The organism is Nostoc sp. PCC 9305 (assembly GCF_963920915.1).
Classification (GTDB): Bacteria; Cyanobacteriota; Cyanobacteriia; order Cyanobacteriales; family Nostocaceae; genus Nostoc.
In genome coordinates this window covers 1-115343 of record NZ_CAWUDN010000009.1, presented here as the reverse complement: position 1 = coordinate 115343, position 115343 = coordinate 1, and the positions used below count along the sequence as shown (strand labels likewise).

Here is a 115343-nt window from a genome sequence, read left to right as displayed (position 1 = left end):
TCATGTTCCCCGACTCAGGCATTATTTAACCAGCTTGAATGTCAGGTATGGATTGTTGACTAATGGCAAAGAGATTAGAATTTATCAAAAATTACAGACTGATATTCAGTTAATATTTCAATGTTCTGGCAAAGAAGTTGAAACGAACTTAGAAAATATTAAAGGTTTAATTGGTAGAGAGAATCTAAAAGAAGAACAGCTAATAAATAAGCCAGAAGTCCAAATAACTGAAAATAATTTAAATTTTGAAATAAAGAGGCAACATTCCATGAAAACTATTGCAATCTACCACAATAAAGGCGGTGTAGGTAAGACTACTGTTGCAGTCAATCTTGCAGCGGCATTACGTAAAAAAGGTAAAAATGTACTTTTAGTTGATATAGATTCCCAGGCAAATACTACTTTTGCTACGGGATTAATCAAATTTCAATTTGAAGAAGATGATAATTTAAGAGAGTTAAACGTATATCATTTATTAGAGTCAGGAGATTTTAACTTTATTCCAGAAGTAGTACGTACATCTGATTATTTCAACAATCCAGAAATTGATGTTATTCCTTCACATATTACATTAATTGAATATCAAGATAAACTGAATAAAATATTAGCTAGTAGGAGTAGGCTAGTAACAAAACTAAAAAAGGTAGAAAATAACTATGATATTGTAATTATTGATACCCCTCCTTCTAGAGATTTGTATGCTGAAGTTGCACTGATTGCTACTGATTACCTGATAATTCCATCTGATTTGAAACCATTTGCTAACCAAGGTTTACCAACGGTCAAAAATTTTGTTAATCAAATTAATGAATCGAGAGAAATGATGGGTAAACCGCCTATTAGTATAATGGGCGTTCTTGCTTCTAAAATTTCAACAAATGCTAAATTTTTACAATACAATTTTCCTAAGCAAAGAGAAGTAATTTCAGAGCGTTATCAACTGCCACTTATGGAAGCTGTAATTTATGACAGAACAGCGTTATCAGAATGTATGAATCAGACTATCCCAGTTGGAGATTTAGAATATCCTGACCCTAAATCTATTATAAAATTTGCCGAGTTAAAAACTTCGGCTCAAATTTCTGCTGAAGAATTTAATGTATTAGCAGATGAAGTTATCCAAAAAATGGGGGTTTATTAATGATTAATTTTTCTTTAGTGGATGTCAAAAATATTGCTTCTAATGAACCTCGTTCAAATTTTGCAGAATCTGATTTAGAAAACCTGGCAGACATAATTATAGAAACTGGAGGAATTATCAGACCATTGGTTGTGAAAGTGACAGGAGTAGAGAGCTATACAGTTGTTGATGGACATTTTGAATATTATGCTGCTGTCAGAGCAAGAGAAAAAAATCCTCGACAAGGTGAAATGGTTAATGCTTTTGTCATTGCTCCAAAATTAGAGGATTTAGTAGTAAAGCAAGTTGCATCTCTCAAAGGAAGTGATTCTTCTACTAAACAAGTAACATCAAAGCCTGAAACAACAAAATTAGAACCACGTCTGGCAAATTTAGAGTTACGTCTTGAGAAGCAATTTAATGAGTTTAAGTCAGAATTTTTACAAGAAAGACAGAGAATAGATAGTCAGTTTAAGCAACTTGAAAACCTTATTCCTCAAAAGGGCGAACAGAGTAATCCGCTTACTTTATTGAACACTTTAGATAAAGACGAGTTATCTATAAAGTTACAACGCTCTAGGATTTCTGGGGCGGAAAAACTTGCGAAAGCTATAGAAGATGCTCGACATAAGAAGCCAAAGCAAGAGTTTGAAGATTATCGTGATGTAGTAAAATCTGTCAAAAACTTGGGTGATAAAACAATTTTGACTATCATTGATGAGTGGTCAAGAAGTTAGTAGTTAGCTAGTAGGTTGGGTTGAACGAACTGAAACCCAACAATTAACGCTTAATGTTGGGTTTCGTTCCTCAACCCAACCTACACAGCTTTTCCAAATAACGTCAAAAGTAAGTTGCACAATATGTTAATGTCAATGTCTAACTCTGCATCTGTCGCAGTGCATTAAACGCTTTACCTCGCAACCCAACTGGTAACAACGATAAACCTAAAGCAGTCCAAGCTTTAGCAGTCGAAAAAGACTGTCCCGCTAAAACTAGCTCTCTGCCTTTTTGCGTTTCGCCCTTTTCAATTAAACGCAAACCTAATAATAATTGTGTTTCAGTTAAACGATTTTTCCTGACTTTCTCTAATTTCTCAGACTCAAACTTATAATTTTCTAAATACTGAATTTTATCAAATAAATAAGGAATAGCTCGATTAATACCTTGCTGCTCTGCGTGGTAGCGATATTCCATCAATAATTCTGGTAAGTAATAGCCTTTTTTTCCAGCCAAAGCCAGACGTACAAATAAATCATTATCCTCACAATTTTGCAGATTTGGCTGCATATATCCTAATTCTTGCAAGGTTTTACGGCGAAATAATGTCGCTCCAACTTGAAAGCTTTGCTGAATAAATACAACTTCCAACAAATTATTTACAACACCTGCGGGTAACTTCTTCCTACCCCAGCGATGAGAATTTTCTTGAGTTTTTACCTCATCCCGGACATTGTTAATATCAATTATCCAATGGTCTGTACCAACAAAATCAATGCTAGAGTCTTGAGCAAGAATAGCTGCTGTACTTGCGAGAAAATCGGGTGTTAGTCGGTCGTCATCATCAAATTTGATAAAATATTCACCAGTGGCAGCATCAAAGCCAGAGCGCATATTATTACTTTTACCAATATTTTGCTGATGACGGATATATTTAATCCGATTATCTGTATATTGTGACATCAATTCGGGTGTGCGATCGCTAGAACCGTCATCACAAATAATTAGCTCAAAGTCTTGCTCAGACTGGTTGAGTACACTGTCAATTGCGAAAGGCAGTAAATTAACTCGATTAAACGTGGGAATGGAAACACTAACTTTAGGCATTTTTGCAAGATGAGAGTGGACATTGCTCACTAACTAAACGCATAATGAGCAAGGCTGGGCAAAAGCTAAGTGTAAGAGATAGTTTGATTAATTTTATTCAAAAGTTTTTTGATAAATCGATTGCTTCTAGCCGCTATGGTAGGTGGCTTTAATCTCTTCGGTTTTTGCTCTGGTTGCTTCAGAAAGCGATAGTGTAAAAATTCATTTTTGTAACGGATATCAACATCTTCACCTTTACACAAGCGGGTAAATCCAATAGCAGAGTAGCCCATATAGTGAAGGCGATGAATTGGTTTTAATCCCTGTTGGTTGTAAAGAACATTATCAATGTTCACAAATGGATTTGCATTAGCACAGTTACCAGTTCTGTCTTCACCATTGGGACTGAGTGTAAAGTTAAATAGTGGTCGAGCAATTCTAAAAGTCATGTAACTAAATAAATCTGCGTCACACCACCAAGCGATTTCGTTAATCAATTCGACTTCTTTATCTTCTATCAATCGCTTTTTGAGTATTTTTAATTCTTCAACGCCTAAAATACCCTTTTTTGAACCAAAAAAACTAGAACAGTGGATTTCTCGTCTGATTTCAGATTCAGGCAAAGACATTTTTTGTTCTAACTTCGGCAAGTCGAAAGCTGCAACTGAAGTTTGTTTGGTGTGTTCCCAGTCATCAAATACAAAGTCGTATTGGTCTAGTTTTTCTAAAACCTTGTCCAGCTTATTCATCGCCAAACTATCAGCATCATAAAATACAAATCTTTCAAACTCGCCATCAAAAGCACACATTTTTCGGATTAAATTATTTTTTTTATTCCATTCGATAGAAGGTTTATTTTTTCGGCTATTTCTTGGATAAGCGTTCCAAACTTGAACGGCAAAATCTTCCCATTTTTTGATCGAGCTTTTATCGTCAAACAGGGTAACATTAGGTCGAGAATGTATCTCCTGCTTAACTCGTTTTAAGCGGTCATCATAGGGAATAATACAAATCGGAATATCTGGACTAACATTTACCTCAATGCTATTTAGCAAAGCTACTAGTTGGTCAAATACCACGTCATTAGCAAGTGTGTAAATCCCAAAGTTATCCATTGTAATAAATTCTTTTGATATTTGATTTACTGAGTAATGCCAATTCTTTGTGAAGCTGCACATCATTTAGATCCCTCCCAACCTTACCGAACTAGGTAGTGGGGCTATTTCTACACATCTTTATACAGAATTGGTCTAACGCGAATAATGCGATCGCTATTTTTTGACCGATTATTCTCAACTAATAATATACACATTTTCAACTTTCTGCTGAAGGTAAGGAACAAGCTATTTTGGTTAGTTTGGATGATACTAACATTACCCTCCTACTTAGAAGTGCCTAAAACTCTAGCTGTTGAACAATTGCCTCCTAGAGAATAATTTCAGCAACCCGGCGGTTCCCACACCCCACGCACCATTAACCAATAAACCTGTCACTATTCCCACAAATTTCCAGCCGCCAGCGATGGGTTGACCCTTGAGCGGTGCAACCACAAACCAAGCCACTAACGTCGGAGCAATTGCACCAAAGACTAAAGCTCCTAACCAATAGTTTTGATCGTGTCGAAAACGAGGTGCAATTACCACTAGAATCAGTCCCCAAATGCCTCCCCAGAAAGCATTTGACCAAATTTGCGGGATTCCTAATGGTGGTGTTGGTGCAGTTGAATAAGGAGCGCGAGGTGTAAAATTTACTGCATGTAGCAGCGCCAACATACCTTGATGAAATAGCAAAACAGACACACAGCCTGCAATAAATCCTAAAGCAAATCGAGATAAGGCAGCTTTTTGAGTCATTGCTTATACAAAAAGGTACTTGTTTACAGTTGCAGATGTGACTTTAAGAATTGACATTTCCGGCGTTGCATATTTGCGGGATGATTTTGCTAGTTTTGTGGGATGGGCATCTTGCCCGTCCCTTGTATTTCGGGGCTCTCGTGTCGCCCACCCTACAAGAATCATCCCTTGATTCAGCAACGCCTAATAATTGACATTTCCCATTTCCTATTCTCCATTTTCTCTAGAGCTTGCTTCTGAGAGTTGTCTATGATAGTTTGCTAACTAGTCTCAATTACAGTAAATCTATCAAATTACCGTACTTTGTTGATTTTTATCGTTAGTATAGCCGAAGGAGTGCAGAGTTAAGAGTACTTAAGTACTTTACCAAATATATGACAAGTGGAAAAGCCAATCTTGCCGATTGAGAAGTAGATACCTGTATTGGGGAAAGGTTAAAGGGAAGAGGTTAAAGGGAAGAGGTTAAAGGGAAAAGGTTAAAGGGTAAGGGAAAATTTCAGACCTTTACCCTTTAACCCTTAACCTTTTCCCCACTTCTGCAAGAACTCACGTTAAACTTGGTTTCCTGAACTTGGTAGCGAGAATAGCACCCTACAATGAATATACGTATGCAAACTATTAACAACCGTAAAGTCAAAGGGGGAGGCTAAACGTTGGCACAATTCCAAGCAGAACCTCTGGCTTTATCAGGCTCTCAAAAAAATTGGGTCTTATTCGGTGTCGGACTTGGGGTATTCATGTCTACCCTGGATGTGGGCATCATTAATGTTGCTTTGCCCACACTAGTGCAAGCCTTTGGCACTAGTTTTCCTACCACCCAATGGGCTGTATTGAGTTACCAGTTGGTCAGTTCTGGTTTAGTTTTGGGAGCAACCCGCTTGGGGGATATGTGGGGTAAGAAGTCCTTATACCAGGGGGGACTTGTTCTGTTCACTTTCAGTTCGCTATTGTGTGGTTTTGCACCAAGTATCGAGTGGTTGATTGGCTTTCGGGCACTTCAAGGATTAGGTGCTGTGTTCATATCTGGGCTTGGTTTAGCAATTATCACAGAAGTTTTTCCTTCTTCCGAGCGAGGTCGGGCTGTTGGCATCATCGGTAGTGTAGTTTCACTGGGAATTGCTTTTGGCCCCTCTGCTGGCGGATTGCTTTTAAGCTGGTCAGGCTGGCATAGTATATTCTTCATCAATGTACCCTTGGGGATTATTGCTAGTTTCTTAATAGCTCGTGTAGTACCACCTTCTGCACGCATTGAGGGCAAACAGAAATTTGACTTTTTGGGAGCCATATTGGCTTTATTGACTCTGGGTAGTTTTGGTTTAGGTATGACGCTAGGGCAGAGCCAGGGCTTTGGCAGTACTAATGCATTGATATTACTAGCGATCGCCGCCGTAAGTTTCACGACTTTTTTGGTAGTTGAAGCGATTCTAAAGCAGCCACTACTAGAGCTAAAGCTGTTTCGCAATCTCCAGTTGAGTATGGGTTTGCTAAGTGGCTGGTTAGCATTCATTGTTATTGGCGGTTCGCTACTCATTGTCCCTTTCTTTCTAGAGAGGGTCAAGCATTATCCGACAGTAAAAGTCGGGCTGTTACTAGCCGTACCATCTGTACTTAGTGGGTTAATTGCCCCCCTAGCTGGAATTCTTTCAGACCGCTTTGGCGCTCGACTAATCAGTTCAATTGGGCTGGGGTTGATGATTGGTGGCTGTCTGGGGATTAGCACTTTTGATGCTCAAATTACTGAGCTAGGCTATGTATCGCGCTATTTTATTTACGGCATTGGTCTGGGTTTATTCCAATCGCCCAATAACAGCACTGTTATGGGATCGGTACCGAGGGAGCGGCTAGGGATTGCTTCTGGGCTGTTGTCTTTGTCACGTACATCAGGTAATACCGTAGGAGTTTCTGTAATCGGGGCAGTATTTGGGGCCTTAATCGCTAGTATGTCTGCGGGTGCAGATGTCTCTGTTGCCCCTCCTGATGCGATCGTTGCAGGGTTCCAAGGAACTTTTCGTTTTGCAGCCCTAATACTGTGTGGGGCGGCTGTTGCATCTGTTTTGAGGATCGGTAAGAGGCAGGGAGGGGAGGCAGAGGAGCAGGGGAGCAGAGGTGCAGGGGAGGAATAATTAATGCCCAATGCCCAATTATCAATTACTAAGGAGTTAGATAAATGACAGGTAAATTAGAAGGAAAAGTGGCAATTATCACTGGGGCTTCAGCGGGAATTGGAGAAGCAACTGCGATCGCCTTGGCTTCAGTTGGTGCAACAGTAGTACTTGCTGCTAGGCGTAGCGATCGCATTCAAGCATTAGCAGAACGCATCGAAGCTAGTGGTGGTAAGGCATTGCCTATTGTCACTGATGTAACTGATGAAACCCAGGTAAATAACTTGGTAGCAAAGGCCAATGCAGAATTGGGAAGGGTCGATATCCTTGTCAACAATGCAGGGATTGCCTTACTCGGAACTATTGAAGCAGGAAATAGCTCAGACTGGCGGCGATCGTTTGACCTCAACGTACTAGGACTGTTATATGCTACTCATGCTGTTTTGCCTTTGTTGAAGGCGCAAAAATCGGGGCATATAGTCAATATCTCCTCAGTGGCTGGCCGGACAGCGCGGGCGGGCATTGGTGTTTACAATGCTACCAAATGGGGTGTCAATGCCCTCTCGGAAGCATTGCGCCAAGAAGTCCACAAAGACAACATCCGTGTCACCATTATTGAACCTGGTTTGGTGGATACGGAAATTGACAACCAAATTACCGATCCCGTTGCCAAACAACGGATTCAAGAACGACGCAAGTCAATAGAACCTCTGCAAAGCGAAGACGTTGCAGCTGCGATCGTTTACGCTCTTACGCAACCATCGCGCGTTAATGTCAACGAAATCCTCATCCGACCAACGGGACAAGAACATTAAAATAATTCGTAATACTTCGGCTACGCTCAGTACAAGTTCGTAATTCGTAATTCGTAATTAAAGACTGTTACGTAAGGGGATTTAGAACCAGATGTTTCTTGGGTCTGTCTTACCTATACGAGGAAGAAAGCTACCCATAGCGTCTCGCAGGGAACTACTGAAAAAAACGCCACGTATAGACGGACTTAGCTTCTCTCTTTGGGAGAAGAGGAATTAAACCCAAAAATTATGAATTACGAATTAGGAACTCAACACTGAGCATAAATTATCTCACTTAGTAGTTACTAAATTTTAGAAAGAATCATTTGGGCAGCAGCTTCATCGGTAATCAATCCTGTAATTAACTTGCCATGCAGAGCAGCCAAAATCGCCTCAGCCTTTCTCACACCACCTGCCACACCAATAATTAGTCGATGAGCCGGTTGTTCGAGGGCTACACTGGCAACCCGACTGTTTGTCCCCTCTTGCAACAATACTCCGCGATCGCTGTAAGCCCAACCTGCAATTTCTCCGACTGCTCCCAGTTCAATCAATTCAGCTACCTCATCGTCATTGATGAAGCCGTCTTGATGTAATGGAGCATTCCAGGCAATGTGACTAATTCCGACAAAGGTTGCTTTGGCTTGCTCTGCAAGAGTTTTGACGGCGAGAAACGATCGCTGAGTCTGCAAAAGTTCTCGTTCTTCAATACTAGTCGCGACAACGGGAGTCGGCACTGGGTAAGCTTGGGAACCGACGCGATCGGATAAATGCATAACCACTTCGTGACGACCTGCACGCCCAGAGTGGGACATATTGCCAATAATTGACACAATTTTATGCTGGGGTTGGTTCATTGAGGGGATCTGCTCTACCATTGTTCGCAATGTCCGACCTGATGACAACGCTAGTATGGTCGGGGTTTTAGCCATCAGGTAAGCCTCTAGGTGGGTGGCAGCACATACACCAATTCCGTGTAATGTATCACCACTACCTGCGTCAGTTGGTACTACTTCACAAAGTGACAGAGCAAAGCGATCGCGTAACGACTCAGCCAGAGCAATGCATTCACTCAGGGGATGATCGAGTCGAAATTTAATCAGTTTTTCACTGACTGCCAGTGCCACTAAGCGTTGTGCAGCTTGCCGGGACACATTGAGCTTGGCGGCAATTTCTTCTTGCGTATTGCCAGCGATGTAATAGAGCCAAGCAGCATGAGCCGCTAGGTCTAATTTGCGCGCCCTAAGGGGCAAGCCAGCCTTGCTGGCATCGCGCCGCTCCAAAAAAGGTTGTCCCATATACTACCTGCAAAAGCTATGTATCTATCAAAGGTATGATTGCATTGTTTAGACTATATGCCCAAAGAGATAATCTTTGCTCAATGTATTTTTAAATTTCTATTATCCCCCAGTAACCTCCAAGTTAAACCCAGTAATGTAGCTTGCCTCTTCGCTCATCAAAAACGCTACCCCATTTGCCACCTCCTCCAAACTTCCCAAACGCCGCATTGGTACTGAATCGATCATCTGTTGCTCAACTACTTTGGGATCGGCATCAAAGTATTGCGATCCTACTGCTGCTTGTAATTCGGTTTGCCTCGTCCACATAAAACCAGGGCCAATCAACGCAGGGGAGAGTGCATTCACCCGAATGCCGTAGGGAGCTAAGTCTTTCGCTGCCGTTTGAGTAATTCCAATCACTGCAAACTTTGAAGCAGCATAAGCCAACATATTTGGCGGCCCGACTACGCCTGCATAACTCGCCATATTAACGATCGCGCCTCCACCCACATCGCGTAATTGTTGTGCAGCCGCTTTGAGAATGTGGAAAACGCCGACAACGTTGATGTTAATGACCTTTTGAAAGTTGTCTTCAGGATATTCGTCAGTTTTGGCAAACACTCCTTGATAACCCGCATTATTAAATACATAGTCGATCCGCCCAAACTGCTTTACAGCGCTAGTAAAAGCTTTGACAACATCATCACTAGCTGTAACATCACAGCGAAACGTGCCAACTGGAACGTTGTAGGTTTTTAGTTCCTCAGCCACATCTGCCATCTTCGGTTCATTCAAATCTAGCAGGGCTATTCCTGCACCATTGGCAGCAAAACGGTGTGCAGTTGCCTTGCCAATATCTCCTGCACCGCCAGTAATTAGGATAGTCTTACCTGCAAACTGATAAGTTGCTTTTGCCGTCATAGATTCAACCTCTTATTGAAGAATTGTTGCAAATGGCCGTGATGGAAATCAGATTGGTATGATTTCTATTATTGAGCTTTTGCCCAAAATTAGAGCATAAAATCAAAAATTTATTTCGTTCGGTTTTTTACTTTAAAGGAGTTATGCGATGCGTATTCGCCGCTTCGCTAAAGTGCTGGCTGCATTTCTCGCTGGAGTAATGCTGGTGCATCTGCTATATGCTTGCTCACCGCGCTCCCAAGCCGCAGAGAAAACTAAACTAACGATCGCCACTGTTAATAATGGCGACATGGTGGTGATGCAAGGGCTTTCTCGCAAATTTGAGTCAGCTAATCCTGATATTCAACTCCGGTGGGTTGTGCTGGAAGAAAATGTGTTACGCCAACGCACAACTACAGATGTTGCAAGCCAGGGTGGCCAGTTTGATGTTATGACCATTGGTTCCTATGAAACACCAATCTGGGCTAGACGGGATTGGTTAAGACCCTTGGATCTAGGCGCAAACTATGACGTAAATGACCTACTCAAACCTATACGAGAAGGGCTTTCCAATAACGGTAAACTATATGCCGTGCCATTCTATGGGGAAAGTTCCATGTTGTACTACCGCAAAGACTTGTTTGAAAAAGCCGGGATTGCGGTTCCTCAACAGCCAACTTATCCCCAAATGAGAGAATGGGCAAGCAAAATCCACGACCCAGCGCATGGGGTTTATGGAGTTTGCCTGCGCGGAAAACCTGGTTGGGGTGAAAACATGGCATTTGTTTCCACATTGGTTAATACCTATGGTGGACAGTGGTTTGATATGAAGTGGCAACCAACGATTAATACTCCAGCTTGGAAAGAGGCGATCGCTTTTTATGTCGATCTGCTCAACAAATACGGGCCGCCGGGAGCCAGTTCCAATGGATTTAACGAGAATCTGGCGTTATTCTCAACGGGTAAATGCGGTATGTGGGTAGATGCAACCGTTGCCGCAGGGCTGTTATCCAATCCCAAAGAATCCCAAGTTTATAACAAAGTTGGCTTCGCCCGTGCGCCAATTGAAAAATATCCCAACGGTTCAAACTGGCTTTGGGCTTGGGCGCTAGCGGTTCCTAAAACCTCAAAATCACCCGAAGCCGCGCAAAAGTTCGTTGCTTGGGCAACATCAAAGGAATACATTCAACTGGTTGCTAAGGAAAATGGCTGGGTTGCTGTACCACCAGGAACTCGGACTTCCACATATCAAAATCCCAACTATCGAAAAGCTGCACCCTTTGCAGAAATAGTGTTGGCAGCAATCCAATCTGCTGATGTTACCCGTCCATCTGCACAACCCACTCCTTATAAGGGAGTTCAATACGTTGATATTCCAGAATTTCAGGCGATCGGTTCTTCAGTCGGGCAAACCTTGGCGGCGGCGTTAACCAATCGAACTTCTGTAGATCAAGCGTTGCAGCAATCGCAGAAATCCACCGAACGCTTCATGAAACACACGGGTTATATCGAGTAATTCTCAGATGTTCCACAGCAATACTAAACCCAGAAACTCAGATTTAATCTGATTTTCTTAATTACGAATTACGAATTACGAATTGCTTATGTCTTCTTCATTAGCGGTAAAACCTCAATCCGAAACGCCACCACCCACTAAGCAACGGACTACGCGGCAAGTGTCAACCTTACCTCTGGTTGCGCCTTCGGTCGTTGTCCTACTGCTGTGGATGATTGTGCCTCTGGTGATGACTATATGGTTTTCCTTTCAGCGTTATAACTTGCTGAATCCAGACGCACGCAAATTCATCGGGATTGAAAATTTCACTTTCATCCTCAGTGACTCAGCTTTATGGACATCGATCGCTATCACAATAGTTTTAGTTGTTTCCGTTTTAGCAATCACAATTGGTCTGGGCACATTACTAGCAGTACTATTTGACCAAGACTTTTATGGTCGTGGAGTGGCGCGGGTACTAGCAATCTCTCCATTTTTTGTTATGCCCACAGTTAGCGCCCTAATCTGGAAAAATATGCTGATGCATCCAGTGAATGGTTTGTTTGCTCAAATTACTAGAGGTTTGGGTTTAGGGGCGATCGATTGGTTTGCTAGCGTTCCTTTACTTGCCATCATTATCATTGTTTCCTGGGAATGGCTGCCCTTTGCCCTGCTGATTTTGTTGACTGCAATTCAGTCACTCGATCGCGATCAGTTAGAAGCTGCGCGGATGGATGGCGCAAATGCGATCGCTCTATTTCGTTTCGTTATGCTACCGCATCTGAGCCGCGCCATTTCTGTGGTTGCCATGATTGAGACAATTTTCTTCCTGACCATCTTCGCCGAAATCTTTGTTACCACAGGCGGCGGGCCGGGACTTGCAACCACTAATCTAGCTTATTACATCTTCTTAAAAGCCTTGCTGGAATTCGATGTCGGCGGTGCATCAGCCGGTGGATTAATTGCCGTAATCCTTGCCAACATCGTGGCAATCTTTTTGATGCGTAGTGTTGCTCGTAATTTGGATACCTAATAAACATCTCCAAAATAAGGCTACCAACGCAAACCAAAAAACCCAGGTAAAACTGAGTTACATAATTACGAATTACGAATTACGAATTACGAATTAGCATTATGGCACGTAAAACCTCGAAGATTTGGCTATGGACATTACTCGGCTGGCTTGCCGCTTGCATCTTGTTTTTTCCAATTTTCTGGATGTTTCTCACCAGTTTTAAAACCGAAGTGGCGGCAGTATCAACTCCTCCGCAGTTGTTTTTCCGCCCGACATTGGAGAATTATATTGCCATCCAAGACCGGGCAAATTATTTCAATTATGCGTTTAACAGCGTAGCGATTTCCCTTGGCTCGACTATAGTCGCACTGCTGCTTGCCGTACCTGCCGCCTACGCAATGGCATTTTTCCCAACCAAACGCACCAAGGGCACTTTACTCTGGATGCTGTCCACCAAAATGCTGCCACCCGTTGGTGTGTTAGTACCAATCTACATTTTGTGTCGCAACGCCGGCTTACTCGATACCCACATCGGTTTGATTATTATTTATACCCTGATTAATTTGCCAATCGTCGTTTGGATGATTTACAGTTTCTTCAAAGAAGTTCCCAAAGAAATTCTCGAAGCCGATCGCATGGATGGAGCAACCACACAGCAAGAACTTGTGCATGTGTTATTGCCATTAGCAGTACCCGGAATTGCATCCACAGCCTTGCTTTCGATTATTTTGTCATGGAACGAAGCATTTTGGAGCTTGAACTTGACAACGGCAGATGCCGCCCCACTTACAGCCTTTATTGCTTCATTCTCCAGCCCTCAAGGATTATTTTGGGCAAAACTTTCAGCAGCATCAACATTGGCGATCGCACCCATCCTCATCTTCGGCTGGCTGAGTCAACGGCAATTAGTCCGGGGTCTGACTTTTGGTGCGGTGAAATAGAAGGCAGATAATCTTAATATTCTTCTCAAGAACATCACAATTTTTCAAAAATTCACTGTAATTAACCCAAAAACCCTTTACAACTCTCTTACTTTGCGCTCTTTGCGTACTTCGCGGTTCGTTCTCTTATTCCAAATCTTTGCGCCAACCGCGAAAGCCGCTCTACGCGAGAAAAAACTTAAACCCATTAATGGAAACAACTTATGTCAACAGTTGCTTTAAGAAATATCCATAAAACCTACGCCGACACAGAGATCATCAAAGGCATCGATCTCGACGTGGGCGATCGCGAATTCGTCGTCTTCGTCGGCCCCTCCGGCTGTGGAAAATCAACCTTACTCCGCATGATTGCTGGACTAGAAGAAATTTCCTCCGGCGATCTACTCATTGATGGACAAAAAGTCAATGATGTGCCACCAGATAAACGTGGTTTAGCAATGGTGTTTCAAACTTATGCCTTATATCCCCACATGACAGTGGCAGAAAATATGGCCTTTAGCCTCCGACTTGCGGGTATGCAGAAAGCCCAGCGTTATGAAAGAGCGCGTGAAGTCGCTCGTATTTTGCAACTAGAGCCACTCTTGAACCGCAAGCCCAAAGAACTATCAGGAGGACAACGGCAACGCGTGGCGATCGGTCGTGCTTTGGTGCGTAATCCCAAAGTATTTTTGTTTGATGAGCCATTATCTAACCTAGATGCTTCATTGCGGGTACAAATGCGGATCGAGCTTGCCAGTTTACACGACACCCTGCAAGCCACGATGATTTATGTTACCCACGATCAAGTTGAGGCAATGACCCTTGCCGACAAAATTGTGGTGTTGCAGGGTGGAATTATAGAACAAATGGGTTCTCCCCTGGAACTGTACCATCATCCCCGCAATCTATTCGTTGCCGGATTTATTGGTTCGCCGAAAATGAACTTTATCTCGGTGACAGTTTCAGCCGTCAATGACTCTGGCGCAACAGTCAGACTCCCTGGTGACGCAACCGTAACGATTCCGGTGAAACCCAAAACCCTCTCAGTTGGGGATAGAGCAACATTAGGGATTCGTCCCGAACATCTGCTGCTGGATCAAAATAACCCAAGCGTGAATGGTGAAGTATTAGTTGTAGAACGATTAGGCGGAGAAACCTTTCTCTACATCAAGATTGCGGGTGGCGAAACCATAGTTGTGCAAACAGACGGAGATAATCCAGCCATTATGCACGATTACGTTCCAATTTACATTAATGGTGAGCTTTGCCATTTATTCGATCGCGACGGTGAAGCCATCCCTAAAGTTCATCGTCACCATCTAACCCAGAATGAATCCCATGAACAGCAATATCAGCACAGACTCAGCAATCAAGCTGAATGAAGCATCTCTGTCTCATTTAGGAAATAACGTTCGCGTACCCAATTACGATCGCCATCAAATCACTAACGGTATTGTCCATATCGGTGTGGGTGGGTTCCATCGCGCACATCAGGCTTTATACCTGGATAATTACTTTCATCAAAATCCCGGTAGTGAATGGGGAATCTGCGGAGTTGGACTACTGGAATTCGACAAACGAATGCGGGATGCACTGAAATCACAAGATTGTTTGTATACCTTAGTTGAAAGATCCCCAGAAGGCGATCGCGCGCGTGTGATTGGAGCAATTACAAAATATTTGTTTGCCCCAGATAATCGCCAAGCTGTAATTGACACCTTAGCAGATTCCAAATGCCGCATCGTTACCCTCACGATTACCGAAGGAGGCTACTACTATATTGAAGGTAGCGGTGAATTCGATGCCAATCACCCGACAATTCAATACGATTTGCAGCATCCTAATGAACCAATTGGAGTATATGGCTTTTTGACAGCAGCCCTCGATCGCCGCCGTCAACAAGGAATCGCACCGTTTACCGTATTGTCCTGCGACAATCTGCAAGGTAACGGCAACATTGCCCGCAAAATGTTAACCGCATTTGCCCAAATGCAAAACCCAGAATTGGGGCATTGGGTTGCCGAACAGGTTGCCTTTCCCAACTGCATGGTCGATCGCATCACCCCCGCCACCACCCCAGCCGATATCAAAATGGTGGCGGAACAGTTTAACATCGATGATGCCTTTCCAGTTGTTGCCGAACCATTTCTTCAGTGGGTAGTCGAAGACAATTTCAGCGCAGGTAGACCTGATTGGGAATCAGTTGGCGTTCAGATGACGAGTGATGTTCATCCTTACGAGATGATGAAAATCCGGCTACTCAACGCCAGTCACTTGTTGATTGGCTATCTCGGCTCCTTGGCAGGTTATACATACGTCCACGAAGTCATGGCTGATCCCTTGATTCGACAAGCCGTCGATCGTTTAATGGCAGAAGTTACGCCCACACTCCAACCTGTACCAGGAATTGATTTAGATAATTATAAAAAGACCTTAATTGAACGCTTTGCCAATCCTAAGATTCGGGATCAACTCCCGCGTCTTTGCTTGAATAGCTCCGCCAAAATGCCAAAATTTGTTTTAGGGTCAGTTCGTGATGCGCTGCAACAAGGAGGGGCAATTGAATATATGAGCCTAACGGTTGCTGCTTGGTTCCGTTACCTCAATGGAAACGATGATCAAGGTAACACCATTCCCATTGATGACCCAATAGCAGGTACTCTGACTCAACTAGCTCATTCCAGTGGCAGCGATGCCAAACCATTACTCAACCTCACTGAGATTTTTGGCGATTTATCGCAATCACCGCTTTTTGTTGATGCAGTTACGAACCATTTACGCCGATTGTATGAGTTTGGAGCAAAAGAAACACTAGCCCAATTCTGACAAAAAATTCCTTTTTAATCTCTTACCTCTGTGTTCTCTGTGCCTCTGTGGTTTAATTTATCGAACCGCAGAGGCACAGAGGGCGCAGAGAGAGAATATAGGGCTTATAAAATAGGAGAGAAAATTGAGCGACATCGTAGTTGGCTTAGACTTGGGTACAGGAGGAGTACGGGCGATCGCAGTTAACCTACAAGGGCAAATTATCGCTCAGTCAACCAGAAGCTATCCTCTATTAACTCCACAACCCGGTTGGACGGAACAGAACTCATCGGATTGGGTGGAAGCGAGTTTGGATGCTCTCTTCGATGTTACTCAAGAGCTAAACGGACATCGTGCGATCGCCCTCGGTTTGTCTGGACAAATGCATGGTATGGTTCCTCTTGATGCGGATGGCAAAGCGATTAGACCGGCAATTTTATGGAACGATCAGCGCACAGGTAAAGCTGTTGCTGAGATTGAAGCGGCTATTCCCCGACAGGAGTTGATCCAGCGCACTGGAAATCCGGCAATCACAGGGTTTCAACTGCCGAAGCTCTTATGGTTGCGGACTGAAGAACCACAAGCATATACTCGGTTATGGCAAATTCTTTTGCCCAAAGATTATCTGGGATATGTGCTAACGGGCGAAGCAGTAACGGAACCATCTGATGCCTCTGGTGTCGGCTGTCTGAACTTAGCAAATCGGCAATGGGATACAGATATTCTCCATACTCTTGATATTAATCCAGCGTTGTTCCCTCCGGTAATCGAATCTACCGCGATCGCTGGACGGTTAAAATCAGAAATAGCCGCCCGCGTAGGATTACCTGTAGGATTACCTGTAATCGCAGGTGGAGGTGATAATGCCGCAGCAGCAATCGGTTTGGGCATCTCATCAAGCAACCTGAGCCGGGGTAGTTTGAGTATTGGCACATCAGGAGTTATCTTTGCACCGTGCGATCGCCCAATTCCCGATCCCGAAGGTCGGGTGCATTTGTTCTGTCATGTCGATGGTGGCTATCATCTGCTGGGAGTGACGCTAGCAGCAGGTGGTTCTCTGCGTTGGTATCGAGATACATTTGCACCGCATATATCCTACACCGAATTGATGGATATGGCAGAGCGATCGCAGCCTGGTGCGCGTGGTGTTCTATTTCTACCCCACCTCGCCGGAGAACGCAGTCCCCACCTCGATCCAGATACTCGCGGTGCTTTGGTGAATTTATCATTAGCTCATACGCAAGCAGATATAACTCGTGCAGTGCTGGAGGGGGTTGCATTTAGCTTGCGAGAAGCATTGGAGGTAATTAGTGCGATCGCTCCTGTTCATCAACTCTTGGCAACTGGTGGAGGCACACGCTCTCACATCTGGTTACGAATTTTGGCAGATGTTTTGCAAACAGAACTCATTGCGCCCAAAGCTGAAGAAGGAGCTGCTTACGGAGCAGCTATTTTGGCAATGGTGGGAATTGGTGTTTATCCCAATTTAGAAGCTGCACTCAATATTTTACCGCAGGCTAGTAATGTAGTACAGCCACAGCCAAATCCTTTATATGAAGAAGGTTTTAAGCGCTATAAGTTACTTTACGATACCTTGAAAGCTGTGCGTTGATAATTAAATTATCTTAAAGTGAGAGTGAATTACCGAAGATTTACGCAAACAAGTGTTGGCAAAACAACAAGCGCTTTTAGTTAGTGGCGATCGCTCTACTTTTATCTTTGGCGTTGCTGAATCAAGGGATAATTCTTGTAGGGTGGGCGACACGAGATCCCTAAAATACAAGGGACGGGCAAGATGCCCATCCCACAAAACTAGCAAAATCATCCCGCAAATATGCAACGCCTTATCTTTATGTATATAAATAAATAAGCTGGTATTTATATTGGTTGAACTTAAAGAAGAATTCAGAAACGATAATTTGTCTCTAACTCTTTCTCCCTGCTCCCTTGCTGCCTATTTGTATCAACATTAAAGGGGAGTAGTACTGATACCACGCACAAAAATATCTACACAGGTTTCGATATAGTCCTCACAGCTATAGCTGCTGGAATTGAATTTTGCACTGCGGCATAGCATTCCAGCTAACAGCATTCCTGTAAACATATCGACAGCCGGAAATGGATCGAGGTCTGCTCTGACACTGCCTCGTTTCTGACTCGATTGCAGGTAAGCTACCAGTTTTTCCCCTAAGGGCTTGGCAGCTTCTTGAATCACTTGTTTAGCTGCCTCTGGATGACGTTTGGCTTCTCCAATGAAGGTACGAATTAAGTCCTCCTGTGTCTCTAGCATAGTATTGTAAAGATGGGCATACTGTTTTAAATCAATTTTGAGATCCTGTGTCCACGCTTCGGGGTGTGCAAGGGCTTCTGTCTGGAGTGCCAAGGCATTTTTCATTACTTCTCCCAGAAGTTGTTCTTTGCTAGCAAAGTGGCGAAATAAAGTCACCTCATTCACACCAGCAACACGAGCTATTTCACGGGTAGTTGCTCCTTGAACACCTAAACTGGCAAATACCTGCAAGGCGGCTTCTATCAAACGTGTACGAGTGAGAGTTGATGAACGGATAGTTTTATGCATTTATGCTGGCAAGTACTTACTTTCATCATAGATTATGTAGAAAAAGTGGTCGTAATTTAGGGAAAATAGTGTTGATGCTAACATTTTTAAAATTATTGAAAATATTTACCTTCTCAAATTGATTTCGGTGCAGTAGCTAATGTTTTACTCATTTTAGTAACTGGAACAAATATCCCACTTCTTAAATAATGAGGTGCTTTTTGAATGGCAGTAAATCCTAGTCGTAAATAAAACCCTTCAGCATAAAGGCTAGCGGTTGTCATTACCTTATCTATACCTTGCTCAGTTGCTTCGTCGCAAAAATGTTGAACTAAAGCACGGCCAATCCCTTTTCCTTGATATTTAGGATGGACATACAACCCGATTAGTTCATCAACAATGAAACTAGCAAAACCTATAACAAAATCTCCCTCGATCGCAACCCAAAAAGATTCTCTTTTCATACTCTTCAAGATATTTGAACCATCAGGTTTGTCGCGGTAATTGCGCCAAGCTAAAAGTTCTTTTTGGGTGTAGAAAGTTGCAGGTAGAGCTTTGATAGCAGCAATATGAATTGCACTCAGCACCCACGCATCTGTTTCTTGGGCAGGTCGAAGAGATATTTTGTTAGCACTCATAGGTTCAGGGCTGGCATTCAGATTACAAGAGGAGGCAGGGGGCACGAGTAAAGAAGTATAAATGAAAACTTTAGTTCTGGGTCATCTACCCAGTTTAAAAAGAAGAATTGTTCTATTTATACCCTTGTTCACGAAAATCTCGATCCAATTGCTCTCCCAACTTGCCCAATAGTATAACTCTTGAAATATAATCTACGGTAATTCTATCGGTCAAAAGTATAATAAGCTCTAATCACCACTAATACTATCGATAAACCGTATATTATGGATAAAGCAATAAAATAACCAACTTCAAAAGACAAATTTTGAAGTAATCAAGCAATATCTTGTGATATTTCGCTACTTTTGTTGTGTTTATTTTGAATATCTTCTCAAAGCTTGTTCCCTTAGAGTATTTAGCAAGCTGGAAGACATCTAGAAAGTTAGAAGGAGTGAATGTGATCAACGCCATACAAATTAATGAAAACTTGACAACAACAGGACAAGTCATACCAAAACAGCTTGAGCAAGCTATTCAAGAGGGTTTTAAGTCCGTTCTCAATCTGCGATCGCCTGATGAACTAGGATTTTCTAAGGATGAGCAAAAAGTAGCGGAAGCATTGGGGCTGTATTATCAAAATGTTCCACTCAAGGTGGATCTCAAAAATTTGAATGAAGAGGTGATTACCAAAATCCTCACGACACTCGAACAAATCCCGAAACCAGCAGTTGTGCATTGTGCCGCCGGAATGCGATCGACTGGAATTGCGCTGTTGAGTATCGCTATCCAGGAAGGATTAACGCCAGAGGAAACCCTCGCAAAAGCAAGACATCTCGGCTTTGGATTCTTTGAACACGCTGGTGTTAGTCCTCGATTGAAGCAATTATTTGTGGACTACGTTAACAAACACGCGAAGGTAGCTTTACCTGCTAGCTGCTCTTAGATGGATGTTAGTTATTTCTAATTGTTATGTCCTAATAGACTAGAAGGCTGCTATACAAATCATTGAAGAAGAATTCAGAATTCAGAATTCAGAATTCAGAATTCGAGATCCTCTCTATCTTTGCGCTGCGCGTAGCTTGTTTCTTTGCAGGGGTAGCGGGGCGTTTAGCCCATTCTGAATCCTGACTTCTGACTCCTGAATTCTCTCTTCTTAAAAATTAAAAACTGCTCTTGCTGAAAGTAGACAAGAGCAGTTTTTAATAGCAAAGCCCAACATAAAAATTTAGGCATCTTCAAGTTCAAATTGAGCCACCGTAACAGCATTAAAAGCGAAAGCTAAAACTAATGGCATCGGCGACTGAAACCAAAAGGTAAAAAGAACAGCTAGGATTGTGCCTGTTACTGCGGATATTGACCACAATCGTTCTTCAAAAGTCAGTCCTTTTTCGGCTTTAATCAATCTGAGAACATGAACTGGAATTGGCTCTGGCATTACCCCACCCGGAGGGAAAGCCCAGAAGTTGTTACGTCGCTCAACAAATAAATCTGTCCAGCCATTTTCTTGGCACCATGCCTCAATCCATTGAAGTGAGTAATGATTCATCATCGGGTTTCGGAGTTCGGTTTGTGGAAGTTGTGTGCTTGGTGAATGTAAACTCTTGGAGATTCCTGAAGAACTAACTAATCGTTATAAAATTAACGCTAATTATCGAGTTTTAAGCTTTGTTAAGCAATTGAGACGCATATAATTACGCTCAAACCTTGCTTTCATTAATTAAAAGACTAACAGTTCATGGGGGCTGTTGAATTTAAAATACAACAAACTTTACTTGAAAAATGGGAAGTCAAGAATTGTAAATAACTCCGTGAGTATTACTGCTCAAAAAAACTTTTTATATCTTGAAAATTTAAATCTCAAAATGAAGAATTGTAAATAAGTCAACAAGCATAGTCCCTTACTTTTCACGGTATCTGAAAAACCTCTCTCTAAATCTCTCTCCTAAAAGGAGAGAGATTTTGAATTTTCCCCCTTCCCGACACGGGAAGGGGGTTAGGTTTTTGTGGACTTTTCCACATAACGTGAAAAGTCAGGCATAGGCCATAGTAAACATTGCTTGATTCAGCTAAATTATTCCTTTCGAGTTAGGAATTTCAAGTTTTATCTTTATCAAGAGCGATAGATTATATTCCCCGTCTCTGTTTTGCTAAAGCTTGCTTGATGTGAGAAATAATTTATACTCAGTCATTGCGATCGCAATTGTATTTAATAAATATTGTTCTGAATATCTAATTTTAGTGCGATCGCCGATTGCCACTCTCTACCTCAAGTAGCAGGGATAATTTTGCTAAAATAAGAACTTTATGCTCTTTTTGCGTTACAAAATATTAAGCAACGGAAATACACGTTTTCCAAGTCAAGTAGTAAGGCTGCGAGTCTTAATTTAGTACGATGCAGTCTTGCTAATATTCAAATGCGGTAATTAAATGCGGCAATTTTACACTAAATTGGCTCTCAATATCTTTTGGCGGCAAACACTAGCATTCCTTCTCGGAATTATTATCTGGTGTGTGGCCGATCCAGCAGTGGCAGTAGACTGGACTCATCCACTGTCATTTAGCAATGCAGAGTTATCAAGACGTGATTTTTCTGGTGAAAGCTTGCAAGCTGCGGAGTTTTCTAACGCCAATATGGAACTGGCTAACTTTTCAAACGCTGACTTACGGGGAGCAGTCATGAGCGCTTCGGTGATGACAAAAGCAAATCTCCACGGAGCGGATTTAACGAATGCAATGGTCGATCAGGTAAACTTGACTAAGGCAGATTTGAGCGATGCAGTTTTCAAAGAAGCTCTTTTGCTCCGCGCCATATTTAATGATGTAAATATAGACGGTGCAGATTTTACAGATGCAATTTTGGATAGAGCGCAAATCAAAGAACTGTGCGAAAAAGCCAGTGGTGTGAATTCCAAAACAGGCGTGCAAACTCGTGATTCTCTAGGATGTCAATGAAGCGTGTTGGTGTAATTGGTGGCGGACAACTAGCCTGGATGATGGCGGATGCAGCAAAGAAGCTAGGAGTAGAATTAATAGTACAAACTCCAAGCGTTCACGACCCGGCCGTGTCAATCGCTCAGGAAACTGTTTTCGCGCCCGTTGATGATGCAAATGCTACAGAAATATTAGCTCAAAAATGCGATGTCATCACCTTTGAAAACGAATTTGTTAACCTGCAAGCTTTATCTGGTTTAGCACAGCAAGGCGTTTATTTCCGTCCCAAATTAGAAGCTTTAGCTCCTCTTTTAGATAAATATCATCAGCGTTGCTATTTACGCGACTTGGGATTACCAGTTCCTCAATTTTTCGCCCTTGACGAGGTGGAAAATCTCAAATCCAAAATCGAATATCTAGGTTTTCCAGCAGTTTTGAAATCCCGCCGTCATGGTTATGACGGTCAAGGTACTTTCATAATTCAGGATTTTGCTACTTTAGAGCAAAAGCTAAGTGATGAAACCACAACACAAACTTTAAATCAATCACTATTCTTGTTAGAAGAATTTGTCCCCTTTGAAAGAGAACTAGCAATAATTGCAGCTCGTTCTGTGGAGGGAGAAATTGTCACTTACCCAGTAGTGGAAACTCAACAAGAACAACAAGTGTGTCGGCGGGTGATTGCGCCAGCCGAGATTACGCCTAATCAAGTAGCAGAAATCCAAGCGATCGCACATACTCTATTAAATAGCCTAGAAGTAGTGGGAATTTTTGGAATTGAGCTATTTCTCAGGGCTGATGGCAAAGTTTTGGTAAATGAAATTGCACCGCGTACCCACAATTCTGGGCATTTTTCTCTTGACGCTTGCGAAACTTCTCAGTTTGAGCAGCATCTTCGAGCCGTTTGTGGTTTACCTTTGGGAAATCCGGCTTTGCAGTGCGCCAGCGCTGTGATGGTCAACCTACTGGGGTATGAAAATTCTCACAGCGACTACCAAAACCAGCGTCAAAAAATAGCAGAAATTCCCCAAGCGCATATTCACTGGTATGGGAAGACAGAATCACGTCCTGGGCGAAAGTTGGGACATGTCACTGTTTTGCTGGATAATCAAAATCAAGAATCGGCGACTGCATACGCCAACGGCATCGCCCACACCATAGAATCTATCTGGTATCCCAGGTAAATAGCTCAGAAAGTTTCGATATTGAACACACAACATCTTTTGAAAAGCTATAATGGGTGAGTTGCACTACGACGTTGGTGACTGCCATCAAGTTTTTTGATCTATGCCTTTAATGACAAGGGAGTCAACTGTTCTCGTGGCAGTATACCGGGCATGTACCCGGAAACTTTAAACGAGGAATTTAGGTTCCCACCTGGATAAACCCAGGTCATAAACTTAGGTAAAACGGCGTCGCGGTGAACTTAAAAATTATTAGCTCCCAAAGTCAGTTAGAACTTGGGAGCTTTAATTATTTAAATCAGTTTAAAGTAAGTGAACTGACAGTAAAGATTGCGATGTTTTTGGGAACCCTATATACTGAGGTCTCAAAAATTAAGCCCTATGGTCAGCATTTCCGGATATCAGGTTAGCAAAGAACTCTACAACGGTTCTCGAACCTTGGTTTATCGTGCTAATCGAGAAACTGACCAAAAATCTGTGGTGATTAAGCTGATGAAAACTGCTTATCCCAGTTTCAGCGAATTGGTACAGTTTCGCAACCAGTTCACCATCGCCAAAAATTTGAATCTACCTGGAATCATCCAAACCTACAGCCTGGAATCCTATCAGAATGGCTATATGTTAGTGATGGAAGACTTTGGGGGAATTTCTCTAAACCAATGGCAAGGGAGAGGAGAGAATAGGAAAATAGGTGAAACACCACAAGCTCTGATTGAGTTTTTACAAATTGCGATCGCACTGTGCAATACATTAGAGCTTCTAATTCGTCATCGGATCATTCACAAAGATATTAAACCCGCTAATATTTTAATTCATCCAGAAACTAAAGAAGTTAAATTAATTGACTTTAGTATTGCATCTCTGTTACCACGAGAAACTCAAAGCCTCATGAGTCCTAATGTACTAGAAGGAACACTTGGCTATTTGTCTCCAGAGCAAACTGGACGAATGAATCGGGGGATTGATTACCGTACTGATTTTTATTCACTGGGTGTAACTTTTTACGAATTACTAACAGGGGAATTACCCTTTCAATCGCACGAGCCGATGGAATTGGTACATTGTCATATTGCCAAACTTCCGCCTTTAGTGCATGAGATTAATCCACAAATTGCGCCTGTACTCTCATTTATTGTTAGCAAACTGATGGCGAAAAATGCCGAAGACCGCTATCAGAGTGCATTTGGGCTGAAATATGATTTAGAAAATTGTTTACACCAGCTAAAAGAAACGGGGGAAATTGCAAGTTTCTCAATTGCTCAACGGGATGTGTGCGATCGCTTTATTATCCCAGAAAAACTCTATGGGCGCGAGCATGAAGTTGAAACTCTGCTGAAAGCATTTGAACGCGTTACCAACAATCAGACGGAACTAATGCTGGTAGCTGGTTTTTCTGGTATTGGTAAAACAGCAATTGTTAACGAGGTTCACAAACCTATTGTCCGGCAAAGGGGCTACTTCATTAAAGGCAAATTTGACCAATTTAATCGGAATATTCCCTTTTCCGCTTTTGTGCAGGCATTTCGAGACTTAATGGGACAATTACTGAGTGAAAGTGATGTCCAATTGTCAACCTGGAAAAATAAAATTTTACAAGTGCTGGGGGATGAGGGGCAAGTCATTCTTGAGGTAATTCCCGAACTAGAACAAATTATTGGTCAACAACCACCTGCAACGGAACTTTCACAGAGCGCAGCCCAGAATCGCTTCAATTTACTCTTTCAAAAGTTCATTCAGATATTCACCACAAAAGAACATCCATTAGTAATTTTCCTCGATGATTTGCAGTGGGCTGATTCTGCATCACTCAAATTGATGCAGTTGTTGATGAGCGAATCAGGAAGTGGCTCTTTACTTTTAATTGGGGCTTATCGAGACAATGAAGTATCTACCGCGCATCAGTTGATGTTGACTTTAGCGGAGATTCGTAAAGCCAATGCGACAATTAACAGTATTACTTTAGCTCCGTTAAGTAAAGCTAGTTTAAATCAATTGGTGGTTGATACCTTGAGTTGTTCGAGTAAAACTGCCCAACCACTAACAGAACTCGTCTATCAAAAAACTCAAGGAAATCCATTTTTTGCAACGCAATTTCTCAAAGCATTATATGAAGATGGACTGATTACTTTTAATTTTGCTCAAGGTTACTGGCAATGCGATATTGCTGCTGTGAAGGCACTTGCCCTTACGGATGATGTGGTAGAATTCGTAGCGCTACAGTTGCAGAAGTTGCCAGATATAACGCAAAATGTGTTGAAATTAGCCGCGTGTATTGGCAACCAGTTTGATTTGCTAACCTTAGCAATTGTTTCTGAACAATCGGAAACCGAAACGGCAGCATCTTTATGGAAAGCTTTGCAAGAAGGGTTAGTTTTACCTACTAGTGAAGTTTATAAATTTTTTCAAGATAATGAGTATAATGCTGACTCAAACCCCTTCAATTATAATTTTCAAATCCCTATCTATAAATTTTTACATGACCGGGTGCAGCAAGCGGCTTACTCTCTAATTCCAGATGAAGAGAAACAATTTACTCATCTTAAAATTGGTCAATTACTCTTGCAAAATACCTCTGAGTCTCAGCAAGAGGAACGAATTTTTGAGATTGTCAGTCAGTTAAATCGAGGAATACAGCTAATTACCCAACCGACTGAACGTCAACAATTAGCTCAGTTAAATCTGAATGCTGGTCGAAAAGCGAAAGAATCTACCGCTTATGGTGCAGCAATTCATTACTTCTATTCTGGAATGCAGCTGCTACCGATTAATAGTTGGGAAATCGCCTACGAACTGACTCGAAATTTATATGAAGAAGCCGCCGAAGCGGCCTTTCTCAACAATGAATTTGAGCAGATGGAATCTCTTATCCAGGTTGTCATCGAACAAACAACCACCTTACTGGATAGAGTGAAAGTTTATGAAGTGCAACTCCAAGCTTATCAGGTGCGGAATCAATCATTCAAAGCGATCGCAACTGGGCGCGAACTTCTGGCTCAACTTGGGGTAACATTACCTGAATCAGTAACACCTCCAGACATTCAGCAATATGTAGTCAACACGCTCTCGACTTTGGCAGCCAGAAGTATTGAGGGCTTAGTTGATTTGCCATTGATGGACGATACCAAAGCTTTGGTTGCTTTGCGGATTATGGCTAGCATTGCTCCCGCCATCCACCAGGCTGCGCCTTATCTGTTCCCCATTATTGCCTGCGAAGAGGTGAATGTATCTCTTAAATACGGCAATGCACCACTTTCTGCACCAGGATATGCAGATTTTGGAATTGTACTTAATATTTGTAACCAAATCGAGTCAGGCTACGAATTTGGCCAGCTAGCTTTAATACTTGTGGATAGATTTAAAGCAAAATCTGTTCAAAGCATGACTCTATTTAAAGTGGCTGCATTGAATCAATATAATAAACAACATCTTCGCACCTCAATTAGTTTATTACAGGAATCCCATAGTCTTGGATTAGAAACAGGCGATTTTTTTCATGTGCTGGCATCGATGATTTTCAAGTTATTCTATGTCTATTTAAGTGGCACAGAAGTTTTGGAAATTCTCTTAGCAGATATCAAAGCCTACAAGTCTAACTTTGCCCAAAATCAGCGCTTATTAAATTGGTCGAATATAATCTGTCAAAGCATTAACAAGTTAACCGAATATAGCGATAATTCAGAGCGCTTCATTTGTGAAGATTATCAAGATGAACAACTATTATCTGCGCTGATCGAAGAGAAGGATGAATTAACACTCCATGTATTTTTACTAAGTAAATTAACACTCAGTTATTTGTTTGGGAATTTTCCGGCAGCAGTTGAAAATGGAAATCAGGGAGAGCAATACCTTAACGGTGGCGCAGGAATGCTATCTGTGCCTGTTTTCTACTATTACGATTCTCTGTCTCGTCTGGCTATCTATGCAACGGCTGAACCATCTCAACAAGAACAATTACTCTTAAAGGTTGGCGAAAACCAGGAAAAATTGCAGTTTCGAGCCAAATTTGCACCGATGAATTTCCAGCACAAATTTGATTTGGTGGAAGCAGAACGGCATCGGGTTCTGGGCGAAAAAATAGCAGCAATAGAATTATACGATCGCGCCATAACTCTAGCGAAAGAAAACCAATATATCCAAGAAGAAGCTTTGAGCAATGAGTTAGCTGCCAAGTTCTATCTCGACTGGGGCAAAGAAAAAATCGCCCAAGTTTATATGCAAGAAGCTTATTACTGCTATGCTCGTTGGGGTGCTAAAGCTAAAACTGAGGACTTAGAAAAACGCTATCCTCAACTCCTGGCTCCCATCTTACAAGGGCAGCATCATCGCTTTCAACTTAGTTCAACCGTCGATGCATCATCATTTCCACATCAAACGATCCACACAAATCTTTCTAGCAGCAGTATTTCGGAAGCCCTCGATTTTGCCACCATCTTTAAAGCCGCACAAGTTCTCTCCAGTGAAATTCAATTAGAGCAATTACTCACTACCCTCTTGCAAGTGGTAATGGAAAATGCTGGAGCGAAAAAAGCTGCCCTACTTGTACTCGAACAGGGCAACTTAGTGGTTAAAGCTGTAGCCACCATCAATGAGGGGGTGACTCTAGTATCTGTACCATTGTCAAGCAGCCAAAACATTCCGATCGCATTGGTAAACTATGTCAAACACAGCTTAAAAACTGTGGTGCTGGATGATGCAACAGTAAAAAACGATTTTATTACTGACCAATATTTGATGCAACAACAGCCCAAAAGTGTGTTGTGTACGCCGATTTTGCGTCATGGCCAATTAATCGGGTTACTATATCTGGAAAATAAGTTGACGATTGGCGCATTTACAAGCGATCGCCTAGAAGTTATCCAACTGCTATGCGCTCAAGCCGCCATCTCTCTAGAAAATGCTCGTCTTTATCAAGAATCTCAAAATTATGCCCATAAACTAGAGCGATCGCTACAAGAACTTGAGCAAGCCCAACTACAAATGGTGCAAAATGAAAAAATGGCGACCTTGGGTAATTTAGTTGCTGGGGTGGCACATGAAATTAATAATCCCATTGGATTTTTGAAAGGCAGCCTTAACAATGCCGAAGAGTATATTCAAGACTTACTCGCCCATATCCAATGCTATCAACAACATCATCCCAATTCTGCGATCGCAGTCATTGAGCATAGTGAAGAAATTGACCTAGAATTCTTGACTGAAGACTTACCAAAGCTAGTAAGTTCGATGAAGGTGGCTTCAGAAAGGATCAAAGATATTAGCATCAGTCTCCGCACCTTCTCTAGAGCTGATACAACCGAAAAAGTTGCTTGTCACCTCCATGAAGGGATTGAGAGTACCCTGTTGATTTTGAAGTATCGCCTCAAAGCTAACGAAAAACGTCCAGCAATTGAAGTCATCACTGAATACGGTAAATTACCACCAGTTAAGTGCTTTTTAGGACAGTTAAATCAAGTATTTATGAACATCCTCGCTAACGCCATTGATGCCTTAGATACTTCCTGCGAGGGGCTTTCTTTTGCCCAAGCGCAAGACAATCATCACCAAATATTGATTCAAACCGAAGTATTCAGTGAGCAAAACATGGTGGCAATTCGCATCAAAGATAACGGTCAAGGGATACCAGAGGAGGTTAGAGCAAGGATCTTCGACCGCCTATTTACAACAAAAGAGGTTGGGAAAGGAACGGGATTGGGACTCGCGATCGCTCGTCAAATTGTCGAAGAAACCCATGATGGGCGGTTGAGTTGCAATTCTGTGCTTGGTGAAGGAACAGAATTTGTCATTGAGATTCCAGTGTTTTAACTAATTTGTGATTTTCCTCTCAATGCATAACGCGTCTAATTTTTCCGTAATGTGGAGAACAGCAATAGCATAATTCTTCAAATCTGTATAATTTGATTCTAAATTAGGTATCGTTCAGAGTTAAGATGACACAATTGCGTCAAATTGTGGTTAAAGCTACAAAAATTGTTAAAACAACTAACTAATACCGTATTTCCAGCCTCAGTCTTCCGACTAGAGAGTGGGTTAACTTTTATTCATCAAGAAATTCCCACCACTCCCGTAGTTGTGGCGGATGTTTGGGTGCGTGCTGGAGCCAGCCTAGAGCCAAAACCGTGGTTTGGCATGGCGCACTTTTTAGAACACATGATTTTTAAAGGTACGGCGACGCTACCCCCTGGAATGTTCGATTCCAAAGTGGAAAACCGGGGTGGCGTGAGTAATGCAGCAACAAGCTATGATTATGCTCATTATTCACTCACCACAGCTGCCCCTTATTTAAAAGATACTCTTCCCTACTTGGGAGAACTACTACTCAATGCGGCAATTCCAGAAGATGAATTTAGCCGAGAACGAGACGTGGTGCTAGAGGAAATTCGCTCATGTCAAGACGATTCTGATTGGATAGGATTTCAAGCTCTAATTCAAAGCATCTATCCGCATCACCCTTACGGACGTTCGGTGTTGGGTACTGAGCAAGAACTGATGCAGCAGTCACCAGAAGCAATGCGCTGTTTTCACCACGCCCACTATCAACCGGAAAACATGACGGTGGTAATTGCTGGAGGTATAGCCCAGGAATCGGCTTTGGAAATGGTAAATCATTCATTTGCTGATTTTGTCGAACGCTCAAATTGTCCGCAGTTGGAGAAAGTAACAAAGCCAGCGATCGCCGGAATTCATCGTCAAGAATTGTGTTTACCACGCATAGAACAAGCGCGATTGTTGATGGCGTGGCTGGTACCCGGAGTAGAAGATATCCGTACTGGCTATGGTTTAGATTTTTTGTCAGTGTTATTGGCAGAAGGGCGGACTTCGCGTTTAGTGCGCGATCTGCGAGAAGATTTGCAATTGGTACAGGGAATTTGCAGTAGTTTTTCTCTACAACGAGAATCAAGTTTATTTACAATTACTGCTTGGTTAGAACCAGAAAATCTGGAGGAAGTTGAGTCTTTAATTTGCGCTCATTTGGATGATTTGCAGACTAAAGGAATTAGCGAACAAGAACTCGCCCGCACACGCAGACTTCTATGTAACGAGTATGCCTTTTCTACCGAAACGCCAAATCAACTGACAGGGCTTTATGGATATTACAATACCATTGCCCAAGCTGAATTAGCTGTGACATATCCCCAGCAGATTCAGTCTTTTAACGCCCAAGAATTGCAAAAACTAGCTAAACAGTATCTATCGCCGGAGAATTATGCGGTTACTGTACTTAAACCATGTTAGTCATTGGTTATTAGTCATTAGTCATTAGCAAAAGACGAATGACAAAGAACAAATGACAAATGACAAAGGACAAATGACAAAGGACAAACTATAAATGACAACCTTGCTGCAAAAATCGCCCATCCATCGCACCGTATTGAACAATGGCCTTGTCGTGCTGGTGGCAGAAAATCCGGCTGCGGACATTATTGCGGCGCGAATCTTTGTGCGTGCCGGTAGTTGTAATGAAAACCGGGAGCAAGCAGGGTTGGCGCATTTGTTATCGGCAGTGATGACAAAAGGATGCGATGGACTTTCTAGCTTGGAAATTGCAGAAAAAGTCGAGTCTGTAGGGGCGAGTTTGAGTGCGGATGCTGGCACTGATTATTTTTTGCTATCTTTCAAGACGGTAACATCTGATTTTGGGGAAATTTTAACATTGGCAGGGCGGATTTTGCGATCGCCGACTTTTCCTGAAACTCAAGTGGAACTAGAACGGCGTTTAGCACTGCAAGATATTCGTTCCCAAAAAGAGCAACCGTTCAATGTCGCCTTTGAACAAATGCGGCAGGTAATGTACCAAAATCATCCTTACTCCATGTCAGTGCTGGGAGATGAAACTACCATGAGCTGCTTAACTCGTGCAGATTTAGTGGAGTATCACCAGACTTATTTCCGTCCAGACAATGTAGTAATTAGTATTGCTGGCAGAGTCACACCTACAGATGCAGTGGCATTGGTGGAAGAAGTTTTTGGTGATTGGCAATCCCCATCTCAGGCACTACCAATACTGAATTTACCTGAGATTAAGGTAGAACCGCAGGTAAGACTAAAGCCAATACAGACACAACAATCAATCGTGATGCTGGGGTATTTGGGAACATCGGTGACTTCTGTTGACTACGCCGCCTTGAAGTTGCTATGTACCTACTTAGGAAATGGGCTTTCTAGTCGCTTGTTTGTCGAATTGCGGGAAAAACGTGGTTTAGCTTACGAAGTATCCGCCTTTTACTCCACAAGGTTATTTCCAGCCTCCTTTGTAGTTTACATGGGTACAGCACCAGAAAATACCAGCATTGCTCTAGAAGGATTGCGTACAGAAGTAGATTTGTTGTGTACCACCGAAGTATCCGAAAGCGCACTCCAAGCTGCGAAAAACAAGATCCTGGGGCAATACGCCTTGGGTAAACAAACCAACGGGCAAATTGCTCAGATATACGGTTGGTATGAAATTTTGGGCTTAGGAATTGATTTTGACACCAAATTCCAAGAATTGATTGCGGCGGTGAGTGCCAAAGATGCGATCGCTTCAGCTTGTAAATATTTAAAAGAGCCTTACTTGTCTTTAGTTGGTCAAGAAGAAGCAATTAATCGAGCGATCGCGTAACTGAGAATGTGCCGCAGCTACGCCCATCAGAGATATTGTAAAATATAGCAGCTGTTTTTTAGACCAAGCGGCTGTACCATTAGCATGAGAATATTCTGGGAGTGAATTCCATGCAAAGCAGCCTGACAGCAAGTATTTTGAGTTACTTAAAATTACTAGACCCAACTGTAAATCGCTGTAGGATGGAAAAACGGCAAAAAGATTGGTGGCCAAAAAGGTCTAAATCTTTATCAGCCATTAAAATACTCTTGTTCTCCGCTACGCCTCTGCTCATTACCTCAACGACTCTAGTGTCAATAGCAGCCCCACAAAAAATTGCCCAAGTAAATCCTGGAAATAGCATCAACCGCCCTAGCCTCAAAGTTGGTAGCCAAGGCGAACGTGTGGCTGAACTTCAGGCAGCTCTGAAACTTTTGGGTTTTTATTCTGGTGCAGTAGATGGTATTTATAGTGAAAATACAGCTACTGCTGTTTCCCGATTTAAACAAGCAGCTGGCTTGAATCCAGATGGCATTGTTGATGCCAGCACTTGGCAACGACTTTTTCCTAATCAACCAGTAGCAGCATCAACTGCCCCTTCATCCCAGCCAAGATTTAACTCAGCGACAAATTTTCCTGTTCCAACCCAGGCTAGTAACCTCACCAACGTTGGAAATCCCAACCCCAACCCTCCCAGACAAGCTGTAACACAAGTTCCGACTAGACCAGAACCAAAACCTACTACCCCAAAAAAAGCTGTAACCCAAGTTACGAGCAACCCTGAACCAAGACCTGCTACTCCCAGAAAAACTACAACTTCTAGCACAAAGAAACCACCGAAGCGTACTACATCAACTACTAGAACTCAGTCAAACACAACTACAAAACGAACTCCTGGTATTCAATACACCTCAGAAGGATTGCCAATTTTGCGTATAGGATTACGTGGTTCTGAAGTTGTTAAGTTGCAACAACAACTGAAAAAGCTTGGTTTCTTGAAAGGTGATGCCGATGGCGACTTTGGCGAGACAACCGAAGCAGCAGTAAAAGCTGCACAAAAGCGCTATGGTTTGGAACCTGACGGCGTAGTTGGTGGCTCTACCTGGGAGGTTCTTTTGCGGCGTTAGGCATGGTATGAGCATAGCCAGCATATCCTTTGCGTGTAAGCAAAAACGCTGACAAAATGCTCCGAAGTTCTGAGAACCTATTTCTTTTTTGGAAATTCCCAAGTTACAGAGGTTTTTCAACTTCAATAAACCTCTGTAGGGGTTTTGCGCTTCAAAGTATTTTTGATGAATTTAACTAAATAACCGTAAGTTACCCACTTAAACTGTACTCAGGTCAGTGTGGGTAGTTCACTGCGGTACATCCTGCAATACGATAAAGATATACCGATTAGAAGTATCTCTCTTGCCAGCACTGAAAAATTACATTGATTTTAGGCTGATAAAAGATGATGGCAACTTTAGGAGTCAAACACAACAACACTCAATCGTGTTACAAATCACAACTGGCAATAGTGAAATTAATTAAACTTACTGCTAAATCCTCTAAAAAAACTTATGCAACACTTTTTATTAACTTGGCTCGGTACTGCGGTGGCGTTATTCATTACAGCTAATATTGTGCCGGGATTCTTTATCAAGAATTTTGTGACTGCCTTAATCGCTGCCTTTGTAATTGGTTTGGTTAATGCATTTATTAGACCAATTTTACAGATTTTGACGTTTCCGATTACCTTGCTCACCTTTGGTTTATTTACATTGGTGATTAACGCCTTAGCCCTTTGGCTGGCAAGTATCCTAACTCCTGGTTCTGGTTTTGAGATTCAGGGCTTTTTACCTGCTTTGTTAGGTTCAATTGTACTAGCAATTGTTTCTAGCATCATTAACTATTTGTTGAGAGTTGTTGACTAGAAAATTAAGAAACTTTTGTAATACTAATAATATTTAAAGCTTGGGCAACAGCAAGAGTTACCGCTCCTGGTTGCCCTTGTATTTGGAAAATTTGTTTAGGAACTAAAAACTTCGCTGGCAATTCTTTTATGTTTGTAAAGGGGAAAACAGTCAAAGATGTAAGTTGAGAAGCTGCAAGAATAGCAGCTGCCTCTGCTACGCTAGGTGTACCTACTTTATCGTCGGTAATTGTGGCAGGATTGGGGACACAGACAGAGCGAAGTGTTTCCGCAGAAAAGGTTTTTAGGGGCAAATTGCGGAGGCGACAAAGTTTGACTAAGCCAACTTCCGAGGCTTTAGTGTCAATGGTAGCAATACCTGCGATCGCACTTGGAAAAAGTTGATTTTCTCGAAATACTTGCTCAATTGCCAGATCGATCAACTCCCATGATGTTCCCCGTTTACAACCGATTCCTACCCATAAAACCTGTTGCACTTGGTGTATTTCCTTACTCAATTCGTCAAAATTTGGTTTACTCCAACAGCCAACCAAATAAATCTCCTACTGTCAGCCTCAACTCACTTGCAAAATCTGGCATAGGGAGTAAAGCTTCTAATTCATCCAACATAACAGGCTGTTGATTGCGGATGTACACGAACACTGTTTGTTCTTCTGGATCGATCAACCAACCCATTTGTGTTTCATAATTCAGGCGATGTAAAATATTTTTTGTAACTTTCGTTTGTCTTTAAACCGCAAAGTACACAAAGAAAAAATCAGTTTAACTCTTACTCTGCGTACCTTAGCGCTACCTCAGCGCCACTTTGCGTTAAAAAAATATTACATCCTCTCCAATACCTGAATTCCCAACAAAGATAATCCCAATTTCAAAGTTCTAGCAGTCAAATCACATAAAACTAAACGGGATGTACGCTGCGGTTCCTGTGCCTCTAACACCTGAACTCCCTGATTGCGATCGTAAAACTGATTAAACTTTTTACTCAGTTCGTACAAATACTCACATAAACGATTGGGCAGCAAGTCTTGCTCTACACTACTAATAACTTCATCCAGTTGAAGTAAATATTTTGCCAGAGCTAATTCTGTTTCATGCTCCAACAAAACAGCATTATTTCCCAACTCTTTAAAGTTAATATCACCCTTGCGGCTAATCCCCTGAATTCGCGCATAAGCGTACAGCATATAGGGCGCAGTATTACCTTTAAAATCCAGCATTTTGTCGTAGCTGAAGATGTAGTTACTGGTGCGATTTTGGCTTAAGTCTGCATACTTAACTGCGCTGATTCCAACTACCCTAGCAACTTCATTAATAAATTCTTCACTTTCTTGGCGTTCTTCTTCTTGTAATCTAGTTCTTAGGTCAGAATGGGCGCGAGAAACAGCTTCATCTAATAAATCCCGCAAACGCACACTGTCCCCAAAACGAGTTTGGATTCTTTTACCATTTTCTCCTAACACTAACCCAAAGGGAACATGCACTAATTCCACATCATCGGGTATCCATCCGGCTTTGTGTGCTACCTGAAAAAATTGGGCAAAGTGGTTTCCTTGTCCAGCATCGGTTACATAAATTATCCGCTTTGCTCGATCCTGCTGAATCCGGTAACGGAGAGATGCTAAATCTGTTGTGGCATAGTTATAACCACCATCTGATTTCTGCACAATTAAAGGTAAGGGTTCACCTTCTCTATTTGTAAACCCTTCTAAGAAAACACATTTTGCCCCTTGGTTTTCTACCAGTAATCCAGATTTTTCTAAATCTTCCACAACTCCTGGTAGTAAGGGATTGTAGAAAGATTCGCCTCGTTCAGTTAACTTGATATCCAGCAACTCATAAATTATTTGAAACTCCTGCCGCGACTGTTCGCACAGTAATCTCCAAGCATGGAGTGTATCTTCTGCACCTGCTTGTAATCTGACGACTTCTTGGCGTGCTGTTTCTTGAAAAGCTTCATCGGTATCAAAGCGCAATTTGGCTTTGCGATAAAAAGAAACTAAATCACCAATATCTAAAGCATTAGCGGTGGTAAGCGCGTCTGGGTAAACTTCCCGCAGATAGGCGATTAACATCCCAAACTGCGTACCCCAATCACCGACATGATTTAACCGCAGTACATCATGTCCTTGAAATTCTAAAATCCGGGCGATGGAATCACCAATAATCGTCGAACGCAAGTGTCCGACGTGCATTTCTTTAGCAATATTGGGACTGGAAAAATCCACAATTTCCCGCTTCGGCGTTTTTGCGGCTGGAACTCCCAGTCTGGGATCGGCTTGAATCGGGTTTAGTTGTGCTTCTAAGTATGCTGTTTTCAGTTTCAGATTGATAAATCCTGGCCCAGCGATTTCCGGTGGTTCGCAGATTTCGGATACATCTAGTCTCTCAACGATCGCACCTGCGATCGCTCTTGGTTGCAATCCTAACTTTTTACTCAGGGATAAAGCCACATTCGCCTGATAATCGCCAAATTTAGGATTGCTAGCAGGAACCAAAATTGGATCTACTCCAGCGAAGTCAGCGCCAAAAGCAGCGATTAAAGCCTGCTCAACCTGAGCTTTTAGTTTTTCTTGTGTAGCGTTCATATATAGATTTTATCTGTGAAAGGGGGAATGTAGCTCTGGAAAAGCTTGATTATTTTAACCTTAAAAGATATTCATCAAGTCTAAGCAAAGACTGTCATTCTAAGGCACAACCCCCTTAAATTGTCTCCCATCCTCGGCATAACTTCTAGATTTTGACAAACTACTACTAGTTAATCAAGCCAACGAAAGCATAGTACGTAGTAAGCACTTGAGTGCTTAAAATAAAGCTAAACTTATTTACCCAGGTTTCATTGCTTTGATAGATTACTACGTTTCTCAACGTAAGTACGGAGATAAACTCTATTTGTATAGTAGCGTATTAACTAAGCCTTGGCTTAGTTGATACGGATGACGGCGCACTATTACTTATCTACCTCATTTAAATGAAAATTCCTATAGATTAAGCTTTTAGCTTTTCACTATAGTAATTGCACATCTGATTTTCATAAAAAGTATATATTATTCATTAAGTTTTAATCATGTATCAGTTTAATTACTAAGTGTTGACAACAGGATAATGCCAGATTAAAAGTGTCTTTTTTTCAGTAAAAATACTTTAAATAAAGAGCTATTTAAATATACTAGCAAAAGTAAATAAACAGATTGACGTTGCAGAAGTCTAGCTGTTAGAAGTAAGAGACAACTGAAGAGAGATAGCTGCTCAAAAAGCATTATCTAAATTGTCTTTCCTACTTAATGGCTCATAATATGAAACTTAATTTATTCACTGCCTTGATTGCCGCTACAGCTACCTTGACCGGATTAGTTTCCAAAGTAGAAACTGCATCTGCTGCTGATTTTAATTGGAATAGTTCATGGACTCAACCAACTGTATATAATAAGTCTCAAACTGGTTTCAACGACAATCCTTTTCAACAATTTGTTCAAGCAGAAAGTGTTGCCCTTCCAAACAGCGGACAATTTAAATTAGACCCCAGTAAATTAAACCTAAAATACGACTACGATGTTTCTGCTTACTTTATCAATGAGGGTGCAGGTTATAGAAATCAGTTAGCCTTTGAAGCTACAGGAACTACTAATAAGTCTGGGCTGCTTTTTAATGATATTTCCTGTCAAGGAAATGGATGTGTTAGTGGTGACTGGGGTGGTAACGCATTAAAACTAGGTGATGGGGTCAAAGTTGGTAATGTTACCGCAGGTACTCAACTAGATTTATGGTTGAGAGCTGATGGTTTGAACCGTGGTACCTCTGCCAATATATTTGGTACTAAAACTGCCTCTAACGCTGACGGACTACAGCACGCCGTTGCTTATGCTTACAACAACTACATCCTCCTGGCATTCGAGGATTTATACGGAGATTTATACGCTTCAGGGATAGATTCTGCAACTGGTAAGTGGAACGAAGGTTCCGATCGCGATTTTAATGATGTTGTCGTCGTTCTTGATATCGGCGAGGCAAATGTTAAAGCGTTAATTGGCGCTACCGTTCCTGAACCATCTGTTACTCTATCAATGTTTGCCGTGGGGGCAGTTAGTATGTTTGGATTGCGCCGTCGCCGTCAAAGTCGCGCTGCTAACTAAACTTTGAGACGGTGCTTAATATAGGCTGCATTTAATTCCATTGGAAAATAACAAGCGATCGCTCGCATTTTCACCCGTATAAATAATGTACGGGTGATTTTACGTTTGTAGTGGCATTTATATTTTATCTATTGCGATCGCGTTCTAAATCATCAATCACTTTTTGCAAATACCACTCGTCTGACATCCCAGGATGATAATCTTTGTTTTGCTGAATCAATCGTTCGGCAATTTCCCAGTATCCCCCAACCATTCGTAAAAGTCGCTGACGTAGCAGGTGATATTTTTGCTTTTTTGACTCTGGACTAAATTTCTGGATTTTTTCTAGGCTACTTAAGACTTGTTGATAATTTTCCCAGTCTTCTTGTTCGCAAAAGATACTCCCCGCCCGTTGATAATCTTCGACGGCGTTTTGTATTTCTTCTAAACAAGTATAAGCAATACCGCGATTGTAGTAAGCTTGAGCCTCATCAGAATTGATTTGCAGCGCTTGGGTGTAATCTTGAATTGCACCAAGATAATTACCCGTTGCCCGATAGACATTACCTCTGGCAATATAAACTAAGACATCTTCGGGTTGCATCTGGACTGCTTGGTTAAGATCCGCGATCGCACCTTGATGATCTCCTAAGACAGAACGGGCTTTACCTCGGTTGCGATAGACAATAGCATTTTGAAAATTTAGTCGTAATGCTTGATTAAAATCTGCGATCGCTTCTCGATAATTCCCCATTTTACAACGCACAACCCCACGACAGCAGTAAGCTTGGGCATCTTGCGGATCGGCTTTTAATACCCAGTTTAAATCGGCGAGTGCTTCTTGGGTATCTCCCTTTTCAGCCTTTTCTAATAATTGCGTAAAATAATCATTGGTGGATAAAATTGGCGCATTGCTGGAACGCAATTCTTGAAGGGCAGGTTTCTCTGGTGGTTGTAGCTGTTTAATTCGTTCCAAAGACAAACGACAATTCTCTTTGTCTTGTTGCTCTAAATATAATTGTGCAGCCTTTTTAAAGTTAGCGATCGCATCTTGAATATAACCCTGTTTGCGCCGCACCATTCCCCGCAGGTTATAAGCAGCAGCATAATTGAGATTGAGACGAATTGCGCGTTCAACATCATCTAGCGCCCCCGATAAATTTTTCAGCGCTACCCTAGCCAATCCCCGACAATAATATGCCTCTACACTCTCAGGATTCAGCTTCAGGGCTTCGGTATAATCTGAAACAGCTTTCAGAATTGCTCCTGAGTCATAATGTGCTAAACCCCGTTGTAAATAAGCTTCGCTAAAGTAAGGTGTCAGTTGTAAAGCATGGTTAAATTCCTCAATTGCTCCCGCGTAATCTTTTCGCCTAGCCTTTTCCAATCCCCTATTGTAAAATTCGTCATTCATGGCATTTGTTTGGTTGATTCAGTTCATTGAATTCCAGCAGGCTTGTTTGTAGCCTAACCTATGCACTCGCCTTCATATTTTAAGTATATTTCATATTTTTTGTGAAATAAAAACAACACACTACCCTAAGTTTTGATCAATGGAATATTGTACACATCCAGATTTCGGAGTTCAGTTTAGTGAAAATCTCACTAATAAAATTTATGTAATGATTCAGCAGTTTCTGGCTATGTATTAAACTTGAGCCATCAAGTTTAATAAATCATTATCAGCTAGATTATATCCAATTCCTAATAAAAAATTGGGGAAATGACTACATTCAATTCCCCATATCTCGTAGATTGTAAAATATTTACGGTTAACTAGAATTCAGAGAATTCTCGCACTAAAATTAATCTGAAAGCAAGCTAGGAGAAGTCAGAACAAAAACATCCCAATTCCCTTGAGCCTCAGTTTGTGGTTTTATCGGATTGGCATAGTGGAAAAACTCATGGTCATTAACTAATAGGAGTTCTCCCGGATTTAGAATTTTGCTAAATACAGGCTTTTCTTTTTTGGCAGTATACAGATGTGTTTCTCCACCCTGAATATTCTCTCTATCTACTGAGAATATGCCAATAAAATCAGTGCCATCTTGATGGATACCTTCTGGTGCTGGATTACCAAAATTATCTGGAGAACAACTAATTCTAATTTGATGAACTCCGATTTCAGCTTCAGGATGAAGTTTACAAGAATCACTAAATGCCAAAACAAGATTTTTGAAAATATCAAGTTCTATGAGTGCATCATCTAATTCTGCAAACTCTCTTTTGATGTCACCCGCTAATCGATTATACTCTTTGCTTTGAAAGAAGACGCCGTGAGGTAATTTGATTAACTGATTTCCAGAGACTGTGAACCGAGATAATCTTCTAGAACGATAATTATTTTTGATATAAGGATCAAGAGGCATATTATTAAAAAATGCCTTAAAACCTTCTAGACTGATGGAATTTACCTTTCTAAGAGTAAATAGAAAAGCATATTCTAATTCCGTTGCTGTCCACACTTTTTGCATAGGATTTACCTCCTTGCACGTTGAAATTTTCCCAGATTCTTATGGGAGGCTTGTAATACTTAGTATATGCTACTTTTTATTACTATGTTGTCAATTTGACTACAAAAATTGACAATCCATGATATGTAAGGTTGCTTGAATTCTGTCACAGAGCAGAGTAGCTGCTGAAAAGATTTGCAGATATGGGTTCGGTGGGCAAAGAATCAACGTATATTTACAAACAGCAACAAGGTTCCATAATGATAGATTGGCTTTACAAGTACCCACCTTTATATCCCGGTATTTTACTCAAGCGTTACAAGCGGTTTTTTGCTGACGTTCAACTTACTTCTGGCGAAATAGTCACAGCACACTGTCCTAATACAGGGCCAATGATTGGAGTATCGACACCTCTAAGTGCAGTACAGCTTTCCAAAAGCGATAATCTTAACCGTAAATTGGCTTATACTTTAGAACTAATTCAGGTACATGACAATGAGCCGACTTGGGTAGGCATAAATACTTTTTTGCCCAATCGCGTGGTAAAGCTAGCTTTGATGAAATACCTTTTCCCGGAATTGGGCAACTACAGCCAAATTAAGGGCGAGGTAGTTTATGGGCTAGATAAAAAAAGTCGAGTGGATTTTTTCTTGACAGGGAGTGATGAGGAACGCCCGATTTATTTAGAAGTGAAAAATACAACTTTGTCTGAAGGGAGATTAGCTTTATTTCCTGACACGGAGACTACAAGAGGACAAAAACACTTGCGAGAACTGATGGCGCTGTTACCTTTGACTCGTGCAGTGATGCTTTACTTTATCAATCGCGGTGATTGTATCGAATTTTCCCCTGGCGATCGCACAGATCCTATATATGGTAAATTATTGCGGGATGCGATCGCTCTCGGTTTAGAAGTCTTACCTTGCCGTTTTGACATTTCCCCCGAAGGTATCCGTTATTTGGGTTTGGCAAAACTAAAAATTTGATTACATCTAATTCAGAGAAACTAGCAATTGCAACGTCTCTACACGCATAAAACAATAAATCCATCTAGATCGTGTCTAGATGGATTTATTGGTAGTTGATGTTTACTAAAAAACATTCAACCAGACTGTAATGAAGAAACGACTATAGGTAGTCGTCACGTCATAAATAGCATTTGCTATTCAGACGTTGGGTTATGCAGGAATCAAAACTGTGTCAATGACGTGGATGACACCGTTATCAGCAGCAACATCTGCTGTTGCAACTGTTGCATCATTGATCTTAACGCCATTAGAAGCGTCAATTTTTACATCTGAACCTTCAACTGTTTTAGCTGTCTTCAGCTTAACTACATCAGCAGCAAGTACCTTGCCTGAAACAACATGATAGGTCAAGATTTTCTTGAGCTTTGCAGGATCTTTCAATAATGCGTCTACAGTACCTGCTGGAAGCTTGTTAAACGCTTCGTCAGTGGGTGCGAAGACCGTGAATGGGCCTGCGCCTTTAAGTGTATCTACCAGACCAGCCGCTTGGATTGCTGCAACTAGTGTCTTGAAAGAACCATTGTTGGTAGCAGTGTCAATTATGTTGGCCATGTGTTTTACCTAGTTCTGTGTAACTTGTTACAAATCTAAACTATTAATTTAATAAAATCTATCTATCATTAGGTGTATATTAAATCATTTTTTTTATTGATATCATAAAAGTTTGTATACATTTTTATACAAATAAAGAATTATATGTACATCGTCCAGGCGGATGAGTTATGGGCAATGCTGGATGCGCTCACTCTTTTTTAGATAGTGGTAGAGGCGATGGGGCGATCGCATCCAAAGATTGTCAGAGCAGCACTAACAATACCAATAAAATTAGTCAAACTGACATTTGAAAGTATTTAGTTGGTATAATTAAAGCTTTCGATATTTAGGAGCGCTCTGAAAATTTTATAGCAAAATCCATGCTATGTAGACTAATCAGGGTTTTTAGAGAATTTAAATATACTTGAATTAGCTTTTTGTCATGATTTATTGACCAAAAAAGTTGGTAATAAGCATATTTAACTGATATTATTTCATCACTAAATACATTTCACTTGCTGTTTATGTAATTCCACTTGGAAATAAACGGCCAATCACACCAATGCTTTTAGCAATTGTGATTAGCCGTTTATTTCCAGAATTTATGATGCGTAATATTTACGCCAAAACCTTCTTTAACCCCATTTATCTATATCCTCTACCTTCTGCGTGGTTGGTATTTGTGTTGACTATGCGTAAGTCAGGTATGTCAACAATGAGACTTTTAGGTAATATTTTCCCCAAACTATAACTTTCATGAACAGAAGAAGACTTATTGCTTGGATTGCTACAGCAGTTAGCAGCATGATGCTGGTAATCGGCTTGCAGTTCGTGAATTTATCACCAGCAGGCTCTGTAACCACACTTAACGTGTATGCGGCTGTCAGCTTAACAAACGCGCTGAATGCCATTAAGACTCAGTACCAAAATGCTAACCCAGGCATCAACGTTGTTTATACGTTTGGTGCTTCTGGTACTTTACTGAGTCAAATACAAGCAGGAGCAGCAGCAGATATTTTCATTTCTGCTGCTAACAGCCAAATAGATGTATTGCAGAATTCAACCCCAAGTAAATTGGTTGCAGGTAGCCGTAAAAACGTTGTCAAAAATCGTCTAGTTTTGATTGCGCCTACGACATCTCCCGTTAGTGCTGGTAGTGCTGCTCTCACTAGCTTTAATGGTTTAACCAATGCCAACATTACTGGTATTGCCATAGGTGACTACACAGGTACTCCTCCAGTTGTGCCAGCAGGAAATTATGCCAAACAAGTTCTCACTAGCCGAGGTATTTTCACTACTCTCAGTTCTAAATTATACCGTGCTAGTAATGTGCGTAACGTTTTAACTGCTGTTGAAAATAAAACTCTTCTAATTGGAGGTGTAAATAAAACTATCAACGCAGGTGTTGTTTACAAAACTGATGCAGCCATTTCTAACAAGGTAAGAGTAGTACAAACTGCCCTCACAACAGAGAGTGATTCGATTGTTTATCCACTGGGTATACTCACCAGAACTAAAGTTTTAACGACGGCACAAAGTTTTTCTAACTACTTAAGTGGTAGTACAGCTCAGAATATCTTCAAAAATACTTACGGTTTTATCCTCCCTTAATCACCAGAAAGTAAATCAATCAAGTACTCGTTGTCGTGAATTTTGAACTATTTGGAGTCATGTCTTGTGAAGTTCACTAAAAAACTCTCAATTATTGTTTGTAGTTTGACTACTGCCTTCCTTCATACTGCTGTGATTACTAATACTTATAAGTCAGCAGCACAAGCTGAAAGACAAGAACTGATTATCAATGGGGGATTTGAATACGATTCTCTTGTAGATCCAACTAATCCCGAAACTACAAATCCTAATGTTACAGGATGGGTTAAATCTGGTAATCCGATAGATACATCAGGTACTAAAATTGACAATTTTCCTAATACTGGTAAGCAGGGATTATCGCTTGGGGGATTTTCAGCTATTAGCTACATATCGCAGACTATCCCTACATTTCCTGGTCAACGCTACAAACTTACTTACTATCTTGCATCGACAGAAGAAGCACCCGATCTGAATAACAAATTTAAGGTTTTTATAGGTGGGAAAAAGGCTTATGTTCAAAAAAACACTCCTTACCAATCCTACACACAGTACACCTTAAATTTTATAGCAAAAGGAAGATCCACCGAAATAAAGTTTGGCTCTCAAGCGAAGTATGCGTTTTTATATTTGGATGATGTGAGTGTCAAAGCTACACCTGAACATTAAGGTAAAAACTATGGGGATGAATAAACCAAAGGTAGAAGCCTAAGCAATGTCTGGCTCAATAGTGCCAATAATGCCACTAAAATTCATCTGATTTAAAAACTCCATAATGCGTTTATTGAGGAAAATTGCCTTGGGTGTATGAATCATTATCCACATCTATAGCTAAATTTTATAAACCAGAAGAAAGTGTTTATTTTTATTGACACTACTGAAAGCCAGCATGGATGTAACTATCAACTTATTTTCATTGTCAAAATTTAGAATTATTTGGAGTCAAGTTTCATGAATTTAACTAAAAAGCTCTCAATTATTGTTTTTAGTTTTACTACTACATTAATTAGTACTGCTGCGATCGCTAATATTTATAATACAGCAGCACAAGCGGCAGAACTTGTTAAAAACGGAAGCTTTGAACTCGATCCCCTCGTCGATCCTAACAATCCCAACGCTACAAATCCGAATATTACAGACTGGATTAAGTCTGGCGATCCGATGGATATATCAGGGATAAGAATAAGCAACTTTCCTCAGCATGCTAGTGGTAATCAGGGCTTATCACTTAGTGGATTTATAGACCTCAGCTACATATCACAGACACTTTCTACACAACCTGGTCAGCAATACGAACTTAGTTACTATTTAGCATCTATAGATGAGGTCCCTGACCTTGATAATCAATTTCAGACATTTGTAGGTGGAAATAAACTTTTCGATCGAAAAGACATTTCTTTTCAACCATACACGCAATATAAGTTCAATTTCACGGCAGATACATCATCTACAGAGTTAAAGTTTGGGGATTGGGATAAATATGGATTCTTATATTTGGATAACGTGAGTGTAAAACCTGTGCCTGAACCATCAACTATTGGAGGAATAGTTGTTACTGCTGGTTTATTAGGAATATGGCTGAAGAAAAAGAAAGCAATTAGCTAGAAAGAACAGCCCTTTTTTTACCTTTTGAAAAAGGACAAATCGTAAATCCCTCAAACTACTGTGCAATAGCTATGAGGGATTTAGTCATCTTCTGCTAAAAGTTATTCGCTGAATTCCATTAACTATTCGTTTTTTTTCTTGCTTCAAGTCAAGTAGCGAAAAATGTAGTTATTCCTCAAGTTTGTCAATAAAAGCGGAACACTGCTCATATTGAGTATTAGGGCATGAGTGTACAATTTCCCTTATTGAATGAAAAGCATCCGAAAACTCTATTTTAAAATCGGGATTAACCCCCATAAGGTAGAGATGAAAATTTTTTGGTTTTTTCTGGGCTATTTCTTGAGCAATGTTCTGAATTTGTTTGATTGTTAACTTGTCATTGGTTCCTTCACTGACAATAAATGCATGTAACTCTTGCTTTTCATCAATCAATCCCTTGACTCGATTGATTGCTTGAATCAAGGCTTGATCGTCAGAGCGTATTACTTGCAAATCTTTTTCAATATCTCGAAGAGATCCTTGTGAGGATACACCATAAATATTAGATATCTGACGATCTTTTAAAATATCTACATTCATGGGAGATTCTAGATTTGTACGAGAAAATTTGTCGTTTAAGTCAGTTACGAAGTTTACTGATTTTTCAGTCTTTAGTTCATAAGCAATGTAGACCTGTCTCTTTGGTTTAGGTTGCGATGGAGTAAAGCTTAATTTACTTATTCCAAATAAAGCAATTGCACTACTTAAAATACCTAATTTAATTATCATGTCTTTACTAGTCAAATTCTTAAAGCTGCTTTCTTTCTTTCGTGATTTTCTGTTCATAATCAACCTCTTAGTAGTTCTAGTCATGTACCAGGTACTGAAAGTTATTAGGAAATTTTACGAAATTATTGTTAGAATAAGAAGTATCTTCAAGATGCCTTCTGTAATAGAGTTGTCACATAATAAGATGCATTCCTAAACCCTTAACTTATGAATCTTTAAAGTTAAGAAAATGTTATTAAGCGACAAGTCTAATGCTCAAAGCGCAGCTAATTTCTCTGCTCTTGCGCTTTTTTATGTCCATTGCTGGATAAGTGACTATCTTGAATGTGCTGAAAAGAGCTAGAATCTACAGGTTTAACGGATGTTTTCATTAAATATGCCCAGCGTTCATACTCCAACCGAGCATTTTCTTTTGCCTCGGAAAGCAACTCTTGCTGTTTTATCAGTTCCTCTTGAAGTTCCTCTACTCTCCTGTCAGTAGCTTCAATTTTTCTCTTATGCAGTTCGTTGTTCACAGCTATCTTAAAATCTTCTTGAGGATTGAGGATATCTTTTAGATGCCCATTAAGTTCCTGCACCTTTAATTCTTGTTCATGTAGATACGAAGCCTCTTCTAAGCCTGTACTCCACGCCAAAGCAATATTTGCTGTTGCAGAAAGAGCAGATGCCCCAAATGTTGCTATTTGATAAATAGCTTGCTTGGCTAAACTTGTTTGAAGAATACTTATTAATCCTGGAAAAGCAAAGCAAGTTTCCAGGATAATGAAACCTAGTCCAATCCATAATGTTCTATCACCTTCTATAAGTTGTAGCCACCAAGCAACTGTTTCAAAGCTGGTTGCATCCTCAGAAATAGGTTCAACGGCGAATTGTTTACTGCGTTTTCCTAAAGATGACATTGTTGCTTTAATGGATAATGTAATACCCACAGCAGCAGATAGATTCAATGCTGCAATTGGATATTGAAAAGATTTTATACGTTTTAGCTCTACATCAGAATGCTTGTTTAACCCCAAAAAAAGCGAGTAAGAAAGCCCAAATACTAACAGCCAATGCCACCAAGGTCTTTTGTAGGGTACGAGCTTAGAAAGGCGTTCATATTCCTCTCTCCGTAAAGGTTGTATAGCACTTTCTGCTGCATATTTCTCTTTTCCTAAAAGTGTGATTTCTTGTTCCATAGATTCAATCTTCTCAGATAGTTTTTTAGCATTTTCAGATGCTGGGACTACACTTGCACCCCATTGCATTAATAGCATAGGATTTTGAGCTTGCAAGGTTTCTATTGTCGGTTTGTAGAAATTATCTTCAAAGATATTTTCTCTGGAGACATTATCTTCATGGAAACCAATTTTCGGTGTATCAAACCAATTAATCTGTTTAGTTTCTTTAGAAGCACTACTTCCAGAACGCTGACTGAAAGAATTAATAAAATTACTAAGTAATTGCAGCATATTTTTGGATACGGTAAATAACGCAACAATTACTACAACAAAACGTAATAGAACAATTACGGGAAAAATATGTAAAAAATTAAATAAATATAAATACACAAAACATTACATTCCTTAACTTGTAGCGAGAACAAGCGGATTTTAAGGAATGCTAAAGAGGCTAAAAAGTAGACTAGATAAGCGTAATAGGACGTAGACTCTACTGAAAATAGGGTGGTTTTTGGGTTGTGTTGCAAAACCTCTATTAAGAACAGAGAGCCGGATGATTTGTATCTCTAAAGTACTTTCGGGCTATATTGCACTTTTTATGCGTTTCGGCTCAACCTTTACTTCATCAGACTTAGTTGTTTGCCTAAATACATTGGATATGGTGTAACGTATTGAAAGTCTAAGATATCCCGTTCTGCAAGGAGATATTCGTTTTTTAGTTGAAAACGGTATAACCTAGTTTCCTAGAAATAAGAAGCAGGAGTAAGCCAGGTACTATGGGTACTATGAGGCAAAGCTGTCGGTGCATCGGCAAATTATGACAAACCAACATCTGTTAACAAATTATTCCAATCATCAGCAACCACACGCGAACCTGAATTAGTACGCCGCATTTGGAATAAATTAGTTAGAGCGTCTTGCCAAATATGATTGACACCATGAGCTATTTGCAGAGTTAATGGTTGGGTAAATGAGCTAATATCATGTCTGCGTAATCAGTTATGATTCTTACAGTCATTGTACCCCAACTCTTAATCGCTTCACCGCTTGCGATGAGGTAATTAAAAGTTTAATAAATGAGATGAAATTCAATCTTAATTATTAATGCATTAACTACTGATTTTTATTAGCACCTTCCTCCATTTGTTTTCTCAAGCTTAAAGGTCTCATATCAGTCCATACTTCTTTAATGTATTCCAGACATTCTGATTTGAGTCCACTTTTTCCTGCATCTGTCCAACCAAGAGCATTTTCTCGTTCAGCAGGCCAAATAGAATATTGTTCCTCATGATTGACTACAACTTTATAAATTGTTGTATCCTCTGAAGTCATTTGACTCATTTTTACCTCCAATCAATTTTTATTACTCAACTAAAATTTTAAACAGAAGTACGAGGAGGCAAAAAACCTCCAGACCTTAGTTGTTCTACACTATCTTTAACAGCTTGAATAATGTAGCTGATATCTTCATCTGTATGGGCTGTAGATAAATAGCCGCTAATACCCAAAAGGTGAACTCCCTTATGCAGTAGATGATATTTTAATAAGCTCATAGTGACTGAAGCAGTAGAATTTCCCTCCGAAAGTTCTACTGATGCAGAACCAAATAGTGAGCCAAAGTTCGCCATTTTTAACGGTAGTTTTTCATTTGTAAAATAATTATTCAAATCAGTCACAAATTGTGTTGTACGTTCATTCAATTTATGATGCAATGATAATCCTTCACTTTGCAGATATTTGAGTACTGCTTTTGCAGCAGCCATCGCTAATGGATGTTTACAAAAAGTACCTGCAAAAAATGTTTTTTTGGTTTGAGGGTAGGAATCATCGCCATAGTTCCATATACCACCATCAATTGCATTCATATATTTACTTTTTCCAGCAATTACTCCAATGGGTATTCCTCCACCAACAATTTTTCCGTAGGTAGCGATGTCTGCTTTTACGCCAAAATATGCTTGTGCGCCACCAGGATGAATGCGAAAACCTGTAACCATTTCATCAAAAATTAAAGCAATTTCAGTTGCTTGTGTTAATTCCCGCAATTGATACAGAAATTCCTTTGGCTGTAAAGCTGGTCTACTAGTTTGTACAGGAACTACCAAAACTGCTGCTAATTCTTGTTGATGAGTTTTGATAATTTCTAATGATTCAGGATTAGCATAATCTAACACTAAAACATCATTAACAAAATTTGGTATTACTCCCGGTGCTAATGGTATTCCAGAGCGATTATTTTCTGCATTATGGCCTTTAACTAAAGTACCATCAAAATGACCGTGATAAGAACCAGAAAATATAACGATTTTATTACGTCCTGTAACGGCTCTAGCAATGCGGATAGCAGTCATTACGGCTTCTGTACCTGTATTGCTAAAACAAACCCGTTCCATTCCAGTAAGTTGAGAAATTAACTCAGCTACTTCACCAACAAGCTCTGATTGGGGGCCAATTTGAATTCCTTTATCTATTTGATTAATTAAAGCCTCTTTAATAAAAGATGGGTTATGACCAAAAAGATTAATTCCTAGCCCCATCATCACATCTACATATTCATTACCATCTACATCCCATATTTTGGAACCCAAAGAGCGATTAGCAACAATGGGATAATACATTTCTTTCAAGAGTAAATTAAACTCTCCTAAATTTTTATCATCAGATAAAAATAGGCGAGAATTTTGAGAAATTTGCTTTGATGTTTTGGTGCGATCGCTGTAACTATTGATAAAATATTGTAAGTACTCTTGCTGCTGCTTAGTAAGTCCGGCTTTAGCTAGCAGCTTAGTTAGATTGTCTGAAGTTTGAGGTAATGTAACTGGTTGTGCATTCATAAAGTTTCTTGTTTTGATTTATAATCGCAATGTATTAGTTGGCTGCAATTTTACATTTTTTAAATAGGTACACGCTTGTAGCAAATAAAATAATTACTACCAAGTGTTTGAGATATTCCTAAATCGTGATGTGCATCGTAACGGCTAATTTCACTAAATCCAGCAGTTTTTATAGCAGAAAAAATCTCTTTTTTGGCATAACATTTTTCAGATATCACTTTATCTAAACGTTGCCAACTTTTTTCTAATAATGTAAATACAGTTAAATAAATTTGACCTATTTTATTTTCTGGATTATAGATATTTTTTGTAGACCAAGCGTAATCATCTTTGATATTACCAGAAATTTTACCGTTCCAATTTGATTGGAATTCTTCTTCTGTGAAGAAGTGACACAAGAATATTCCATTTTCATTTAGTGCATTATAAACATTGTTAAATACGCACTCTAATTCTTCAATTTTCATAACATAGTTTAGAGAACCAGTTGTTGAAACCACTGCATCAAACTTAGCTGGTAAATCGAAAAATCGAGCATCGCCAAGAATAAGTTTTGCTTCTGGTGCATTCTCACGAGCATAAAGCAACATTTGCTCAGAGCCATCAATCCCTGTGACTTGATAATCCTGTTTGAGTAATTGTTGTGCTAAATGTCCAGTACCACAACAAAGATCAAGAATATGCGCTCCCTGAGTTAAATGTGGTAGTAACAATTTTTCTAAAACTGGTATTGTTTCTTGAAAAAGTCCTAATACCCAATCTTCGTTATATATGCGAGCTAAAACATCATAATCATCATAACGAATTGTTGAGTTCATGAAATATTACTCCTGAAAGTATTGGAAAAAGTTTAGTGAGTCTTTGTTTTCAAACTTTACGATCTAAATAACTCTGTTTAATCAAATAAGAAAAATAAACGCTGAGTAATTTATTGTCTAGCGAAGGACAAGTAATGGAAGTATCAACTAATCCATTGATAACGTTTTGGTTATCAAGCTGTATAAATCCTGAGTTGGAACTTTCTTCGTGAGCTTGTCTTGCTGGAAAAAATGGCACTAATGAATATAAAGGATGGTCTAATGAATCTTGAGTAACATTGAGCAATTTCTCTCGCCACTGGTCATAATAAATCTGCTCAATTGCATAACTCAATGAGCGAATATGCTCGATTAGTGTATTTGAATGGAGAGTTTGGGGATGAATTAAGTGGAAGGTTTTACCGAGAGATTCTTCCTGTTTTGATAAATGAACTATTGCCTTGCTGACATAATCTACAGGAACTATATTCTCTTTAATGTCTATATCTGGCGCACTTCCTAATTGTACACAACCTATTATCAATTTGTACAAAAAGTCATTAATATTAAAAACTCCTGTTTGGCTATGTCCAGATATGCGTGATGGTCTGTAAATAGAGATAGGAATTCCTCTTTCAGCCGCAGTTTGCACTAACTTTTCAGCTACCCATTTAGTTTGGCAATATCCATTGCTGGGAAATTCATTCTCATCCAGTCTATCTTGTTCACGTACTATTTTAACTCCCGATTCAACTTGTGAGGAAACAACACCAGAACTAGAAATAAAATGTACTGGTTTGGTTTTAGTTTGACTAGCTAATCGGAGGATTTCTTGTGTACCTAGTACGTTTGCAGGTTTCAGAATAGAGTACGGATAAATATGATGCACCCAAGCACCATTGTGGTATATGACATCAATTGTAGATGCTAATTGTTGAAATTTTTCAGTTTCTAAACCCAAAAACGGCTTTGATAAATCGCCGATAATGTGAATAATTCTAGAGTCCCAAAGTTCGTTCCAAATTCCATAAGATTCCAAGGTATTTTGCAGTTTTTTATTGCTATCCTCAAAATTTGGATGACGTACTAAGCAATAAATATCTGCTGTGGTTTGTTGCAGAAGTTCAGCTAGTAAAAATGATCCTAAAAATCCTGTAGCTCCAGTCAGTAAAATAGCGTTTGGTTCAGGGATAAACTTACCAACACTTTGAGGATAAATTGTCGCATCTAAAACAGTTTCAGTTTTGATATCTAAAGTTGGGTAATCAACTTCTGTTTGACAAACTCGATCGATATTTTCTGCTAAACCCCCTACTGTAGGTTTTTCTAATAAACTGCGTAAAGATATATCTAAGTTAAAAGTTTGTTTGACTTTGGCAAGTAGTTGAGTAGTTAATAAAGAATGTCCACCCAATTCAAAGAAGTTGTCGTAAACACCAACTTTCTCAACTTTTAAAACCTCTGCCCAGATTTGAGCTAGCATTTCCTCTACAGGAGTGCGAGGAGAAACAAATTCTCCAATTAAATCTGACCTGACTTGCTCTGGTGAGGGTAAGGCTTTTCTATCGACTTTACCATTGGGGCTTCGAGGTAATTCTTTTAGTAGTACAACAACTGATGGAACCATGAATTCTGGTAGTTTATCTTTGGCAAAATTGCGGAGTTCATTAACTGTAGTGGCTGATTTTGACTGGGGAACTACATAAGCAACTAAGCGTTTGTTTCCTGGTACATCTTCACGCGCAATAACTACTGTTTCTTGTACTCCCTGATGTTGATTTAGTAATGTTTCAATCTCGCCTAATTCTATACGGAAGCCACGTATCTTTACTTGGTTATCAATGCGTCCTAAAAAGTCAATATTGCCATTACTAAGATATCGTGCTAAATCTCCTGTTTTATACAGGCGCATTCCTGGTTGTTGGCTGAAGGGATGGGGAATGAATTTCTCAGATGTAATTGCAGCCTGATTTAAATAACCTCTAGCTAAACCTTCACCGCTAATATAAATTTCGCCAGGAACACCAACAGGAACCGGATTTAAGTGAGAATCTAGTATGTATATTTTTGTATTGGCTATGGGACAACCAATGGATATTTGCGTTCCGGTTTCTAGAGAATGATAATGGTATACACTACTCCAAACAGTTGCTTCTGTAGGCCCGTACTCATTAAATAGAGATGCTTCCGACTGTAATTGAGAGTGATGTTCTACCAATTCTAGCGGACAATATTCACCTGCAACTATGACAGCACGCAGGGAATTTAACTGTTCTGGTTTTGCTTGTTGCAATATTAGAGCATATAGAGAAGGAAGACTTAATAAATGGGAAACTCCATTTTGAGAAATTAACTCTACGATTTTAGGTACTTCTCTTTGTACACCTTCTGCTGGTAAGTGTAGAGTTCCGCCACAACAAAGTGTCCAGAAAATACCTGCAACAGAACTATCAAAAGCAAAGGATGAGAGTAATAAGAAACTGCTGATAGGTTCTTGATAGTAGGTAATGCGTGCAATTGTGGAGTGAACTAAGTTACGATGTGCGATCGCAACTCCTTTAGGCTTACCTGTAGAACCAGAGGTGTAGATTGCATAAGCTAAGTTTTCAGGAGTTGCTGTTGGAACGGGTGCTTCCTGACTCTCCTGTGCAATAGCTTCCCAATCTGTATCTAAGCAAATTTTCTGTGCATTGTGGTTGGGTAAGCCTTCCAGGAGATGCTGCTGAGTCAATAATATAGATACTTGAGTATCCTCTAGCATGAAAGCTAAACGCTCTTGCGGGTAGTGCGGATCGAGGGGAACATAAGCGCCTCCAGCTTTGAGAATACCCAAGATACCTACAAGCATTTCTAGGGAACGCTCAACACAAATCCCCACTAATACTTCTGCACCTACCCCTAACTTTTGCAAGGAATGAGCTAGTTGATTTGCACGCACATTTAGTTCAGTATAAGTGAATTGCTGGTTGTTAAATACAACAGCAATATTATCTGGTGTGCGTTCTACTTGCTCTGCAAATAGTTGGTGAATGCATTTATTTTGTGGGTAATCTACTTGAGTTTGATTGAACTCAAATAGAAGCTGATGCAGGGTGCGATCGCTTAAAATTTCTAATTCACTGATTGAAGCTTCTGGATTATACGTTGCACTTTCTACTAACTTGTGAAATTGCTCTACTAAACCTGCAATATTCTGTTCGGAAAGGAGATTAGAGTCATAATGAAATTCTGCATTCAAAAAATCCTTCTGGCGTCTACAAGAAAGTTTAATTTTGAAACGCTCAGTACAGGTATCAAGCTTGAAAATAGAAAATGAGATATTACCTGCACAATGCTTTGTATCTTCTTCTGTAAAATCAAAACCCACAGCCAAAAAAGGCAAAATATCTGATTTATTATCTCCTTCTGATATTTCTTCCCAAGTAAAACACTCTTGCCATTTGTCGATAGATTCTACAGATTCATGCACTTGCTGTAAAAGTTGACTAAATTTAAACTTACCTTCTAAATTACAATGAAGTGGTAAATATTTAGCAAATAGCCCCAATGCTCCTTTGAGTTCTTCATATTTTCTGCCATTAAATTCCTTGGCGACACTCATCTCAGATTGTCCAGTCAATCGCCAAAGCAGAACCAGCCAGCAAGTTAGATAAAAGTTAGATGCAGAAGTATTATACTTATGAGCCAATTTTTCGATATTAGCTACCAGTTCTGGAGTAATAACTGAATCTACTAATTTTGGTTGAAATTTTTGTTGGTTCGAGAGACGATTTTCAAAAGGAAGCTGAAAACTATCAATAGTAGAGAAGTCTTGCTGTTGCCAATATTCTCTACCTATTTTCGTTTCTTCTGCTTCTAGTATTTGATTTTGCCATTCTGAAAAGTCTGCATACTGGAGTGGTTCTTCAGATAATTCTTTATCTAATTTTCCTAAGTAAGAAAGAGCCAGTTCCTGTACTAAACAATTAAGGCTTACACTATCTGCACAGAGAGCAGGCAAACTAATAAATAATATATACTTATCTGGTGAAATAGTTACCAAATACGTATGTAAGATTAAACCTTTTTCAAACTCAAAATTTTGTTGTTTAATTTCCTGAAAAATTAACTCAACCTTTGCCTCTTGTTCTTGAGGTTTCAAATTACTAATATCGGATTTTTTCTCTAAAATAACCTTGCTATCTGTAATTACTTGTACTGGAATAGTCATTCCAGGTAGACAAACAAAACTGGTGCGGAGAATTTCATAGCGATTGACAACATCTTGCAAAGCCAATTCTAAATTATTGACATCAATATTTCCTTCAATCAAAATTGCACAATCGCTACGATAAGCCCAACTGCGATCGATTTGTTGTAGCAACCATAAATGCTCTTGCTGAGGTGAAAGTCTAAACCCCTCGATACTTTCTACTTGCATATTTATACCTCAGTGTTAGTTAAATACTTTGTGGTGTATAAGGTTCAGCCATTCCGACTAAAATTTTTCTGGGAGGAACAAATGGCTGACGAGCATGTATTGATAACATATTATCCAACATCAATACATCTCCTTTTTGCCAAGAAAAAGTGACCATTTCTTCTTGATAAGCAGCTCGCAGTTCAGCTAAGACTGATGGTTCAATTGCAGAACCATCACCGTAATATGTGTTAGTTGGTAAATCTTCTTCTGGCAAACTTTTCAATAACGATTCGCGTATTGTTGCTTCCAATGTGGAAACGTGAAAAAAAGTTGCGTGATTAAACCAGACCATTTCACCTGTTTGAGGATGTTTAAGAATAGCTGGCCCAACTTGTCTAGTTCTTAAGCGATCGCCTGCTTTCCATTCAACCTCAATTCCATTGCTTTGGCAATACTCTTCGACCTTGCTTTTGTCTGTAGTTTGAAATACAGTTTGCCAAGGAAGACCAAATCCATCGCCAAAGTTACGCATATACATAACTTGCTTTTCAATGAAGCGATCGCGTATTTTGGGATCAATGCGCTCAAAAACTTTTCGACAACTACCAATTGGAGTTTCTCCCCCCTTCGCTGCTGGACTCATACAAAAAAAGAAGATTTTCAACGGAAATGTAGGCGAGTAAGCGTGTTCATTGTGAGGAAAAATACTTTGGTCAGCAGGATAGTCAGTTGAAGTATAAATTCTCCCACCTACTTGAGTTCGTGGAGAAGCCCGATAACGATACTCCATTGCTTCTCCACAAATAGCTGCAATAATTTGCTCAAATTCTTCTACTGAATTAACTTTGAAATCTCGAAAAAGGATCGCTCCATATTTTAATAATTCAGTTTTCAAATATTCTCGATTATTCTTAGCCCAATCTTGCAGATTTACACCTTTTACACTAGGCTTAATCACCAAGGTAAAATTACTACCTGGCTTGATAAATTCAGTTTTGATTAACTCTTCTGTAGATATATTAACAGCTTTCCGTCTCACGGAACCTAAAGATTCAATTTTTGTCATGATTTTTATTCTCTGTTACTGATTATTTACTCGTTCTACGTTTAACGTTGATTAGTTTTTGTTGAATAGTATTTTGATAAATTTTTTCTCTAGATAAATCCTCTTTTTTATCTAATTCATCAAAAATTATTTTTAATTCACTTAATTTAGTTTCTGGATGTGTTGCAATCTTATTTAGAAGTGTTGCAAAATTATTTGATAATCTAACAATGCTGTCCCGATCGAACAGGTCAGTGTTATATTCCCATACACCAAATAATCCCTGCTCCGTTTCGTTTAACTCCAACAACAAGTCAAACTGCACTGTTTTGTTTTCGACTTTCAAAGATGTGATAGTTAGACCTGGAAGTTGTAAAGAAGGAGTTTGAGTATTTTCCAAAACAATTTTGACCTGAAATAGCGGTGTGCGGTTCAACTCCCGTTTTGGATTCAGCACATCAACCAGTTTATCGAAGGGTAAATCCTGATGAGCATAAGCTTCTAAAGTCATTTCGCGGACTCGTTCTAATAACTCTACAAAAGTAGGATCTCCTGATAAATCTGTACGCAACACTAACTGGTTAACAAAAAACCCGATCAATTCTTTAGTCTCAGCTTGATTGCGGTTGGCAATATCAGTACCCACAACGATATCTTCTCGATCGGTGTACCAGCACAGCAAAGTCTGAAAAGCCGCTAGCAGAATCATAAACAGTGTGATACCTTGGCGCTGATTCAGAGCCTTCAGCTTTTCAGATAAGGTTTTGGGTAGAACCAGAGCTTCCTTAGCTCCTGAGAAAGTCTGGATAGGCGTTACCGTTCGCGGAGCGTCTCGTAGAGAATCTCGCCGTAGGCATCGCGAGCGATTACTAGGGAGTTCTAGAACAGGAAGTTTACCGCCTAATTGCTTTTGCCAGTAAGTAAGTTGAGTTTCTAATCGCTCTCCCTGTAACCATTGTCGTTGCCAAACAGCAAAGTCTGCATATTGAATTGAGAGTTCCGAAAGCGGTGTTCGCGTAGCATCTCGCAGAGAAAGTTTGCCATGAGAAAAAGCTTCGTACAAAGTTGCAATTTCGTGAATCAGTACACCTATAGCCCAGCCATCAGCGACAATGTGATGCATGGTTAACAATAATGCATATTCTGCTGCCGCAAGTTGTACTAAAGTAACTCGCAACAAAGGCCCTTTAGTTAAGTCGAAAGGCTGTTGAGCTTCTTCACTCGCCAGTCTCAAAACTTCAGCCTCTCTTTCCTCTTGAGAAAGCTCTTGTAAATCTATCACTGCTAGTTTGAAGCTCAAGCTAGGAGCAATAACTTGGAAAGGTTGTTCATCAACTACTGTGAATGTTGTTCTTAAAACTTCGTGTCGTCTCACAACTTCGTTAAAGCTTTGCTCCAGCGCCGCTACATTTAACCATCCCACAAGACGCATGGATTGAGAGATGTTAAAAGCACTGTTCCCAGGCTGTAACTGGTCGATGTACCACAACCTCTGTTGGGCAAAAGATAGAGGAAATAAGTTAGATTCTCGACTTTGACGAACTATTTGCGGTTGTGAAAAGACGTTCTCTTTTTTCTTGTGAAGGCGTTGTGCAAGAAGCTGAAGTTTCTCTGGAGAAAGAGCAGCTAATCGTTGCGAAAGGTCACTCATTTTAATTCACTGCCTCTACCTTAGTTGAGATACAAAATGCTCTTCTGGCGAAATTATCATCCGATCGGGAAATTTTTCAATAAAAACATATTGTAAAAAGTCTTTTTCAATATCTGTCAGTTCAGGTTTGTAAAAAATTAACAGCAACACAACTCTTGGAGTATCGCTATTATTCCATGCTGTATGTTCATAGGAAGAGTCGAAGAATAGACACTTTCCTTCTTCCCAAGTGCGTGACTCGCCAGCAACGCTAATACCGCATTTGTTCGGAATTACAATACCAAGGTGACAGGTAATATGAAAATTATCTGGGTCGCGATGAGGTTTAATGACTTCCCCAGGTTTTAAGACTGATAATGCTGCATCTGTTAATCTTGTATGATTTGAAATTTTTTCTAATAAGCTTACTGTTTTTGGTAAATGTAAACTATTTTTTTCTATTTTTTTACCTGCCTCTATTAGCTCGACTGAATCCCATCCACCACGATTTACACCTAAGTAATGATATGGTTCTAGTATTGATTTATTTTTTATAGCTTCTAGAGCTTCTTGCCTAATTATTTCATAGCTATTTTCTAACAATTTCGCACCAGGCAAATCGCTCATGTCATACCAAGGTTTAGACATCAGCCCCATAACTTGAAATCCTTGTTGATCTGGAGTAGGACTAGCAACTGATTTACCAGAAGCCATGTTGATTGAAAGCTCTATTCTTTTCGTAGAAATGGTTCCAAATTTTTCCTTAAGTTCATCCAATATCTTTTGACTGCGAATATATAATGTTTCGTCATCTTTTATGCTACGTAAAAGCTTGACCACAAAAAATGATGTGGTAAATACTCCTAAAATCCCAGCTAATAATAAGGGAAGAAAAGCAATTACAAAATGGTTATTGCCTTGATGAAGTAACAACAGAGTATGGGTAGCATAAGCACCAATCAGGCAGAAGGCATTTAATGGTATAAGAAACCATCGTTGAAAAATCGTTCTGGTTGCAGAGCTATGGCTAAATATTATTTGTGATAAAGCCTTCCAAAATAATCCTATCCATAAAGCTAAGATTCCATATAAAATCAATAAAGGGATACTGATAATTGCATTGGAAATCTCAACTCTACCATCCAAATCAAGCACAAATAATAAGACAAAGAATAACCCTATTAAAAAAACACTTAATTGGCATATCAATAATACCGAAAAGTATTTTTTACCATTGAGATTGTACAAACTAATCATGAGCATATTTCCCTTGAATACTGGAGCGTTATAGATATTTTAAAAGCTGATAATTGATGTAACGAACAAAAAACGATTTCTCATTTCAGAATTTGTTCATTAGTTTTGTGAAGCAATTAATGACTGAACTTCATCCTGGGATAGTTGTTCAATATCTGCTAAAGCTTGAGCCAACTCTTCTAGATTTGTCTGTTCAGCCAGTTTTTGAACAATAACTTCAGACAATTCACCTATAGTTGGGCCATTAAAAAAGCCTTTATAAGAAAGTTCTATTTGGAAAAGTTTGCACAGTTCAGAAATTAATTGAGTAGCAAATAAAGAGTCTCCTCCTAGCTCAAAGAAGTTATCGTGAATACCCACTTTTTGAATACCCAGAAGTTTTTGCCAAACCTCAGCAAGGGTTCGCTCAATTTCATTAACGGGAGCAATATAAGCATTTCCTAAAATCGGGCGGGGGTGAGTTGGTTTGGATTGACTAAGCTGGGCTAATTTTTCCTCCAAGGTCTTAGGAGATTCATTTGGCTTAATCAAGCTGGGAAAATCTTGTGTTGATACAATGACCTGAGAAACTGTACTACTAGAGATAATACGTTTAAAGGCTTCTATACCCTCAAAAGAAGCCATTCCTGCTGTTAACTTTTCTCCTGTGATTTCCTGATGGCGTGCTTCAACAGCAGCGGCCATTCCTACACTATTCCATCTATCCCAGTTAATAGACTTAATGAATTTCCATGTCCCATATTTGGAGATACTGTAGTTAGCAAAGGAGTCAAGGAAGGCATTTGCAGCTGTATAATCTGCCATTCCAGATGTGCCAATAAATGAACTTAGTGATGAACAAAGTACAAAGAAATCCAATTGGCTTTTTTGGAATAGAGTTTCAAGTACTCGTGTTCCTTGTACTTTAGGTGCTAGCGCATTTTTTACAGCTTCTTTTGTTGTGAGTTGCATCATTCCCCCGCCGTAAACTGCGGCTGCATGAATGACTCCATGAATCTCACTAAATTGCTGATTGCTGTTGTTAAGCACTGCTGACATTTGGTCAAGGTTGGTAACATCAGCGCTAACTACCATTACCTCTGCACCTAATGCCTTTATCGCCTGCAATTTTTGGATCTTCTGGCTGATATTATCTTCCCGATCGTGAGTTGATAACCATTCAGACCACTTGTCTTGGTCAGGAAAAGCTGAACGCCCTACTAATATTAGTTTTGCTTGCACAGTCTGTGCTAAATATTCTGCCAGCACCAGACCAACACCTCCTAATCCACCAGTGATGAGATATACTCCTTGTTTTCTGAGGCGCAGATTTTCGGTAACGGTTTCATTTAGTTGCACAGCTTCAAAATCTTGCACCCAGCGATTCCGCCCACGGTAAGCAATAATTTGGTCAGATGTAGGGGTCGTAAGTTCCGCTATCAGGGTTGTGATGAGTTCTTCTTGACTACTTTCTACAGGAACTACAACATCAATACTGCGACAGGTTATATTTGGATACTCTAGTGGCATAACCTTACAAGCTCCAAGAACCAATGCCTTTTCTGGACACAGTATTTCTGAACCTGTTACTTCCTGCAAATTGTTGGAGACAATGCTAATTTCTAGAGCATCTGTCTGATTATTTTCTGTAATGGCCTGCGCTAAAAACAACAAGCTCGACCAGCCTAAAGCTTCAATTTCTGAGTTTGTATAAGTGTTTGGTGTGACACTCCACAGATGAACAATCTTTTTTGGAATCTTACCCAGACTCCGAAGTTCTTTGAGCAAGGTGTTGTAATCATCCTCTTTTTCAGGATTAATCGTATATATGCGTTGAGGATATTCGCTATTTTGTTGAAATTGCTTTCCAACCCTGACGGAAATAACATCTTGATTCTCAAGTACTAGTTGTTTTATCAACTTTTCACCCAAGCCACACTCATCCACAAATACTAACCAGCATCCTAGCTTTCTCTCGAATCCAGGTTGAAAACGCTGCGGTGGCATAGTACGTTTCCAAGAAGGAATGTAAAACCAGTCAGCAATATCTGATTTTTTACTTAATAAGTCTTGGTTCTGCTGGCTAAGAGCTTTTTGCTTTCTAAAGGTAAATGCTGTAGGTGCTGAGTTAGTTACTGATGTAGTAGCTTGAGCCACTAAAATCTGTTCGCCGAAAGCTTCAGTCTCCGAGACAGGCGCTACCTCAACAAACCCTTGAGAGTGTAGAGCCTTCTGCCATTGCTCCTGTGATAAAAATGGATTACCACGGCTGCGTCCTTCATCCTCTAACGGATTCATCAGCAGTCCGTCGGTGAGATCGAAGTCTAATTGTGGTTGAGTTATCTCCCACAATAGCAGGAATCCTCCAGGAGCTAATAGCGATCGCACATGCTCCAGAGTTTTTGTTATATTCCGGGTTACGTGCAATACATTGACAGCTATCACCACATCAAAACTGTGGCTGTTGAACCCTTGTGCAGTTGGCGGTTTTTCAATATCTAGAAAACGATATTCAACAAAGGGATAAGCACTAAACTTCTGTTTGGCTTGATTCAAAAACAAACCGCCTACATCTGTAAAAGTGTAGTTAGTGCGTTCAGATGGCAAGACAGGCAGTAATTCTGTTGTAGCAATACCCCCTCCACCACCAATTTCTAGAATTCTCAAGTTTACATCTGGCGGTAATAACTTTACTACCTGTTCTATACCTGCTTGCACGATCCCTTTTAAATGGGTATCCAGAGGTAATTCTGAATTTGCAATTTCTGGTTTGTTGTCTTTTATCGCAAAATACAACTCTAACGGTTCTTTTTCACCAGTCAGTACAGCAGGCAGATTCTCACCACATACCTGGACTATATTTAGCTCATGGGGTGTATCTATGTATCTTACTTTAACTTCTTCTACCAAAGCATTAATAGAGTCTGGGGAAAAGGGAACAAGATTTGTAAATAAATCCTTTTCTTGTTGTAGATAACCTTGTTCTACGAGTACATCTAAAAAGCGACACAACAATTGCCGATAACGAGGAATAATTTGAAATTGTTCACACAACTCCTCAAGGGAATAGCGTTCATTATTTTTGCTAAAAGCGCCTAAACGCTGGAGAGCAAGGTTTATGTAGGCAGCGCACAAACGATCCAAACACTGTTTATTTAGCAAATAAGTTTGCTCGTCCAGTGTGGCGATGCTAGCATGAGCCTTTATTCTACAAGCCTCTACGAGAGATTTACCTAAATCAACTGCCGTTTGTCTTGGCTGTTTTTGTGCTTCAATCCAGTAACGTTGGCGCTCAAATGGATAGGTTGGTAAAGGAATATGATGGCGTTGCTCGTTAGCATAAAAACCAGACCAGTCTACTTTGATACCAAAAAGCCAGAGCCGCCCCAAAGAGTTGAGTAAAAATGCTACATCCGATTGTTGTTCTTGTGGATGGCGAATTGAGGTTAGTATAACCTGTTGATCTTTGTGATGTTGCTTGGTAAAGGTACTTAAAGTTCTTCCCGGCCCGACCTCTAAAAAGATACGCTCCTGTGTTTTAAGTAACTCAGTCATCCCTTCGCTAAAGCGCACAGTTTGCCGCAAATGTTTTACCCAATATTTTGGGTCTGTTGCTTCAGCTATAGTAATCCAAGTGCCACTAACGTTAGATACAAACGGAATTGTCGCCGGATGAAGTTGGAGTTTTTGTAACTGTTCTGTAAATGGCTGGAGAATTGGCTCCATCATCTGAGAATGAAAGGCATGAGAAGTATGCAGCCTGCGACAGCCTACACCTTTGGATTCTAGCTGTTGTTGTAATTGTGCGATCGCTTCACTTGCACCAGAAACCACGCAGGAGGAAGGCCCATTACTTGCAGCTAAAGACAGTTCTGTATTGAGCAGAGGTTGTATCTCTGGTTCGGAAAGTTGCACGGAGAGCATTTCCCCACTGGGAAGTTGCTGCATCAGTCGTCCTCGGATTGCGACTAGCATTAGGGCATCTTCCAGCGAGAAGACTCCAGCTAAAGTCGCAGCTACATACTCCCCGATACTGTGACCAATCATTGCTTTGGGGTGGACACCCCATGCCATCCACAATTGAGCTAGGGCGTATTCAATGATAAATAGTGCTGGCTGGGCAACAGATGTCTGCTGAAGTTGCTCTGTTACCTTTGCTGTCTCTGCCTCTGGATAAAGTATATGGCGTAAATCAAAACCTAGATGCGGTTTTAGCAGTTCACAGCAACGGTCAATTGCTAGGGTAAAGGTTGGCTCACTCTGATAGAGTTCTCTACCCATATTCACATACTGCGTTCCTTGCCCAGAAAACATAAACACCACAGGACGATTGGCAGGCTGCTGGTATTGGGTGAAAACTCGCTGTGAATCTAAAGGAGAAAGCACATCCACCGCATCATTCATATCTTGACATACCACCATTCGGCGATGCTCAAAAGCTCGACGACCTACACCAAGGGTATGAGCCACATCGCCTAAGTTGAGATGGGGATGCTGTTTGAGATGATTAGCCAGATTCGCCGTAGCTGTTTCTAGCGCTGATTCCGTTTTTGCAGAAAGAACCAACAGATAATATTTCCTCCCCTGCCCCTCTGCTTCTCTGCCCCCCTGCCCCTCCACAGGGGCTTCTTCTAAAATTACATGGGCATTAGTCCCACCAATCCCAAAAGAACTAACTCCAGCGCGGCGAGGAATGCCGTTTGTTTTCCATTGGGCAAGTTTGGTGTTGACATAAAAAGGACTGTTGGCAAAATCAATTTGCGGTGATGGTTCTTGAAAGTGCAAACTAGGCGGTATTTGTTGATGCTTCAGGGCTAGGACAGTTTTAATTAAACCTGTTACCCCAGCAGCAGCGTCTAAATGACCAATGTTGGTTTTTACTGAGCCAATAGCGCAGAAGCCTTTTTTCTCAGTGCTGGCTCGAAAAGCTTGTGTTAACGCCGCGATTTCAATGGGATCTCCTAGTGTTGTTCCTGTCCCATGAGCTTCAATATAAGTAATGGTTTCAGGTTCAACGTCGGCAAGAACTTGAGCGGTTCTAATCACCTTGGCTTGACCGTCTATCCGTGGTGCTGTATAGCTAACTTTGAGAGATCCATCATTATTAATAGCAGAACCTTTGATGAGGGCATGAATAGTATCTCCATCTGCTAGAGCATCCTCTAATCTCTTCAAAACTACGATGCCAACACCTTCACCACCAACAGTTCCCTGTGCTTGAGCATCAAAAGCGCGGCAGTGTCCGTCAGGCGAACCAATTCCCCCTTCTTTATATAAATAGCCAGCTTTTCTTGATGCAGAGATTGAAACACCACCAGCCAAAGCTATATCGCATTCCCCATTTAGTAAGCTTTGAGTGGCTAAATGTACAGCAACTAATGAAGTAGAGCAGGCGGTTTGAACAGTGAAACTCGGCCCCTCTAGATTCAGTTTGTAAGAAACGCGGGTAGTTAAGTAATCTTTGTCACCTGCGATCGCTAGTTGGTGATTATCTATAGATCCAATAATATCTTCGTTTAAAATAATATTCAGTAAGTACCTACTTAAGCTAGCCCCGGCGTAAACTCCAATAGAACCTTGATAGTTTTCTGAGTCATAGCCAGCATCTTCAAGGGCAGTATATGCACATTCTAAAAAAAGACGATGTTGTGGATCGGTAATTTCAGCTTCTCTGGGATTAAAACCAAAAAATGCAGCATCAAAAAGTTCTACATCTTCTAATACAGCTCGTGCTTTGACAAACTTCGGATTATGGAGTGTAGCTGCATCTAGCCCATAAGCTAACAGTTCTTCATCAGTGAAAAATGAAATTGACTCTACACCATTTTGGAGATTTTGCCAAAACTCATCAACATTTTTGGCTCCAGGGAACCGCCCGGCTATGCCAATAATCGCTATTTCTGAACCATTCTGCTCAACAGATGCTATGGGGATATTCATTTTTCATTAACTCCTTGATTACTCATTATCGACTTCATCTTTTGCAACCGTTTTCTTTGTTGAGATTTACCAATTGTAATTTTTTCTATTGAAATATTAGTTTCACTAATAAATGATGTTTGATTTTTATTTTGACTACAAAACTCACCGAGAGAGTTAATAGTCGGATATCTAAACATATCAAGCATTGATAAATCGACTGGGAATATTTCGCGTAATTGGCTATGAACTTTCACCATGAGTAATGAATGACCGCCGAGTTCAAAGAAGTTGTCGTGAATGCCTATTTTCTCGATATTGAGAGATTTTTGCCAAATTGTAGCTATAGTTTGTTCTATCTCAGTTTGTGGCATCACATAAGTAGCTTCTAGCTCTGGGCGGATTTCTGGTGCAGGGAGCGATCGCCGATCGAGTTTACCGTTGGGCAACAAAGGCAAGGTTGGCAAGATAATGAAACTTGAGGGCAGCATATATTGCGGTAGCTTCTCCTGAAGAAAGCCACGCAGTTCAGTGTTTATGATCGGCTGTTCTGGCTGAGGGCTAACATAAGCTACTAAGTACTTATCACCATGCTCGTCTTCCCTAGCTATTACCACTGCTTCGCGTACTTTATTGTGTTGCTGCAATGTCGCTGATATTTCGCCCAGTTCGATGCGGAAGCCCCGAATTTTTACTTGCTGGTCGATGCGTCCGAGAAGTTCGATATTCCCATTGGGTAAGTAGCGGGCTAAATCGCCAGTGCGATACAGACGCATTCCCGATTTTTCGCCAAAAGGGTTGGGAATAAATTTTTCGGTAGTAAGTTCAGGGTGATTGAGGTAGCCCCTGGCAATCCCAATACCACCAATATATAACTCGCCTGGTACGCCTAAAGGTGTAGGGTGCAAATGTTTATCTAGCAAATAGACCTGGGTGTTGGCAATGGGGCGACCAACAGGTACACAATAAACAGGTTGCTTCTCTGGATAGGTAACTGGTTCAACTGGTTCATAAATAGTGACACCAATCGTTGCTTCAGTCGGGCCATAAGCATTGAGCCAACGGATACGGGGACTCTGGGAGCGATCGCCTACCAGTTTTTGCCAAAGTGCGAGTTTTTCTGGTAAAGCTTGCTCAGTTCCGACAATTACCAAGCGCAGTGTCGGCGGTAATGGTTCTGTTGTTTGAGTCAAGTCAGATACCCACTCATGCCAATAGGCTGTTGGTAAATTGACGACAGTTAGTTTTTCCTGTATCAAGAATTGTCCAAAGTGAGCAAACAATAATACCCGATTGGGTCTGATGACTACAGTTGAACCACTTAACCATGATGGAAATAGTTCTTCGGCTGCCACATCAAAGCTCACAGAAGCGAATTGGAGAATGCGATCTTCTGGTTGCAGTTCATAAGCTTTGGCGGCAGCAATACTGTGATTCACTAAAGCTTGGTGTGTAATCAGTACGCCTTTAGGTGTTCCTGTAGAACCGGAAGTGTAAATTACATAAGCCAAGTTTTCGGCTATTACATTGCTACTGAGGTTTTCCTGACTTTCCTGGGCGTAAAGCTCGCATTCGTCTAGGCATACAACCTTAGCCGCAGATGTCGGGAGTTCCGCAATTAGATGCTTTTGAGTAAGCAACACTAAAGGTTTGACATCATCTAATATTAAAGCTAGTCGTTCCTGTGGATATGCCGGATCGAGTGGCACATAAGCGCCACCAGATTTCAGAATGCCTAAAATTCCGATCGCCATTTCAAGCGATCGCTCTACACAAATCCCTACCAATACCTCTGGTTTAACCCCAAGCGAATCGCTACGCGACAGCTTTGCTGAACGCAAATAATGGGCCAATTGATTTGCGCGGTTATTTAGCTCTCGATAGGTGAGGTGTTGGTCTTCAAAGGTTACGGCAATTGCATCAGGTAATCGCTCTACTTGAGCCTCAAATAACTCATGGATACAATACTCTCCAGGATAGTCAGTTTGAGTATTGTTCCACTCCACCAACAACTGATGCTGTTGAGTTTGTGTCAATATAGGCAATTCTGCAAGGGGTTGCTCTGGGTTAGCGACAACACCTTCTAGCAAGGTTACGTAATGTCCGAGCCAACGCTGAATTGTTTGGGTATCAAATAAATCTGTATTATATTCCAGTTCTAGCAGTAGTTTGCTGTCTGTCTGAAGAATATTTAAATTAATATCCAGCTTAGTAGCACTGGTAGAATTTTTAGCTATCTCAAACTCTTGTTTTAAAGACTTGGACTCCAATGGAGCTTTGTCCAGATTAAACCCTGTGGTAAAAAGAGGGGTGCGGCTAGGGTCTCGTGGTAATTTTAAATTTTCAATTAGTTTAATAAAAGGATAAATTTGATACTCGTAAGCATCTAACAATACCTGCTGGATTGAACTCAAATATTCTGTGAAACCTGGGTTGCCAACAACTTGGCTGCGTATGGGCAATAGATTAACACAGTGGCCGACAAGATATTCACCTGCGATCGCAGATTGTCCAGCCGAAGCAATACCAACAACAATATCTTGTTGATTTGTCAATCGTTGCAATAAGGTGATAAATGCTGTTAAAAGAATCGTAAATAAAGTATAACCACGTTGTACACTTAAGCTTTTCAAAGAATTATACAAAGTGGAATCAAGAATTATATTTTCTCGCGCTCCAGTGTACGAAAATATCGGTGGTCGAGGACGGTCAGTTGGTAATTCCAAAACAGGCACTGAACTGGCAAATTGATTCAGCCAATAAGCTTCAGCTTTTGCCATTTCTGGACTCTGTTGCATTTGTACTTGCCACAGAGCATACTCACTCCATTTCATCGGTTGTGGAAGTTGGCTAGCAATACCTTGGCACTCTGCGGAATAAATTGCTGCTAGTTCTCGTAACAAAATACTAATTGACCAACCATCAGCAACAATGTGATGATTTGTCAAAACCACAAGATGACGATCTTCCTGCAACTTGACGATATGACAGTTCAGTAATGGCCCTTTTTCTAAATGGAAAATTTGTTGAGCTTCTCGTACCAACAATTCCGATAGCTGTGTTTCTCGTTGACTTTTATCTAAACTTGAAAAGTCGCTCACAGGAATGTCTATAGTCAAAGTGGGATGAATCAGTTGATTATCCCCCTCTGGACTAAAAGTAGTTCGCAACGCTTCGTGACGATTGATAATTTCCTGAACAGCCTTACGTACTGCCAATAAATTGCCACTTCCTCGCAGATGAATAGTTCTAGATTCGTTATAGGCGCGGGAAACTTCATCTCCCATCTGTGCTAAAAACCACAGTTCTTTTTGTGCTGCTGTCAGGGGAATTTTGAGCGTTGTTGAAATCGGGGCAGGTGGTAATAATTCCCCTTGTTGCATTTCTACTACGCTTTCCTTGACTGCCTCAATTACATGTTCAATATCTGCATCAGTATGCGCCGTAGATAGATAAAATGTCCGTCCTTCCCAGACATAAACGCCTTTTTCTAAGAGATGGTAGAAAAACAACTGACCAAACTTGAGGGGAGATGAGGCGATGAAACGAAACAGCGAACCAAAATGAACTACTTGAATTGAAACTTGTCTTTGTTCAAAGTAACTATTAAGAGTTTGGGCTAATTTCGTTGTTTTTTCAGATAACTCCTGCTGTAATTTTGGGCCATTATTTTTAATATGGTTGAGTGCAGCCCAAGCCGCCGCCATTACCAAAGGATGTTTGAAGAAAGTACCTGCAAATACTGTGGTTTCCGCTTGAGGATAAGACCCATCTCCATAGTTCCACATTCCACCGTCCAGGGTATCCATCAAAGCTGCCTTGCCAGCTATAACTCCAATTGGCATCCCAGCAGCAACGGCTTTACCGTATGTAGTCAAATCTGCTTGAATATTCCACAAGCCCTGAATCCCACCTGGGTGCATCCGAAAACCGGTAATTACTTCGTCAAAAATTAATACGGTTCCTGTTGCTTGAGTTAATTCTCTAAGTTGCAGCAGAAACTCTTTCGGTTGCAAATCTGGGCGACTGCTTTGTATCGGTTCCACCAGAACTGCCGCCAGTTCGTAAGCATGAGTTTTCAGAATTTCGAGGGATTCAGGTTGTCCATAGTCAAGTACGATGACATCATCAGCAATGTATGATGGAATGCCTATAGCTCTGGGGATAGAACGCCGCGTTCCTTCGCTGGTTGTTACTCCTCTTACCAAAATCCCATCATAAGTACCGTGATAAGAACCAGCAAATAAAGCAATCTTAGAGCGTCTTGTGGTAGCCCGTGCTAGGCGGATTGCTGCCATTACCGCTTCTGTGCCATCGTTACAAAAAGCTGCTCGTTCTGCGCCTGTCAACTCACAAATTAACTCTGCAACTTGACCGGCAAGACGCGATTGTGGGCCGTGCAATATACCTTGTTTTATTTGTTCTTGAATAGCTTCAATAACAAAAGATGGTGAATGACCAAATAAAAGCGCACCAAACCCCATAGAAATGTCTACATACTCTTGTCCATCAACATCCCAAAGTCTGGCTCCCTCTCCACGCTGTCCGTGAATGGGATATAACATCTCTTTAATGGAGGGCAGGAAGCCTGTTATCGCCCTGCTATTGGCATGGTAGGAACGATAAGCTTGAGTAAGTCGTTTAGATTCGGGAGTAAGTTTGACAAAACGTGTAATTAAAGCATCTAAATGTTTTTGTTGACGGTGAGTCAATAGAGTCTTTGATTCTAACTGAAGAGGCTCAATTGTTTGGGTGATGAGTTGTTGATTAGACTCAGTTTGAATCGATGATGGAATTTCTGGAAAATCAGAGTTATTAATTAAAGATTGAGCAACTTGTCTTACCTCATGCTGAATAGGGGTAGATGAGATTGCTTTTTGTACAGGTAATATCTTCTTTGATGAACCTGCTTTTTGTAAAATGTCTAGCTGTTTGGACATCAACTGAAGCTGCTGTTCTATTACTTGTTCTAGTACTGTAACTGTTACAGATTTTTCATCTTCTTGTTCTAAGTTTTGGGTATCTGAAGTCTTTTCAGTATGTGCTTGTAGTATTGTGCTAAATGTAGATTCCTGAAAAGAAGGCTCTACAATCAGATTTTGTGGAGGTAGTTCTTGAGCTATATGAGTTCCTAATGCATGAATTGTTGATAAATCTTCAAGCAATAAGCGAAAAGGAATATCAATACCTAACTCTTGTTGAATAGCACGGTTAATTTGCAACAAAATTAGAGAGTCAACACCCATCGCTAGAAAAGGAGTATGAATATCTATTCCAGATGATTTCACTCCCAATGACTCACTAACAATGTGTTTGAGCGTCGATATTATTTTTTTATAGTGAAAATCTTCATTCATAATATTTTAGATTTATTGAGATTACTACTAACTAAAAATTTAAGTTACTATTATCTGAAATTACATATCTTTTTCTAATAGTTCTAACTGCTGAAACATAATAGAAATTTGACGATCTATTATTTTTATGGCAGGATTATCGCGTTTTTCATTTTTGTTACTCAAATTAAGAATATTGTTTTGCGGAGATTGAACAAGTAAATGTTGTGATTTATCTCCTAAATGATTTTTACGACTACTAACTTTCTCATTATCTAACTTTTGATTATTATGAGTGTCTTTTTCATTCAATGGATTGAAATCATTATCTTTAGAAGATTCAACCCAGTATTTTTGTCGTTCAAAAGGGTAAGTCGGTAAAGCAAGTCGATGACATTTTTGATTGGCATAAAATCCTGACCAATCGACTTGTATTCCAGACAGCCACAAATGTCCCAGAGTATTTAGTAAGAATGCAACATCGGATTGTTGGTCATGAAGATGACGTATGGAGCAAAGTGCCAAATGTCCTTGAGCTTGTTGTTTAGTTAAAGTACTTAAAGTGCGACCTGACCCAACTTCTAAAAAAATCCGATTTGGCTGTTTGCACAATTCAGTAATGCCATCAGCAAAGCGCACTGACGATCGCAAATGTTTAGCCCAGTAATTGTTATCTGTTGCTTCCTCTGGAGTAATCCAAGTGCCAGTTACATTGGATAAAAAAGGAATTTTTGGGTAATTAAGATTGATTTTTGCAAATAACTTGGTAAATGGCTCAATAATAAAGTCCATCATTTGAGAATGAAAAGCATGGGAAGTATGCAGAAAACGGCAGTCAATCCCTTGCTCGGTTAAGCGGTTTTGTAAATCTTCAATCTCTGCGGTTGGGCCTGAAACTACACAGCGCTCTGGTGCGTTGATGGCTGCTAAGGAAAGTTGATCGCCTAGCATCTGCGTAACTTTTTTCTCAGGTAGCGCTACAGCCAGCATTGCTCCTAAAGGTAGTTGCTGCATCAGTTGTCCACGGGTAGCAACTAGCATCAATGCATCTGCTAAAGAGAATACCCCAGCTAAACAAGCGGCGACATATTCTCCTATACTGTGACCAATCATTGCACTAGGGTATACTCCCCTAGATAACCACAATTGTGCTAGAGCATATTCAATCGCGAACAACGCCGCCTGGGTAATATGAGTTTGTGTTAACAGTTCTGTCGCCCATTGGGTCTGTTCTTGGCTGGGATAGAGAATAGTGCGTAAGTCTAACCCTAAAATAGGTTTAAGTTGCTCACAGCAATCATCAACCTGTTCCCGGAAAATTGGCTCAGTTTGGTATAATTCTCTACCCATGTCTACATACTGAGATCCCTGACCAGGAAACATAAACACAACTTCTGACTCACCTGGTTTTTGATAGTGCGTGAAAACTCGTTGCGTATCTTTTGTCTCTAAAACTTTGATTGCATCATCAATATCTTGACAAACTACCATCCGACGATAGTCAAAAGCTCGACGGCCTACCCCCAGAGTGTAAGCAACATCAGCTAAGTTCAAATTAGGGTGCTGTTTGAAGTGATTAGCCAGATTTGCCGTAGCTGCCTCTAATGCTGATTCCGTTTTCGCAGAAACAACCAATAGATGATGTTTCCTCCCCTGCCCCTTTGCCCCCCCCTGCTCCATTACCAGGGCTTCTTCTAGAATCACATGAGCATTAGTGCCGCCAATACCAAAGGAACTGACTCCTGCACGTCTAGGGTGTCCGTTTGACTTCCATTCTGAAAGCTTGTCGTTAACGTAAAAGGGACTGTTAGCAAAATCAATCTGGGGTGATGGTTCTTGAAAGTGCAGACTTGGTGGTATTTGCTTGTGTTTGAGCGCGAGGACAGTTTTGATTAAACCTGCAACACCAGATGCAGTATCTAGGTGTCCGATATTCGTTTTTACCGAACCAATGGCGCAGAAATTCTTTTTCTGAGTTCTGGCGCGAAAAGATTTAGTTAAGGCTGCAATTTCAATCGGATCTCCTAAAACAGTGCCCGTGCCATGAGTTTCTATATAACTGACCATATCGGGTTCGATTCTGCTGATGGCCAAAGCCTCTGCAATCACCTTGGCTTGACCATCGATACTCGGAGCTGTATAGCCAACTTTGGCAGAACCATCATTATTAATGGCTGAACCTTTAATCACAGCATGAATATAATCTCGATCGGCGATCGCATCTGCTAATCGTTTTAAAATAACTATACCTACACCATCACCGCCAACTGTTCCTTGCGCTTTGGCATCAAAGGCGCGGCAGTGTCCATCGGGAGACAAAATTCCTCCCTCTTGATAAGCATAGCCAGTCTTTTTTAAGTTAGTTATCGAAACTCCACCTGCTAAAACCAGATCGGATTCACGATCTATTAAGCTTTGGCAGGCTAAATGAACAGCAACTAATGAACTAGAACATCCAGTTTGGATAGTGATAGCTGACCCTTTTAAGTCTAATTTATAAGCAACTCGTGTAGTCAGATTATCTGTACGATTATTATGTCTAATTTGGTCAAGACCAACTAATTTTATTAATTCAGGATTGGAAAAAAGATTGAATAAAAAGTAACTACTAATACTGGCACTACCGTAGACACCAATTCGACCTTGATAAGTTTTAGAATCATAGCCAGCACTTTCCAAAGCTTCCCAAGCTGTTTCCAAAAAGAGGCGGTGCTGTGGATCTATTATTTCTGCTGTTTTGGGAGAGTAATCAAAGAATCCAGCATCAAATAATTCTATATCTTCCAATACAGCTTTTGCTTTAACATAATTTGGGTCATTTAGTGTAGTTTTGTCTACCCCAATTGATTCTAGCTCTTGGTCTGAAAAAAATGAAATTGCCTCCAAACCATCTTTTAGATTTTGCCAAAACTTATCCAAATTACTAGCTTTAGGAAACCGCCCTGACATACCGATAATAGCTATGTCTAAATCGCTTATTTGATTTTCCTTAAATTCATTATTATATGCCATGTGTAAATTGTTGTTAGTAAAGGTAATTTGTCCAGATAATTTTACCTAGATTGCGCTCTTGATTGTCTTGAAGCAGTGCGGCTCTGGGCGCGTTGAGTGCTTTCCTCAAACGAAGGTAGTTCGGTCTGCTTTTGCGTTAAATATTTAGCTAAGGAATTGATGGTTGGATGTTCAAATAAATTAATTACAGATATATTGGTAGGGAAAACATCTCGTAGTTTGGCGTGGATTTGAACAAGCAGTAATGAATGACCACCGATATCAAAGAAATTATCATAAATGCCCACTTTCTCAACATGAAGTATCTGTTGCCAAATATTAGCGATCGCTTGCTCTACCTCATTTTGTGGTGGTTCATAAGTTGCTGCCAATTCTAGGCGATCGCCATTTGATTCTGAGAGCGCACTATGGTTAACTTTACCATTAGGTGTCAGTGGCAGAGCCTTTAACATGATGAAAGTTGAGGGCATCATGTATTCCGGTAGTTGCTGTCTCAACAATCTTTGTAGTTCGCTAACATTAAGTATTTGTTGTTGCTTAGAAACAATGTAAGCTACTAAAGATTTGTTGCCATTATCTTCCCGAACAGAAACTACAGCTTGTTGCACTTGCAAATGTTGACACAGTATGGTTTCAATTTCTCCAAGTTCAATGCGGAAGCCCCTAATTTTTACCTGACGATCGACTCGCCCAATGAATTCAATATTGCCGTCAGGTAAATAACGAGCCATATCACCACTTTTGTATAAACGCGAACCCGTTGCAAAAGGATTAGGAATAAACTTTTCTGCCGTTATATCAGACTGATTGAGATAACCCCTAGCTAATCCCGCACCGCCGATGTACAGTTCACCTGCTACACCAATGGGTACTGGTTGCAGTTGCTCATCCAGTAAATAAATCTGCGTATTGGCAAGTGGACGACCAAGGGGTACTGTCTGCGTACTAATTTGCTGATTTTTAACTGCAAAGGTAGTAACCCCCACGGTGGCTTCTGTAGGGCCGTAGTGATTGAAAATTAAGCTAGATGGTGCTTGCTGCCGAATCTGTTCAATAAGTTGCCAGCTTGCAGCCTCGCCACCCAGAATTAGCTGCTGGCGAGGCAAGATGGAATCAGATGGTACAGAGGCGAGAAGAGTCGCAAGGTGGGAAGGAACAATTTTGAGACAGTCGATCGGATGGGTGCGGCAGTATTTTGCCAAGGCTGCTGAGTCTGTAGCACACTCGATGGATAATATATGCAGACATCCGCCAGTGCAAAGAGCAGCAAAGATTCCAGTGTTGCCCAAGTCGGCAGCTAAGGTGGAAACTGTGGCGAAGTTAGTTGTTGCTCTTCAAAGACAATAGCAATTTTATCAGGTGTTTTTTGTACTTGTGCTTCAAATAATTGGTGGATACATTTATCTTGTAGATTGTCAATATGTGTTTGATTAAATTCTACTAGTAATTGTTGGCGATCGCTAAAGCTGAGAATTTCTAATTGGCTGATTTTCTCTTCAGGATTAGCAGTTACACTCGTTAATAAAGTTTGAAATTCTTTGGACAGACGTTCAATAGTATCGGCTGAAAAATAATTGATATCGTAGTAGAATTCTATCGTTAAAGAATGTTTGCTTTGAGTACAAGTAAGTTTTATTTTAAATTGTTCAATACAACTGTAATATTGCTCAAGCGAAAATGACACGTCGCCAGCAAGGAGTTTTTCTGGTAGTTCCTCAAACTCGAAACCGATGGGAAAAGCTAGTTGCTCGTGATTTTCTATGGGTTCTGGCACAAAATAATCTTGCCATTCTGCACCCGCTTCTATAGTTTGATTAGCTAGTTCTAAAACTTCTCTAAAGCGTAAATCTGGTGTCAAATGGCTGCGAATTGGCAACCAAGTAGCAACAATTCCTAATAAATTATATAGTTCTTCATAGTCTCTGCGATCGCTAGCCATACCAATAACCATATCTGGCTGTCTTGTAAGTCTCCAAATCAGTGTTTGCCAGCAAGCTAGTAAGACAACATCTGTGGAAGTATCATACTTTTGAGCTAAATTGGCAATCTTAGCTGTCACATCAGGAGTAATATCTAATCGACAGCAGTTTATCTCAAATTTTGATGGCTGTAATGGCTGCTTCTCAAAAGGTAATTTCAACGAAGCGAGTGTAGAAAGCTTTTGCTCATCCCAGTATTTTTTAGCTGTTTCTGCATCTTCATCTGTAAGTAATTGATTCTGCCATTCTGAGAATTGCAGATATTGGACAACTTCTTCTGATAGTCTCTCACCTTGTAAGCAAGCAGAATATGAATTGCTGATTTCAGTTGCCAGATTTTTGAGTGTTCGGGTATCGGCACAAACTGAAGGTAAACTGATGATTAAACTGTACTTCTGAACATCAAGTTTCAGTAGAGATATATGTAAAAGTGGCCCTTGCTCAAACTTAAAACTACGTGCTTCCTGACAAAAATATGCAATTTTGCTTGAAAGTTCTTTCGGTTCCCAGTGAGTTAAATCAATCTCACGCCACGACAAAATACTGCTATTTCCTAAAACCATTACAGGAATTTTCATTCCGGGTAAGCAATGAAAAGTTGTACCCAAAATTCCGTGTCGAATAGCAACTTGTTCTAAAGCAGCTTTTAATATCTTTGGTTTAAGATTGCCTTCTAGAAGAAAAGCACATTGAGCTAAATAAGCTGAACTAGACTGCTGTAATAACCAAAGACGCTTTTGTTGAGTGGAAAGCTGAAACCCCTGAGTTATTTGATTTGACATACATTTCTTATTACTCTTGAGTAAGAACACACAATTTCGCTAACCCACGCTGATTAATGTCAATTCTCTAAAATACAAAAATCTCGCTTAAATCTGAATCTCTTAATTACGAATTACGAACTAGTACAATTTAGTGGTTTTCGGCAAATAAAACAGGCACTTTCAAACGCTTTATCTACTCCCAAATCCTGTTTTAATTCAAACATACTAATTTCTGTAAATCCTACTTGTTCTAATACCGATTTAACATCTGGCACTGAATAAGCTTTTAAGAAAAAACTCCTGTCTGAACGTTGCCATAGCCCATTTACTAATTCAAATATAGTAGTGTCCTTTCGACCAATTTTATTTTCTGCGTCATAACTCCAAATATCTACCCAGACATTATCATCTTTAACACCGCCACCAGACTCATTATTTTGCCACTCTAACTCACATAATTCTTCAATATATAATTCAAAGGCAAAAATCCCGTTGTCTAGTAAGGCATTATACACATTTTGTAATGCATTTTTTAGTTCATCAATGCTGAGGATATAGTTGATAACAACATCTGTTGAAATAGCTGCGTGAAAAGTTGGTGTTAATTTAAAAAAGCGGGCATCATCTAGAATAAATTTAGCATCTGGTGCATTTTCACGAGCAACATTCAGCATTCTTTCAGAACTATCAAGTAACTGGACTTGATAACCTCTTTTTAGAAGCCGTTGGGCAACTTGTCCTGTACCGCAACCAAGGTCAAAAATATGCGCTCCTTCGGGAATATTTTTGAGGATTAACTTGTCTATAAACTCCAACACAATATCGTGGCGTTCTAGTCGACTTTTCAAGTCATAGATAGAAGCGATCGCATCATGATTAGTATTGCGTTGTTTTGAAGATATCAACTGTTTATCCTCCTGTTGCATAATTGAATTTAAGACATTGCTAAATTGTCTTCTTGAATTCAAAAATTAAATTTTTACTTTCTGCGCCTCTATCTTTAAAAATGACGATCCTGCTTTACTAAAAGAATACGAAAACTCCGACTTATCGCTACGTCTCTGTGTTATAAATCTCAGGTTTACTCTATTCATCAACTCAGCGCTTCCTTAATCATTTCTCCCATTGCTACCAAAATTTTACGAGAACCAATATAAGGATTTCGCCCGTGAGCAGTCAGCATATTATCTAGCATTAAAATATCACCCTGCTCCCAAGAAAAGCTAGTTTGAGACTGCTGATAAACTTCATTTATTTCAGCAATAACTGAGTCTTCTATAGAAGTACCATCTCCGTAATAGACATTACGCGGTAGCTGTTGCTTCCCAAATGTAGATAATAGAGATTCTCGAACTTCTACATCCAAATAGGCTATGTGGTGTAACTGAATTTGATTGAAAAATACAGGTTCACTTGTGTTTGGATGTACCGCCAAAGCTGGACGAACTTGGCGAGTAATTAAACTGTTATTATCATACCATTCAACATCAATCTTGGCTTGACGGCAATAATTTTCTACAACCAATTTATCATTGGTACGAAAGAAAGTTTGCCAGCTAACATCCAAACTATTGGTATAGTGACGGACATACATTAATTGTTTTTGCTCTAATCTTTCTCGTAGTTTGGGATTGATTAGTCTGTAAGCTTTGCGACAGTCTATAATCGGCGTTTCTCCACCTTGTTGTGCTGGTTGCACGCAGAAAAACCAAATCTTCAGAGGCCACTGATGTAAATGAGAGCTTTCATTATGAAAAAGGATTGCTTTGTCAGGTGGATAAGGAGTGGAACCATAAACTTTACCACCTTCACCAGTGCGGGGTAAGTCGCCATACTCAGCAAATAAATTGGGACAAATTGTTTGAGCGAAGTTTTCAAACTCTGAAACCGATCTTATATTAAAACCTCTAAATAAAATCGCTCCATGTTTTAATAATTCTGTTTCGAGATATTCTCGATTATTATCTACCCAAGATAGTAAGTCAACTTCTGTAGTATTTGGTTGAATTACAAGAGGAAAATTTTGTCCTCCTTGTAGGTAGTCTGTTTTGATTAATTGCTCTGCTATGAGACTAACAGCTTTCGGAGCAATGCTCATAAATTTTTGTCTTTTAGCAGCTTTACGCTCCTGTTGTTGCATAGTTTGTTGTGCCTTCTCTGCTTCTGTAAGCATTTCTAATGTATTGATGTGGCTTTCAGGTTGGTGGATAATACTATTGATTAATGTTTTCCAAGTTTTTGTAATTATTGTGATAGTATCTGCGGCAAATAAATCAGCATTGTATTGCCATTTACCTTCTATACCTTGCTCGGTTTCTGTGAGAAATAAGGCTAAATCGAATCTAGAATTTTTGGTTTCTAATTCTAGTAATTTTAAGTTTAATCCTGGTAATTTTAAGGCTGATATCGGTGTATTTTGTAGGACAAACAATACCTGAAATAATGGAACTGTATTGCTTAAATGGCGCTCAGGTTGTAATTCTCTAACTAATTCGTCAAAGGGTAAATCTTGATGAGCATAAGCTGATAGTGTCTGAGTGCGAACACGTTGCAACAACTCTAAGAAAGTGGGATTAGCACTTAAATTAGTGCGTAGGACTAATAAGTTAATGAAAAAGCCTATTAATGGTTCAATTTCTGCTTGGTTGCGGTTGGCAACATCAGTGCCAACAACAATATCATCTTGCTTAGTGTAGCGTTGCAGTAAGATTTTAAAACTCGCCAGCAGTGTCATAAATAAGGTTACACCAGCTTGCTGGGCAAGATGTCGCACTTCTTGCACTACTGACGCAGGTATCACAAATGTGTGACTAGCACCCCTGCTAGTCTTCACTTCTGCACGGGGATGGGTTGTGGGTAGTTGCAATACAGGTAGGTTTGCTAATTGCTGCTTCCAGTAGGTGAGTAAAGCTTCTCGTCTTTCACCTTGCAAATGTTGACGTTGCCAAACTGCAAAGTCTGCATACTGGATCGTTAATTCTGGTAATTTGATGGTTTTTCCGGTAGAAAAAGCTGCGTATAAAGGGGCAATTTCGCTCATTAGTATTCCCATTGACCAGCCATCAGTAATGATGTGGTGCATTGTGAACAACAAAATGTGTTCTATTTCTGCCAATTGCAGTAAACTAGCTCGCATTAAGGGCCCATTACTCAAGTCAAATGGTTGAGCTTCTTCTTCTAAAATAAATTTGGTAACTAATTCCTCTGCGGAAGTTGTAGAAGAAGTTAAATCTACTAAAGATAATTGCAAATTCCAGGCAGGAGCAATAATTTGCACTGGTTGCCCATCTAGGATATTAAAGGTAGTGCGTAGAATTTCATGACGTTTGATGATTTCGTTAATGCTTTGCTCTAGTGCTTCGACATTTAGCTGTCCATTGAGACGTAACACCATCGGGAAATTGTAGATTGTACTATCAGGTTGTAACTGTTCAATAAACCAAAGACGCTGCTGAGAAAAGGAGAGTGGAACATGATTGAGTTGCGATCGCTTGGGGATAATTTGCTGTTGTTGAGATGGAGCGCCAATCATATCTTCAACAATCTCCGCTAAACTTTTAACAGTCGGATATGTGAAGAGTTTTGGTAGAGGTAAATCTATATTAAAGCTCGTGCGGATTCTGATTACTAGTTGCATGGCCGTGAGTGAATTACCACCCAATTCAAAGAAGTTATCTTCCCGGTTCACTTGCTCTACAGCCAGTAAATCTTGCCAGATATTGGCGATCGATTTCTCAATCTCGGTTGTCGGTACAGTATCACTAGGCTGCACTTGTGGACGCAGATTTTCTGGTGCAGGTAAGGAGCGGCGATCGACTTTACCATTAGAGGTTAATGGTAAGGCATCTAGAAGAATATATGCAGCAGGCAGCATATATTCTGGGAGCTTCTGCTGTAAAAAGTTGCGTAATAGGGAATACAAATCACCATCAGCAGGTAAAGCTTCTGGAGAATTGAGGACAACATAAGCTACCAATTGCTTATTATCTTGAGATTTGCCCACGACATTAACTGCTACATCTTTAATTACTGGATGTTGCTGTATGGCGCTTTCAATTTCTCCTAGTTCAATCCGGTAGCCGTTGACTTTGACTTGAAAATCTTCACGTCCTAAAAACTCAATATTGCCATCGGGTAAATATCGTCCCAAGTCCCCAGTTTTATATAAACGCTCTTGAGTATGGGGATGAATAATAAAGCTGGCATTGGTCTTGTCTGGATTTTTCCAGTAACCTTGAGCTAATCCAATCCCACCAATATAAAGTTGTCCCGGAACCCAGACAGGACGATGTTCTAAGGCGGCATCAAGTACATAAAAACGCTGATTAGCCATTGGCCGACCGTAGGGAATGCTTTTCCAGGTCGGATCAACTGTGGTTATGGGATAAACAATTGACCAGATTGAGGCTTCTGTTGCCCCACCCAAACTAATAACTTGAGCATTTTCCCACATCATCCAAATTTGACTAGGTAAATTTAGAGATATCCAGTCACCACTAAGTAATACTAGGCGTAAGCAAGAATGTAACAATTCTTGGCGATCGCCTACGTACTCCAATAGCACCTGCATCAAAGCGGGTACAGAGTTCCAGATGGTAACTTGATGTTGCACCAGCAATTTGACCCAATGTTCTGGGTTCTTGCCTGCATCAGCATCAGGAATGATGATTGTTGCTCCCGCTCCTAAAGTGCCAAAAATGTCATATACTGACAGGTCAAAACTCAGAGATGAAAGGGCAATTACCCGGTCTGTAGAGGTGACATTAAAACGGCAGTTAATGTCAACAATCGTGTTTACAGCGCCTTGATGGTCAATCATCACCCCTTTAGGCAATCCTGTAGAGCCGGAAGTGTAAATAATATAAGCTAAGGAGGTAGGAGAAGGGATAAAGGGAGGTGGAAAATCAGCAAGAGAGGGTTCTAGGATGTCTGCACAGATGCGGGTGATGTTGCTCGGCCAGTCTAAAGTAGAGTCAAGCCATGATTGAGTAATTACCTGCTCAATTTCTGCTTCTTGAAGAAGGTAGCAACGGCGCTTTATAGGCAGTTTGGGGTCAATAGGTACATAAACTGCACCAGCTGCCAAGATACCTAAAGCAGCAACAATTTGTTCCCAGCCTTTATCCATAACGATCGCTACATGTTGCTGAGGACAAACCCCTAATTGGCGTAAGTTATGGGCTATATGTAAAGAGCGATCGCTTAATTCCTGATAAGTCAGAGTGCGATCGCTGGCGATCACAGCAGCTTTGTCTGCATATACATGAACTCGATCAAAAAATAAGTTGTGTAGCGTCAGAGTCGGTTCAATTACTACATCAGTAGCATTAATTCTGAGAATTAGTTCCTGCTGTTTTGCTGCTAATAATTGACTTGTCTTGGTGTACCAAATTTCGTCCTCATTAGCCAGACTGGTAAGAAAATTGCAGTATACAGAAAAAGCATCATCCAATAATCCAGATGGGAAAATTTCTTCCACGGCATTCCAGTAGAAAACCAACTCACCTGCCACTTCTGAAACTACATGATCTAGATAAACTTGCGGTGTTTGGCTGCTGCTGTATACACATTCTCCCAGCCAATCCAAGGGTGAAGTTGAATCACCCTGAGCATCTTGAGATAGAGTACTCGTAAAGACAACTGGCATTATTGCCCCTAAACTTCTTTCTTGTGTCTGTACCAGTTCCCGTAAAACTTGCACACCACTGACATAGCGATGATCTAAATCATCCCAAAGCTGTTGTTGGATGCGTTGCGCTCTCACTGTAAAAGAATTCACCTCTGAATTGTCTACTGCTAGCAGATTTAATGTTGTAAAATCACCTACAATTTGATTAATTTGAGGATGTAAGGGCAGACGATTAAAGAGCGTTAAATTAATAGTAAACCGTGGGCTTTTACTCCAAACTGTTAATATTTCAGCATAGGCGGCTAACAAAATTATTGAAGGTGTAACACCAATTTGCCGTGCTTTACTTTGTAATCTTAGCCAAGCATCGCTTGCTAAATTTCCTGTGCGACGGTCAAAACGTGGGTTGTTGATAACAACTAAATTCTTTGCTAAAGATAATTCTGGAGATGGTGGTAATGTAATAATTCGACTTTGCCAATACTTTAAAGCACGGCTATAAAGTTCAGTATTACGCAGAGCAATTTCACCTAATACGTAATCTCTAAATGAAATTTCCAGTGCCTCTAGAGAAGTATCTGGATTTTGTACTAGTTCAGCCAGTTCTCGACCGATAATTTGGTAACTCCAAGCATCACCAATCAATAAATCAAAACTTAAGTACAGTCTAATTTTGTTTTCACTGAGTCTAATAGCACTAATCTCGAATAGAGGCCATTTATTAGCAGGTAGGACTTGATGCGACATGCGATCGCGAATTTCTGCTAATCGAAATTCTCTGATTTCCTCGCTTTCTCCTCGCAAATCTAAAACTTTGATTTCATAAGCTGGCACTTGAGCTAAAATTCGCTGTTGTCCATTAGGTTGCACTATCGCCCGCAGCATATCATGACGTTCAATTAGTCGCTGCCAAGCTGTGTTAAATCTATCTAAGTCTAAATTTAAACAGTCAATTTCTCTATAAGCATGAGTAGCAACATTGCTTAAATCAAAAGCCCCATTCCTACCAATCCAATATGCTTGTTGAATATCTGTTAGGGGGAAAGGTTGGTAACGTTCTTCCGGATTGGGTGCAATTGACAGGTTAAGTACACCATCAACCCGATCCTGATTGTTAGTAATATGTTCTGCTATGCCAGCTACAGTAGGACTATCAAATAAAGTCCGCAAAGGTAATTCTATTTGCAATACTTCTCGCATCTTATAAATTACCTGAGTTGCTAATAGTGAGTGACCACCCAATTCAAAAAAATTATCGTAAATACCTACTTCTTGCACACTCAATAAATCTTGCCAAATCCCTGTTATTACCTCTTCTATTTTATAGCGAGGCGCTACAAACTCTCCCTCTAAATTGTTTCTTGTTTGTTGAAGTTTCGGTAATAAATTTCTGTTTATCTTACCATTGGGCGTTAAAGGTAGAGCTTCTAGCATTACAAAGCTAGAAGGTAGCATATAGTCAGGTAAACGATTTATGAGGAATTTATTTAAATCATTTAATTTGAAACTCGTGGCTTGATCCACAACTAAATAAGCAACTAAACGTTTATCACTATTTTCATTTTCTTGGGCTATGACTACAGCTTCTCGTATCTGTGTATATTGAGTTAATACTGCTTCAATTTCTGTCAGTTCAATGCGAAAGCCCCGAATCTTGACTTGGTAATCGCTACGTCCAATAAATTCGATTGTGCCATCTGCTAAATAACGTCCTAAATCCCCTGTTTTATAAAGTCTTGCACCTAGTTCATGGCTAAAGGGATTAGGAATAAATCTTTCTGCTGTTAAATCAGGACGATGTAAATATCCTTGTCCGATACCCCAACCACCTATATATAATTCACCCGCCACACCAATAGGTACTGGTTGCAAATGTTGATCTAAAAGATAGATTTGAGTGTTAGCAATTGGTTTACCTAAAGGAATTACTTTAGTTGGTGCATCTGCTTCGATAGTGATGGGATAAGTGGCGACAATACCACAGGTTTCCGTTTGACCAAACATATTAATAAGATGTGTCTGATGTTGCAAGCCAAACTTCCAATTAATCGGAATATCAGATAACAGTGGTTCACTAGCAGAAACAATTAAGCGCAGTTTATTATCTAACCAATAACTTTTTGACTCTGGCGATAAACTAGCTAGGGTGTAATTACAATTGCGCCAAAAAGAAGGAACAATATCAATGACTGTGATATTATCCTGCTTAATTCCTTGAAATAGTGCTAAGGGATCTTGACGTTGTTCCTGGGTGGCAATTTTGACAGTTGCACCTCGCGTCAGAGGAACCATTAATTGTCTGACGGAAGAGGAAAAAGCTAAGGATGCAGTGTGTAAATAGACATCATCGGCTGTGATACCTAGCGCCTGTTGCATCGCTTGCACATAATGGCACAAGTTAGCGTGGGTGACGCGCACACCCTTGGGTTTGCCTGTAGAACCAGAGGTGTAAATTACATAAGCTAAATTAGAAGCAGATGCACTTTTTGTTAAATCTTCTGTTGACTCTTGGCTGATAATATGGCCAATTTTATCTATACAGATTACCTGTGTTTCATGTGCAGGTAATTCAGCTTTGAGGTGTTCTTGAGTTAGCAAAACCTTCGGTTGAGAGTTTTGCAACATAAACGCCAAGCGCTCTTGAGGATAAGTTGGATCTAGCGGTACATAAGCACCACCAGCTTTGAGAATACCTAGAATACCCAATACCATTAATGGTGATCTATCAACACACAAGCCCACTAAAACCTCAGCACCAATGCCCAATTTTTGTAGATAACGTGCTATTTGGTTCGCCCGATTATTTAGTTGAGTGTATGTAAATGTTTCATTTTCAAAAATGAGCGCTATTTTATCTGGTGTATTAATTACTCGTTCAGCAAAGAGTTGATGAATACATTGATTGCGATCGTAATTGACTTGGGTATTATTAAATGTTTGGAGTAGTTTTTGCTTCTCTGCTTTATCAAGAACTTCTAATTGAGAAACTGGGAAATTTTGGAAAGCGATCGCACTCTCTAATAAAGTACAAAGTTGCTGTGTTAATCTTTGAATATCATCGGCTGAAAAGAGGTTTGCATCATAGCAAAGCTTGAGACATAGAGAGTTGTCTTGATAATAACTAGATAGTTTAACTTTATATCTATCTATATAAACAGCCTGCTGATGAATTGAGAATTTCACCTCCACAGCATCATACTGTGGTGATTGTGGTTCAAATTCAAAAGTAAATGGCAAAAATCCAGCTTCTCTTTCTAAATAAAAATATTCTTCGTAAGTAGAAGCTGTATCTAAATTAATTTTAACTTTCTGCCAAAGCTTTCCAAACGTGTCAGTTTCTTGAATATGAATAGAAATTGGCAAAGATTTAGAGAGCAAACCTAAGACTGATTCTAATTCTTGATACTTCCGACCATCAGTAACAATACCTGTAATTAAATTGTCTTGTCCTGTCAACCGCCACAGCAAGATATTCCAGCAGGTAAATAAAACATCACTTATGGCAATATTCTGAGCTTGAGCATAATTGGTAATTTTATCTTGAAAATCAACATCTAATTTCAAGCAATAACTTTGAGGATTGAATGGTAAACTTGCTGCCGCTGTATTTTCAAAAGGTAGTTGTAAGGCTGCTAAAGCTGAAAAATTTATATTACTCCAAAAATCTCTACCTGTTTTGGTTTCTTCTGCTATTAAAAGCTCGTTTTGCCACGCAGCTAAATCAGCATATTGTAAAACTTCACTCTCTAATGCTTCCTCTTGATGACAGATAGAAATATATGAATTACTTACTTGCTTAATAAAATTGTGTAATGTCAATCTATCACTACAAATAGCAGGTAAAGCAACCATTAAAATATATTTATTGTTTCCTAATCTTACTAAAGACAAATTTAATACTGCATCTTCTTTTAAATTTAATTTAAAATTACAAAAATCGTTAAATATATTTTTTAAATTATCTTCTTGAGCTTGATAACTATCACTACTTAAATCATATTCTTGATGCCAAAATGCACCTTGATTATTAATAAATTGCAAAGGCAAATTCATCTCCGGCATATCTCGATAATTGGTGCGGAGAATTTCGTAAGTTCCAACGACTTGATTTATAGCAGTTTTTAAAACTTCTGTTTGCAAATTTCCGGTAATTGATACAGCACAAACAGCGCAATAAACAAAACTATCGCCTTGCTGTAAACTCCACAGATACTTCTGTTGTGGAGACAGTTCAAAACTATTAACTGCCGTTAGCATATTTGACTCCAATTTTTGATCTATTTCGTTTTTACGCAGTCATTTAGAAAATTTCGCTTATTTATATCAACCACTAAATGGTTCTGCCATTCCTACTACAACCTTTCTCTTACCTACAAAAGGTTTTCTACCATGTGCTGTTAGCATATTATCTAACATCAAAATATCGCCAGTCTGCCAAGGAAAAACTATTGTCTCTTGCTGATAGATAGTACGCAATTTATCTAAGACATCTACCTCAATTGGCGAACCATCACCATAGTATGTATTATGTGGTAAGTCTTCTTCAGAAAACTCAGCTAATAAAGCTTTTCTAATACCAGTCTCTAAAGTTGAAACATGAAAGAATACTGCATGATTAAACCAAACTAAATCACTCGTATGTGGATGTTTAGCTATTGCTGGACGGATTTGTCGAGTTCTTAATTTGTTCGATTCTCTCCACTCAAATTCTATACCCTGATGGTGACAAAAAGTCTCCACTTCTTGACGATTATCAGTTTGAAATACTGTTTGCCAAGGTAAACCAAAACCATCACCAAAATTACGCACATACATTACTTGCTTTTGGGCAAAGCGATCGCAAATCTCTTTAGGTATTTTCCGATATAATTTTCGCGTATCAGCTATCGGTGTTTCACCTCCCTGCTGTGCTGGTGTCACACAGTAAAAGAAGATTTTCAGAGGATAGGTTGCTGTGTATGAGTTCTCACTATGGAGAAAAATACTTTCTTCGGCAGGATGATCTGTAGATGTATAAATTTTACCTTGAATTGCGCTCCGAGGTGAAGAGCGATCGCGGTATTCGATTAACTCTCCCGATACCGTTTTAATTAACTTTTCAAACTCTCCTACATCTGGAATTTGAAAGCTACGAAATAGGATTCCACCATGCTTATACAAAGAATCTTTGATTAATTCTAAGTTATTTGCTAGCCAATTTACAAGATTTACCCCTTCAATATTAGGTTGAATTAACAGTGGTAGATTTTGATTAGCAATTAACGGTGTCATCTGCACTAATTGACTAATAGCTTTTCGTCTAATCTTTGTTGATAAATGAGCATAGCTTAACTCAGGCATAATCGTCTTCCCCAAAAAAATATGAAAAACTAAATTTCACCAATAGCTGCACGCTTGACAAACTTTAATTTGTGTCTGCTAATATCTTGTAATTCTTTTTGTTGCTGAGACTGTTGCTGTCGATCGACTTCAAATAGTAAATTTATTAACTCATTAACTTGAATATCTGGCTGTTGCAAAATAGAACGTAGTATGACCTCATAATGTCTAACTATACGTCTAATAGTTGTTGCATCAAACAAATCTATTTTGTATTCCCAAGAACCATTAATTTCCCGATCGCTTTCCCAAATACTGAGTTTTAAATCAAATTTAGAAGTACCAATATCTACTTCTTGAGGATGCATATTTAAGTTGTTAATTTCTATAGCTGGTATCGGTGCATTTTGCAAAATAAACATTACCTGAAACAAAGGGTTATAACTCAGGTTACGTTCTGGTTGTAACTCCTCTACTAGCTTCTCAAAAGGTAAGTCTTGATGGGTGTAAGCATCTAATGCACAAGCGCGTAAACGTTGCAGGACTTCTCGAAAACTGGGATTTCCACTAAAATCGGTACGGAATACTAAGGTATTGATAAAGAAGCCAATTAAGTTTTCCGTTTCTCGCCAGTTACGACCTAATACAGGTGAACCAACTAAAATATCCTCTTGTTTATTATAACAGTAAAGCAATGTTTTAAACACTGCTAAAAGTGTCATAAATAAAGTTACACCTTCTTGCTTATTTAAGGTTTTTACTGCTTCCTTTATTTCTCCTGCAATGGTGAAAAATTCTTTTTTACCTTTAAATGTCTGAATTGCTGGTCTAGGTCTATCGGTGGGAAGTTGAAGTAAAGGTGCGCTGCCATTTAGCTGCTGTTTCCAATAATCTAATTGAGGTTGGAGAACATCTGTTTGTAACCATTGTCTTTGCCAATAAGCATAATCTGCATATTGGATGCTCAATTCAGGTAAAGGTGAAGGTTTACCAACAGAGAACGCAGCATAAATTGTTGCTAGTTCTTGAATAAGCACACCAATTGACCAACCATCAGAGATAATGTGATGGGTGCTAATTAGCAACAGATGCTCATCTTCTTTGAGATGTAGAAGTGTTGCTCTTAATAGCGGTAGTTGGGAAAGGTCAAATGGTTTTTGGCTTTCTTGCAAAATTAAACTTTGAATATCAGAGTCGAAATTTTGCAGAATTGATAATTTTAATTCTAAAGTCTCATGGATAACCTGAATAGGTCTTCCGTCTATAGGAGTAAAGGTTGTCCGTAAGCTCTCGTGACGCTTGATGATTTCATTCAGACTTTGTTCGAGGATCGCTGGATTGAGTTTACCAGTTAATCGAATAGCGATCGCAACATTATAAAAAGGATTTCCCGGCTCTAATTGGTCAAGAAACCATAAACGCTCTTGTGCTAAACACAGAGGTAATTCACCATTGCGGGGAACAGGTTGAAGTTTGTGATTCGTGGTGGTTGTTTCTGTAGCCAATACCAGTTTAACTACCTGAGCAATACTCGCTTCAAACAAATCAATAGCCGAAATAGATACTCCTACATCTTGCTGAATCCGATTTTTCAAATCAAACGCCTGTAAGGAATCTATACCCAAATTGCTCAAAGGTTGTTGAATATTTATCTGCTCTAAAGGTACTGATAAGACTTGAGCTACCAACTGTTGTAAGTAAGTTTCTAGATTTATCGGTTGCTCTTTAGGCAAACTCACATCAGAACTATCCAAAATACTACTTTGGACAACATTGAGAGTCCCTGCTAAAAACTCTGCTTTGGTAGCGCGACGTTGTATTTTCCCACTAGAGGTTTTAGGAATAGTACCAGGCTTAATTAACACCACTGCATAAACTTTCATCTCAAATTCTTGAGAAACCGCCTGACGAATAGCAGCAGTAACTTCCTCTAGATTTGGTTTAGCGCGGAATTCTAACTCCTGCACCACTACCAACTTCTCTTCGTTCTCTACCTCAACTGCAAATGCAGCACTACTACCCAAACGTAAAGCTGGGTGAGAGCGTTCTGTGGTGAGTTCGATATCTTGTGGGTAAAGGTTGCGGCCGCGAATAATAATTAAATCTTTGGCTCTACCCGTAATAAAGACTTCGCCACTATCCAAAAAGCCTAAGTCACCGGTGCGGAGAAAAGGCCCTGACGCTTCGTTAACTCCTGTATCTTGCAAAAAGGCATGAAAAGTCTGTTCTATATCTGTTTGACGATTCCAATAGCCTTTCCCAACACTGGGGCCAGATACCCAGATTTCCCCTACTTCTCCATCCTGACAGCGAGTTAAAGTTTCTGGATTGGCAATTACAATCTGTTGTTGTGGCACACTCCGGCCACAGCTGACTAATGCTATTGAATTATCGTCCTCAGCAACCACATCAATTACATCATTGCGTTCTAAAGCGCTCTTATTTACGTTTTTGCATCTAACTAACGCAGACTTGACGCTACCAGATACCATCAAAGTGGCCTCTGCCATGCCGTAACAAGGGTAAAAAGCTTCTGGACGAAAACCGCACTCAGCAAAGGTAGCTGCAAAACGCTCTAAAGTTTCCTGGCGAATTGGTTCCGCGCCGTTAAAAGCTACACTCCAACTGCTTAAATCGAGGGTTGAGCGTTGTTCAGGAGTAATTTTTTCAATACAAAGTTCATAGGCAAAGTTAGGAGCGCCACTGGTGGTTCCTTTGTAACGGGAAATTGCTTGTAACCAACGGTAGGGACGCTGGAGAAAAGCTGCTGGCGGCATCATGATACAAGGAAAACCCCCATATAAAGGTTGCAGTACGCCACCAATCAGTCCCATATCATGATAAACAGGCAGCCAAGTGACAAACTTACTACTGGCGGAATGTTCCATATACTGGCGCGTCACCACAGCATTGTGTAGTAGGTTGCCATGATTGAGCATCACACCTTTGGGTGTACCAGTGGAACCGGAAGTATATTGCAAAAAGGCCAGAGTTTCTCTATCAATCAAAGGCTCTTGCCAAGCCTCTTCTATACCAGGTGCGAGGTTATCGGTAGTCAGCCAGCGAATACTATCTAGATCAAATTTATCGGCAAGTAAAGATTTCAATTGAGACAAGATGGCCGTTGTTGTCAGAATTACCGCCGTTTGTGCATCTTTTAAAATCGCCAAGATTCTGGGGGTGTTGCGCTGATTGCGTGGGGGATAAGCTGGGACTGCTACCACACCAGCATATAGACACCCAAAGAAGGCCGGTAAGTAATCTATGCCAGGTGGGTAAAGTAGTAACGCCCGCTCTCCAGCTAATTCTAAAATTTGAAGTTGAGATGCGATCGCTCTACTATATCGATCTAACTCTCCATAAGTTAGAGTTGCTCCTTGTGCTTCTCCATCGTGCAGAAAGGTAAAAGCCTCAGTGTTTCCTTGCTCTACCGACCTGTAACGCAGTAGCTCCACAACTGTAGAAAACTTACAGACCATTTCTTCTAAATCATTGAGACATTCAGTCATTGCACTTTCAAAATCCTGATGCACAAAGAATTCTGGAATATCAAGCCGTTGCAGCCTTTGCCAAAAGAATGACAAATTTTAACCGCGTTCTATTTGCGTACAGCTTATCTTCTGGTGTTGTTGAATCGAGGTATGAATCTGGATGTAGAGACGTGTCTCTACAAGGATTTTGAAATTACGCAAAATTATTTTTCGTACCGCAATCAGCAACGCCATTTTCTAATCTAGCAATATTATTGCTACTAATTTGCAATTACTCTTAAGACTTTAAAGCAACTTAGCTAAGATAGCAAGCAAATTTTAATTAAAAACTATTATTATCTTTTGCTCAAAAATAATTTTTAAAGACTCTATCTAAAGATAGATGACAAAGCTTAAGTTAGGTAAATCTTACTTGACTACTACTATAGCAATACCTTGAAAAGACTGACTTATAAGGATTTTTCACACAACGCTAGTCAGATTTAGAAAATTCAGAAGTTTTTATAAATGCTTGCTCAGGCGTAACCTTTATGATAATGTCTCCTAATAGCACTAGAGTTAGCTGCAAATTAGTCGCAGATAGCTTTTGAGGATTTCTAGGGCTAGTGTCAAGCATTATTGATAATATATCGCGTCATTAATATCAGACGTGAAATTTTCATGGGCTGTGAGAATGAATATCAATATGCAACTAGAGCCTTTATTTAAAAGCCTGTTAATTACAGGTTCAGTTCAAGGAGCAACAAGAATGAAGGGTGGGTTAATGAGTGAGATACGTTCGGTGGCATTAGCATTAGCGGTAATTAGCAGCTTAGTACAACCAGCCCATGCAGGAACACAGACAGCCGAACTATCTAGTCAGAAATCTCACTCTACCAGAGCGGCACAATTGCTTGTGCAAAGCAGCGATAACGTTAATAAAGTTACAGGCGTTAAAATAAATTCTACTGATAAAGGCATTGAAATTATTTTAGAAAGTGCCAACGCCGAAGCACTCAAACCAGTCAATAATAATCAAGGCAACAGTTACATAGCAGATATACCGAATGCAGTACTAGCACTGCCCGAAGGTGGAAACTTTACTCAAAATAATCCTGCACCAGGCATTGTATCTGTCAGCGTCACTCAAGCTAACACCAATACCTTAAGAGTAACGGTAATCGGTGAAGGAAGTTTACCTAATACAGAATTATTTGATAGCGACCAAGGTTTGATATTTGCAGTTACACCAATTGCATCAGCTACTAAACCACAGCAGCCAACACAAGCCGTGGCAGAAGTCACTGGAGTCAAACTTAATCCCACCAATAACGGTTTGGAAATCATCTTGACAACTCCAGATGGTGAAAAATTACCAGTATTGCCTAAGACTGAAGGCAACACATATATTATCGAAATTAATTCGGCTCAACTGCGCTTACCCAGTGGTGGCACATTCCGCCAAGAAAAACCCATTGCCGGAGTTAGTGAAATCACCGTGACTAATTCTGATGCCAACACTATCAGAATGGCTGTAATTGGAGTAGATAGTATTCCGAAAGTAGAGTTATTTGATAGCGACCAAGGTTTGATTTTTGGTGTAGCTTCAGCTGCATCCTCTACCCAAGCACAGACGCAACCCCAAACACCAACAGAACCAACCCAGCCATCGGCCTCTGACGAACCAATTGAGTTAACAGTCACAGGTGAGAAAGACGGGTATCGCGTACAAGATTCATCAACTGCAACAAAAATAGATGTTCCCTTACGTGACATACCTGCATCTGTACAGGTAATACCTAAAGAAATCATTCAAGACCGCCAAGTAGTTAAACTCAACGAGCTAGCAGACAACGTTAGTGGTGTACGTCGTCAAGAGACTTATGGTGGACTTTCATCTCAAGGCTACTTTATTCGTGGATTTGAGACAGGATTTGAGACTCTGCGTAATGGCTTCAAAGATTTTGGGTTTATTAGTCCGCGTGATGTTTCTAGTATCGAACGTGTAGAATTTCTCAAAGGGCCAGCATCAATTTTGTATGGTAGCATCAGCAGTCCTGGTGGTGTCGTCAACACAATTACTAAACAGCCGCTATCAGACCCGTTCTATCAAATCAATGGCACTATTGGCAGCGATGACTTTTACCGCACATCAGTTGATTTAACTGGGCCACTTTTAGAAAATCGTTCTGCTCTCTACCGCCTGAATTTAGCTTACGAAAATGCTGATAGCTTCCGGGACTTTGTTAATAATGAAAGTACTTATGTTGGGCCGATAATTACCGTGAAAGCGGGAGAGAATACAGATATTACCTTTGGTTATGAATACCAAAAGTATGACTACACTTTTGACCGAGGTTTTCCCAATAACAATAGGGTAGTTTTTGATCTCCCCATCAGCCGATTTTTAGGTGAACCCAATCTTAATAGAGGTGAATTTACATCTAATAATTTCACCTATGTTCTAGAAAGTAAATTTGGCTACAACAATGACTGGAAATTCCGCCAAGGTTTTAATGTCCTCAACGTTAGCGGTAGTGCCGGAGGCGTTCAAGCTAATTCTATAAACGATGATGGTCTAACTGTCGCGCGAGGATATCGAGTTAGTAATGATGAATCAAGCAATATTTCATTTCAAAATGAAGTTAGTGGCAAATTTAATACCGGCTCAATTCGTCATAATATCCTTGTGGGGCTAGAGTTATCCAATTACAGTTTTCAGTACGAATTTTTTCGGGGAGATATTGCGGATTTAAATATTTTTAATCCGATTTATGGCGCACAACCAGAGTCGGTGAGTCGCTCAGATTTTCAGAAGTATGGTGGCAGTAATATTGCACTGTATTTACAAAATTTAGTTGAAATAACCCCAAATCTTAAATTGCTAGCTGGTGGGCGTTTTGACTGGGTTGATTCCTTTGATAGAGACTTGGAAACAGGCACAAACACTGAGACTTCAGATTCTAAATTTTCGCCGCGAGTTGGGATAGTTTATCAACCTACTGATTCCACTTCAATTTATGGAAGTTGGACAAATTCCTTCAATCCGCAAATATTCGGGAGAAGTCGTAATGAAGAAGCATTTAAACCAGAAACAGCAGAACAATTTGAAGTAGGCATTAAGCAGGAGTTTCTTGACAAACGGCTCTCGGCAACTTTAGCTTATTTCGACATCACAAAAAACAACGTTTTGACTACAGACCCTATCGATTCTGACTACCAAATCCAAACAGGCGAACAAAAAAGTAGCGGTGTTGAACTAGATGTAGTTGGAGAAATTCTTCCTGGCTGGAAAATAATTGGCACATATACTTATACAGATGCCTTTATCAGCGAAGATAATGACCCAACATTAGTTAATAATAGATTAGCTGGCGTACCCTACAACAGTGCTAGTTTGTGGACTACATATCAATTACAAAAAGGTAATTTACAAGGTTTAGGACTAGGATTTGGTCTAGTTTATGTAGGTCAACGCGAATCTGGCATACCTAATAATGTCAAAATTCCTTCTTATTTGAGAACAGATGCTAGTGTTTTCTATAAACGGGATAATTGGCGAGTTGGTGTCAACATTAAAAACCTATTTGACACTAAATATTACGAGTCTCAAGGGTTTTACATTGTTCCGGCTGCACCATTCACTGTTCTGGGAACTGTTTCTTTCGATTTTTAATTTAGGAGTAATTGTAAAATGTGATACTTTTGTTTACCGAAAAATTCACCGCATGGGTGGGGTTTCCCTACCCTAATTTTGCTTTATTATTCATAATTGGTTCATCAACAACTGAATTGTCTTGATTACACAAATAATATGGTTGAGGATCGCATATATTTACCCTAACCTTTTAGGGCCGCAGTGAAAATTTTCATACTAGATTACCCAATTATTTCATTATGGATAATTCCTTTTGTGCCTTAGAGTCTCGTGATGTTGGTGAAGATCCAATTGCCAATGCTTACAATTTTGATTTTTTTGTGATGATTGAATGTCCAACTCCTTGGATCGATGAGACATTTAATTCTAAATCAGTCCCCGATAATCTGCGAAAATTAGTCAAACAATTTGCAGAATATGAGATAGCTGTAGAGTTTTTATTAATTTATAACAAAGAATTTAAGCAGCCAGACACAACAAGAGTTTTGATATATCATAAACCTACTGGTTTTGCTCAAGGCTATAGCAAATCTGAATTTTTATTGTCTGATATTACTGAAGCGGCAACTATTATTAAAAAATGCTTATTTGAGAAAAATCTAGATGCTTGTCTTGACGAATCTAATACAAGAGATATTTTTATATGTACTCATGGTAGTCGTGATAAATGCTGTGCTAAATTTGGTAATCCTTTTTATCGTCAGGCAAAAAATATCGTTAAAGATTTAGGGATGAATAATGTCAGAATCTGGCAATCTAGTCACTTTGGTGGTCATCGTTTTGCACCTACTGCTATCGATTTTCCAGAGGCTAGATACTATGCTAGGTTAGATTCTGAATCATTCTCTTCCATTTTGACCCGCACTGGAAATCTTGAATTTATTAAGCATATTTATCGTGGGTGGGCAATATTACCAGAAGCTGCACAGGTTTTAGAAAGAGAAATGGTTCTTATATATGGTTGGCAATGGTTAAGTTACAAAGTTGATTATCAAATTATCCAACAAACTGAGAATGGGGAATTTAATCGTATAAAACTAAATTTTCTTAAGCCAGATGGGAGCTTTGGTAGTGTAAAAGCTGATGTATTAGTTGATAAAGCTAAGACTCTATATCTAAGCGATTGTCAGGGTGAGATTGTCGAAACAATTCCCCAGTTTTATGTAGAAAATTTGTTGGCAAATGTGCAAGAATAAAAACTATACGATATGAAAAAAAGATACGTATATTATTGCAAATTATGTATTTTGATAGCTATCTCGTTCTTCTTTTTTGCCGCTTGTCACAGTGGTTTAGATCAAAATGTAGGTAAATCTAAATTACAGTTATCAATGCCAGAATGTCGCTTATTTAAGCATGAGTTAGGTGAAACTTGTGTGCCTATAAACCCGCAGCGCGTTGTTGTGGCAGAGCAAATCACATTAGAACCTTTGATAGCATTAGGATTGAAACCAATAGGTATACCTGATGCTAGTTTTGTAGCTAGTAAAACTAGTTTTCTCAAGAGGCAAATGGCTGGTATAACTTATATAGGCAAAGAGGGGCAGTTGAATTTAGAAAAAATATTGAAATTGCATCCAGATTTAATTATTAGCTTATATGATATTAACTCAGAAACCTATCGATTGTTTTCACAAATAGCTCCTACAGTTAGATTTCAATATGTCCATACTCAATGGCAAGAATCTTTTCGGCGTATTGCTGAAGTATTAAACAAGACTGAACAAGCTGAAAAATTATTGAATCAATACGAACAGCGATTAACAAAATTGCGAGATGCTTTAAATAATCACCTAAATAAACTAGAAGTTTCTGTCGGCCGGTTTCATGGAGGAGTACAACTACCTGAGTTTCGTTCTCAATTTTCATTTCCTGTCAGTATTTTGCAAGAAGTTGGAATTGCTATGCCAGATGCTCAACGTCAGTTAGCTAAAAATCCTGACGAGAATTTGGTAATACTGAACTTAGAACGTATAGACTTACTTGATGCTGATGTTTTATTTGTAGCGGTAGATCCTGGGGCTAGAGAATTATTCCAAAAATATCAAAAGACTCGTCTTTGGCAAACCCTTAATGTAGTTCAAAATCAACGAGTTTATAGTGTTGATTCTAGTTACTGGATTTTTGGAAGTATTCTATCAGCAAATGCAATACTTGATGATTTATTTAAGTATCTACTCAAGGTAGCGTGACAATGAATTAATTAGTCAATCATAAGGAACGCTGCTCATGAAAACAGAAATGAAATTTAGTAGTTTTCGTAATTTTATTATTGTCTGGATTGGTCAGTTTGTTTCGGCTATGGGCAGTAGTATGACCAGCTTTGCCCTGAATATTTGGGTCTGGGAATCTACAGATCAGGTAACAACACTAACTCTTGTAGGTTTCTATACGTTACTTCCCAGTATTGTGATTACTCCAATTAGTGGAGTGATTGTAGATCGGTGGAATCGGAAGTTACTGATGATTGTAGGAGATAGCGTAGCTGTAGGAGTAACAATAGCGATCGCACTGCTATATCTAACCAATCATTTGCAAGTTTGGCACTTATATATTACAGGCGCGATTACAGGAGTTTTTAATGAATTACAGTCTCTAGCCTATTCTGCATCTGTGGGATTAATGATACCTCCAAAGCATTATTCCCGCGCTAGTAGTATGGAATTTTTATCAGGTTATGGTGCAAAAATTATGGCGCCAGCTTTTGCTGGCTATTTATACCATGTAATCGGCTTGGTGGGAATTTCGCTGATTGATATCTTAACTTTTACTTTTGCAATTATTAGTGTGCTTTTAATACACATCCCACAACCACCGTCTAGAGAAGTTCACAGTCAACATCCAGAAAATATTTGGCATGAGTTGGGATTTGGTTGGCGCTATATCCAAACACATAAGAGCCTGCTAGCTTTGTTAATGACCGGAATGCTGTTTTGGTTTTTTCACGATGTAGGTGGTGCTGTTTACACACCGATGATTCTGGCACGTTCGGGCAATAATACTCTTTTGTTGGGCAGTTTAGCCTCAGCAGCAGGTATAGGTGGTGTGATGGGAGCATTAATCATGAGTGCTTGGGGTGGATCTAAGCATCGAGTTAAGGGCGTTTTATGGGGAATGATCGGTGCTGGGTTGAGCAAAACTATTTTTGGGTTGGGAAATACAGCCTTTGTTTGGATTGGCGCTCAATTTTGTTCTTCGGTTAATTTCCCCTTAAATGGAAGTTCAGAAAATGCCATTTGGCTAGCAAAAGTTACTCCTGAAGTACAAGGTCGAGTTTTTGCGGTGCGATCGCTACTTTTTCAGATATTCTCAGCTATAGCCTATTTAATTGCCGGGCCTCTGGCGGATAAAGTTTTTGAACCAGCAATGAAACCAAATGGTCAGCTAGCATGGCTGTTTGGCAATATATTTGGCATAGACAAAGGTGCTGGAATGGCACTGTTATACGTTCTATGTTCTTTATGTATGGTGCTGGTGGGTGTGTTTGGATTTAATGTCCGTTTGTTACGGAATATAGACGAAAAGCACTAAATTTTTCCAGTCAAATTAATTTAATCAAACCATTATGTTGAATATTAGGGTGTATTTGTGGCTATTTGACCAGCCAATACTAAAAAGAAAATTATCTCGATTTTTAGCTTTTATCCTCAGTGCCATTTTAGTTGTCGTTTTGGCAAATAACAGTTTTGCGACTGCACCCAAAACTACGGAGATATTATGGGATACTTACGGCATACCACATATATATGGTAAAGATGCTCCAAGCACTTTTCAGGCGTTTGGTTGGGCACAGATGCAGAGTCACGCTAACTTGCTGTTGCGTCTCTACGGTCAAGCTAGGGGAAAAGCAGCCGAATACTGGGGAGAAGAGTATTTAGAATCTGATAAATGGGTACTGACGATGGGAGTGCCCAATCGTGCTAGTTCTTGGTATCGGCTACAAAGTCCAGCTTTTCGTAGTTATATAAATGCCTTTACCACTGGGATAAATACTTATGCCAAAGACCATCCCGATCTAATTAATGATGAAGTAAAAATAGTCTTACCTGTCACGCCAGAAGACGTGTTGGCGCATTTGCAAAGAGTACTGTATTTTACTTTTATCGTCAATCAAGAACAGGTAGCAGATATTACCCATACTCCATCGGAAGCTGGTTCTAACGGTTGGGCGATCGCACCTAAACATTCTGCCAGTGGAAAGGCAATGTTGTTGGCAAACCCCCACACGTTATGGTCTGATTTATTTGTCTGGTATGAAGCCCAAATTACTACCCCAGGGATGAATGCTTCTGGAGCAGCGTTGGTGGGAATTCCGGTTTTAGCGATCGCCTTTAACGATCGTTTGGGTTGGACTCATACCGTCAATACTCATGATGGTTGGGATGTATACAAATTGAAATTGGCTGATAATGGTTATCTTCTAGATGGCAAAGTCCGTCCTTTTACAACATCAAAGTTTTTATTAAAAGTCAAGCAAAAAAATGGCTCGTTAGTCGAACAACCATTATTAGTCAAAAGTTCCGTCCACGGTGCAGTCGTTCAAGAAAAAGATGGGTTTGCTGTGGCGCTGCGGGTTGTCGGTGCAGACCGTCCGGGTGTGTTGGAGCAATGGTGGGATATGGCGCGTTCCCAAAACTTAACCCAATTTCAAAAGGTATTGAAACGCTTGCAACTACCGATGTTTACCGTCATGTATGCAGACAGAGAAGGGCACATCATGCACCTATTCAACGGTCTGGTGCCGATTCGTCAACAAGGAGACTTTCAATACTGGGAAGGTTTAATTCCTGGCGACACATCTAAAACTTTATGGACAAAAATGCACCCATACCAAGATTTACCGCGTGTAATTGACCCGCCTAGCGGTTGGTTGCAAAATGCTAATGATGCACCTTGGACAACTACTTTCCCCCCTGTCATCAAAGCAGATGATTACCCTGCTTATATGGCTCCACGAGGAGAGATGTCTTTCCGGGCCCAAAGTTCTGCAAAAATGCTGGCTGAAGATCCAAAAATCTCTTTTGAGAAAATGATTGAGTACAAACATTCCACCAAAATGGAACTTGCAGAACGCATCCTTGATGACCTAATTCCCGCTGCTCAAAAATATGGCGATGAATTAGCCCGTCGTGCTGCTGATATTTTAGCTGCTTGGGATCGGAATGCTAATGCTGATAGTCGAGGTGCGGTGTTGTTTTCCTTTTGGTGGGAAGAAATGGATGAAAAGCAAACCTTTAGTATTCCTTGGAGTGAGAACTCGCCGCGCACCACACCCGATGGTTTAAAAGACCCAGAAAGTGCGGCGAAAGCGCTACAAATAGCAGCAACAAAAGTCGAAAAAGTTTATGGAAAGCTAGATGTTGCTTGGGGTGAAGTTTTCCGAGTGCATAGCGGAAACTTGGATTTACCTGCCAACGGTGGCCCTGGGGATCTAGGAATATTCCGCGTCCTCCATTTTGCTCCAGCTAAAGATGAACGCTTTCAAGCTGTCGCTGGTGATAGTTATGTTGCAGCCGTTGAGTTTTCGCAACCCGTAAAGGCAATGGCTCTCATCAGCTACGGTAACGCGACTCAACCCGGTTCGCCCCATATTACCGACCAACTACCACTGTTTACTCGCAAACAATTGCGTCCTGTTTGGCGAACTCGTGCAGAAGTATTAGCAAACTTGGAGGAACGCAAAACTTTTTGACAGCTATGAGTTATGAATCAATTGCCTGTCTGTACAGTTGGAAAATTGTTCTGGCGATCGCACTTATTAGTCTACCTTTACCAGCGCTGTCAGAAACCAAACAGCTGAATAATTATCAACCACAAATTCTTCAGACAGAGATTAGCGATCGCGATCTAAAAATTATTGAGCAGTTAGTTGCGATCGCTCAACGTCAGTCTTCACAAGTACAGGAGGCAAAAGCTGCAATGGGATGGGGTGCTTTCACCGATGTTTTGAGTGTTGAATTTTCACCATCTCAAAGCACGATCGATTACAACTTACCCGATCTAGTATCTGAAAGTGAGCGCAGTTTTGCGATCGCCATGACAATTGACCCCATTAAAGTTTTGAGCATCATACAGCAATTACCGATAAGAGAAGCTCGCTGGTATGAAGTTAAACAGCAAAAACGGGTAGCAGTTGTACAGTACTACCTTGCTTACTTAAAAGCCCGTCAAGCGACGAAAATAGCTGCTTATCGAATGCAACAGCTTGCTTTGGTGGGAGCAAAAACTGAGCGGATTGCTAGCATGAATTCCCAAGTAACTTTACCCGATCGAGTTAGTCAAATGGCAAATCCCGACTATGTTGCAGCTGCAACGGAAATGCTAAATACAAATGCACGCGATCGCTTGGCATTAGAAGAACTAGCAGCTTGTGTTGGCTTATCTTCCCAAGCAACAATTACACTGCTTGAAGCCAGTAATTTGAACAATGAGTAGATCGATTCCCTCATCAGCCAGAGGATTTTTATCATCCCTAACATTTCCCGTTGCGGGTTTAATTGTGGGATTGCTAATTCTTTTGATTTGTCTAATTTTCAGCGTTTCATTTGGCGCAGCAGATATTCCTCTGCATCAGGTACTCACTGCCTTTATTCAGTTTGACGGTTCCAGAGAACATTTAATTATTCAAACTGTTCGCTTACCGCGATCGCTTTTGGCAATGCTGGTGGGTGCAGCAATGGCTACTGCTGGTGCAATTATGCAGGGTGTGACTCGTAACCCATTAGCCGATCCTGGTATTTTGGGGGTAAATGCAGGTGCAGCTTTTGCTGTAGTCATTAGTATTTTTCTATTTGGAACATCCGCACCAAGTGTTTATATTTGGTGTGCGTTTATTGGTGCAGGTGTCGCGGTTGTCAGTGTCTATATTTTTGCTTCTCTGGGACGTAACGGTATAACTCCCTTAAATTTGACAATTGCAGGTGCCGCTATTAGTAGCTTACTCTCTTCACTAACAACAGGAATTTTAATAGTCAGTAAGCGAACTTTGGAAGAAATTCGCTTTTGGTTAGCTGGTTCCTTAGCAGGTATGGATGAAGGCATGATTTTTCAAGTCTTGCCTTACATTTGTATTGGCACGATCTTGGCATTTAGTTTAGCAAGGCAAATCACTATTTTAAGTCTGGGAGAAGATATTGCTAAAGGTTTGGGTCAACAAACTTTATGGATAAAAATTGCCGCTGCAATCAGTGTTTTACTTTTAGAAGGTAGTTCCGTTGCTGCTGCGGGTTCAATTGGATTTATTGGATTAGTTATACCCCATATCGTTAGATTTGTAGTTGGAGTCGATTACCGTTGGATATTACCGTATAGTGCAATTTTTGGCGGAATATTACTCTTAGTGTCCGATATATTGGCGCGGTTATTAATTCGACCACAAGAAGTACCCGTGGGAATTATGACAGCTTTAGTTGGTGCGCCATTCTTCGTTTACTTAGCCAAATATCAAGTAAAAAAATGAAGAAAAACTCACTGATTTTTCGTTCTACAAAATTAGGATTTTCCTTTCGGATTCAAAACCAAGTTCCCAGCATTTTATTTATCTTGATAATTATCACCTTAGCAGCGATGGTAATTAACACTTCAGTGGGAGAATACCCAACACCACTGCTAGCTGTAATTAAAACTGTACTGGGAATAGATACAGGAAATCCCGATTATGCTTTTGTAATTAATACTCTACGTTTGCCCAGAATCTTAACCGCTTGTTTGGTCGGGATGGCTTTAGCAATTTCTGGCACAATAATGCAAAGTTTAACTCGAAATTCTTTAGCTGACCCCGGAATTATTGGCATTAATTCCGGTGCAAGCCTTGCAGCTGTAAGTGTAATTGTATTATTACCAAATTTTCCAGCAGGAATTTTACCTGTATCAGCTTTTGTGGGTGCGTTAGTTGCATCTTTATTAATTTACTTTTTAGCATGGGATCGGGGACTTCATCCCGTTCGCTTAATTTTAATTGGTGTGGGAATTTCGGCTGTAGCTAGTGCTTTTACTAGTTTAATCGTGACATTTGGTCAAATTGACGATGTAAGTCAGGCTTTAGTTTGGTTAGCTGGTAGCGTTTACGGTAGAACTTGGGAACAGGTTTTTGCTTTTTTACCTTGGATAGTTATATTTGTGCCTTTGGCTTTAATCAAAGCACCAGAATTAAATATTTTAAATTTAGGAGATGATATTGCTAAAGGTTTAGGCAATAAAATTGAATGGCAGCGCAGTTTATTATTATTAATTAGTGCAGCACTTTCTGGTGCAGCAGTAGCAACTGCGGGAACAATTGGATTTGTGGGATTAATTGCTCCCCATATAGCCCGTCAATTAGTAGGTGGAAATCATCAAGGTTTGATTCCAGTAGCGGGAATGACAGGAGCAATGATTGTGGTTTTATCTGATTTTATTGGCAGAATAATTTTTGCTCCTATCGAAATTCCTTGTGGAATTGTTACTGCTGTGATTGGTGCCCCATATTTTATTTATTTATTGATTAACAATCGAAAAAGTCAGACCTAATTCAGTATACTTAATACTAAGTAAGTAGAAAAAAATTATTTTTTAGGTGTAGCATTAATAAAAGCGAATAGTGTGATATGTCATATCTAGGTAATTAGTTATGATTCTCATAGTACTTGCACTCTACGCACTGGCTGGCTCCCCTTAATCCCCTATCTACCTGCGGGAAGGGGAAACTTGCTGATTTAGCTAGGTGGGGTTCTTTGGGTTTTATTAAATAATCAAGCGGATATGATATTACATACTTACAAAATTATCAAAGATTCTCTTAAGTTTCATTATGTCAATGTCATTATTGAGCGATAATTTACATTACGAACTCTCAGCAAATAATTTGACTTTGGGTTATGATAATATAACTATTATTAAGCATTTAGATTTAGATATACCACCAGGAAAAATAACTGCTTTAGTTGGTGCAAATGGCTCTGGAAAATCCACTTTATTACGGGGTTTAGCCAGATTATTAAAACCTCGTGTTGGCACAATTTATTTAGATACAACAGATATCTTTAAGCTATCAACAAAAGATGTTGCTAAAAAGTTAGGAATTCTTACCCAAGGGCCCGTTCCACCAGAAGGATTAACCGTTCGAGATTTGGTAGCTTGTGGAAGATTTCCTTATCAAAATTGGTTGCAGCAATGGACAAAAGAAGATGAAAAATTAGTAGAACTAGCTTTAGAAATTACTGGGATTAAACACCTGTCAGAACGCGAGTTAGATACTCTTTCTGGTGGACAGAGGCAACGTGCTTGGATTGCAATGGCATTAGCTCAAGATACGGATATTTTATTGTTAGATGAACCAACTACTTTTTTAGATTTGGCGCACCAAATAGAAGTTTTAGATTTATTGTATGATTTGAACCAAAACCAGCAACGAACGATTGTCATGGTGTTACATGATTTGAATCATGCCTGTCGTTATGCTGATTATTTAGTAGCGCTGAAAGAAGGTGAAATTTTTGCAGTTGGCGAACCTGATTTGGCGATCACTGAAAAGATGGTAAGGGAGGTATTTGGATTAGAATGTCGGATTATCCCAGACCCGGTTTCTGGTACACCGATGTGTATACCAGTGGGAAGAAAGGGGAAAAAATAGAAACACATCAAAACCTTATACAGCAGAATACAGTTCAGTTAAGCATTTCTTCTTTCTTGTCTTGCAGAGTAGGGAATAAGTTTTCTGACTAGCAGCGATCGCAAAACATCTCGCAGATATGCAATGCTCTCTTCTGAAATTAAATTGCTGTATTTATTGCAGATATCTAATACAGTGGAGAGCGATCGCTCTTTTGTAGATTGTGAATCTCTCCAAGAGATTACAGCGGTTTTCCAGTAATTGAACTACACCACTCCCTACTCCCCGTCTCAGTTGTGGTCTAAAATCATTTTCTTGTAATCAACCCTCTAGATTGCTCCACTAGGCGAATAAACTCACCCCGATAGCCCTCTTGGTCTTCCCCCTTCCCTTGGGTTGCCAATTTCATCACCAAATCATAACTAGCATCTCCCTTATACTCAGAGTCACGCAACACCATCCCAAAGGTCGCTACCGCAGCAGCAAATCTCAGGTTTGTGGAGGGTATCTGGTCGGTTCTCAAATCATCATCTTGGATGGTTTGGGTAATTAGTTGACTGGTGCTGTCCTGGGGCGACTTATAGCGCAGTTTCACCTGCATCAACTCATTACCAGCAGCATCCGAGGCAGTTTCACCAGAACGCTGATACCGCAAAGGGTCTATCTCTGGGAGTTTCACATCGCTTTGTGTACCAGTGGGAATTATTTCATAAAGTGCTGTCACAGAATGACCAGCCCCAATATCCCCTGCATCTTTCTTGTCGTCATTGAAATCCTGGTTTTGCAGCAAGCGGTTTTCGTAACCAATCAATCGATATGCCTGAACTTTCGCCGGATTAAATTCCACCTGAATTTTCACATCTTTGGCAATAGTAAACAGAGTTCCCCTGAGATCGTTAACTAAAACCTTTTTGGCTTCCAAGAGGGTATCGATGTAAGCGTAATTGCCGTTACCCTTATCAGCCAGTTGCTCCATTTTTCCATCCTTATAATTGCCTGTGCCAAATCCTAACACCGTCAGGAAAATTCCCTGCTCTCGCTTTTGTTCAATTAATCGCGTCAGGTCGCCATCACTGGAAACCCCAACGTTAAAATCTCCATCGGTAGCTAAAATGACTCTGTTATTACCAGATTTGAGGAAGCTTTCTTTGGCTATCTTGTAAGCTAGTTCTATGCCCTGACCGCCAGCAGTCGAGCCTCCAGCTTTTAAGCGGTCAATCGCCGCCAGAATTGTTGATTTTTGACTACCAGGAGTAGCTGGTAACACCAATCCAGCATTCCCCGCATAGACTACCAAACTTACCCGGTCTTCAGGACGCAGTTGATTCACCAACAATTTGAGCGACTGTTGCACTAAGGGTAATTTATCCGGGTCATCCATAGAACCGGAGACATCAATCAGAAATACTAAGTTGCTCGGTGGTAAGGTTTTACTTTCAAGGCGTTTACCTTGCAAACCCACCTGTACCAGCTTGTGTTGAGGATTCCAAGGAGCAGCAGCAACTTCGGTGGTGACGGAAAAAGGGCGATCGCCTTTTGGTTGGGGATAATTGTAGGTAAAATAATTGATCAATTCCTCAATTCGCACTGCATCCTTGGGTGGTAATTCTCCTTGAGTAATAAATCGTCGCACGTTGCTGTAAGATGCTGTATCTACATCAATGGAAAAGGTGGAAAGGGGATCGTTACCGACGCGATGAAAGGGATTATCTTCAATCCGGTTATAGTTTTCTGTATTGAATCCGCTATCTATTTGTGGTTCCGGGGCAACCCTTCCAATACTGCCACTTTGGAGTTTAGGCATATTCGCACGGTTAGCAACTTGATCCTGCACAGATGAGCCAGACGGAAGACTAAACGGTGGGGCTGTGGGTACGGCTTGAGTCTTTCGGGTAGACTCAGTTTGAATACGTTCTCTGGTAGGCTGATTCGGAGTGATGGGACTACGAGTTTCCAATTCCTCTATCGGACTTTTTAGGGTTGCTAACTCCGGTGCAAATTCTGACTGCAAGCGTTGCAGAATTTTCATATCTGCTGGGGTAACTATCTTGGGATCGGTCGCTATTAGCTCATTGCTACGATTCACACAGACATTCAAGACTGTGGCAAACTCAGTCCGGGTTACAGGAAGAGTGCCAAAATTTTGGACGGGAACAACACAACTATACTGTTTTACCAATGCCTGGAGTGCTTGGTAGTCAGGGTGATTGGGTAGAATGGAAGTCTTTGGAGTAGAACTGGCAGGAGTCTGATTGGCTGGAACTGCAACCGTAGCAGACTGACGTAAGATCGCAATTCCGACTGACGGTATCAATAAAAACAATATTATAATACTGACTCGCTGCCACATTTTCGACGGAATCGGGTAAGACATGGCTAAATCCTCACACTAAATTTTTTCTGTCACATTTGACTATTTACCTAGAATAGTCCTGAGCAGCTTGGGATTTGATGACCGTTTCAGTTTTGGTAACTGTAATTTATACAACACTAACCATTCTCATCTAGCATTAGGGAATATGACAGTGTTTGTTGGTATCGGCTTAAAAATCTGGGTTAAGTAAATTACTCATTTGTGACAAAGTTGGCGTGAAGTTTGATGAAGTTGTATTAGAGTTAGGAAACTAGGACTTACGCAAGAGCTTTCTGAAACTCTTATTTCTCCGTGTCCTCTGCGCCCTCTGTGGTTCGTTTTTTCATGATTTTGCGTAAGTCCTGGAAACATCAAAAATCGGGAAACCTGGAATTGAAGAAGAATTCAGAAGTCAGAATGGGCTAAACGCCCCGCTACCGCTAACAGGAGTCAGAATCAAGACGCTTGATAGCCTAGCGGTAGCGAATCCTTGAGCGTCTGACTCGCTTGCCGCCGGCGCTATCAGTCGGGGATTCAGACCCGCGACTGAAATTGTTGCACCACAAAGTTTTCAATTTGGTGGGGGTGCAAAAACGCCGATTATTCAAACGCTCTCTACGAGACGCTAAAAGCGTAGCTTGCTTCTCTGTAAGAGTACGAGTACTCGCTTGCCGCCGGCGCTATCCGCCAGTCATACACAATTCAGAATGAATTCTGACTCCTGACCCCTGAATTCTGTTCAATAAAGTTTTACCCGATAAATAAAAACTAATGGATAAACAGCAAATTATAAAACTGCTAATTGGCGATTTGACTTGGCAACGGCTGGTTAAATCTTTAATCTTTATCTATCTATTTTTTGCTGCATTTGTATATTTTCGGGCAGATAGCATGATTTTTCTATCTCAACCTTCTAGCTATCAGGACGATCCAACAATTCTGAAGTTAAGGAGCGGGAAAGATACAAATATCTCAGCTACATACTTATTGAACACTCAAGCTAAATATACTATTCTTTATTCTCATGGTAATTCTGAAGATTTAGGAGATATCAAACAGATTTTAGAAAAATTACACGCATGGGGTTTTAGTGTCTTTGCTTTTGATTATCGCGGTTATGGTACGAGTCAAGGAAAATCGACAGAAAGTCATGCATACGAAGATATCAATAGCGCTTACAATTATTTGACCCAAAATTTAAAAATCCCGCCTGAAAGAATTATAGTTTTAGGGCGTTCGGTTGGCGGTGGTTCTGCGGTCAATTTAGCAATGCAGAAACCAGTAGCTGGTTTAATTATTGAAAGTTCGTTTATTTCCGCTTTTCAAGTAATAGTGCCTTTTCGGATTTTACCTTTTGATAAGTTTCCCAATCTGGACAAGATCAAAAAAGTCAAATGTCCGATATTGGTGATTCATGGAAAAGCAGATAACATAATTCCTTTTGCTCATGGAGAAAAGTTGTTTAAGGCTGCAATATCTCCAAAACTTTCTTTGTGGGTTGAAGAGGCAAATCATAACGATTTATTCTCGATAGCTGAAGAAAAGTATCATCGAACTTTGCAGGAGTTCACTAGCCTTGTCAAGGCAAATCAGCAATTATCCCGTCCCAGTAATTCGTAATTGCTCTTTGTGAAGTCGTTATTGAAACCTAAATAAATTCGGATGAAGTTATGATGTGTAACAAAAGTAACATATCCTAGCATCAGAGATTTCTGACAGAAATCTGTAAAATCAAAAATTCTACAAAGGCGATCGCATGACCAACGGCGTAATAATGCAGTATTACCATTGGTACATCTCCAATGATGGTACGTTATGGGACAAGCTGGATAAAACAGCCAATGAGCTAGCTGATGCAGGCTTCACTGCCTTATGGCTGCCGCCAGCTTATAAGGGCAGTGGTGGAACATGGGATGTTGGATACGCAGTCTACGATTTGTTTGATTTGGGTGAGTTCGATCAAAAAAATACTGTTCGGACAAAATATGGAACACGCGAGCAATACTTGAGAGCTATCAAAACGGCACAACGTGCAGGTATTCAAATCTATGCCGATGTGGTTTTCAACCATAAAGATGGTGGGGATGAAATAGAACGCATCTTTGCCCAAGAAATGGATTGGAATGACCGCAACCGTCCAGTCAGCGATTGGTACGAAATTGCAGCTTATACAAAGTTCAATTTTTCTGGTCGTGGAGATAAATACTCCAGTATGAAATGGTATTGGTGGTGCTTTGATTCATTATCATATAACGCAGATACCAAAAGGGCAGACAAGCTCTACCGCCTTAAAGATAAACATTTTGAGACGGAAGTTAGCCAGGAACACGGCAACTACGATTATTTAATGGCGAATGACCTGGATACAGGTAATGACCTCGTGCGCGGTGAGTTGATGTATTGGGGGCGTTGGTTTATTGACACCACAGGTGTAAATGGCTTTCGCATTGATGCTGTTAAACATATCCGCTCTACTTTTTTCCGTGATTGGTTAAATCACCTGCGAGTTCATTTTGGCGGGCGGGAAATATTTAGTGTTGGGGAGTACTGGTCTCAAGATACCGATGCCTTACACGGTTATATTGCCTCTAGTGATGGGCGTTTGTCGTTATTTGATGTGCCCCTACATTTCAAGTTTCACCAAGCTAGTCGCCAGGGTAGTAGTTTCGATCTGCGATCGATTTTTGATAGAACCCTAGTTAAAGAACAACCTGCCCTAGCTGTTACCTTTGTCGAAAACCATGATACTCAACCTTGTCAATCCCTAGAGTCGCCTGTTGAGCCTTGGTTTAAGCCCTTAGCCTATGCGCTAATCTTATTGCGTCGCGAAGGCTATCCTTGCGTTTTCTATGCAGATTATTACGGGGCACAATATCAAGATAAAGGACGTGATAATACCCTTTACTCTCACCGTTTTTTGATTGACAAGTTCTTGAAGGCGCGTAGAGAATACGGTTTTGGCGACCAGCATGATTACTTTGATCATCCCAATACTATCGGTTGGACGCGCTTGGGTAATAGTAATCATCCAGGTGCAATGGCTGTGGTGCTGACCAATAGTTCACCAGGGAACAAGTGGATGAACGTGTTCCGACCCAATCAGCAATTTTATGATGCCACGGGACATATAAACAATATCATTCACACGAATAACGACGGATGGGGAAATTTCCCATGTCCTGGTGGTTCAATATCGGTCTGGCTACAAAAATAGTTTGAATAGAAAACTAAGGTTAAAGAGGTAGATAGTAAGGAGTTTTCTCCACTATCTACCTCTTTGACAATAGTATTCAACGTAGAAGGGAGCAAAATTTTCAACAGGATTACGGAATTGAGATGACATCGCTTGAAGTCATAATCATCAGTACACAAACTGACTGTGTTCACTGATTTTCTTGCTTGACCAACTCCAAGCAAGAAATCTTGAAATACCCAAATAATTAAAGCTATAAGGAGATAATTAACATGAGCGAGAATAATAACCCACAACCCAAAACAGATAAACCGCAACAACCGCAACCTCCTAATACAATAGGAAGACCAGATAAGACTGAATTGATTAACTCCAAACAACAGCCCACAAAACCATAATTATCAGAGAAATAATTACTTTTACCACAACATTTTATTTATAAATCAATACATTTATTTTTAGGAACGAAACCCAATATTTTCGGTGGTTTGTTGGGTTTCACTTCGTTCAATCCAACCTACGATTATCCTTAACTAAACTGTATTGATTTATAACTAAAATACAAATTCTAGTGTGGAAACCAATAAGAAACTAGAAGTCTGACGAAAATATTCACTTGCTGCTATATTTTGGGAACCATTAGGTTCCATTTTTTTATCTCTAATCCTATTGCTTATTGATTCATTTATTCGATAAGGGTAGGCAAATGGTGAAACAAGTTCTGCCTGACTGCGACTCAAATGAAAGCGTACCGTGATGGCGATTTTCTACAATCCGGCGAACGGTTTCTAAACCAAGTCCTGAACCATGCCCTACTGATTTGGTAGTAAAGAAAGGTTCAAAAATGCGGGTTTTAATTTCAGGTGGAATTCCACTGCCAGAATCGATGATGTCAATATGGGCATAGCGATCGCAATGGTGTGTTGTAATTTCTAGCAGTCCTTTACTATCCATTGCATCAATGGCGTTATCAATTAAGTTCGTCCACACCTGATTCAGTTCGCTGCCATAGGCAAGGATTTTTGGAAGACTTCGATCGTAATTGCGCTGCACTTGGACACCGCACTTGAGTTTATGAACAAACAATCGTAAGGTATCTTCCAAGCCTTGATGTATATCTACTTCTTGCTGAGTGCCTTGATCGAGGTAAGAATAAGATTTCATCGCTTGCACAAGTTCGGAAATCCTCTCAGATCCTCGCAAACCATGTTTAATCATCGACATGACTTCAAAGGAAAGCGCTAGCCAGTGCAATCCCATTTCTCGCAATTCCGTGTCGTCGTTGCGCCAACGTTCCATGAGTTGCTCTAGGGTTTCAACCTCAACACCACCTTCCGCTAAAGGTTCTGCCAATTTCCATGCTTGGTTTACACCATAGTCTTCTAACCATTCCAGCAATATCTCTTCGCGATCGCTTAGTGTCACCGGATCTAGGCGATTATTCAAAATCGCTTCATGGCCTAGATCGCGTACTCTGAACCAGTGTTGAGTATGGGCTTCGTCAACATTGCGTTGCCCATAAACTAAGTTCATCCGTTGTAACTCTAGGATGGCGGCTGGCATTTCTTTTAAAGTCCGAACCAGGGCTGCGGCTGGGTTGTTGAGTTCATGAGCTAGACCGGCGGCAAGTGTCCCTAAAGCTGCCATCTTTTCTCGCCCACGAATGAAAGACTCTAGCCCCCGGACACGACTTTGCATAATTCGGAAGACCATCCGCTCAAAATCACGACATTCATGCAGCAGTTTGCGGAAGTCTTCTCCCTTCATTTCATAGATGTGGCAATTTGAAAATGCCCGCATTGTCACAGGTGCAGGTTCATCTGTGAGTACTGGAATTTCACCAAAAAAGGATGGTGCTTCGTGTTGCCCGATGGGAATTTCCACTCCTTCACTGCGGCGGGTGATGTTGATTTTACCTTTGACTAAGATAAATAAGCGACATACAGGGTCTCCCTCATGGGACAACACTTCTCCGGCAGAAAGTTCAACTGTTTGAGCGCGATCGCAAACCCACTGCAATCGCTCTTTGGGTAGCTGTTGAAATGGGTCTAAGTTGATTAATTCCTCAACACATAACATTAATTAACCTCCTTGAGGGGGCAGGGGGGCAGGGGGGCAGGGGGCAGGGGAGCAGGGGAGCAGGGGGGATAAGAAGGAGGTAGGGTTATAGGTGTGTTTTCCTATGTAGAATTTCGGCTTAAATAATTGAAGAAGGCTTTGTCTAATATCATGTCCGCTTGATTGCTTATTAAACCCGAAGAACCCCACCCCCGCCAAAGCTACGCTTTGTCTCCCCTCCCCGCAAGCCTACCGTGTATACACAAGTCCTAAAAACCTAGCTTGATAGGACTTTCCTCGTTCCCAGGCTCCGCCTGGGAACGCATTCATTGAGTCAAAGACTCAATGTCTGACAGGAAGCAGCAGCCCCTAAATCAGGCATTCCCATGCAGAGCTTGTGTTCGAGATAAACGAAAAAACAATGGAAAATCAAGCTTTTTTCGACTTGTGTATACACGGTAGCCCCGCAAGCGGGGAGGGGATTAAGGGGTGGGGTGCAATGACTGTGGTTAGCATAACTAATTATGCGGACATGATATAAGTTTATCAGAATGCGCAAAAAACCCGATCCGTATATACAGTGGGGATGGATAGGGGTTCGATCGCTCAAGATTTATTAAACCCAGCAGAACGACGATAAAGTAACCAGATAAACAGGGGTGAACCCAGCAAGGCAGTGACGGAACCTACTGGTAGTTCTACTGCTCCTAGTCTAGAGAGTAAATCTGCAAAAGTGAGTAACCATGCACCTGCAAGGGCGGAAAGTGGTAAAACAAAGCGATGATCTGTACCAACAATGAGGCGGACACCGTGAGGGACAACAAGACCGACAAATCCAACCAAGCCACTGATGCTGACTGCACCTGCGGCTAATAGAGTGGCGACACCACCAATTAATAGGCGCGATCGCGTCAACGAAAGCCCTAAACTCATAGCTAAATCATCTCCCAAAGCCAGTATGTTTAGCGATCGCGCTAGCAAGCATCCGCCGATCAATGCAACGATGATATAAGGCCCAGTGGTAGCAATTTCTTGCCAACCCCGTCCATTGAGGCTACCAACCAGAAAACTGAGCGCAATTTGAATTTGCCCATCTTCAGCTAAAAGCAGCAATGTACTTTGTACAGCACCAAATAAAGAACTCACCGCTACTCCGCCTAAAATCAACCGCTCAACAGAAATTCCCGACCCCGAACGACCGAGTAAAATAACGATCGCGGCAGTTAAAATTGCTCCCATCCATGCTGCTAAAGGAATTGCGATCGGGAATATGTGGCACACAATCATCAGAATTACAAGTAGTCCCGCACCTGCTGAAATGCCCAAAATAAATGGATCGGCGAGACTATTACGCAACATTCCTTGCAGCAACGCTCCTGACATTCCCAAAGCTGCCCCGACAACAATCGCAGCCGTAATGCGCGGGAGACGTAAATCCCAGAGAATTGTCTGTTTAATCGGATCGCCTTTGTGGAGTATGGCTTGCCAAAATTCCGACATATTTAAAGGTACTGCTCCTTGAGAAAGGGACAGTGCTAGCGTTACGACTAGTGCTGTACCAAAAAGTAAAACAGCCCAAAATACGCGGTGTTCAGTAAAAATTTTCTGAAATGGTCTAGTCAAATTTATGATATGTATTTTTTTTAAATATAATCTGTCCCAAACAAAGCTGCATTTTAAAGATAGCTTTTCGATGAGGGAGGATAAATCTAAAAATTTGACCTTCAGAAGGTGAAAGTTGACCTTCGGAAGGTGAAAGTTGATCCTCAGAAGCTCAATGTTGACCCTCAGAAGGTGGAAGTTGATCCTCAAAAGCTCAATGTTGACCCTCAGAAGGTGGAAGTTGATCCTCAGAAGCTCAATGTTGACCCTCAGAAGGTGGAAGTTGACCCTCAGAAGCTCAATGTTGACCTTCAGAAGGTGGAAGTTGATCCTCAGAAGCTCAATGTTGACCTTCAGAAGCTCAATTTTTAAGTTTTAACTCCCTCTTCCCCCCTGCTCCCCCGCTCCCCTGCTGCCCTGCTGCCCTGCTCCCCTGCTCCGCTGTCCCCGTACTCCTACGTTAGTTCTAGTCCACCTTGATAGCCAGTAACAATGCGTCCACCATCCTTGAGGATGTGGATTTCTATCTGGTCGCTAGCCCAAGTAATCTGGTCTTGGAAAGCTGGGTTTAACACCCGAACCTTTTGATTGCTAGAAGAGACTGGAGAATTGGGAGAATTAATTGCCAGAGATTGTACAAAAGGCCCGTCAATCAAAATATCGAGTTGTTCTAACAATGCTTGGGAACCTGGCGGTGCAGATTGGGACTGTAGCTGCTTAAGAGTGAACCCAGAAAAAGACATGACATTTAAACCAGCAGCTTTTACCTTCCGGGCTAAAGATGCCAGTGCATCTGCTTGCCAAAATGGTTCTCCACCAGAGAATGTTACACCCGTGTTGCGGCGATTGCTGAGAATATTTTCGGCAAGAGCATCAACAGCAACCAATTGGTTAGGTTCAAAAGACCAGGAGTTAGTATTAAAGCAGCCAGGACACTCACGCAGACAGCCTTGTACCCAGACGACTGCACGACAACCAGGGCCATTAACTTCTGATTGATCGACGTAACCCATAATATTGAGATAGCCTGGGGGAATTTCTATGAGTGCTAGCGATGGGTCAGTTGGCTTAATTTCCATCTCTTTAACTCCTTTTAGCCGTTAACTATTAAATATAGCGAATCTCCACTTATATAATCGTGACAATAGTTATATAAGTAGAGATTTAATTGTTGAAAAAGAATTCAGAAGTCAGAATGGGCTAAACGCCCCGCTACCGCTAACAGGAGCCAGAATGAATCTTGTAGAGTTTTTGTCAAATTTATTACACAATTGCTACAAAAATAAATGATGAGAATTTTCTCATCAAAGTTTCATAAAAGACTCATGTAACTTTGGGAAGCTACTTAAGTTAATATGGCATCCATTCACTGAATAACTTAGGGACATTTAACCATGAAACTGATGGTATATTCCCACGATGGCTTCGGTCTCGGTAATATTCGCAGAATGCTGGCAATCTGCACTCACTTACTTGATTCGATTCCAAAACTCTCTATTTTAGTTGTTTCTGGTTCGCCGATGCTGCACAGCTTTCGGATTCCGAAAAGACTAGATTATATTAAATTACCCTGCTTAAATCGAGCTCCATCAGGTGAAATATCTGTAAAGTATCTGGAGACAGAAGTTAATGAAACAGTGAAATTACGCTCAGAGTTAATTTTATCTGCGATCGCTAATTTTAAACCCGACATATTTCTAGTAGACAAAAAGCCTTATGGTATCCGTAATGAATTAAAAGAGGCTATCAAATATCTCAAAATAAAGTTGCCGGAAACTTCCCTAATTCTCCTGCTGCGCGACATTTTAGATCATCCAGATGTGACAATCCCAGAATGGCAAAAGCATAGTTACTACGAAGCAATACAAAAATTTTACGATCGCGTGCTTGTTGTTGGTAATCCCGAAATTTTCGACATTCGCCAAGAATATCAACTACCGCCAAGGGTTGCCGAGAAGGTGCAGTTTTGTGGCTACATCCGCAAACAACTAGGGCGTAAAAGTCCAAATCTCATTCGTAGTGAGTTGCGATTAAATCCAGAAGAACAACTCGTTTTAGTTACGCCGGGTGGTGGCGAAGATGGTTACAGGTTAATTGACACATATTTATCGAGTTTGGTATTGTTACCAGCGTCCCATAAATTACGAAGTTTAATTATATGTGGCCCAGAAATGCCCCTCGAACACCAAGCTGCACTGAAACTGAAAGCTGCTGTATATCCCCAAGTGCAGATAGACGAATTTACCGATGATTTAATGAGTTACATCGCCGCCGCAGATGCCGTAGTCGCAATGGGTGGCTACAACACAACTTGCGAGATTCTTTCAGTGGGTAAGCCAGCAGTAGTAAGCTGTCGGACATTTAACTTGCAATAATAGCATTACCCTTATTCTTGATTTTT

General features: G+C 40.3%; 75 protein-coding genes, 1 other RNA gene and 2 pseudogenes (1 of these 78 running past the window's edge). 41 read left to right on the top strand and 37 right to left on the bottom strand.

Going from position 1 to position 115343, the window contains the following annotated elements; genetic code table 11:
* Together ACM0OX_RS05700 and ACM0OX_RS05695 are read left to right on the top strand one after the other, a co-directional pair.
* Nucleotides 1-1141, top strand: the 3' portion of a protein-coding gene (locus ACM0OX_RS05700) for an AAA family ATPase (RefSeq protein ID WP_414513764.1). The gene continues 239 nt to the left of window position 1, outside the view; only the last 1141 of its 1380 coding nucleotides appear in the window; its start codon lies beyond the left edge, outside the window; the stop codon is at nt 1139-1141.
* Complete coding sequence (locus ACM0OX_RS05695) at nt 1141-1857, top strand: chromosome partitioning protein ParB (RefSeq protein WP_414513762.1); 717 nt, start codon at nt 1141-1143, stop codon at nt 1855-1857. Before ACM0OX_RS05700 ends, ACM0OX_RS05695 begins: the two co-directional genes overlap by 1 nt.
* Nucleotides 1858-1996: 139 nt before the next feature.
* Here ACM0OX_RS05695 and ACM0OX_RS05690 read toward each other — a convergent pair whose 3' ends face one another.
* The 3 genes from ACM0OX_RS05690 to ACM0OX_RS05680 all read right to left on the bottom strand — a co-directional run bounded on the left by ACM0OX_RS05690 (nt 1997) and on the right by ACM0OX_RS05680 (nt 4776).
* Entirely contained in the window at nt 1997-2944 is a 948-nt protein-coding gene (locus ACM0OX_RS05690; protein WP_414513761.1) for a glycosyltransferase family 2 protein, read from the bottom strand.
* A gap of 65 nt (nt 2945-3009) precedes the next feature.
* A complete protein-coding gene (locus ACM0OX_RS05685; protein ID WP_292784344.1) occupies nt 3010-4038 on the bottom strand; it encodes an Npun_R2821/Npun_R2822 family protein in 1029 nt (342 codons plus the stop codon).
* Nucleotides 4039-4326: 288 nt separating this feature from the next.
* Nucleotides 4327-4776, bottom strand: a complete 450-nt coding sequence (locus tag ACM0OX_RS05680; RefSeq protein WP_414513759.1) for a hypothetical protein — start codon at nt 4774-4776, stop codon at nt 4327-4329.
* 653 nt (nt 4777-5429) lie between these two features.
* On the opposite strand from ACM0OX_RS05680, the gene ACM0OX_RS05675 reads away from it, so the two are divergent.
* Nucleotides 5430-6899 (top strand): DHA2 family efflux MFS transporter permease subunit, encoded by a 1470-nt coding sequence (locus ACM0OX_RS05675; RefSeq protein WP_414513757.1) that lies wholly within the window; start codon nt 5430-5432, stop codon nt 6897-6899.
* Between the two features lie 44 nt (nt 6900-6943).
* Entirely contained in the window at nt 6944-7693 is a 750-nt protein-coding gene (locus ACM0OX_RS05670; protein WP_414513755.1) for an SDR family NAD(P)-dependent oxidoreductase, read from the top strand.
* A 284-nt stretch (nt 7694-7977) separates the two neighbouring features.
* Here ACM0OX_RS05670 and ACM0OX_RS05665 read toward each other — a convergent pair whose 3' ends face one another.
* Together ACM0OX_RS05665 and ACM0OX_RS05660 are read right to left on the bottom strand one after the other, a co-directional pair.
* On the bottom strand, nt 7978-8970 hold the full coding sequence (locus tag ACM0OX_RS05665; RefSeq protein ID WP_414513753.1) for a sugar-binding transcriptional regulator: 993 nt from the start codon (nt 8968-8970) through the stop codon (nt 7978-7980).
* Nucleotides 8971-9072: 102 nt separating this feature from the next.
* A complete protein-coding gene (locus ACM0OX_RS05660) occupies nt 9073-9873 on the bottom strand; it encodes an SDR family NAD(P)-dependent oxidoreductase (RefSeq protein WP_414513751.1) in 801 nt (266 codons plus the stop codon).
* Nucleotides 9874-10021: 148 nt separating this feature from the next.
* Between ACM0OX_RS05660 and ACM0OX_RS05655 the strand changes: the two genes are divergently transcribed.
* From ACM0OX_RS05655 to xylB, 6 genes are all read left to right on the top strand, one after another.
* A complete protein-coding gene (locus ACM0OX_RS05655; RefSeq protein WP_414513749.1) occupies nt 10022-11368 on the top strand; it encodes an ABC transporter substrate-binding protein in 1347 nt (448 codons plus the stop codon).
* Nucleotides 11369-11456: 88 nt separating this feature from the next.
* Nucleotides 11457-12380, top strand: a complete 924-nt coding sequence (locus ACM0OX_RS05650) for a sugar ABC transporter permease (protein WP_322645706.1) — start codon at nt 11457-11459, stop codon at nt 12378-12380.
* A gap of 101 nt (nt 12381-12481) precedes the next feature.
* On the top strand, nt 12482-13303 hold the full coding sequence (locus ACM0OX_RS05645) for a carbohydrate ABC transporter permease (RefSeq protein WP_322645705.1): 822 nt from the start codon (nt 12482-12484) through the stop codon (nt 13301-13303).
* Between the two features lie 203 nt (nt 13304-13506).
* On the top strand, nt 13507-14664 hold the full coding sequence (locus tag ACM0OX_RS05640; RefSeq protein ID WP_414513747.1) for an ABC transporter ATP-binding protein: 1158 nt from the start codon (nt 13507-13509) through the stop codon (nt 14662-14664).
* A complete protein-coding gene (locus ACM0OX_RS05635; protein WP_414513745.1) occupies nt 14621-16108 on the top strand; it encodes a mannitol dehydrogenase family protein in 1488 nt (495 codons plus the stop codon). Before ACM0OX_RS05640 ends, ACM0OX_RS05635 begins: the two co-directional genes overlap by 44 nt.
* A gap of 124 nt (nt 16109-16232) precedes the next feature.
* Nucleotides 16233-17699: a xylulokinase gene (gene xylB, locus ACM0OX_RS05630; RefSeq protein ID WP_414513743.1), complete on the top strand. Its 1467-nt coding sequence runs from the start codon at nt 16233-16235 to the stop codon at nt 17697-17699.
* Nucleotides 17700-18056: 357 nt separating this feature from the next.
* Here the strand turns inward: xylB and ACM0OX_RS05625 are convergent, their stop codons facing one another.
* Both ACM0OX_RS05625 and ACM0OX_RS05620 read right to left on the bottom strand, forming a co-directional pair.
* The gene (locus ACM0OX_RS05625) at nt 18057-18665 is read right to left on the bottom strand and encodes a TetR/AcrR family transcriptional regulator (RefSeq protein WP_414513741.1); all 609 of its coding nucleotides are present in this window, start codon (nt 18663-18665) and stop codon (nt 18057-18059) included.
* A 113-nt stretch (nt 18666-18778) separates the two neighbouring features.
* Nucleotides 18779-19282 carry a GNAT family N-acetyltransferase gene (locus ACM0OX_RS05620; protein WP_414513739.1) on the bottom strand — a complete coding sequence of 168 codons (504 nt, stop codon included), beginning with the start codon at nt 19280-19282 and terminating at the stop codon, nt 18779-18781.
* A 437-nt stretch (nt 19283-19719) separates the two neighbouring features.
* Here ACM0OX_RS05620 and ACM0OX_RS05615 point away from each other — a divergent pair, with 437 nt between their 5' ends.
* Complete coding sequence (locus ACM0OX_RS05615) at nt 19720-20205, top strand: beta-lactamase hydrolase domain-containing protein (protein WP_414513787.1); 486 nt, start codon at nt 19720-19722, stop codon at nt 20203-20205.
* A 282-nt stretch (nt 20206-20487) separates the two neighbouring features.
* On the opposite strand, the gene ACM0OX_RS05610 is transcribed toward ACM0OX_RS05615, so the two are convergent.
* Nucleotides 20488-20811 carry a hypothetical protein gene (locus ACM0OX_RS05610; protein ID WP_322737361.1) on the bottom strand — a complete coding sequence of 108 codons (324 nt, stop codon included), beginning with the start codon at nt 20809-20811 and terminating at the stop codon, nt 20488-20490.
* A gap of 878 nt (nt 20812-21689) precedes the next feature.
* Here ACM0OX_RS05610 and ACM0OX_RS05605 point away from each other — a divergent pair.
* The 8 genes from ACM0OX_RS05605 (at nt 21690) to ACM0OX_RS05570 (ending at nt 33871) form a co-directional block, all read left to right on the top strand.
* Nucleotides 21690-22214, top strand: a complete 525-nt coding sequence (locus ACM0OX_RS05605; RefSeq protein WP_414513736.1) for a pentapeptide repeat-containing protein — start codon at nt 21690-21692, stop codon at nt 22212-22214.
* The gene (locus ACM0OX_RS05600; protein ID WP_414513785.1) at nt 22211-23377 is read left to right on the top strand and encodes a 5-(carboxyamino)imidazole ribonucleotide synthase; all 1167 of its coding nucleotides are present in this window, start codon (nt 22211-22213) and stop codon (nt 23375-23377) included. Before ACM0OX_RS05605 ends, ACM0OX_RS05600 begins: the two co-directional genes overlap by 4 nt.
* 60 nt (nt 23378-23437) lie before the next feature.
* Nucleotides 23438-23621, top strand: a non-coding RNA gene (gene ssrS / locus ACM0OX_RS05595) — 6S RNA.
* Between the two features lie 137 nt (nt 23622-23758).
* A complete protein-coding gene (locus ACM0OX_RS05590) occupies nt 23759-29179 on the top strand; it encodes an AAA family ATPase (RefSeq protein WP_414513735.1) in 5421 nt (1806 codons plus the stop codon).
* Between the two features lie 165 nt (nt 29180-29344).
* Nucleotides 29345-30610, top strand: a complete 1266-nt coding sequence (locus ACM0OX_RS05585; RefSeq protein WP_414513733.1) for a M16 family metallopeptidase — start codon at nt 29345-29347, stop codon at nt 30608-30610.
* A 94-nt stretch (nt 30611-30704) separates the two neighbouring features.
* The gene (locus ACM0OX_RS05580; protein WP_414513731.1) at nt 30705-31976 is read left to right on the top strand and encodes a M16 family metallopeptidase; all 1272 of its coding nucleotides are present in this window, start codon (nt 30705-30707) and stop codon (nt 31974-31976) included.
* 110 nt (nt 31977-32086) lie between these two features.
* A complete protein-coding gene (locus ACM0OX_RS05575; protein ID WP_414513729.1) occupies nt 32087-33082 on the top strand; it encodes a peptidoglycan-binding domain-containing protein in 996 nt (331 codons plus the stop codon).
* 435 nt (nt 33083-33517) lie between these two features.
* Complete coding sequence (locus tag ACM0OX_RS05570; protein ID WP_414513727.1) at nt 33518-33871, top strand: phage holin family protein; 354 nt, start codon at nt 33518-33520, stop codon at nt 33869-33871.
* Between the two features lie 4 nt (nt 33872-33875).
* Here the strand turns inward: ACM0OX_RS05570 and ACM0OX_RS05565 are convergent, their stop codons facing one another.
* From ACM0OX_RS05565 to argS, 3 genes and pseudogenes are all read right to left on the bottom strand, one after another.
* Nucleotides 33876-34346, bottom strand: a complete 471-nt coding sequence (locus tag ACM0OX_RS05565) for a cobalamin biosynthesis protein (RefSeq protein WP_414513726.1) — start codon at nt 34344-34346, stop codon at nt 33876-33878.
* A 37-nt stretch (nt 34347-34383) separates the two neighbouring features.
* Nucleotides 34384-34596, bottom strand: a pseudogene (locus ACM0OX_RS05560) (Uma2 family endonuclease); the annotation flags it as partial.
* Between the two features lie 95 nt (nt 34597-34691).
* Nucleotides 34692-36455 carry an arginine--tRNA ligase gene (argS, locus tag ACM0OX_RS05555; RefSeq protein WP_414513724.1) on the bottom strand — a complete coding sequence of 588 codons (1764 nt, stop codon included), beginning with the start codon at nt 36453-36455 and terminating at the stop codon, nt 34692-34694.
* Nucleotides 36456-37163: 708 nt separating this feature from the next.
* Here argS and ACM0OX_RS05550 point away from each other — a divergent pair.
* On the top strand, nt 37164-38000 hold the full coding sequence (locus tag ACM0OX_RS05550; protein ID WP_414513722.1) for a PEP-CTERM sorting domain-containing protein: 837 nt from the start codon (nt 37164-37166) through the stop codon (nt 37998-38000).
* Nucleotides 38001-38124: 124 nt separating this feature from the next.
* On the opposite strand, the gene ACM0OX_RS05545 is transcribed toward ACM0OX_RS05550, so the two are convergent.
* On the bottom strand, nt 38125-39393 hold the full coding sequence (locus tag ACM0OX_RS05545) for a tetratricopeptide repeat protein (RefSeq protein WP_414513720.1): 1269 nt from the start codon (nt 39391-39393) through the stop codon (nt 38125-38127).
* A 244-nt stretch (nt 39394-39637) separates the two neighbouring features.
* Between ACM0OX_RS05545 and ACM0OX_RS05540 the strand changes: the two are divergent.
* Nucleotides 39638-39759 (top strand): annotated as a pseudogene (locus tag ACM0OX_RS05540) (DUF711 domain-containing protein); the annotation flags it as partial.
* A gap of 25 nt (nt 39760-39784) precedes the next feature.
* Here ACM0OX_RS05540 and ACM0OX_RS05535 read toward each other — a convergent pair.
* Complete coding sequence (locus tag ACM0OX_RS05535) at nt 39785-40453, bottom strand: 2OG-Fe dioxygenase family protein (RefSeq protein WP_414513718.1); 669 nt, start codon at nt 40451-40453, stop codon at nt 39785-39787.
* Between the two features lie 239 nt (nt 40454-40692).
* On the opposite strand from ACM0OX_RS05535, the gene sfsA reads away from it, so the two are divergent.
* Nucleotides 40693-41418 (top strand): DNA/RNA nuclease SfsA, encoded by a 726-nt coding sequence (gene sfsA, locus ACM0OX_RS05530; protein WP_414513716.1) that lies wholly within the window; start codon nt 40693-40695, stop codon nt 41416-41418.
* 192 nt (nt 41419-41610) lie between these two features.
* On the opposite strand, the gene ACM0OX_RS05525 is transcribed toward sfsA, so the two are convergent.
* Entirely contained in the window at nt 41611-42012 is a 402-nt protein-coding gene (locus ACM0OX_RS05525) for a fasciclin domain-containing protein (protein ID WP_292776453.1), read from the bottom strand.
* A gap of 170 nt (nt 42013-42182) precedes the next feature.
* On the opposite strand from ACM0OX_RS05525, the gene ACM0OX_RS05520 reads away from it, so the two are divergent.
* From ACM0OX_RS05520 to ACM0OX_RS05500, 5 genes are all read left to right on the top strand, one after another.
* Complete coding sequence (locus ACM0OX_RS05520; protein ID WP_414513714.1) at nt 42183-42305, top strand: hypothetical protein; 123 nt, start codon at nt 42183-42185, stop codon at nt 42303-42305.
* A 251-nt stretch (nt 42306-42556) separates the two neighbouring features.
* Nucleotides 42557-42745 carry a hypothetical protein gene (locus tag ACM0OX_RS05515; RefSeq protein WP_414513712.1) on the top strand — a complete coding sequence of 63 codons (189 nt, stop codon included), beginning with the start codon at nt 42557-42559 and terminating at the stop codon, nt 42743-42745.
* A 5-nt stretch (nt 42746-42750) separates the two neighbouring features.
* Nucleotides 42751-43605: a molybdate ABC transporter substrate-binding protein gene (gene modA / locus ACM0OX_RS05510; protein ID WP_414513710.1), complete on the top strand. Its 855-nt coding sequence runs from the start codon at nt 42751-42753 to the stop codon at nt 43603-43605.
* A gap of 66 nt (nt 43606-43671) precedes the next feature.
* Entirely contained in the window at nt 43672-44253 is a 582-nt protein-coding gene (locus tag ACM0OX_RS05505) for a DUF642 domain-containing protein (protein ID WP_414513708.1), read from the top strand.
* A 282-nt stretch (nt 44254-44535) separates the two neighbouring features.
* The gene (locus ACM0OX_RS05500; RefSeq protein WP_414513706.1) at nt 44536-45189 is read left to right on the top strand and encodes a DUF642 domain-containing protein; all 654 of its coding nucleotides are present in this window, start codon (nt 44536-44538) and stop codon (nt 45187-45189) included.
* A 168-nt stretch (nt 45190-45357) separates the two neighbouring features.
* On the opposite strand, the gene ACM0OX_RS05495 is transcribed toward ACM0OX_RS05500, so the two are convergent.
* The 19 genes from ACM0OX_RS05495 to ACM0OX_RS05405 form a co-directional block, all read right to left on the bottom strand.
* Nucleotides 45358-46014, bottom strand: a complete 657-nt coding sequence (locus ACM0OX_RS05495) for a hypothetical protein (RefSeq protein WP_414513705.1) — start codon at nt 46012-46014, stop codon at nt 45358-45360.
* A gap of 209 nt (nt 46015-46223) precedes the next feature.
* The gene (locus tag ACM0OX_RS05490) at nt 46224-47507 is read right to left on the bottom strand and encodes a hypothetical protein (protein ID WP_414513703.1); all 1284 of its coding nucleotides are present in this window, start codon (nt 47505-47507) and stop codon (nt 46224-46226) included.
* Between the two features lie 425 nt (nt 47508-47932).
* On the bottom strand, nt 47933-48043 hold the full coding sequence (locus tag ACM0OX_RS05485; protein ID WP_414513783.1) for a DUF928 domain-containing protein: 111 nt from the start codon (nt 48041-48043) through the stop codon (nt 47933-47935).
* Between the two features lie 187 nt (nt 48044-48230).
* The gene (locus ACM0OX_RS05480) at nt 48231-48458 is read right to left on the bottom strand and encodes an MbtH family protein (protein WP_414513701.1); all 228 of its coding nucleotides are present in this window, start codon (nt 48456-48458) and stop codon (nt 48231-48233) included.
* Between the two features lie 38 nt (nt 48459-48496).
* Nucleotides 48497-49951 (bottom strand): aspartate aminotransferase family protein, encoded by a 1455-nt coding sequence (locus tag ACM0OX_RS05475; RefSeq protein ID WP_414513700.1) that lies wholly within the window; start codon nt 49949-49951, stop codon nt 48497-48499.
* Nucleotides 49952-50010: 59 nt separating this feature from the next.
* Nucleotides 50011-50769, bottom strand: coding sequence for a class I SAM-dependent DNA methyltransferase (locus tag ACM0OX_RS05470; protein ID WP_414513698.1), 759 nt, complete (start codon nt 50767-50769; stop codon nt 50011-50013).
* A gap of 49 nt (nt 50770-50818) precedes the next feature.
* Nucleotides 50819-55168 (bottom strand): amino acid adenylation domain-containing protein, encoded by a 4350-nt coding sequence (locus ACM0OX_RS05465; RefSeq protein ID WP_414513696.1) that lies wholly within the window; start codon nt 55166-55168, stop codon nt 50819-50821.
* A 19-nt stretch (nt 55169-55187) separates the two neighbouring features.
* Nucleotides 55188-56216, bottom strand: coding sequence for a TauD/TfdA family dioxygenase (locus ACM0OX_RS05460; protein ID WP_414513693.1), 1029 nt, complete (start codon nt 56214-56216; stop codon nt 55188-55190).
* 22 nt (nt 56217-56238) lie between these two features.
* Entirely contained in the window at nt 56239-57846 is a 1608-nt protein-coding gene (locus ACM0OX_RS05455) for a condensation domain-containing protein (protein ID WP_414513692.1), read from the bottom strand.
* A gap of 15 nt (nt 57847-57861) precedes the next feature.
* Nucleotides 57862-59082: an aspartyl/asparaginyl beta-hydroxylase domain-containing protein gene (locus ACM0OX_RS05450; protein WP_414513690.1), complete on the bottom strand. Its 1221-nt coding sequence runs from the start codon at nt 59080-59082 to the stop codon at nt 57862-57864.
* Nucleotides 59083-59181: 99 nt separating this feature from the next.
* Complete coding sequence (locus ACM0OX_RS05445; protein WP_414513688.1) at nt 59182-65001, bottom strand: SDR family NAD(P)-dependent oxidoreductase; 5820 nt, start codon at nt 64999-65001, stop codon at nt 59182-59184.
* Nucleotides 64998-70337 (bottom strand): amino acid adenylation domain-containing protein, encoded by a 5340-nt coding sequence (locus ACM0OX_RS05440; RefSeq protein WP_414513687.1) that lies wholly within the window; start codon nt 70335-70337, stop codon nt 64998-65000. Before ACM0OX_RS05440 ends, ACM0OX_RS05445 begins: the two co-directional genes overlap by 4 nt.
* A gap of 60 nt (nt 70338-70397) precedes the next feature.
* Complete coding sequence (locus ACM0OX_RS05435; protein ID WP_414513686.1) at nt 70398-73328, bottom strand: type I polyketide synthase; 2931 nt, start codon at nt 73326-73328, stop codon at nt 70398-70400.
* A gap of 41 nt (nt 73329-73369) precedes the next feature.
* Complete coding sequence (locus tag ACM0OX_RS05430; protein ID WP_414513684.1) at nt 73370-74617, bottom strand: non-ribosomal peptide synthetase; 1248 nt, start codon at nt 74615-74617, stop codon at nt 73370-73372.
* A gap of 8 nt (nt 74618-74625) precedes the next feature.
* Nucleotides 74626-76089, bottom strand: a complete 1464-nt coding sequence (locus ACM0OX_RS05425) for a condensation domain-containing protein (RefSeq protein ID WP_414513683.1) — start codon at nt 76087-76089, stop codon at nt 74626-74628.
* A gap of 113 nt (nt 76090-76202) precedes the next feature.
* Nucleotides 76203-76976, bottom strand: coding sequence for a class I SAM-dependent methyltransferase (locus ACM0OX_RS05420; RefSeq protein WP_414513681.1), 774 nt, complete (start codon nt 76974-76976; stop codon nt 76203-76205).
* A gap of 188 nt (nt 76977-77164) precedes the next feature.
* Nucleotides 77165-85957, bottom strand: coding sequence for an amino acid adenylation domain-containing protein (locus tag ACM0OX_RS05415; RefSeq protein ID WP_414513679.1), 8793 nt, complete (start codon nt 85955-85957; stop codon nt 77165-77167).
* A 66-nt stretch (nt 85958-86023) separates the two neighbouring features.
* Complete coding sequence (locus ACM0OX_RS05410; protein WP_414513677.1) at nt 86024-87040, bottom strand: TauD/TfdA family dioxygenase; 1017 nt, start codon at nt 87038-87040, stop codon at nt 86024-86026.
* A 29-nt stretch (nt 87041-87069) separates the two neighbouring features.
* Complete coding sequence (locus tag ACM0OX_RS05405; RefSeq protein WP_414513781.1) at nt 87070-90528, bottom strand: condensation domain-containing protein; 3459 nt, start codon at nt 90526-90528, stop codon at nt 87070-87072.
* 730 nt (nt 90529-91258) lie between these two features.
* Here ACM0OX_RS05405 and ACM0OX_RS05400 point away from each other — a divergent pair.
* The 9 genes from ACM0OX_RS05400 to ACM0OX_RS05360 all read left to right on the top strand — a co-directional run bounded on the left by ACM0OX_RS05400 (nt 91259) and on the right by ACM0OX_RS05360 (nt 103757).
* On the top strand, nt 91259-94165 hold the full coding sequence (locus ACM0OX_RS05400) for a TonB-dependent siderophore receptor (RefSeq protein WP_414513779.1): 2907 nt from the start codon (nt 91259-91261) through the stop codon (nt 94163-94165).
* Nucleotides 94166-94386: 221 nt separating this feature from the next.
* A complete protein-coding gene (locus ACM0OX_RS05395) occupies nt 94387-95343 on the top strand; it encodes a sucrase ferredoxin (protein ID WP_414513676.1) in 957 nt (318 codons plus the stop codon).
* Between the two features lie 51 nt (nt 95344-95394).
* Nucleotides 95395-96339: an iron-siderophore ABC transporter substrate-binding protein gene (locus tag ACM0OX_RS05390; RefSeq protein ID WP_414513675.1), complete on the top strand. Its 945-nt coding sequence runs from the start codon at nt 95395-95397 to the stop codon at nt 96337-96339.
* A gap of 37 nt (nt 96340-96376) precedes the next feature.
* Nucleotides 96377-97678: an MFS transporter gene (locus ACM0OX_RS05385; RefSeq protein ID WP_414513672.1), complete on the top strand. Its 1302-nt coding sequence runs from the start codon at nt 96377-96379 to the stop codon at nt 97676-97678.
* Nucleotides 97679-97712: 34 nt separating this feature from the next.
* On the top strand, nt 97713-99839 hold the full coding sequence (locus tag ACM0OX_RS05380; RefSeq protein WP_414513670.1) for an acylase: 2127 nt from the start codon (nt 97713-97715) through the stop codon (nt 99837-99839).
* 5 nt (nt 99840-99844) lie between these two features.
* Nucleotides 99845-100582: a hypothetical protein gene (locus ACM0OX_RS05375; protein ID WP_414513669.1), complete on the top strand. Its 738-nt coding sequence runs from the start codon at nt 99845-99847 to the stop codon at nt 100580-100582.
* Entirely contained in the window at nt 100575-101606 is a 1032-nt protein-coding gene (locus ACM0OX_RS05370) for a FecCD family ABC transporter permease (protein WP_414513667.1), read from the top strand. Before ACM0OX_RS05375 ends, ACM0OX_RS05370 begins: the two co-directional genes overlap by 8 nt.
* Nucleotides 101603-102655, top strand: a complete 1053-nt coding sequence (locus ACM0OX_RS05365; RefSeq protein WP_414513665.1) for a FecCD family ABC transporter permease — start codon at nt 101603-101605, stop codon at nt 102653-102655. Before ACM0OX_RS05370 ends, ACM0OX_RS05365 begins: the two co-directional genes overlap by 4 nt.
* 280 nt (nt 102656-102935) lie before the next feature.
* The gene (locus ACM0OX_RS05360) at nt 102936-103757 is read left to right on the top strand and encodes an ABC transporter ATP-binding protein (RefSeq protein ID WP_414513663.1); all 822 of its coding nucleotides are present in this window, start codon (nt 102936-102938) and stop codon (nt 103755-103757) included.
* A 286-nt stretch (nt 103758-104043) separates the two neighbouring features.
* Here ACM0OX_RS05360 and ACM0OX_RS05355 read toward each other — a convergent pair whose 3' ends face one another.
* Nucleotides 104044-106110 (bottom strand): YfbK domain-containing protein, encoded by a 2067-nt coding sequence (locus ACM0OX_RS05355; protein ID WP_414513661.1) that lies wholly within the window; start codon nt 106108-106110, stop codon nt 104044-104046.
* A gap of 750 nt (nt 106111-106860) precedes the next feature.
* Between ACM0OX_RS05355 and ACM0OX_RS05350 the strand changes: the two genes are divergently transcribed.
* The 3 genes from ACM0OX_RS05350 (at nt 106861) to ACM0OX_RS05340 (ending at nt 109680) form a co-directional block, all read left to right on the top strand.
* Complete coding sequence (locus ACM0OX_RS05350) at nt 106861-107709, top strand: alpha/beta hydrolase (RefSeq protein ID WP_414513659.1); 849 nt, start codon at nt 106861-106863, stop codon at nt 107707-107709.
* A 136-nt stretch (nt 107710-107845) separates the two neighbouring features.
* The gene (locus ACM0OX_RS05345) at nt 107846-109303 is read left to right on the top strand and encodes an alpha-amylase (protein ID WP_414513657.1); all 1458 of its coding nucleotides are present in this window, start codon (nt 107846-107848) and stop codon (nt 109301-109303) included.
* 251 nt (nt 109304-109554) lie between these two features.
* Complete coding sequence (locus ACM0OX_RS05340) at nt 109555-109680, top strand: hypothetical protein (RefSeq protein ID WP_414513655.1); 126 nt, start codon at nt 109555-109557, stop codon at nt 109678-109680.
* 283 nt (nt 109681-109963) lie between these two features.
* Here ACM0OX_RS05340 and ACM0OX_RS05335 read toward each other — a convergent pair whose 3' ends face one another.
* Together ACM0OX_RS05335 and ACM0OX_RS05330 are read right to left on the bottom strand one after the other, a co-directional pair.
* On the bottom strand, nt 109964-111361 hold the full coding sequence (locus tag ACM0OX_RS05335; protein WP_414513654.1) for an ATP-binding protein: 1398 nt from the start codon (nt 111359-111361) through the stop codon (nt 109964-109966).
* Between the two features lie 585 nt (nt 111362-111946).
* Nucleotides 111947-112963: a FecCD family ABC transporter permease gene (locus tag ACM0OX_RS05330; protein ID WP_414513653.1), complete on the bottom strand. Its 1017-nt coding sequence runs from the start codon at nt 112961-112963 to the stop codon at nt 111947-111949.
* A gap of 129 nt (nt 112964-113092) precedes the next feature.
* On the opposite strand from ACM0OX_RS05330, the gene ACM0OX_RS05325 reads away from it, so the two are divergent.
* The gene (locus tag ACM0OX_RS05325; RefSeq protein ID WP_414513651.1) at nt 113093-113314 is read left to right on the top strand and encodes a hypothetical protein; all 222 of its coding nucleotides are present in this window, start codon (nt 113093-113095) and stop codon (nt 113312-113314) included.
* A gap of 83 nt (nt 113315-113397) precedes the next feature.
* Here the strand turns inward: ACM0OX_RS05325 and ACM0OX_RS05320 are convergent, their stop codons facing one another.
* Nucleotides 113398-114021 carry a 4Fe-4S single cluster domain-containing protein gene (locus ACM0OX_RS05320; protein ID WP_414513649.1) on the bottom strand — a complete coding sequence of 208 codons (624 nt, stop codon included), beginning with the start codon at nt 114019-114021 and terminating at the stop codon, nt 113398-113400.
* 315 nt (nt 114022-114336) lie between these two features.
* Between ACM0OX_RS05320 and ACM0OX_RS05315 the strand changes: the two genes are divergently transcribed.
* Entirely contained in the window at nt 114337-115317 is a 981-nt protein-coding gene (locus tag ACM0OX_RS05315) for a glycosyltransferase family protein (RefSeq protein ID WP_414513647.1), read from the top strand.
* Nucleotides 115318-115343: the final 26 nt, after the last annotated feature.

Bases quoted from the DNA above. Each gene is read 5' to 3' on its own strand.
- ACM0OX_RS05695 (WP_414513762.1), top strand. From the start codon at position 1,141: ATGATTAATTTTTCTTTAGTGGATGTCAAAAATATTGCTTCTAATGAA.
- ACM0OX_RS05690 (WP_414513761.1), bottom strand. From the start codon at position 2,944: ATGCCTAAAGTTAGTGTTTCCATTCCCACGTTTAATCGAGTTAATTTA.
- ACM0OX_RS05685 (WP_292784344.1), bottom strand. From the start codon at position 4,038: ATGGATAACTTTGGGATTTACACACTTGCTAATGACGTGGTATTTGAC.
- ACM0OX_RS05680 (WP_414513759.1), bottom strand. From the start codon at position 4,776: ATGACTCAAAAAGCTGCCTTATCTCGATTTGCTTTAGGATTTATTGCA.
- ACM0OX_RS05670 (WP_414513755.1), top strand. From the start codon at position 6,944: ATGACAGGTAAATTAGAAGGAAAAGTGGCAATTATCACTGGGGCTTCA.
- ACM0OX_RS05665 (WP_414513753.1), bottom strand. From the start codon at position 8,970: ATGGGACAACCTTTTTTGGAGCGGCGCGATGCCAGCAAGGCTGGCTTG.
- ACM0OX_RS05660 (WP_414513751.1), bottom strand. From the start codon at position 9,873: ATGACGGCAAAAGCAACTTATCAGTTTGCAGGTAAGACTATCCTAATT.
- ACM0OX_RS05655 (WP_414513749.1), top strand. From the start codon at position 10,022: ATGCGTATTCGCCGCTTCGCTAAAGTGCTGGCTGCATTTCTCGCTGGA.
- ACM0OX_RS05650 (WP_322645706.1), top strand. From the start codon at position 11,457: ATGTCTTCTTCATTAGCGGTAAAACCTCAATCCGAAACGCCACCACCC.
- ACM0OX_RS05645 (WP_322645705.1), top strand. From the start codon at position 12,482: ATGGCACGTAAAACCTCGAAGATTTGGCTATGGACATTACTCGGCTGG.
- ACM0OX_RS05640 (WP_414513747.1), top strand. From the start codon at position 13,507: ATGTCAACAGTTGCTTTAAGAAATATCCATAAAACCTACGCCGACACA.
- ACM0OX_RS05635 (WP_414513745.1), top strand. From the start codon at position 14,621: ATGAACAGCAATATCAGCACAGACTCAGCAATCAAGCTGAATGAAGCA.
- ACM0OX_RS05625 (WP_414513741.1), bottom strand. From the start codon at position 18,665: ATGCATAAAACTATCCGTTCATCAACTCTCACTCGTACACGTTTGATA.
- ACM0OX_RS05620 (WP_414513739.1), bottom strand. From the start codon at position 19,282: ATGAGTGCTAACAAAATATCTCTTCGACCTGCCCAAGAAACAGATGCG.
- ACM0OX_RS05610 (WP_322737361.1), bottom strand. From the start codon at position 20,811: ATGATGAATCATTACTCACTTCAATGGATTGAGGCATGGTGCCAAGAA.
- ACM0OX_RS05605 (WP_414513736.1), top strand. From the start codon at position 21,690: ATGCGGCAATTTTACACTAAATTGGCTCTCAATATCTTTTGGCGGCAA.
- ACM0OX_RS05600 (WP_414513785.1), top strand. From the start codon at position 22,211: ATGAAGCGTGTTGGTGTAATTGGTGGCGGACAACTAGCCTGGATGATG.
- ACM0OX_RS05590 (WP_414513735.1), top strand. From the start codon at position 23,759: ATGGTCAGCATTTCCGGATATCAGGTTAGCAAAGAACTCTACAACGGT.
- ACM0OX_RS05580 (WP_414513731.1), top strand. From the start codon at position 30,705: ATGACAACCTTGCTGCAAAAATCGCCCATCCATCGCACCGTATTGAAC.
- ACM0OX_RS05575 (WP_414513729.1), top strand. From the start codon at position 32,087: ATGCAAAGCAGCCTGACAGCAAGTATTTTGAGTTACTTAAAATTACTA.
- ACM0OX_RS05570 (WP_414513727.1), top strand. From the start codon at position 33,518: ATGCAACACTTTTTATTAACTTGGCTCGGTACTGCGGTGGCGTTATTC.
- argS (WP_414513724.1), bottom strand. From the start codon at position 36,455: ATGAACGCTACACAAGAAAAACTAAAAGCTCAGGTTGAGCAGGCTTTA.
- ACM0OX_RS05550 (WP_414513722.1), top strand. From the start codon at position 37,164: ATGAAACTTAATTTATTCACTGCCTTGATTGCCGCTACAGCTACCTTG.
- ACM0OX_RS05545 (WP_414513720.1), bottom strand. From the start codon at position 39,393: ATGAATGACGAATTTTACAATAGGGGATTGGAAAAGGCTAGGCGAAAA.
- ACM0OX_RS05535 (WP_414513718.1), bottom strand. From the start codon at position 40,453: ATGCAAAAAGTGTGGACAGCAACGGAATTAGAATATGCTTTTCTATTT.
- sfsA (WP_414513716.1), top strand. From the start codon at position 40,693: ATGATAGATTGGCTTTACAAGTACCCACCTTTATATCCCGGTATTTTA.
- ACM0OX_RS05525 (WP_292776453.1), bottom strand. From the start codon at position 42,012: ATGGCCAACATAATTGACACTGCTACCAACAATGGTTCTTTCAAGACA.
- ACM0OX_RS05520 (WP_414513714.1), top strand. From the start codon at position 42,183: ATGGGCAATGCTGGATGCGCTCACTCTTTTTTAGATAGTGGTAGAGGC.
- ACM0OX_RS05515 (WP_414513712.1), top strand. From the start codon at position 42,557: ATGCTTTTAGCAATTGTGATTAGCCGTTTATTTCCAGAATTTATGATG.
- modA (WP_414513710.1), top strand. From the start codon at position 42,751: ATGAACAGAAGAAGACTTATTGCTTGGATTGCTACAGCAGTTAGCAGC.
- ACM0OX_RS05500 (WP_414513706.1), top strand. From the start codon at position 44,536: ATGAATTTAACTAAAAAGCTCTCAATTATTGTTTTTAGTTTTACTACT.
- ACM0OX_RS05495 (WP_414513705.1), bottom strand. From the start codon at position 46,014: ATGAACAGAAAATCACGAAAGAAAGAAAGCAGCTTTAAGAATTTGACT.
- ACM0OX_RS05480 (WP_414513701.1), bottom strand. From the start codon at position 48,458: ATGAGTCAAATGACTTCAGAGGATACAACAATTTATAAAGTTGTAGTC.
- ACM0OX_RS05475 (WP_414513700.1), bottom strand. From the start codon at position 49,951: ATGAATGCACAACCAGTTACATTACCTCAAACTTCAGACAATCTAACT.
- ACM0OX_RS05470 (WP_414513698.1), bottom strand. From the start codon at position 50,769: ATGAACTCAACAATTCGTTATGATGATTATGATGTTTTAGCTCGCATA.
- ACM0OX_RS05465 (WP_414513696.1), bottom strand. From the start codon at position 55,168: ATGCAAGTAGAAAGTATCGAGGGGTTTAGACTTTCACCTCAGCAAGAG.
- ACM0OX_RS05460 (WP_414513693.1), bottom strand. From the start codon at position 56,216: ATGACAAAAATTGAATCTTTAGGTTCCGTGAGACGGAAAGCTGTTAAT.
- ACM0OX_RS05455 (WP_414513692.1), bottom strand. From the start codon at position 57,846: ATGAGTGACCTTTCGCAACGATTAGCTGCTCTTTCTCCAGAGAAACTT.
- ACM0OX_RS05450 (WP_414513690.1), bottom strand. From the start codon at position 59,082: ATGATTAGTTTGTACAATCTCAATGGTAAAAAATACTTTTCGGTATTA.
- ACM0OX_RS05445 (WP_414513688.1), bottom strand. From the start codon at position 65,001: ATGAATATCCCCATAGCATCTGTTGAGCAGAATGGTTCAGAAATAGCG.
- ACM0OX_RS05440 (WP_414513687.1), bottom strand. From the start codon at position 70,337: ATGAATGAAGATTTTCACTATAAAAAAATAATATCGACGCTCAAACAC.
- ACM0OX_RS05435 (WP_414513686.1), bottom strand. From the start codon at position 73,328: ATGGCATATAATAATGAATTTAAGGAAAATCAAATAAGCGATTTAGAC.
- ACM0OX_RS05425 (WP_414513683.1), bottom strand. From the start codon at position 76,089: ATGTCAAATCAAATAACTCAGGGGTTTCAGCTTTCCACTCAACAAAAG.
- ACM0OX_RS05415 (WP_414513679.1), bottom strand. From the start codon at position 85,957: ATGCTAACGGCAGTTAATAGTTTTGAACTGTCTCCACAACAGAAGTAT.
- ACM0OX_RS05410 (WP_414513677.1), bottom strand. From the start codon at position 87,040: ATGCCTGAGTTAAGCTATGCTCATTTATCAACAAAGATTAGACGAAAA.
- ACM0OX_RS05405 (WP_414513781.1), bottom strand. From the start codon at position 90,528: ATGACTGAATGTCTCAATGATTTAGAAGAAATGGTCTGTAAGTTTTCT.
- ACM0OX_RS05400 (WP_414513779.1), top strand. From the start codon at position 91,259: ATGAAGGGTGGGTTAATGAGTGAGATACGTTCGGTGGCATTAGCATTA.
- ACM0OX_RS05395 (WP_414513676.1), top strand. From the start codon at position 94,387: ATGGATAATTCCTTTTGTGCCTTAGAGTCTCGTGATGTTGGTGAAGAT.
- ACM0OX_RS05385 (WP_414513672.1), top strand. From the start codon at position 96,377: ATGAAAACAGAAATGAAATTTAGTAGTTTTCGTAATTTTATTATTGTC.
- ACM0OX_RS05380 (WP_414513670.1), top strand. From the start codon at position 97,713: ATGTTGAATATTAGGGTGTATTTGTGGCTATTTGACCAGCCAATACTA.
- ACM0OX_RS05375 (WP_414513669.1), top strand. From the start codon at position 99,845: ATGAGTTATGAATCAATTGCCTGTCTGTACAGTTGGAAAATTGTTCTG.
- ACM0OX_RS05370 (WP_414513667.1), top strand. From the start codon at position 100,575: ATGAGTAGATCGATTCCCTCATCAGCCAGAGGATTTTTATCATCCCTA.
- ACM0OX_RS05365 (WP_414513665.1), top strand. From the start codon at position 101,603: ATGAAGAAAAACTCACTGATTTTTCGTTCTACAAAATTAGGATTTTCC.
- ACM0OX_RS05360 (WP_414513663.1), top strand. From the start codon at position 102,936: ATGTCAATGTCATTATTGAGCGATAATTTACATTACGAACTCTCAGCA.
- ACM0OX_RS05355 (WP_414513661.1), bottom strand. From the start codon at position 106,110: ATGTCTTACCCGATTCCGTCGAAAATGTGGCAGCGAGTCAGTATTATA.
- ACM0OX_RS05350 (WP_414513659.1), top strand. From the start codon at position 106,861: ATGGATAAACAGCAAATTATAAAACTGCTAATTGGCGATTTGACTTGG.
- ACM0OX_RS05345 (WP_414513657.1), top strand. From the start codon at position 107,846: ATGACCAACGGCGTAATAATGCAGTATTACCATTGGTACATCTCCAAT.
- ACM0OX_RS05340 (WP_414513655.1), top strand. From the start codon at position 109,555: ATGAGCGAGAATAATAACCCACAACCCAAAACAGATAAACCGCAACAA.
- ACM0OX_RS05335 (WP_414513654.1), bottom strand. From the start codon at position 111,361: ATGTTATGTGTTGAGGAATTAATCAACTTAGACCCATTTCAACAGCTA.
- ACM0OX_RS05320 (WP_414513649.1), bottom strand. From the start codon at position 114,021: ATGGAAATTAAGCCAACTGACCCATCGCTAGCACTCATAGAAATTCCC.
- ACM0OX_RS05315 (WP_414513647.1), top strand. From the start codon at position 114,337: ATGAAACTGATGGTATATTCCCACGATGGCTTCGGTCTCGGTAATATT.